Raw genomic sequence first — 115,343 nt, 5'->3', positions numbered from 1 at the left:
CACGCCGATGAATTTGGCGGTCGAGTATACGGCTAACGGGCAAGAAGGACGTTTGAATCGGCGGTTATTTCTCAAACGCATTCGGGATGGTCGGGCGTATGGCATGCGGTTTGACGTGGATAACGTCGGGTCCAGCCTGGAAAATTTGAAGAACGTCAAGTGGCTCTTGCCGCAGGTCGATTCGCTCAAGTGTTCCATGCGGAGCTTCAGGAAGGAAGATCCTTCCGTGTGGTTGGATCTGAATTTACAATATTGGAACCGGTTGTCCCAGGAAAATCACATCCAGTTGATCTTGATGGGTGTGGAGGACGAGGCGGACGAACAGCTCGCGGAACAGTTAAAAATTCGGGTCCGGCAGGGGTATCGCTTTGGGCGCCCGGCTAACCCACAGGAGGCAATGGATGACCAAAAAATCAGCAACAAGTGAGCGTGATAGTGCCAAGGTGAAGCAACAACTGTATACCGACGCTTATTTTGAAAAGGGCCACTGGGGCCTGAAAATTTGGCAGACGCTGGTCGCCATCTTTGGCTGGATCTGCGTCATTGTGCCCGTGGTGATTACGGTCACGTCCTTTTGGGCGGCGTACGACCCGAAGATTCCCCACCTGTGGTCGTACAACGAGGGGATTTTTGAAATCAAGTTTATTGGGATCATCCTGTTGTTTGCCTTCGTGATGGTCTGGCTGTTTGCCGTGGGGATGACGATCATTCAGAATCGTAAACGTGACCGGGTCGTGGAACAGTGGCCGACGTTTAACCCCATCAATCAAAAGAAGCGGGAGACGGCCCTGGAAAAATTCATGGACGAGCGGTTTGGCGACGAAGAATTTCGGCACAACGTTCGGACCTACCAGGTCAAGCCCGAGCAAAACCTTGATACGGATCAGATTCACGATTTGTACGAGAAACACGATTTAAATGATTTAGATGACTAGGAGGTCCCATGTTTAACGTCTTTATTGATAGCATTTTAAAAGCGACACTGGGGCAGACCCTGCTGAACATTTTTCTGTTGATTCTCTGCCTGTACCCGGTAGTGGGGTCGTTCTTCTGGTTTGCGGGCGCGCTGTCCTACCGCTTTTTTAAGACCAACAAGCGCGACTACGACTGGGAAAACATCCCGGTAGATCAGCAACCCATGATCACCATCATGATTCCGGCGCATAATGAAGAGGTCATGATTGAAGAAACCATCACGTACCTGTTTGACCAGCTGAACTATGATAATTTTGAGGTGCTGGTGATGAACGACGGCTCCAGCGACGATACCGGGGCCATCATTACCCGCCTACAGGAAAAATATCCGCGGCTACGGACCGTTGAAATTTTGAAAAATAAGGGCAAGGCCCACGCGTTTAACATCGGCATGTACTTTGCCAAGGGCGAGTACATTCTAAGCAACGATGCCGACACGATTCCCGAGCCCGATGCGTTGATGAAGTACATGAACTTTTTCATGCGCGACCGGGACATGAACACCTCCGCCGTGACCGCCAACATGGACGTGCAGAACCGCTCCAGCCTGTTGGGCAAATCGCAAACGGTGGAATTCACCAGTATCGTGGGGTCATCAAGCGCAGTCAGACGGCCATCAATGACTCGATGTACGCCTACAGTGGGGCCAATACCCTGTATAAGAAGGACTTTTTGATCGATGTCGGGGGCTTTCGGCAGAACCGGGCCACGGAGGATATCAGTATTGCCTGGGACCACCAGATGATTGGCGCCGTGCCGCGGTTCGCCCCGAACGTGATTTTCCACATGAACGTGCCGGAAACGATTCGGGACCTCTACAAACAGCGGAAGCGCTGGGCGCAGGGGGGCACTGAGGTCTGGTTGACCAATATCAAAAAATTTGTCTTTCACCCGATTCAGCACCGCTACCAGATTTCCATGTTCGTGGACTCCACGCTTTCTATTTTGTGGTCGTTTTTCTTTACGCTGACCTCGCTGTCATTCCTGGCGACGATGGCAATGTTCCTATTTACCGGCAACTACGAGCGGGTCCTCCACGGTATCGTGATTTCATTTATCTTCGTGACCTTTGAAATCTTCGCCGGCTTCATGCAGCTGCTGGCGGCGTTGCTGTTGGACCATCACGGCATTAAGCTCAAGTACATCCTGTTTGCCCCGCTGTACATGCTGTTTTACTGGATGGTCAACCCAATTACGGTTGTGATGACGTTCATCCCCGCCTTGAAAACGATTCTGGGCTTTGGCTCGGGAACCTGGGTCAGTCCGAAACGGAAGTCGTTGCAGAAAAAATAAGCGGAACCGGCTGCCTTTTTGGCCCACGTTTCGGCTATATAAAATAACGAACGAGTCTGGGAAAATCTCAGGCTCGTTTTTGTGTGAAGCCGCCTACCGCTTGGTATAACTAAATTTGTAAGACGTGGTGGGTTGCCGGGAGCAAGCACTATGGTATTGTTAGAGGAACGACAAATTTTCACGGCAGACAGGGAGGTCGTCACATTGGATATTGATGAACATCAACGGTGGTTAGTGGACTTTTACAAGCAACGGAATTGGTATGATTACTCGCCTTTCATCCATTTGAATTTCTTGACGGAAGAGGTCGGTGAACTGGCGCGGGCGGTGCGAGCCATTGAGATTGGGCGTGACCATCCCGGTGAGGCGCACAAGTCGTCGGCCGTTTGGGAAGCGAACTTGCAAGAGGAACTGGCGGACGTCTTGGATCAGGTGTTGATGATCGCTAGTCAGTACGACGTCGACCCGCAGCAGTTGTTGCAGGCCAGTCAGGATAAACTGACCAAGCGATTCCACACCGAAAAATAAATAATTAAAACGAAAAAGCGTTAGCCAACGGTCCCGGTGGGGATGGTGGCTAACGCTTTTGCTTACCGCCGCTCAATCGCGAGCAGAAACGGTGGCGTATGAATTTGATTGATAAAGCCATATTGCAGGACCTGATACGTCTTTTGCGGTAACGCCTGGCAGAAGTCCACCACGGCCTGGCGTTCTGTCTGACCACCGGGGTGACCGGCGTAGACGACCAGGATGATGCGTCCGCCACGAGGCAGATGGGGTAGCAACGTTTTCACGGCGGCCAACGTGGTTTCCGGTCGGGTGATGACGGATTTGTCGCCACCGGGCAGGTAGCCCAGGTTAAAGACGGCCGCCGTAACGGATTTGTCGGGGTCTAAGAACTCACCGACGTGTTCGTGGCCGGTGGCGTGGAGCTCAACCTGAGCGCCGAGGCCAGTCAAGGTTAATTGTTGCTGGGTGGCGTCGAGAGCGGCCTGTTGAATGTCGAAGCCGATAACGCGGCCAGTCTTACCGACCAGGTTGGCGAGAAATAGGGTGTCGTGGCCCTGACCAACGGTGGCGTCAACCACGGTCATGCCGGGACCGACGATTTCAGTTAAAAGCGTATGACTATAAGTTAAGGCATTTGGTAAATTCATCTATAAGGCATCTCCATAACGGGTTAAGAACCATTGGGTCAAAGTCAGGAGGACAAAGCCGAGCGACCAGCCGCCAATCACGTCGGTCGGGTAGTGTACGCCCACGTAGATTCGCGTCAGGCCAATGATGGCAATCCAGATGCTCAGCAGGAGGGTCACCACCCAGCGCGAATTTTTGTGTTGGCGCAACGACCAGCCCAGTAAAATAATCAGCGAGCCCCACAGGAGCATGGCCGTAATGGAATGGCCGCTGGGGAAGCTGTAAGAGCTGGCACTAACGAGGCGGTCAACCGTGGGCCGCGGCCGTTGGACCAGGTGTTTGATCACGCTGTTACCGATACCCGCCCAGACCAGCACGTTAAAGGCCAAGAAGAGGGCACCCCGGTATCGCCGGAGAATTACCAGTGCGGCAATCAGCAGTAGTGTGACCCAGGTCACAGGCTTGGGATTGCCGGAGTGGGTGATCCAGATAATGGCGTGCGTCAAGCCAGTGGGCAAGGGCTGTCGAATCCAACCAATAATCAGCTGGTCAAACGCCTTAATCCACGATTGCTGGAACACAACGCCGAAAAGGTCAATCAAAAAGAGAATTCCCGCGGCCCAGGTGAAGCGCCAGCGGGTTTGTGAAATGGTCGTCAAAAAAGGAGACCTCCTGTGAAATAGAATCATGACTTGAAGAGCTGACCAAGGCTGATGTAAAGGCGTGGTCAGTCCTTTTAATAATAATTTCAGTATAGCACAGGGGGGTCACGAATAAGCGACTGAGTTGATTGCCTATTGAAAAATTAATATTAGGTTGGGACTCAAATATACTGGGGATGAAGGACAGAGGCGCAAAGGAATCGGTGGTTAAAGTTGACAAGTAACGAAAAGAAACCATTAACCTTGAGGTCAGGAGAACGGGGTTCTGACGCCCTAAACTAGTGTACGCCGCAGGACCGGTGAAAATGGACTCAGCCGTGGGAATTACCTAAGCGGCGTTTTTAGCCGCTTAGGTAATTGATATCTTTGAGACGCGGTAGCGGCTCAAAGTAAGGTGGAAGACCGCCCTTTGGCTTCCGCCGTTCGCCCACAGCGTCCCGGTCCATTTTTACCGGTCCGGAGGCACTGGTTTAGGACACAGAACAGAATGGAATTATTCGCGGAAATGGCGGGGTTGCCCTTGCTTTTCGGGAAGGGGTTTGCTAAGATGAAAACAATCTGATTAAGCAAAGACGTTGATGAGAAGTAGTAGTTTGACGGGGTATTCAGCAAGCGGATGGTCGCTGTGAATCCGTTACCCAGTCGGACGAACTTGTCTCGGAGTCTTCTCCGCTGCAAAGTGGGCGTTTGGCGACGTTATCAGCCGTTAATGAGCCTCGGTACAAGACCGGGGAAATGTAGGTGGTACCGCGCTGACACGCCCTACAGAAGCTGAATTTTGGGCTTCTGGGGGCTTTTTTTGTGGCTCAACGTTGAAATTGAGAAAGGGAGCGAACAATTTGGCATACGAACACCAAATAATTGAACGTAAATGGCAACATTACTGGCGGGTCAATGAAACATTTAAGACCTCTGACAATCAAAGCAAACCGAAGTATTACGTGATGGATATGTTCCCATACCCTTCAGGTCAAGGACTCCACGTGGGTCATCCCGAAGGTTACACGGCAACCGACATCATGGCCCGCTTGAAGCGGATGCAAGGCTTCAACGTCTTGCACCCAATGGGCTGGGACGCTTTCGGCCTACCCGCTGAACAGTACGCCTTGAAGACGGGGCACAACCCAAAGGACTTCACCGCGCACAACATCAAGAATTTCAAACGCCAAATTCGCTCACTTGGGTTCTCTTATGACTGGAGCCGCGAGGTCAACACGACCGACGAATCCTTCTACAAGTGGACGCAGTGGATTTTTGAACAAATGTACAAAAAGGGTCTGGCTTACGAAGACAAGATCATGGTCAACTGGGCGCCTGATTTCATGGGTGGGACCGTTGTGGCCAACGAAGAAGTTGTCGATGGGAAGACGGAACGGGGTGGCTATCCCGTTTACCGCGTCCCAATGCGGCAATGGGTTCTGAAGATCACGGCTTACGCTGACCGTTTGCTGGATGACTTGGACGACCTGGATTGGCCGGACAGCATCAAGGAAATGCAACGTAACTGGATTGGCCGTTCCGAAGGGGCCAGCGTCTTCTTCCCAGTTGCTGGACAGGAAGACACCAAGGTCGAAGTCTACACGACGCGTCCTGACACGTTGTTTGGCGCAACCTACATGGTCTTAGCGCCAGAACATGCCCTGGTTGAAAAAATCACGACACCGGAACACGCCGCCGAAGTCAAGGCTTACCAACAAGCCATTGACAGCAAGTCTGACCTGGAACGGACTGACTTGAACAAGGACAAGACCGGGGTCTTCACCGGGGCTTACGGCATCAACCCAATGAGCGGCGAGAAATTGCCAATCTGGATTGGGGATTACGTGTTGTCTTCCTACGGGACTGGGGCCATCATGGCCGTGCCTGCGCATGACGACCGGGACAACGAATTTGCTCAGAAATTCAACCTGCCAATCGTGCAAGTGATTGCTGGGGATGACGATACCGACGTGCAAGCCGCTGCCTACACGGGCGATGGCAAGCACATCAACTCCGACTTCCTGAACGGGTTGAACAAGAAGGACGCCATCGCAGCGGCTATCGACTGGCTTGAGGAACACAAGGCTGGCCACAAGAAGGTCAACTTCCGTCTGCGGGACTGGATCTTCTCTCGTCAACGCTACTGGGGTGAACCAATTCCTGTCATTCATTGGGAAGATGGCGAGACCACGTTGGTTCCTGAAGACGAATTGCCATTGAAGCTGCCAGCAGCTAAGCAACTCGAACCTTCTGGGACCGGTGAAAGTCCATTGGCTAACCTGGACGACTGGGTCAACGTCGTGGATGAAAACGGGCGTAAGGGTAAACGTGAAACCAACACCATGCCACAATGGGCTGGGAGTTCATGGTACTTCTTGCGTTACATCGATCCACACAACGACGAGGCCATTGCCGACCCTGAAAAGCTGAAATACTGGATGCCAGTCGACCTCTACATTGGTGGGGCCGAACATGCCGTACTGCATTTGCTGTACGCACGGTTCTGGCACAAGTTCCTGTACGACCTCGGTGTCGTGCCAACCAAGGAACCCTTCCAGAAGCTGGTTAACCAAGGGATGATCCTCGGGACCAACCACGAAAAGATGTCCAAGTCTAAGGGGAACGTCATCAACCCCGACGAAATCGTCGACAAGGTTGGAGCCGACACCCTGCGTCTGTACGAAATGTTCATGGGGCCATTAGAAGCTTCCAAGCCATGGAGTACGGAAGGTATCAACGGTTCCAAGCGTTGGCTCGACCGCGTTTGGCGTCTGCTGATCGATGACAACAACCATCTGCGTGACCGGGTCACGATGATCAATGATGGCACGTTGGATAAGATCTACAACCAAACCGTTAAGACGGTGAGTGAAGACCTCGAAGCCATGCGCTTCAACGTGGCCATTTCCCAATTGATGGTCTTCGTCAACGAAGCCTACAAGGCCGACAGTCTGCCATTGATCTACATGGAAGGTTTCGTCAAGATGATTTCTCCAATCGTTCCCCACATTGCCGAAGAACTTTGGGCCTTGATGGGTCACGACGACACGATTTCCTACGCCAAGTGGCCAACGTATGACGCCAAGCAATTGGTTGAAGACGTGGTCGAATTGGTCGTTCAGGTCAATGGTAAGGTCCGGGCCCACTTGAAGGTGGCCAAGGACGCTGCTAAGGACGATATCGAAGCCCAAGCCTTGGCTGATGAGACGGTTAAGACCCATACTGATGGCAAGACGGTTCGGAAGGTCATCGTCGTCCCAGGCAAGCTCGTCAACATCGTCGCCAACTAATTTCAACATCTGTCCTTGCCGCCTCGGCGGTCAGGGACGCCACCCCTATGGGGACCGACCGAAGCCACAGAGCGGTCTTCGGTCTCGGTTCCAAGCCGCACAGAACGCGCCTTGCAACACGTCCCGTATTCTAAGACCGGGAAATCGCCGGCCTAAGAATACCGACATAGGGGTTCTGTCCCTGACCGCCTTCGGCTAGGACTGTGCGTTGAAATGACTTGGTGAGCGTTGTATCAGTTTTAGCGTTTTTTAAAGAGCTAAGTATAACTAGGTTAATCCCAGTTTATTTGAAAATTAAAGTGTCAGTCACTTTCCTAATCGAAGGTAGCTGGCACTTTTTGTTTGGCATGGGGAATTTGATGTGGATAATGAGGGGCATCAATGCAGATGTTCTGCTTGATTGTGGGGCAATAGGGAGGGATTCAGAATGTGGCGAAGGTTGAAGATTCTTAGTCGCTTTGAATTGCGGCAAACTTGGGATGAAAAAGCGATTCTTTTTTACACGTTGGTTGCGCCCACAATTTACTTTGTGATTGCGACCGTTAGTTCCGGTGGCCACCCATTTGGGTTACACAACGTGGCGTACCAATTACTGGGGTACTGGGCATATATCGTTCTGGTTGGCGTGCTGAACGGGTTTCAGTTTGGGCTGATTGGGATGCGGGAGAGTAACTTTCTAAAAATGTTTACGATTATTGCCGGGGACAAGCGATTGATTTTTTATAGCAATTTGCTGGTCCAAATTGTGTTTATTCAGATTGAAATCGTGGTATTTGACATCATCGTGCTGCTGTTAAATCCGGCCTCACTGAGTCTAGTGCCCCTGATGGTGGGCGGCTTCTTGATGAACTTCCTGTTGATTCCCATCGTGGCCGGCTTCACGAACTTTATCCTGATGTTGCCAATCAAGCTCAACGTGGTGTCGCTCATGATGATGGGGTACATTTTCTTGGGGATGCTGCTGATCAATCTGCCGTTTAACCCAGATTCAGCGTTGGGCATCATTTTGACGGCCCTGAACCCCTGCAGTTACATGATTGTGGCGTACGGGATGCTGTTCAATTTAATGGGACCGGCGACCGGACTGATGCTGGGCGTGTTGGGTGTCGTTGCCCTGTTCTACCTGGCCGTGGGCTTCTACCCCGTCCGGCACATGAAGCTACAATCGTACACCAGTCGTTATTAGGAGGCGCACCATGCAAATTGACAATTTTTCGTACCAGTTACCCGATGGTCGCCAACTATTTGACCATTTAACGGCGACGTTTGAACCGGGCAAGCTCAATATTCTCTTAGGCGTGAACGGCGTGGGCAAGACAACGCTCCTCGACTTGATTGCCGGAGTCAGCGAGCAACGCCACTTACCATTCACCGGCTTCCCGACCATGCAGCGGATTGCTTATCACATGCAGGGCGCGCCGTTCACCGGGACCGCCACGGTTTTTGAGACGATTAAAATGATGGCGGACCTGGATCGACCCGCAGAGAATTTTCAAGTCGACCAGTTACCTGAGAACCTGCAGGTGATTGCCCACACGCGGCTGAAAGATTTATCGGGCGGCCAGCGGCAGTTGGTCTTGTTGGCGGGGGTTTGTCAGCTGGAACGTGACCTGTATCTGTTCGATGAACCGGAGAGCGGCCTTGACGTGAAGGTGGCCGTAGCAGTTATCGACCAGATCAAGCAGCTGGTCGCGCGGGGCAAGACCGTCATCATGACGACCCATCAGTTTCGCAATCTACCGACGGAAAACGTCCACGTCTTGGTCTTGGCGGGCCAGTGCATCGCGTTTAGTGGCAGCCCGGCCGAGTTGATGGCCGAGACCGATGCCGAGACGTTGGAGGATGCTTATTTGAAAACGGATGCCTAAAGATTGGGGGAGGCACAGCGATGATGCAAGATTCAAAGAGAGTGTTTATGACATTGTCGGCCACGGAATTGGCGCAAATTGATTTATTGATCGACCAGGGAATCGTGCACTCACGCACGGAATTCATCCAGCGGGCCATCAAGCAGGAACTGCTGGCCAACCGGGCCATTATTCAAACGGTCAATGCGGAAACATTTCATGGCCGCTCGTTGGAAACGCTGGTCGGCAACTACACGTACACCGATGAAGACATCAACGACCGTCTGCGGCGGAATGGTGCTAGTCAGCTGTTTATCGTCGGGCGACTGGACCTGACGCAGATTCGGCAGGAGGACAACCTGTTTCGAGCCATTAAGTCGTTGACGGTCGTCGGCAAGTTGGTGGCCAGTGCGACGATTCAGGCGCATTATGAGGACTAGCAAAAAGGGTGATGACCCAGCCAACCGGCCCAGTCATCACCCTTTAGTGTATGCAATTGGTTAAACGATTTGTGGCCGCCTCCGGGCTGGTGAAAATTGCGTCGAAATGCAGTGCTGTCCGTTCCCGGCGGCGGGCTCAAAGTGCCCTGCTGTGGGGTCGGTTCCAGCCTGAGGGGCGGGCTTCCACCTCAACTTTGAGCCTGGGGTTCGGTCTCAAAGGTTGCCCCATGGGCTAAGCTGAGAAAAAGCGCTCAGCTAAGGCCATCGACACAGCTGGTCACTTTGGCCCGCCTCTGGTCACTTACATCTACCGGATTGCCTCATTTTCACCAGTCCTGCGGCTGACATTGGTTTAACCCGTGGGTTGCCTACCAATCACTACCGTCTGAAAGTTGTCTAAATGGTGTAAGTGTTACCCCTAAAACGGGGAAAAGCCGGGGTTCAGTCTGTGTCAGCCGTGAGGATCGGTCAAATTAAAAGTAGAGTCCCGAAACGACGCGGGCATGCGGGGTTAAGCCAGTCTAAGCCGTGAGGACGACAAAAATGGACTCAGCCGTGGGAATTAAAGAAGCGGCTAGCCGCTTTTTTAATTGGTGATTTTGAGACACGATTCTGTGGCTCAAAACAAGCTAGAAGACCGCTCTTTGGCTTCTAGCGTCCTGCCCACCGCGTTCCGGTCCATTTGACCGGCCCGGTAAGGCGCACTAGAACTGGCTTAACGCCGGCGGTGACGGACGAAGGTGAAGAAGTGCAGGATGCTTGCCAGCAACACATAGAAGATCACCACAAAAGTTGCGTACGTCAGCCAGAATTTACCAGCCGCAAAGACCCCGAACCACCAGGCTTGCAGGCCCATGGTGATCAGCGCCATGATGGCAATCATAAAGAATAAAAGTATGTAGCGTTTCAACGTGTTATCATCCTTTCGTGGCCGGTCAGCGATTTTCTTGCCCCAGCGCTGGCATTCGGCAATTTTTTCTGGGCGAGGCGCGTGGGTCCCCCAGGTTCCGGTGCCGACGAACTCGCCGACCTTGATCAGACCAGCCCCGGTTAAGATGCGGTCAATCGTGACGAAAGTTTGGTCGGTGATGCCGGTGAAAAAGTTTTCCGTGGAGCTGATAAAACAGGTGGTCATGCTTAAGTAATGTTTATCCTTATATTTACCGGGTAGCGTGTCGGCCACGGAATTCATTTTCACCAAACGGAATCGCATGCAGTCAAAGAACTGCTTCATGACGCCGGACATACCACCCCAATAAGTTGGCGCACAAACAATCCAGAAGTCACTGGCTGCCATCTTGGCCTCAATCTCATCCAACGCCGGGCAGGCCTGTTCCTTGGTGTCAGGGTAAATGTCATAGTCCCGGAGAAACACGGTCTCCACCTCGGCCGAAGCGGGCAGGGTATCTAAAACAGCCTGCAAATAGCCAGCGGTGATGCCTTGCCGCTCGTGACTGCCTAACAATGCTAAATAACGCAAATAAATCGCCTCACTTATCACTCATTCTCAATGTAATAAAAAAGTCGTCACACTAAGTCATTCACAGGATAAGTATACCGCATTTAGAAACGGATAATCCTCTGAAAGACTGACTTAGCAGGCGATAAGTCGCTTTCAGTGTTGCAATTTTTTTGCTCAGATTCAAGGTCGGAGGAGGCCGTACGCACTGTTTGGCAGTTGACTACTAGTGAACAACCTGGTCGGCCGATGACGAGTTTAGACGTGCATGCTAGTGAAAATGCGTGGTCGATGTCAGTGACCAGAGGCGGGCCAAAGTGACCAGCTGTGTCGATGGTCTTAGCTGAGCGATTTTTCTCAGCTTAGCCCATGGGACAACCTTTGAGACCGCACTTCGGCTCAAAGTTGAGGTGGAAGCCCGCCCTTCGGCTGGAACCGGCCCCACAGCAGGGCGCTTTGAGCCCGCCGCCGGGAACGCAAGCAGAGCACCACCCATTTTCACCAGCGAAAAAAATAAACCCTGTCGGCCGACTGGCTAACAGGGGAGAAACAAAGACTAAAGAATTTCAGTTAAAATAGCAAAGAACCGATGACTGACAACGGCTTCTTGGCCGCTCTTAGAGAGTTGATAGTTTAATAAATGCCGATCGAATTCGTGGAAGAAGACGTTGGCCATTGTTTGATAATCACTATCATTCGTCTGATCAATACGCTTAAAGCTGCGCCACGTGGAATAAATTAACTGGGCATCTGGAATCGATGCTAACTCTGGGAAGTGGGCCCGAATACTCTTGGTCATCGTTACGACCTGTTTTGCTCGTTCTGGTGACATCTGCATCTTCGGTGCTGCGCTGGAACCAGCTGTTGCCTGCGTCATGTTGGCATTCCTCCTTGAATAATTACTGTTTCTCGACTAATTCAAGCATACCACTGTTAGTGGCATCCGGTAAGCAAGATGCTGAGAAACTGCGAATAATCACGAAATCTTTACCGAAACCTGATATTTACTAGGGAAATCCTATGGTATAATGTTTGTTTGATTAGCTCGGCCATTTTCGGGTCGGGACAAACGATGAATTTTAGAAATTGAAAGTAGGGTGTCAAATGGCGGCAAGGTCAAATCAAACCGGAAACCAAGGAAGTGCGCAAGACCAAATGGTTGCTGGGTCGGCGTGGATGACGGCGGGGAGCATTTTTTCTCGGATCCTCGGCGCCGTGTACATTATTCCCTGGAACATCTGGTTCGGCGCATTTTATCTACAAGGTAACGCGCTCTATGGGAAGGGTTATAACATCTACAGCTTCTTCCTGATTGCGGCAATTGCCGGGGTGCCTTCGGCGATTGCCAAGCAGGTGGCTCACTACAATGCTCTAAATGAATACGGGATTAGTGTCCGACTGTATAAACGGGGGCTGGAAATCGCCATTGTTACCGGGATCTCCATTGCGCTGCTGATGTACTTTGGGGCGCCGCTCTTTACCGGGGGCGATGCGCACCTGGTGTCCGTCCTGCATTCACTGGCCTGGGCCATCCTGATCATCCCCACGATGAGCCTGACGCGGGGGTATTTCCAAGGCTTCCAGCAAATGGCACCGTCAGCGATTTCCCAATTCGTGGAACAGCTGGTTCGGGTCGCCTACATGCTGATCACGGCCTTCATTATCATGCGGGTCTTAAATGGGAACTGGGTCACGGCCGTGTCGCAATCTACCTTTGCGGCAGCCATCGGGGCCTTAGGTGGCCTGCTGATCCTGGGGGTCTACTACTGGCGTCGGCGGCATTATTTCCGCGACCTGGTTGCTAACAGTAACAACGAGTTAGTGGTCCCCGCCAATCAATTATATAAGGAAATCATTGCGCAAGCCGTGCCGTTTATTGTCTTAGGGGCCGGTATTACCATCTTCCAATTGATTGACCAGTACACCTTTGCGCCCATCATGCACATGGCCGGCACCTACACGGATGCCCACCTGAACGACTTATTCGCGTTGTTCGGGGTTAACGCTAACAAATTAATTATGATTACCATTTCACTCGCGTCGGCCTTGGCCGTGACGGTCGTGCCGTTACTGTCCGAGTCCTACACGCGGGGAAATAAGTCTGAAATTTCTGCGCAATTATCGAACGCGTTTTTGATGTTTGAATTCGTCATGATTCCTAGCGCGTTGGGGATGGCCGCCATTGCCGGCCCGCTGAACCTGGTCTTCTATGGCCGGTCACACGCTGCGTTGGCCGCTTCCATCCTGGCTTTCTCGTCATATCTGTCGATTTTGCTGGGCCTGTACACGGTGGTTTCCGCACTGATGCAGGGAATTTCGCAAAATAAACGCGCGGTCCGGTACTTCTTAGTCGGGACCGTCGTGAAGTTTATTGTCCAGTGGCCGCTGGTTTACTTCTTTGGCGCCTTTGGACCACTGATTGCGACCGGGATTGGCTTCACCGTGACCTGCTACCTGATTATTCATTCGCTCGATGTGCAATTTGGCATTAATTTTGCCCACATTGCTAAGAAGACGAATGGCATTCTGTTGACCTCGATTGGCACCTACGTGTTAGCCCGTCTTGTGGCTTGGATTGGCGCGTTCAGTGGCAGTCAGGGCCGGGTCGTTAACTTCTTGATTGTCATGGTCGCGGTCATCGTGGCCGGTTATTTCTACGTGTACGTCGTTTTACGAACCCGGTTAGCGGATTCCATCTTGGGCCCACGAATCGCTGGACTGCGGCGACGCTTGCACATTCGTTAGAGGAGGCAAAGTGCGATGAACATTGAACGTTACTTAACGGAACATCGTCAGGGCACCCCGGGTCAGATTTTCCGGTTGCTTCGGCAAGGCCGGGTCACCGTCAACGATTTGGTAGTGGACTCGCCTCGTGAAAATGTGACAGCGACCGACCAAGTCCGCGTCGATGGACTAGCGGTCACGGGCCGGCAACCCCAGTATCTGGTGTTTAATAAACCGGTAGGGTTCGTTTTAAACTTGGAGCCAACCAGTCAACGCAGCTTGGGCAGTCTGCTCAATGCGTTAGACCAGCAACGGCCACTTAAAGCCTTGGCAGATTTGCCCAAGGAAGCGGTGGGGGTGGTCGTGGCCAGTGACGATGAGCACTTCTTAGCCGACGTGACGGCCCAGAACTGGGACAGCACGTTGCAGGTCAGTCTGAGCGGGACAACGGTGCCCACATTGACGACGAATACGGCGTTCAAACAGGTCACCTCAAGTGTGGACCAGGTCCACCAGAGTGTGACGCTGACGCTGGTAACCAGCGATGTGCCGGCAGGGATTGCGGCATTGTCAGCTTTGCCAGCCGTGAACGGCCCAGTCAATCGCACGGCACTCGGTCCCTTAACGTTGCCAGTGGATCTACCGGTCGGCACGTATCGCGGACTCTTCGCCACAGAAATTGATGCGGTGAGTTCGTTAGAAAAGGTGACGACACAGAATTAGACTTAAGAAAGATAAAAAATAGGACTGATTAGCGATTCCCTGTGGGAAGGCTGATCAGTCCTTTTCTGTATGCATTGGTTTTGAGGCCAATGTTACTTGATACAGAGAATGGATTGTTGATGAACTAGTTTACTGTTAATCGGACAAGGCAACGTAACCTAACAGACTATTGATAATTAGAGATACTCTGTCAGTGACCAGAGGCGGGCCAAAGCGCCCAGCTGTGTCGATGTTCTTGGCTGAGTGGGTTTCTCAGCTTAGAACATGGGACGACCTTTGCGACCGTACTTCAGGCGCAAAGTCGAGGTGGAAGACCGTTCCTCAGTCTGGAACCGGCCCCACAGCAGGGCACTTTGAGCCCGCCGCCGGGAACGAACAAGTTAGTCAATCATAGCCTCATGTTGTTTCATAAACGTGGGGAGGGCCGCCGCAATCTGGCTAGGCAACACCACATACTGCGTCTGTGCCAGCTCTTCGGCTATGGCACTGTGACTGTAGACCGCCGCACAGACGGCCGGGTCCGTGGGATGAAACTGAGCCACGAAGCCGCCAATCATCCCCGCGAGGGTGTCGCCCATGCCACCGGTGGCTTGCGCAGGCGTGCCCAGTGGATTGACATAGGTCTGGTCCGTCGTGTAGATTTCCGTGCGATGTGATTTGACCACCACCGTGGCGTGTAACTGATCCACGGATGCCCGGTTGGCAGTTGCCGTTTGGTCCGTGATGGCGATGCCACTGAGTCGTTGCCATTCCATCTGGTGTGGCGTGAAAATCAAATGGGCTTGTGGCAACGACAGATGATCCTGGGCAACCAGTGTGATGGCCGACCCGTCGATCACCAACGTCTGCTCGGACGTCACGGCACTAAAGACGTTGGCCAAGACGGCTTGGGCCTGGTTATCCGTCCCAAGACCGGGGCCAATGACGACCACGTCCGTTCCCTTGATCAGCGATTGCGTTTGGGCAAAGTCCGTGATGTCCGCGAACATGGCCTCGGGGAGTCGCGCGTGCAGACTTCCTTGATTGCTGGCGTCGGTGATGGTCGTGACCAGTCCCGCGCCGGCGTACACGGCTGCGGCGCTCGCCATTAGGATGGCACCGCCAAAGTTGCGGTTGCCACCAATCAGGGTGATGCGGCCATAGGTGCCTTTGTAGCTGTCAGCCGGTCGCTGACGAATCGTATCGGTTAAGATTTTATCGGTTAAAGTTTCCATGAGTGGGCCTCCTCGTTCACCAATTCAGTATAGCACGGCCGGTCACAGGCGCACGTGTCAAATCAACCGGAACGGGGCACAGCTACTTAACCGCCTGAATTGAAAATTTACACCGTTAAATTGGCTTACAATTGCGGGGCGGTATGCTAAAATTGACGGTAGGTCACTGAGTGGGCGTTGCGGCAATGAGCAGCAGTTTTTCGGCTGATTGGACCACGCAAATTGACAGCGTTATTTTAAATGACCCGCATCAGTGATCCGGACGTTAAGTCCCAATAAAATGAAGGAGGTCCAATCATGGCAATTGATTGGCAAAAGCTATCTGAACAGTACCAAGAGGACTACCTGGCAGACCTAACAACGTTGGTCGGCATCGATAGTGCTCGTGATGATTCACAGGCCACCGATGAGTACCCACTGGGTCCCGGTCCGGCTAAAGCTTTGATTGCATTTTTAGGCTTAGCACAACGCGATGGATTTAAAACGAAAAATTTAGACAATTTAGTCGGTTACGTCGAATTTGGTGAAGGGGATGACACCTTAGCCATCCTCGGCCATGCCGACGTGATGCCCGCTGGTAAGGGTTGGCACACGGATGCCTTCACGCTGACGGAAAAAGACGGTAACCTGTACGGTCGGGGAACGTCCGACGACAAGGGGCCTTCACTGGCCGCTTACTACGGCTTGAAGATGTTGAAGGACCAAGGTATCTTACCTAAGATGAAGATTCGTTTCATCATTGGGACCGACGAAGAAAGTGACTGGACGGGGATGAACCACTACCTCGACCTCGAACCAGCCCCAACGCTGGGCTTCTCACCCGACGCTGAATTCCCCCTGATCAATGGTGAAAAGGGGAACGTCACCTTCACCACGACCTTTGCTGGGACCAATGGCGACGCGGATGCCCTGCAAGAATTCGATGCTGGGCTACGGGAAAACATGGTGCCACGGGATGCCGAAGCCATTGCCCAAGTTGCCAATGGTGACCAGGTTGTGGCTGACTTTAACAGCTTCCTGGCTGACGCACCCGTTACCGGTGAAGCTTCTGTTGAAGCCGATGGCGTGCATTTCCACGTGATTGGGAAGGCCGCTCACGGGATGGAACCTAAGAACGGCATCAACGCCGGGACTTACTTGGCCACCTTCCTGAACGGCTTGAACTTTGGCGCCGACGCAGCCGATTTCTTAGGCCTGTTAGCCAACCAGTTGCATGACGATTCACGGGCCAATAAATTAGGCATCGCCTACACGGACAAAGTCATGGGTGATTTGACCATGAACGTAGGGGTTCAAACCTTTACCGCCAACAAGGCCGCCTTGATCAACACCAACTTCCGTTACCCAACTGGTACCGGTGCAGCGGACATTCAGGCTGGTTTAGCGAAAGCAACCGCTGACATGAACGTTGAACTCAAGCAAGGTCGCGAAATGGTGCCACATTACGTTGATCCAAGTGACCCAATCGTGGCCACGTTGATGGACGTTTACCGGCAACAGACCGGCGACATGGATGCCCAACCAGAAGTTGTGGGTGGGGGCACGTATGGCCGGCTGATGAAGCGTGGTGTGGCCTTCGGGGCCTTATTCCCCGGCACGGCTGACACGATGCATCAAGCCGATGAATTTCAACCCAAGGCCGACCTGTTAAAGGCGATGGCCATTTACGGTCAGGCCATTTACGAGCTGACCAAGTAAGCCACCGAATCTGGCGAAGGAGTGAGAGAAATGGCCGCAGAATACAAGCGTATTTTAGTGGGGGTCGACGGTTCCCGGCAGGCGCGGCGGGCGATTGATAAAGCGATTGCCGTTGCCGTGCGGAATCAAGCTGAACTGATCATCGTGACGATTATGAGTGGCGGGGATTACGTGGGCTTGGGAAGCGACACCCAGGTTGGTTTCGGGTATGTCGATCAACAAGTGATGGACGAAGCCCGGCAGGATCTGGAGGCCACCGTCGATAAATATCGGCGCAAGGCCCAAGAAGCTGGCGTAAAAGAGGTCGTGACCTCCGTGTTCTATGGGCACGCCAAAGTTGATTTGGCCAAGACCTTGCCTAAGGAATATCAGGCCGACTTGATTATGCTCGGCGCGACCGGGGTCAACGTGGTCGAACGGATGTTGATGGGGTCCACGGCGAGTTACGTGGTTGCCAACGCTATCTGTGACGTGCTGATTGTGCGGACCGATATTCACAACCAAGCCAAGAGTTTGAAGACCTTACCAACAGATTAATTTTTAGACAAACAAAGAGGGCGAAAACCGCAAAATGGTTTTCGCCCTTTTTAATTTGAACAGTAAAAAAGCGCTAGCTAAAGAAAATAGTCAACGCCAAGATTTATTCGATTAAGATTACAGCCGGTGAATGTCTAAGACACTCCCGGTTTCGGCATCGGCCACAAACTGGTACTGAACCAGCTGGTCGTCTTCATAGCGGTTAATGCCGCCATAGTAAACGCGGGACTTTACCGCGAATTTTTGAAAGGGAACCGCATGCTTTTCAATCCAAGCGCCCTCGATGGGGGATTCTTGCCGGAATTGGCGTTTGACCTGTTCCAGAATGTCATCTGGATTGAGCCGGTTAGCGCCGAATAAACGCGTGACGAAAACGCCCATTAAGCCGCCGAGCACACCGGTGAGACTTAGTTGATACAATTGTCCGTTTTTAGCAGTCATACTACCGCCTCCTACATCATTAAAATTATGGGCAAGTCAGATGGTCAGACAGTCAGATAGTGGAGAAGTGCCTCCGGGATGGTGAAAATAGGCCGGGACGCTGTGGCTTGTTCGTTCCCGGCGGCGGAACAAGGTGCCCTGCTGTGGGGCACGGTTCCAGCCTGAGAAGCGGTCTTCCACCTCGCCTTTGAGCCCTAAGTTCGGGTCTCAAAGGTCGTCCCATGTTCTAAGGTGAGAAGAGCACTCGCCTAAGAACATCGACACAGCTGGTCACCTTGCTCCGCCTCTGGTCACTAATCACCGGTTGTCTTAAGGCTAATTTTCACTATTCTGTCAGCCAATACTGACTTTGCTTATGATACATTTTGGGTAGCGATTGGGATTGTCAGTTGACAGGTTTCCGTTGAGAATAATTAGGCTTCACAGCCATTGTCACCAGACATGCAATACTCCATCGCTTCTGCCCCTAGTATAGCAATGATTTGGCGGAAGTTCCCGTAAAAAGGCAGAAATTATCGAAAAATTCGGGTGGCGCTTACAGGTTGTTTGCGAAGTCGCTGGGTTTTAGCGCTGGAGCCGGGAAATCTGGGGAGAATTTACCACGTCTTTACCCGATTAGCGGTCACGATGAGTACCCGGTCTGGGCGCTTGCCAGGTTCATGGCGTCGGCTGCATAGGGCGGGTGTCCGGTTAGATTTGTCGTCCTAAAGAGCCACGGGCAAACAAAACCCGTGTATATTTTGCCAGTCATGCTATAATGGTTCTTGTTAACTTTCAAAACTAACCTAAAAGGAGTGCTTATTCATGGAACAATTACCCAAGATGACTGCGGCTGAATTGCAAGACGTTGTGAAGGACGGCAAGACGATGTTATTCTTCTCCGCTACTTGGTGCCCCGACTGCGCGTTCATCAAGCCAGCCATGCCAGAAATCGAAGCCGAATATTCTGACTACAAATTCGTCGCGGTCGACCGTGATGAAAACATTGATTTGGCGATCGAACTCAACGTCTTTGGCATTCCTAGTTTCATCGCTTACGAAGACGGCAAAGAAATTGGCCGTTTGGTAAACAAAGATCGTAAAACAAAAGCAGAGGTAGAAGAATTTATTAATTCTTTGACGACCAACGCCAACTAAAACCCGTTGGAAAGGATTCAAACATGTTAATTGCTAGTTACAATCCCCAAGAATTAGGGGATACTTTAATTGTTGTTGTTGCGCAGGATGTTGAGACCCAAGCCCACACGGTGCGGGATAACATTGCTCGAATCTACGACGCCGCAACCGAAAAAACGTTAGGCTACAACTTCTTAGAGATTTCGAGCATCTTACCCGAAATTAGTGGCAATGGTCAAATCAACCTGTCCACAGAAGACGTTGCGGCTTTAAACACCGCTCTGGAAGACGCTGGCTTTGCCGGTGAACTGGTTGCCGAAACCAGCTCACGCTTCATCGTGGGTTACGTTAAGACGGCCACGCCACACCCCGATTCCGACCACTTGCTGGTCACGGAAACGGTCGTTGACAACGATGAATCACTTCAAATCGTGAGTGGGTCACCGAACATGCAGGCGGACATCAAGGTCGTCGTTGCGAAGGTCGGTGCCATGATGCCCAACGGTCTGATTATTTGGCCGGGCGAGCTGCGGGGCGTTGCCAGTAACGGGATGATCTGTTCCGGTCGCGAATTAGGCTTGGCCAACGCACCACAAAAACCAGGCGCTTTGATTTTACCCGATGATTACGTTGTTGGGGAACCTTTTGACTTCGAACGCGGCCAAACCATCTTTAAAGATTAAGAAGATTATTACAAAGCAGGTGAACCCTTGTCGGTGACCTGCTTTTTTGTGTACAATAGGGGAGACTAACAATTATGGATTTTATTAAATGAAAAGAGAGATTCAGGGAATGAGTTAAGTGGCCGCTAGGTTGGCGGCGTCTCCTCCCAGGAGTCATTAATTTCGACGGGTCCGCTCGTCAAGGAGGAAGAAACACATGGAGCACTATGATGGACCGGCATTTTATCGGAAATTCCCGGTAGAACCGACCCCTGAACAAATGGATGATACCACGGATGAACGGTCTGAACGACAGGTCCGGCTCCGTAAAGAACGCAATGACCGGTTACGTCTTCGCCAACAGCGCGAGGAAAAACGGGAAACGGCCGCGCAGAGTGCTGCCCAGGCCGTGTTACATCAAACTAAACAACCCAACCGACCAACGACGACCAAGCCAACACCGGCGCCGACGGCCAGTGCCCCAACGCCGGAAGAGGCAGCCGCGGCGGCTAGCGCAAACTACCGGCCCTTTGCGGTGACACAGATTCCCAAGCAACGGTCGCGGGTTTGGCAACCGGCCGTTTTACGCAAACGCTATCAGCGGCTAATCGCTAGTTTTCGCAAGGATGATGCTAGTTTCCTGCTATACGGGACGGCGGCGGATGAAGCCGCTCTCAACGCGCCGGTCACGGACACGCCTACGAGTCAGGCGGCGCCAACGGTCGTCTTCACACCGGATAGCGCGGCAACTGCAAGTTCTCAGGCCGTCACGGTGCGCTCGACAGCAGACGTGGTTGTGCAACAACTAGCGGCCACACCGGTCGTTCAAGCTGAATCGTCCGCTAACAGTGCCGCTGAACTGAGCACTGAACCAGCTGATTCAATCGCTGCTAGTGAAAACGAAACAACGCCAACTGACGATACCACCGCGGCTGTAGCAGAAACGGCCGTTGATGAATCGACGCCTCTTACTAGCGAGACCTCAGATGAGGTAACCAGCACTGAGTCGTCAGACGTGGATGAAGCGCCGGTAACGGATGAGCCACAAGTAACGACAAACGACCCAGAGACTGACACGCTAGACTCATCTGAGACAGCGTCAGAGTCAGTCGCTGATAACAATAATAATGAAACCGAAGCCGTTGATGCTGCGGAAGCAACAACGGTGGCTACTGACCCAACCGAGACTGCGTCGACAACTGATCAAGTGACCAGTGAAGCCGAGACGGCGGACGTAGCAATGGAGGCGAACAATTCGACGACCACTGAACCAACTGAGGTCGTGGAACCCGCACCAACTGAGATTTTCTATCCGGAACAGCCAGCTGATACGGCCACTAGCCAAGCCTATTTACCCGTGGACAACGAGCCCATGCCGGTAGGGGAGGCGACTGATGCCGTTGTCAGTGACGGCGAAACCGGTACCAGTGCGGCATCGGTGGACCCAAATGATAGCGTCGAGGACGTTGCCGAAGCAACTGAGCCTGTTGAGACGCCAGCTGACGAGGATGAGACCGTCACACCAGCTACGGAGACCGCTGTGCCTGAAACGCCTGCAGAGCCAACGACAATGGCCTCAGAAGCTTCAACAACGGCACAACCAACCGAAGTCACAGAACTTTTGCGGCGGGCCGAGGCACCAGAATCAGCAGCAACCGCCACGCCAGAGCCAGATCAGTCGGCTGCGGAATCAGAAACGAATTCTATGATTAATTCTGGGGATGCCGAAGATGCGTCTCCAGTTGAAGCCGCCGTGACCGCCAATACCACGCCACAGCCAGCCAAGCCAGTCATTAAGGCTAAGGCCAAGCCAACGCGCGGGTTGGGCCACTCCCTAGGCGATATCATGCAAGAGGAGGGGAATGACCAGCGCAACCTGGCCCTCTTTGACCGGGCCACAGCCACGCCTGCACCGGCGGAAGAAGCCACGCCAGAACGCGGTTACCATTTCCCAGACCTCTCGCTTTTGCCAAAGCCAGTGGTGCCCGATGAAGAAGCCTTGGATGAGTGGATCGAACACCAAGCCGAGGTCCTGGACGCCACGTTGAGTGCCTTCCATGTGGATGCCCACGTGACCGACTGGACGGTTGGGCCTACCGTGACGCAGTTCCAGATTAGCCTGGCACTGGGCGTCAAGGTCAACAAGATTACGAACTTAAACGATGATTTAAAATTGGCCTTGGCCGCTAAGGATATTCGAATCGAAGCGCCAATCCCCGGGAAGACCACGGTCGGTATCGAAATTCCAAACGTGAAGTCACGCCCAGTCATGTTATCAGAAATTTTAAATTCAGCTGCTTTTAAGAATAGTGAGTCACCATTGACGGTAGCCCTCGGGGTCGACCTCTTTGGGAAACCACAAGTGACCGACCTGCGGAAGATGCCACATGGCTTGATTGCCGGGGCGACCGGCTCCGGGAAGAGTGTGTTCATCAACTCCCTGCTGCTGTCTATCCTGTACAAGGCCACACCAGCCCAGGTCAAGCTCTTACTGATTGACCCGAAGGCTGTGGAAATGGCGCCTTATGACGCGTTACCACACCTGTTATCGCCAGTTATTTCCGATCCCAAGGCCGCTGCGGCAGCCCTCAAGTGGGTCGTCACGGAAATGGACGAACGGTACGAGAAGCTGGCCGCGGCGGGGGTCCGCAACATCGAGCAGTTTAACGACCGCGCCGATGCCAACGACGAACCGAGCCTGAAGATGCCGTACATTGTGATTATTATTGATGAATTGGCCGACCTGATGATGATGGCCGCCAGTGAAGTCCAAGATTACATCGTACGGATTACCCAAAAGGCCCGGGCTGCCGGGATTCATTTGCTGGTCGCCACCCAACGGCCAAGTGTGGATATTGTCACGGGGACCATCAAGAACAACATTCCAACGCGGATTGCGTTCATGGTTTCCAGTCAAATCGACTCACGGACCATCTTGGACACGGCCGGTGCCGAAAACCTGCTGGGTCGTGGGGACATGCTGTACCTGGGCAACGGGGCTAGTCAACCGATGCGGCTACAAGGGGCCTTTGTGGAATCCGAAGTCGACGGGGTCACTGATTTCGTGCGGACTCAGGGTCAACCACACTACGCCTTTGAACCCAAGGGCTTGCTCCAACGCGAAACGGCCGAGGAGAACCAAGACGAGTTGTTGCCGAAAGTGCTTGAATATATTGCGCAAGAAAAATCGGTTTCAACGTCTAAGCTCCAACGGGTTTTCTCCATTGGCTACAACCGGGCTGCCAATTTGATTGACGACCTCGAGCAACACCACTACGTTTCACCACAACACGGCTCCAAGCCGCGTGAAGTTTACCTGACACCAGAAGACTTGGGTAAGGACTTGCCGGAACCACACGACCAGGGTGCACCATTTTCATCTTAGCTTGAACAGGCCTCACCGTCTTTCTCCGCCGACTTCTTTTAAGGGGTGGGGGGATATGCTAAAATGAATAGAGAGTCACTTGGCTGGTGAGGGGTGTCGGAGCCTTACCGAAAGAGTAGAAAAGAGGATCATTTGATGGATAACGCAACGGTTTACCACTTTGTTGGGATTAAAGGATCAGGGATGAGTGCCCTCGCTCTGATTTTGCACGATAAGGGCTTTAAGGTTCAAGGGTCAGATATTACCCAGTACACGTTTACGCAACGCGGTCTGGAACAGGCTGGCATCGACGTCATGGCGTTTGATGAAGCTAACATTCATGAAGGGCTGACGATTATTGCCGGTAACTCCTTCACGGATGATCATCCTGAAATTAAAAAGGCCCGGGAGATGGGCTTACCCGTCTACCGGTACCATGAATTCTTAGGTCACTTAATCGAAGGCTATACTAGCATTGGTGTTGCCGGTGCCCATGGGAAGACCAGCACGACTGGTCTGTTGTCACACGTGTTAAGCGGTGTGGCCCCAACCTCTTTCTTAATTGGTGATGGGACTGGGAAGGGGACGCCTAACGCCCGCTTCTTCGTTTACGAAGCCGATGAATACCGGCGTCACTTCCTGGCAACTAAGCCAGACTACGCCATCATGACGAACATTGACTTCGATCACCCCGACTATTACACGGGTATCGATGATGTTTACAGTGCCTTTGAAACCTGGGCTAACCAGGTCAAGAAGGGCATCTTTGCCTGGGGCGATGACCCTGAGCTGCGGAAATTAAAGACGGACGTGCCAGTCTACTACTACGGGACTAGCGACCGCGATGATTTCCAAGCCAAGAACATCAAGCGTTCAACGACCGGTTCGAACTTTGACGTTTACCACGGCGATGAATTCTTAGGCAACTTTGAAATTCATCTGTACGGCGAACACAACGTGCTGAACAGTCTGGCCGTCATTGCCGTGTCCTACTTTGAAAAGGTCAACATGGATGAAATCAAGCATGAATTGGCCGACTTCAAGGGGGTTAAGCGTCGGTTCACGGAACGTAAGTTAGCTGACATGACCATCATTGATGACTACGCGCACCATCCATCTGAAATCAAAGCCACGTTGGATGCCGCTCGGCAAAAGTATCCGGACAAGGAAATCATTGCGGTCTTCCAGCCACATACGTTTAGCCGGACGATTGCCTTGATGGATGACTTCGCTAAGAGCCTTAACTTGGCCGACAAGGTCTTCTTGACCAACATCTTCAGTTCTGCCCGGGAAACTGCCGGTGCGGTCTCCAGTAAGGATTTAGCTGCCAAGATCGTTAAGGGCGGCGAGATCTTAACCGTCGACAACATGTCGCCATTACTGGATTTCCATGACGCCGTTGTGGTCTTCATGGGTGCCGGGGACGTGCAAAAGTACGAACGGTCTTACGAAGAATTACTGAGCCATTTATCACTTAAAAACAATTAAATTTATGGGACGCTGGTTGGCGAAATGTCGCTGACTGGCGTCTTTTTTATTGGAAAAATTATGGCGATTGGAAACTGTGAACGAATTCTAAGTGAAATGAGTGGGCTGTCGAAACACTGATGGGACAGGCGATGAACGGACTTAATCCATTAGTTAGATATGAGTTGCACTTCGGCTGAGAACCTGTATTCTAATAACTTAAGGGCTCAGGGGAGTCCAATTTATTTTGGGGAGAGAATGCAAGTGAATACAGCAACGCAACACAATTGGTGGTACAACCAGTTATTTACCAACTGGAAAAAGTTTGAAATGATTTACGTGTCGATTTTGCTTTTGTTACAAGTCGTGGTCTACGTCATCGTTCCAGATAGCCTTATCGGGATGATCTCCGGGGTCGGGGGCGTCTTGTGCCTGGTCTACGGGATGAAGGGCCGCAAGATTTCATTTATTTTTGGCTTCATTCAATGTGTCGCCATGACGTACGTCGCTTGGATCAGTCACGCGTATGGGTCATTTGCAATGGATATTATTTATGTTATTTCGCAACCCATCGGCTGGTACATGTGGGGCCATGATGAAGCCACGCGGTCATTTAAGAAATCGACCCGGAACTGGATCTTTGCGGCGGCCTTTGCAGCCTGGGCAGCCGGGTGGTTGGTGCTGTCCTTATTACACGGACAATTGCCTTACTTTGATTCCGTGAACTTCGTGGTGAGTTTGATTGCGCAACTGCTTTACATCTTAAAGTTCAAGGAAAACTGGTCGCTGTGGATTGTGGTCAACGTGGTCAACGTCGCTTACTGGGGGATTTTAACCTTCCAGATCATGACGGGTGCCACCAATGTCGGGACGCTGGGCGCCAACCTGTCACAGGTGGCCTTACAAATCGCCTTGCTCTTCAACGCGGTCTACGCCAACAAGGTTTGGGCGAGTGGTGAGGCGGACAATGAAGGTGGTGCCGGTCGGTCAACGACCAAGTAGCGGGGAGTCATAGTTGTGACGTCCCTTAAAATCTGAACACATTACTTGTGTTTACTATTAGATTTGGTAAAATGTATTCTAATAACCCACAACTGGTCGGCCAATGGTGGTTGACTAAGCCGGGAATTGATTTGAAAAAAGAAGGAGCGTTTCAATGAACAACTATGATCAGCAACCCCGGACGACGGTAAACACTGAGGTCGGCCTCAACAGCTTCATGACTAAAATGTTTGGCTGGATGGGTGCGGCCGTGTTGGTCTCTGCTGTGACGGCATTCATGATGACCCCCATGGCTTCACAACTCAGTAACCTGCGTGGTGGAAGTCTTTGGATCCCCCTAATTGTCTGGTTCATCTTACCATTCGTGATTAGTGGACAGTCCATGAAACGGCCAACTGTCGCCTTAGTTGGGTTGTTCGTTTACGCAGTCGTTACGGGTGGTGTGATTTCCTTGTACGCACTGGTCTATACGCCGGCAACCATGACCGCCGCCTTCGTTTCTAGTGCCGCTATCTTCATTACCATGGCGGGTATCGGAACCTTCACCAAGCGCGATTTGACCAAGATTGGGACACAGGCAACCGGTGCCTTGATTGGGTTGATCGTGGCGATGGTTGTGAACATGTTCTTACGTTTGCCACTGGCTTCCTTAATCTTCTCCTTCGTTGCCGTGATCATTTTCGCGGTCTTAACCGCTTGGGATACGCAACGGATGCAAAAGATGTACCTGCAATACGGTGACCAAGTCTCTACGACTGGGTTGGCCGTCAACGGGGCCTTACAACTGTACTTGGACTTCGTTAACCTATTCTTACAACTCTTACAAATCTTCGGTATCTTTGGTGGGAACAACGACTAAGGCTACTGACGGGAGCACTGGCGAAAATTAGCCAGTGCTTTTTCTTTTGTCGTGAAAATGGGGGGTGGTCCATTTTCGTTCCCGGCGGCGGGCTCAAGCCGGCCTGCTGTGGGGAACGACTCCAGCCTGAGAGGCGGTCTTCCGTCTCGCCTGAAAGCCTGGAAGATCACCAGTCTCTCAGGTCGTCCCGTGCCCTAACCTGAGAAGTCCACTCAGCTAAGGGCACCGACACAGCTGGCCAGCTTGGCCCGCCTCTGGTCACTGACATGGCACACGCATTTTCACTCTCTTCGTGGTGGCTTCAAGGTGAAATCATTCAATCTTCTGCTGGCCGGTTTCAGCCAAAGGGCGGGCTTCCACCTCAACTTTGAGCCTGAGGGGCGGTCTCAAAGTTTGTCCCATGGACTAGGCTGGAAAATAACTCCAGCCAAGGCCATCGACGCAGCTGGGCACCTTGATCCGCCTCTGGTCACTTACATGGCCGCACATTTTCACTCTCTTCATGGTGATTTTGGATTTTTTTGTTGACCTATTTCGATTTGAAAGACAGGTCCCACCTCAATACTAGGCTAATTTTGATTAGCTCAGAGATGGATAGCCGATGACTTGATTCAGAATTCAGTTTGTCTGAAAGTAATTGCCTACGGCTAATCAGTTTCGCTAGATTTCGTTTCGGGTTTCCCCCAATGTTTGGTAAAATAGACACAGAATACTCGAGCGCGGCTGACCGTTGCTCGAAAGGAGCGTAACATGGCGGAAAAACGATTATTATTAATTGATGGTAACAGTGTCACGTTTAAGGCCTTCTTCGCGTTGTACACGGCTTTAGGCAAGTTCACCAACAGCGAAGGCCTGCACACCAACGCCATTTACGGGTTCAATACGATGTTGGAAACCATGCTGGACACGGTCAAACCGACCCACGCGTTAGTGGCGTTTGATGCCGGCAAGAAGACATTTCGGACCAAAATGTATGACGACTACAAGGGTGGCCGGGCCAAGACGGCACCGGAACTTTCCGAACAATTTCCCTATGTGAAGGAATTGTTAGCTGCCCGGGGCATTCAGACTTACGAACTGCCCGACTATGAAGCCGATGACATCATCGGCACCCTGGCTAAGCAGGCCGAGGATAACGGGTTCACCACGACCATCGTCACTGGGGACCGCGATTTGACTCAGTTGGCCGATGCCCACACCACGGTCTCCATTTCTAGAAAAGGGGTTAGTGACATTGAGCACTACACTCCGGCCTACGTCAAAGAAAAAATGGGCGTGACGCCCGAACAGATCATTGATATCAAAGGGTTACAAGGAGATAACTCCGACAACTATCCTGGGGTGACCGGGGTGGGGCCTAAGCGCGCCGTTGACCTGATTGGCAAGTACGGCAGCATTGAGAATCTCTATGACCATATTGACGAAATCACCGCGAAAAAGTTAAAGGAACACTTGGTGGCCGACCACGAAGAAGCCTTATTATCTAAGAAATTGGCGACGATTCTGCGGGATGCCCCCGTTGAAAAGCAAGTAGAAAACCTGGTTTACGAGGGTGATGACCAAGAAAAATTGGTCGAGTTCTATCAACGGATGAACTTTAACCAATTTCTGAGCAAAATGCAGATCGATGGGGAGACCCCAACGGCGACCCCCGGTCTGAAGGATATTGATTTCACGGTGTTGAAGGCCGACAATCTGTCCAGCTTGCCAACCTTTGCCAATGGTTGTGAATTCTACCTAGAAATGTTGGGGGATAACTACCATTTAGCTGAAATGGCGGGCTTTGTGATTGGTCATGAGGACCACTGGTACGTGAGCCGTGACGTGAGCCTCCTGCAAGAGGCACCACTCAAGGGGCTGCTGGAATCCGCGGACGTGGCTAAGCAGGTCTTTGATGCCAAGCGGACCTACGTGGCCCTGAACCGGTTGAACATCACGTTGGCCGGGGTCGACTGTGACCTCCTGATTGCCTCATACCTGTTGAACACCTATGACAATAGCAACGACCTGGGCCGCGTGGCCATGGAACACGGTTATCACCAGGTGGCGACGGACGAGGATGTTTACGGCAAGGGCGCCAAGGAAGCTATTCCAGCTGATGACGTGGACTTCTTTTCACATCTGGCACGTAAGGCGCGGGCTATCGAGGCCCTCCGTCCCGAGCTCATCAAGGACTTGGATACCAACGAACAGACGCAACTCTATCGCGAGATTGAATTGCCAATGGCCTTTGTCCTGGCCCGGATGGAAATTGCCGGAATCACGGTCGAAGCTAGTGAACTGGAAGCCATGGGTAGCAAGTTTACCGAACAACTCGCTGAGATTGAGCAGACCATTTACAACGAGGCCGGTGAAGAGTTTAACATTGGCTCGCCTAAGCAACTGGGCCACATTCTGTTTGAAAAGATGGGCTTGCCACCGATTAAAAAGACGAAGACGGGGTACTCGACGGCGGTCGGGGTCCTGGAAAAGCTCGCCGCAGAAGCCCCAATTGCGGAGAATATTTTGAAATACCGCAAGATCTCTAAGATTCAGTCCACCTACGTCGAGGGCCTGCTCAAGGTGATTCACCCCGACGACCACAAGGTACACACCCGTTACCTGCAGACGATGACACAGACCGGACGGCTGTCCTCCGTGGATCCGAACTTGCAAAACATTCCGGTCCGAAACGAAGAGGGTCGTGCGATTCGAAAGGCCTTTGTTCCGCGTCATCCGGGCTGGCAGATTTTCTCGTCTGACTACTCACAAATTGAACTGCGGGTCTTGGCACACATGAGTCACGACGCCAACATGCAGGAAGCCTTCCGTGAAGGTGAAGACATTCACGCGGCGACCGCACGGCGGATCTTTAAGATGGGGCCCGACGAAGAGGTCACGCCAAATATTCGGCGGCAGGCCAAGGCGGTCAACTTCGGAATCGTTTACGGGATCAGTGACTTTGGGTTGTCCCAAAACATTGGCATCACCCGGAAGCAGGCCAAGAACTTTATTGACACCTACTTTGAAGAATATCCTGGCGTTAAGGCCTATATGGATCGCATGGTTCAGCAGGCTAAGGAACAGGGCTTCGTGGAAACGATTGCCCATCGTCGGCGGTACTTGCCAGACATTAACTCCCGTAACTTTAACCAACGGTCATTCGCTGAACGCACGGCGATGAACACGCCAATCCAAGGGAGCGCGGCGGATATCATTAAGATTGCCATGATTCGGATGGAAGACGCGGTCAAGGACTTACAAGCCACGATGCTCTTACAAGTGCACGATGAACTGATCTTTGAGGCCCCAGCCGATGAGATCGAAACGTTAGAAAAACTGGTGCCAAGTGTCATGGATTCTGCCGTTGACCTCGAGATTCCATTGAAGGTGGAAAGTCATTTCGGACCGACTTGGTACAACGCCAAGTAGCGGCAAAAGGAGAGACGGTTATGCCAGAATTACCTGAAGTTGAAACGGTTCGGCGCGGGCTGACCAGCCTGGTGGCGGGCGCAACCATCGACCATGTCGACGTGTTCTACCGCAAGATGGTCACTCCCGACGCGGAAGTCTTTACGGCGGAATTGATTGGCAGAAAAATTGAACGCATCGACCGGCGGGGCAAGTATCTGTTGTTTCGGTTCAGTGGCGACCTGACCATGGTGTCACACCTACGGATGGAAGGAAAATACGATGTCCAACCAAAGGGGAGTCCCGTGATCAAGCACACCCACGTCATCTTCTATTTGACGGATGGCCGGGAGCTGCGGTACAACGACACCCGTAAGTTTGGCCGGATGCGGTTAGTCCCAACTGGAGACGAGGCGGCGGCCTTGCCGTCTCTCGGCAAGCTGGGACCGGAACCCACGGACAACACGTTGACCCTGGCCTATATGCAACGGATTTTTGGCAAGTCTCACAAGGTGGTCAAACCCTTCCTGTTGGACCAGTCTAAAATTGCGGGTCTGGGCAACATTTACGTGGATGAGGTCTTGTGGCTGTCAAAAATCAATCCGTTGACACCAGCCGATGAGCTGAGTGCCGACCAGCTTGCCACGCTGCGCCGCAACATTATTGACGAGCTCGCGCAAGCCATCAAGGGACACGGGACGACCGTGCATTCCTTCTCGACGGCCTTTGGCGAGGCGGGGCAATTTCAAAATCACCTGCACGTCTACGGGCGTGAGGGGGAACCCTGTGAGCGGTGCGGCACGGAAATCGTCAAGATCAAGGTTGCTCAGCGCGGCACGCACTACTGCCCGCACTGTCAGCCCGTGCCCTTAGAAGCATTGGAGGCGTTGACCGATGACTGAAATCTGGGGATTGACCGGGGGCATTGCGACCGGTAAATCAACCGTGAGCGCCTGGCTACGAGCTGCCGAACTGCCCGTGATCGACGCCGATATCATCGCCCGTCAGGTGGTCGCACCGGGGTCGACCGGTTTCACACAGATTGGCACGACCTTTGGCGCAGATTACCTGACCACAGACGGGCTGGATCGAAAAAAGCTGGGTCAACTGGTGTTTACCCATCCGGAAGAGCTGGCACGCCTCGAGACCATTACCACGCCACTGATCAAAGCCGAGATTCAGCGGCAACTGGCGGACTATCAAGCACGGCAGGTCCCCGTGGTCCTCATTGATGCGCCCACGTTCTTTGAGGTCGGCTATCTGATTCATCTGGTCGATCACGTGATGGTCGTGGCGACCGATGCCACGACCCAGCGGCAACGGCTAATGGCCCGTGATGGGTTATCGGCGGCCGATGCCCAGGCCCGGATGGACCGGCAATGGCCCATCGACCGGAAGATTGCGCAGGCCACGGTGGTCATTGACAACGGGGGCACAATTGCCCAAACGCGCCAACAAGTGGTAAAATGGCTTGACACCAATAAATTTGGCAAGAGTAACCATTAAAACGAGGTGACCAATAATGCAGTGTCCACACTGTCATCATAATGGATCGCGGGTCGTCGACAGTCGGCCCACCGACGACGGCCGCGTGATTCGCCGGCGTCGTGAGTGCGAGAACTGTGGTTTTCGGTTCACGACGTTTGAGCGCGTTGAAGTGACGCCGCTGTTGGTAATTAAGAAAAACGGGACCCGGGAGGAATTTAACCGGGAGAAAATTCTACGAGGCATCATCCGCTCCGCTGAGAAGCGACCAGTGGGGATGGATGTCATGACCAACATCGTGGATGAAGTTGAAAATAAAATTCGCGCGCTGGGCGTCAACGAAATTTCCAGTCAATTGATCGGGGAATACGTGATGAACCGGCTCGTGGATGTGGATGAAATCGCTTATATCCGCTTTGCCAGCGTTTACCGGCAATTCAAGGATACCGGGGTATTCTTCAACGAGTTGAAGGATATGCTCGATAAGGATAAGCAAAAGGCCCAACAGGACTCTGATCCAGATTCAGGGGACCAGGGGCAAAGTGAGGGGAAATAACGCATGGAGGATTCCTGGCATCAATTAAAACCGCGAACGGGATTCCTGGTGCGGCTAGCGGACCGCTTGACGGATCAAAGTTGGCAGACGTTGACCCAGCTTTATCAGCCAATCATTGGACCGAGTGCCGCGGGGCTTTACTCGGCCCTTTTTTGGCTCCCCGAACGGGCGACGTATAAGCGTCACGCTACCCTGCTGGGACTGCTGGGGATGGATCTGGCCCATTTCTATGAGGCCCGGTTACGCCTGGAGGCTGCGGGGTTACTGACGACTAAGGTGAAGACGGCCAACGAGTTGACCAGCTTCGTTTATGAGCTGCGGGCCCCACTTCAGCCGGCAGACTTCTTTCGCGATGATCTGTTGAGTGTTCAGCTGTTGGGCGTGGTCGGGGAAGAGGTTTACCGGTCCCTGGTCACCCACAACACGCCGCAGACCACCGACTCTGCGGATGAAGTGGATATTACCAAGAACTTTTTGGACGTCTTTCACGTGGATGGGCAAGAACTCAAGCAACTCCCGGCCGCCATCACGGCGACGCGCGATGAGCTGCCGGTTGACGCCGGCGCACCAGTGTTGAAAGGGACCAACCATGATGACTTTGATTTTAAATTATTAGGCGATATCTTAGAGCACTCATTCATTGACACCCGGGCCTTACGGAGCCAACGTCAGCTATTGTTGACGGAGCACGCGACGTACGGCCTGGATGAGGTCACCATGGCCCGGTACGTGGGTGAAGCAACGGATTTGGCAACGAATCAATTTGACCCCGAACAGTTCAAACGCGTGATTGCCCAGAGTTTTGGCCAACAACACCGCGCCCAACCGGCGGCTAGCGAACAGACGCCATCTGCCGCGGCATTGGCCCAGGCACCGACGGATCAGCACCTGAGTTCCGCCGAACAGGCGTTGATCAAGGTGGCGAATACCACGGTGCCCGCAGTCTTTTTACAGGCAATCAAGCAAAAACGCGGGGGCTACATCACGGACGGTGAGCAGCGCATCATCCGCGACCAGGTCAGTCGGCAGCTGTTTCCACAGTCGGTGTTAAACGTGCTGATCTATCACATGCTGGTGGATTCGGACAAGCCAACGCTGTCTAAGGCTCTCATGGATTCGATTGCCAATGACTGGAGCATGAAGAAAATTCAAACGCCCCAGGCGGCTATCAAGGAAATTCGCGAGCACCAGCAGACGGCCAGCAAGCCACGGCGGTCACGTAACCGTCAGCCAACGGTCAAGGAGACACTCCCGGACTGGGCAAAGAAACCGGCTGAGGCCCAGTCACAAACGACGCAGGCCAAGCTGTCACCGGCGCAACAACAGAAATTACAAGAGCGCATTGCGCGGCTTCAGGAACGCACCGCGGATGGGAAGGAGGAGTAACCGATGGAAGATTTGAGTAAAACCATGCAACACCTGATGAATCAACGGCATTTAAACGATAACTACCGTCAACTGATGGCCAAAGTCTATGATGATCCAACCGTGACGGCCTTTTACCAGGCCCACAAGGAGGAGCTGGCGGAAGACGTGATGACGCGTTCAGCGGCCAAACTCTACGAATTTGTCAGCGAACGGGAAAAGTTAGCGAATGGGGGCACGACCTTTGCGGCGGGGTACGAACCCCAGCTCATCGTGTCCAACCATCTGATTGACGTAGCCTACGTGCCAACCAAGGCGACCCAGGAGAAGCAAGCCCAACAACAATTGCGGCAACGGGTGAAGTCGATTGCCATGCCGAAGAGTATTCGCGAGGCCGACTTTAAAAACTTTGATCAGGATTCGGATCGGGCCGAGGCGTTGATGGCGGCGTTAGACTTTGTCGACGCATACGAAGCCAGTCCCAACCGACGGCACCAGGCCCTGTATTTGCAGGGGAGCTTTGGCGTGGGCAAGACCTACTTGCTAGCCGCCATTGCCAATCAGCTTGCAACGGATGGGTTCTCCACCACGTTAGTTCACTTCCCCAGTTTTGCGGTGGAAATGAAGAACGCGATTGCCCAAAATGGGGTCGCGGAAAAACTGGACGCCCTCAAGAAGTCGCCGGTCTTAATGATCGATGACATTGGGGCGGACGCGATGTCTGCTTGGGTCCGTGATGATATTCTTGGGGTGATTTTGGAATACCGGATGCAAGAAGAGTTACCGACGTTCTTTAGCTCCAATTTCTCAATGGAGCAGTTGGAGAAGGAACACTTGCGCATCTCCACGCGCGGGGATGACGAACCCTTGAAGGCCCAACGGCTGATGCAACGGATTCGCTTCCTGGCCCGGGAAATCACGATGGTCGGTGTTAACCGGCGACCACAATAAATAATTTTTTTGAGGTAGGGCGGTGGCCTTGCCTTTTTTATTTTTTTCGGTGAATCCTTGACAACTATCGCTGGCAAGTGTTTAATAGTCTTTGAAACCAAAGAGCTATGACGAAAGACATGGTGTTGACGGGATCGTTCACAGGAAGAGTTGGCCTTGCTTGGAAGCCGACTTAGCGACCGTTAACATTACCGCTTTCCACAAGCTGTCGAAAGGAAATTTTCGGCCGGTCCGTTCCGTTATCGACGATTAGAGTTCACGGGACCAGTCTCGTGAAAAATATCGGGTGGAACCACGTTATTGACGTCCCCAGTGCCTATTGCAGGTACTGGGGACTTTTTGCGTAATTTACCCAAATTTCAATAAGGGAGATCATCATTATGGCAGATATTTCAATCAAATTCCCCGATGGCAAGTCTAAGGACTTCCCAGAAGGCACGACGCCCGCTGACGTTGCGAAATCCATTTCTATCAGCTTAGCTAAGAAGGCCGTTGCCGGTAAGCTAAACGGCAAACTGGTCGACTACTTGACCCCATTGTCAGGCGACGGTGCCATCGAAATCGTCACCAAGGACAGCGACGAAGGTTTGAGCGTTTTGCGGAACACGACCGCTGCATTAGTCCGGATCGCGTTGAAGAAGCAATTCCCAGCCATTCGTTTGGGTGAAGTGAGCGCCGATGAAGATGGGTTCTTCGTCGACACTGACAAGGACGACCAACAAGTGAGCGTTGATGAACTGGACGCTTTGTCTGTCATCGTTGAAAAGTTAGTTAGCGACAAGTCAGACATCGAACGGATTTCTTTGAGCAAGGCCGATGCCTTAGCTACTGCCAAGGATGACCCTTACACCACTGAATTGATCAATGCCGTTGATGGTGACGCCGTTTCCTTCCTGAAGATTGGTGACTACCAAGTCCTCAGCGACGGTGCCCAATTAGCCAACACGGGCGACGTGAAGAAGTTCAAGCTGCTCTCCGTTGCCGGTGCTTACTGGCAAGGCAAGTCCTCAAATCCAATGCTCCAACGGATTTACGGGACGGCCTTCTACAAGCAAGCTGACTTAGATGCTGATTTGGCTAAGCGCCAAGAAGCCCGCGAACGTGATCACCGTGTCATTGGGAACCAACTGGACTTGTTCTTCGTTGATCCTAAGGTCGGTGCCGGTTTACCATACTGGATGCCAAACGGTGCCACGATTCGTCGGACCATCGAACGTTACATCATCGACAAGGAAGTTGCTAACGGTTACCAACACGTTTACACGCCAGTTCTGGCCAACCTGGATCTCTACAAGCAATCCGGTCACTGGGCCCACTACCGTGAAGACATGTTCCCACCAATGGACATGGGTGATGGCGAACAACTTGAATTACGGCCAATGAACTGCCCAAGCCATATTCAAATTTACAACCACCACATCCGTTCTTACCGTGAATTACCATTACGGATCGCTGAATTAGGGATGATGCACCGTTACGAAAAGTCCGGTGCCCTGAGTGGTCTACAACGGGTTCGTGAAATGACCTTGAACGATGGTCACACGTTCGTTGCCCCAGAACAAATCCAAGATGAATTCAAGAGCATCCTGGACTTGATGGTTAAGGTTTACAAAGACTTTGACATCAAGGACTACACGTTCCGTCTGAGCTACCGTGACCCTAAGAACACGGAAAAGTACTTCGATGACGATGAAATGTGGAACAACGCGCAAAAGATGTTGAAGGGTGCCATGGATGACCTTGGCTTGCCTTACGTTGAAGCCGAAGGGGAAGCTGCCTTCTACGGTCCTAAGCTGGACGTCCAAACCAAGACGGCCCTTGGGAACGAAGAAACGCTCTCAACCATCCAATTGGACTTCATGTTGCCAGAACGCTTCGACTTACACTACGTCGGTGCCGATGGTGAAGAACACCGTCCAGTTATGATTCACCGTGGCCTGGTTTCAACGATGGAACGGTTCACCGCTTACCTGACTGAAATCTACAAGGGTGCCTTCCCAACTTGGTTAGCCCCTAAACAAGTCACCATCATTCCTGTTTCCGAAGAAAAGCATGGTGCTTACGCCGACAAGTTAGCTGCTGAATTAAAGGCTGCTGATGTGCGGGTCAACGTCGACAAGCGTGGTGAAAAGATGGGTTACCTGATTCGGGATGCCCAAACGCACAAGATTCCATACACGTTGGTTGTTGGTGAAGACGAAATGGCTAATGGCACTGTCTCTGTCCGGAAGTACGGGGAAGACGACAGCAACTCCATGAGCAGTGACGCCTTCGTCAAGGAAATCCTCGGCGACATCGCTTCATACAGTCGCGAAGAAAACTAAATTTAAACGTTTCTGGTCAGTAACCAGAGAATAGAAGGAACGGGGTCGTCGCTAATGACGGCCCCGTTTTTGTTTGGACTGCGAAGCAGCGGTTAAGCGAGGTTTGTCGAGGAAGTGGTTAGAGTGGTAGACTAAAATCTAAGCGGGTTAATCGTCAGCCGGTTAGTGAATTGCTAGCGCTGACTTTAAAACTTGCGCTTTAGAAGGAAGATGTTTGAGATGTCACAGTCAAAGACCAACGTGCTCGCTGTCACGATTGCCATTTACGTGGCGACGTTCGTGAGCGCGGTGGAGGGGACTATCGTGTCGACGGCGCTGCCAACCATTGTGGGGAGCCTGCATGGGGTGGCCCTGATGAACTGGGTCTTTTCGATTTATTTATTGGCCACGGCCATGGTGACCCCCATTTATGGCAAGCTGGCCGATGTGATTGGTCGTAAACCCGTCATGCAGTTCGGACTCGCCGTGCTTATCGTGGGCTCGGCCATGAGTGGCTTGTCCCAGACGATGCCGGTGCTGATTTTCTGGCGCGCCATTCAGGGGATTGGGGCCGGGGCCTTACTGCCGGTATCCATGACCATCATTGCCGATATTTATACGCTGGAAAAGCGGGCCAAAATCTTGGGCATCACCAACTCCGCCTGGGGGATTGCGGCGGTGCTGGCGCCCTTACTGGGTGGCATCATCATCGATAAGCTCAGCTGGCACTGGATTTTCTTTATTAATGTCCCCATTGGGTTATTGACCATGCTCTTATTTCAATTATACTTACACGAACCCAAGCGCCAGCACGCGGCCAGTATCGACTACCTGGGAAGTTTCTGGCTAATGCTGTGTCTGCTCACGTTGATGCTGAGTTTTCAGGTGCTCAGTAGCCAGCCAATTCACTGGGGCGTCTTCGTAGCCGGACTGATTGTGAGTGCACTTAGTCTGGGGCTGTTTATTCGCCGCGAGCAGCGCGCGGTCGACCCGATCATTTCACTGGAACTCTTTAAGAATCGGCCCTTCATTGTCCAAAATGCGATTGCGGCGTTGATCAACGGTTATTTAATGGCCTTGACCGTCTACGTGCCAACCTGGGGTCAGGGGATTCACGGCGTCTCTGCTTCAGTCGCTGGGTTGGCATTGACGCCCAACTCACTGATGTGGGTCGTCGGTGCCTTTGTGACGAGTTATTTCTTGGCGCGCTGGACGCCACGACGAATCCTGTACTTCAGCCTGTCATTTATTCTAGTGGCCGGCCTGGCGTTGGCCTTATTGCCCTTACAGGCGTCATTTGGCTGGTTCTTCATCATTACGGCCATTAACGGCTTCGGCTTTGGGATTGCGATGACCACGACGACCCTGACGTCCCAACGGTTGGTCTCCGCTGAAAACGTGGGGGTGGCAACCTCGTTTAACACGCTGGGGCGGACGATTGGACAGACACTGATGGTCTCCGTCTTTGGGATTGTTCTGAACACGGGGATGCAACGGGGACTGGCGCACTATGCCGGAACCAGCATGGCGATGATGAACCGGTTGATCAATCCCCAGACGGCGAGCCAACTGTCAGAAAAGTTATTGCCAGCCCTGCGGCATATCCTGTATAATGGGTTGCACTGGGTTTACGTGATTGGTTTTCTGATTGTGGTGCTGACCTTTGTGATTAATCGGTTGGATCACAGTGACCAGGTCCTGGGCACCGGGGCCAAGTCAGATGATTAGAGGACTAGACCGTCTCAGTGATATTTCTGCCGGTTGTCTGAAAAAATGGAGAAGACCCGTTGACAGGTAACCGGGTAGCTGGTATGATGGTTAAGTTGAGAAATTAAGCAGAGGCTTCCGCTTCTCGCCCTGTGGCTGACGCTGCTGGGCTGGATATGCACGTTAGTTCAATCTTTTGATTGGATTTCATGCGGGAGCCGTTTGATTGTGATCAAAGGTTCCCGCATTTTTTGTGAGTGAGATTTCTGCAGTTCTCGAGATTAATTTGGAGGTGGATTACCATAGCAAACGACACGATTGTCAACGAGGGTATTCGCGCACGCGAAGTTCGATTGATTGCCGATGATGGTGAACAATTGGGTATTAAGTCCAAACACGATGCTTTACAGATCGCTGAAGACGCAAACCTCGATTTAGTTTTGGTTGCACCGAAAGCTAAGCCACCAGTAGCCCGCATCATGGACTACGGGAAATACCGTTTCGAGTTGCAAAAAAAGCAACGCGAAGCTCGTAAAAAGCAAAAAGTGGTCAGTGTCAAAGAAGTACGGTTAAGTCCTACCATTGATACCAACGACTTTAACACCAAGCTGAAGAACGCTAAAAAGTTCTTGGCCAAGGGTGAAAAAGTTCGGGTCTCAATTCGGTTTAAGGGCCGGGCTATTACTCATAAAGACATTGGTCGTGAGGTGCTCAACCGGATGGCTCAGGAAACTTCTGATGTCGCCACGGTTGAACAACGGCCTAAGATGGACGGTCGGAGCATGTTCTTAATGCTTTCGCCCATCGCAGAGAATAAGTAATTGATTGGGTAGCCCAGCTACCGATTTAAGGAGGATATTTCGTATTATGCCAAAGATGAAGACTAACCGCGCCGCAGCTAAGCGTTTCAAAGTAACTGCCAAGGGCGGTATCAAGAGTGCCAATGCATACACGTCTCACCGTTTCCACGGTAAGACCAAGAAGCAACGCCGGAACCTTCGTGGTACCCGGATGATGAACGAAACGACTATCAACACTTACCGTCAATTACTGCAAAAGTAATCAGTAAGCTGGTCACATATTTTTCGGGTCGACGAAATGTCGACATAATGTTTGAATTGATTTAGGAGGAAAAGATTATGCCACGAGTTAAAGGCGGTACTGTTTCACGCGCACGTCGTAAAAAGGTTTTAAAGTTAGCTAAGGGTTACCGTGGTTCAAAGCACCGTTTATTTAAGGTAGCTAAGGACCAAGTCATGAAGGGCCGTCAATACGCCTTCCGTGACCGTAAAGCCACTAAGCGTAACTTCCGGAAGCTTTGGATTGCCCGGATCAACGCCGCAGCCCGGATGAACGGTCTGAGCTACAGCAAGTTGATGCACGGTTTGAAGTTAGCCAACATCGACGTTAACCGTAAGATGTTAGCTGATTTAGCAGTGAACGATGCTGCTGCATTCACAGCTTTAGCTGACCAAGCTAAAGAAGCTTTGGCTGCTTAATTCAGTCATTTCAAAGGACTTCGCTGTTCAAGCGAGGTCTTTTTTATTAGCCACCATCGATAGCCCTTGATGGTGGTAAAATTGGTGGAAATTGCGTATAATAAAAAGCTAGACATGCCATTACTGGCAAACGAACGAAGGGGGGCAGTCACCCGCATGGTTTCTGGATTCAAGCCCACGTGGATGGTTACGAACATATATGATTTAACGCCGGCGGATTTACGGGCAAACGGCATCAAGGTGGTCCTGACCGACCTGGATAACACGCTGATTGCGTGGAATAATCCGGATGGGACACCCGAATTGCATCACTGGCTCAATTTGCTAGAATTGGCCGGGATTCAGGTCATTGTGGTGTCAAACAATAGTCGCGCACGGGTCGACCGTGCCGTGGCACCGTTTAATTTACCCTACATTCACCGGGCGTTAAAACCATTTGCCCTGGGGTTGAACCGGGCGCTTCGTCGTTGGCATTTACGCCGCGATGAGGTGGTCATGGTAGGTGATCAGTTGTTGACGGACGTCTGGGCGGCGCATCATAGCGGCGTACGGAGTGTCTTAGTCAAACCCATTTTGAAATCGGATGCCTGGATCACGAAGGGTAATCGGTTATTGGAAAAGGTAGTGATGTGGCGCTTGCACCGCAGCTACCCAGAATTAACTTGGCAGGAGGATCTTAATGAACGAAAAACACATTGAACCGGTATTAATCGATGGTGAACCGTTGCACTGCATTGGCTGTGGCGCGGTGGTTCAGACAACGGACAAGACGGCGCCGGGGTACACCCCTCAATCGGCGTTAGATAAAGGGATTGAGAAGGAAGAAGTCTATTGCCAACGGTGTTTCCGGTTACGGCATTACAACGAAATCGTGCCTGTCGGTCTGACGGACGATGATTTCTTAAACCTTTTAACGCAAATTCAAGACGCCAACGCTTTAATTGTTTACGTTGTGGATATCTTCGACTTTAACGGTAGTGTGATTCCTGGCCTGCACCGGTTCGTCGGGAGCAACCCCGTCTTACTGGTCGGCAATAAGGAAGACCTGTTACCCCGCTCACTGAAGCGGAGCAAGTTACGTGACTGGTTGCGGCAACGGGCCAACGAAGAGGGCTTACGGCCAATCGACGTGACCCTGTTAAGTGCCAAGACCAACCAATCCGTTGATGGGTTACTGCAACTGATCAACAAGTACCGTGGCGACCGCGACGTGTACGTGGTTGGGGTCACCAACGTTGGAAAATCAACGTTGATCAACCAAATTATTCGGCAAAACACCGGGGTCCAAGACTTGATCACCACGTCACGGTTCCCTGGCACCACGCTGGATAAGATTGAATTGCCCCTGGATGACGAGCACGTCCTGGTCGACACCCCCGGTATCATTCAAAACCAACAGATGGCGCACTTCTTGGATGGTAAAGACCTCAAGATCGTGACACCACAAAAGCCAATCAAACCGAAGAACTACCAGCTGAATGATCAACAAACGTTGTTCTTAGGCGGAATTGCCCGGTTTGACTACACCAAGGGTCCTAAGAATGGGTTCACGGCTTACTTTGAAAACAACTTATACATTCACCGCACGAAGCTGGAGAATGCCGATGACTTTTATGCGCGCCAATTGGGTGAGCTCTTAACCCCACCACACGCTGACAATAAAGAGGACTTCCCACCACTGGTTGCCCATGAATTTAAGACCACGGTGAAGAGTGATTTGGTCTTTGAAGGTCTCGGTTGGATTACGGTACCCGCTGGTATTAACGTGACCGGTTGGGCACCCGCTGGCGTCGGCGTCTTGATTCGCCGCGCGATGATTTAAAAATATGGAGGACGACAATTTGCTACGAGGGAAACAAAAACGCTACTTACGGGCTCACGCCCATGCTATGCGCCCACTCTTTTCAGTGGGGAAGAACGGCTTGACCCAGGCCTGGTTGGAACAACTGACCGGCGCCCTGGAAAACCGGGAACTGATCAAGATCAATTTACAACAGAGTGCCGACGTGTCGGTTGAGGAGACCAAGGCCTTCATCGAAGACAACACGGACATTCAAGTGGTCCAAACCATCGGCCGGGTCCTGGTCCTGTACCGGGTCGCGACTGAAGAAGAAAACCAAAAGATTTCACCAATCGTGGAAAACATGTAGGGAGGTCTGGCAGTCGTGGTAAAAATCCTAGAACGAACGAGTACGCAGGTCGCTACTGAGATGGCAGCGACGGCTAAGAAGCGGCGCATCGGGATTCTGGGGGGGACGTTTAATCCGCCCCATCTCGGACACCTGGTGATTGCGGATCAAGTGGCGACGCAGCTGGGGCTGGATAAAGTGTTATTCATGCCCGATGCTGAGCCGCCTCACGTGGACCGTAAGCTGACGATTCCGGCGAAAGACCGGGTCGCCATGGTGCGGGCGGCTATCAAGGACAATCCGCGGTTCGACTTAGAGTTGACCGAGGTTGAACGAGGTGGTCGGAGCTACACGTACGATACCATGGTCCAGCTGACGCAAGCCCATCCGGAGAATCAGTATTACTTTATTATTGGGGGCGACATGGTCGCTTACTTACCGAAGTGGTACCGAATCGATGAACTGACGAAATTAGTGCAGTTCGTGGGCGTCTGTCGTCAGGGATTTAACCGCGAGTCGCCGTACCCCGTCCTGTGGGTCGACGTTCCTCAAATCGGCATTAGTTCAACGATGGTGCGGGAGCAGGTCCGCCGCGGACAATCCGTGCGCTACCTGGTGCCAACCATGGTCGATCTCTATATAAAGGAGCATTTATTATATCGTGACTGAACTAACCTACACGGAACACCTTTTCGCGGGCACTCGTGACGAGTTGCTGGCGAAAATTGAAAAACAGCTCAAACCGAAACGCTTTAAACACGTTCAGCGGGTAGAACAAACGGCCATTGCCTTGGCTCAAATGAACGACGTTGATGTGGAAAAGGCCAGTATCGCTGGCCTGGTTCACGATTACGCCAAGCAACGACCCGATGAGGACTTTATTGCGGCCATCAAGCAGTACCAGCTGGATCCCATCTTGCTGAATTACGGCAATGCCATTTGGCATGGGGTGGTTGGTGCCGAGCTGATCAAGCACGAATTGGGTATCTATGACGAAGACATTTTAAACGCTGTGCGGCACCATACGACTGGGGCCATTTACATGTCACCACTGGAGCAGATCATCTATACGGCCGATTATATTGAACCGGCTAGAGATTTCCCCGGGGTCGACGAGGCACGGCAATTAGCGGATAAGAACTTGGCTAAGGCGGTGGCCTTTCAGGCAAAATACACCTTGGCATACTTGGTAGAAAACGGGAAACCGGTCTACCCCAAGTCCATTGACACCTACAATGCGTGGGTGCCACGTTATCCGAACGTTTGAGAGGAGAAAATGCATGGAAAGCAAACAAATTTTAGAAATTGCGGTTAAGGCTGCAGAAAACAAGCGGGCAGAGGATATGACTGCCTTAGATATGAACAAGGTGAGTCTGATGGCGGACTACTTCCTGATTATGGAAGCCAACTCCAGTCGTCAGGTCCAAGCCATTGCCGATGAGATCATTGATCAAATGGGCGCCAACGACGTGACCGTCAAGGATGTTGAAGGCCGGAACAATGCCGACTGGATTCTGATTGACTTAGGTGACGTGGTTGTGCACGTTTTCCAAAAAGAACAGCGGAGTCACTACAACTTAGAAAAGCTCTGGTCAGACGCCCCAGAAGTTGATCTGGGTCAATGGGTTGAAGCATGATCTATCAATCCTTTGCGGAGCTTTACGACGAATTATTTGATCCAGCCATGTACGACCAATGGCTGGATTTTGTCGCTGAACGGGTAGCCCCAACGAGTGGGGAACTCTTGGACCTTGCTTGTGGGAGCGGCCGATTAGGCGTCCTATTGGCGCAGCAGGGCTACCAGGTCAGTGGACTGGACCTCAGTGAAGACATGCTGGCACTGGCTGCTAAGCACGCCGCTGAGGCCGATGTGAGTCTGCCTTTGATGGCGGGCAACATGCTGGACCTCAGTGAGATTGGCCAGTACCAAACGGTGACGTGTTTTGCGGATTCCTTCTGTTATTTAACGGACTTGGACGCCGTGACGCAGGCGTTTACCCAGGTGCATGACCACTTGGCTGTGGGCGGTCAATTCCTATTTGATGTGATTACCCCACACCAAACGGATGACGTCTACCCAGGCTACATGTATAATTACGTCGATGAGACCCGGGCCTTTGTCTGGACCAGCTATGGTATCGAGGACGAAGAACACGCTGCCGAACACGACCTGGCCTTCTTCACCAAGAATGAAACGACCGGGGAGTATCGGAAGGTGACCGAGCTTCATCACGAGCGGACCTATGACTTACCCGATTACCAGCAGGCTTTGGCCAAGGCTGGGCTGACGGTTAAACGGGTCAGCGCAGACTTTGGGAACAGTGAACCCACCTCTGACACCACGCGTTGGTTCTTTGAGGTGACGCGGGAGGCTTAGCAATGGCGCTACAGGCAGTGGGAATCATTGCGGAATATAATCCTTTTCATAATGGGCACGCCTACCAGATTGCACAGGCGAAGGCCCAGACGGGGGCTGACGTGGTCGTAGCGGCGATGAGTGGCAACTGGGTCCAACGGGGCGAACCGGCCTTGATGGACAAGTGGCAGCGCACCCAGGCGGCCTTAGACGGTGGCGTGGACTTGGTGGTGGAACTGCCAAGCGCCACGGCTCTACAACCGGCGCATTTATTTGCGGCGGGGGGTGTCCGTCTGTTGGCCGCGTTACAGTGTCACTGGCTGGCCTTTGGTACCGAGCACCCGGACATGGATTATGCCCGTCTGATGGCGCATTTACCGACTGATCCGACGACGTTCAAACGCTTTGATCAAACCTACGCCTCACTATTTCAGGGGTATCTGCGGGAGCAAACGGGGATTACCCTGAACGCGGCCAATGATATCCTGGGCTTCTTCTATGCGCTGGCTAACGAACGGCAGGGACAACCGTTAACGTTATTGCCGTTGGCCCGCCGTGGGAGCCAGCACAACGAGCCGACCATTGATGCCGGGGCGGCTTACGCGAGCGCCACAGCTATCCGCTCAGCGGCCCTGACAGGCGACTGGACGGCGGTGGAACCGGTTGTCCCGCCAACGACCCTGAATCTGCTCAAACGCGCTCAGCTGACCAGTTGGGCCGACTTCTGGCCGGCACTGCGTTATCAGCTGGTTAGTGGGGATGTGGCGGACCTGCGTCAGTGTTACCAGATTACCGAGGGTGTCGAGTATCGGTTGAAGCGAGCGGCGCTGACGAGTCCGGACTTTGCGGCGTTTATGCACGCGGTGAAGACCAAGCGTTACACCTACACGCGTTTACAGCGCCAGTCGGCCTACATCTTATTGCAGGCTAAGCCAGCTGAAATGGCGGTCCAGCCGCAATACCTGCGGGTACTGGGATACTCGGCGCAGGGCCAGCGGTATCTGCATCAGATCAAGAAGCAGGTCACGCTGCCCCTGGTTAGCCGGGCTGACCGGGATTGGCAACAGGGGCCGGGCGCTTTGGACGACCGGCTGGGGGCTGTCCGCACCCTGGTGACCGGAATCGACCAGGATTATGGCCGAATTCCGGTAAAAAAAGTGGATTCTAAATGACTATCAAGGAAATTACCTTGACATCTTATTTTTTGACAGGTATAATTTATCACGTTGCATTGGAGGGATTGCGATGAAATGGTCGTTGACCGAGATCCGCAAGAATCACCGGAATGATCCGCTAGCGTTCGATGAAACGTTGGATTTGAAGGCGGACTTGATGGACCGCTTTAGCGATGATGTCCTAGATTTAAGTCCCGTCCACGCCAAGGGCATTGTGTCCGTTGTGGATGGTGACGTTGTCGTTGATGCACGGGTTACGGCGGACTTAACGGTCCCATCCAGCCGGTCTTTAGCACCGGTTGACCTACCCGTTGACTTCAACATGACGGAATTTTATGTTTCCGACCCCGCCGCAACGCAACGGTTTGAGAAGACCGACGTTGTGATGGTGGTTAAAGATGACGAAATCGATTTCGATAAGGCCATCGGGGATAACATTATTTTACAGATTCCGATGCACATTCTTTCTGACGCTGAAAAGCAAGGTGAACAGATGCCGACTGGTGACGACTGGGAAGTCGTTTCCGAGGCTGACCTGGCTAAGGTGGAGAAGGAAAATCAATCAGTTGATCCACGTCTTGCAAAGTTAAAAGATTTCTTCCCTGATCAGGATGATCAATAATCGCCTTTGTAAGCCTTAAAAATTTTTTCACTAGTGGATATAATTTATTTAAAGGAGGTGTTTTCTTTGGCTGTACCAGCACGGAAAACGTCTAAGACGAAAAAAGCTATGCGTCGTGGTCACATCAAGTTAACCACGCCTAATTTAACTGCTTGCCCTAACTGTGGTGAATTACGTAAGTCACACATGGTTTGCCCAAGTTGCGGTTTCTACGATGGCCGTCAGGTCGTTGCGGTTAAGAACGCAAACAACTAATTTTTATTAGTTTAGAGAAACTCCCACGAAGTCCGCGGCTTCTGGGAGTTTTTTGTGTAAAAAAAATGGCTGATTCTTTGATTAAGTTGAAAATAATCGCGCGTCTGGGAATCTTTCCAGGCGCTTTTTTTCGTCCTGTTTGCGGCTGGATTGGAGCCGGTGTACCGGACGGAGACACACTAGTATGCGTGACAAGTATACTAGCATGCCTAACTGGTAATTTTCAAGCCGGCCAATGCTCGCTATGATGGACTCATTCACCTCAAAAGAAACCGATCGGGATGAGGTTATTTTAAGCAAAGATGAGGCTTGTTATGGCAGGGAATAAAGAAAAATTTGGCATTGTTTTACCGATTATTTTATTAAGCTATTTTATGATTCTCTTGGACAATTCAATTGTATTTACGAGCACCGTGAAGATAGCGGCGGACCTGCACTTGGATTCGCAGACGCTGGCGTGGGTCAGCAGCGCCTACACCCTCACATTTGGGGGCTTTCAATTGTTTGGCGGACGGATTGGTGACGTGTACGGTCGTAGGCGGGTATTTTTAATGGGCTTGCTATTGTTCTCGGTTGGTTCATTAATGGTTGGCTTAGCGACGACTGGCCCAATGATTATTGCCATGCGCGCGTTTCAGGGCGTGGGTTCAGCTATTCTGGCACCGACCACGTTGGCACTACTCCTGGATAATTATCAGGGGAAGATGCGGTCGCGGGCCATTGCCGCCTATGGAACGACCGCGGGGATTGGCGCAAGCTTTGGGATGGTGCTGGGTGGCGTGATCACGAGTGCCTTTTCCTGGCGCGTCGGCTTCTTTTTAAACGTTCCAGTGGGGGTGCTGATGTTTGTACTGACGTTATTCTTTGTGAAGAGCCGTGAAAGCCAGCGAACAACTCGTCTGGACATTGTCGGCACCTTTTTATCAGTGTTAGGCTTGTCGGCCTTGGTTTACAGCATCGATGGGACGGTGCACCAGCGGTTGGCATTCGTCATTGCCGTGATGGCGCTGGGGCTGTTCGTCTATGCCGAGGGGGCAGTCAAGAATCCCATTATGCCGTTACGGTTATTTTCTGACCGACGACGGAACAGTGCCTACGTTGCTCGCTTCTTCTTTATCGGGGCCGCGTTTGCTTATTTTTTTGTCACCACGCAAGCGTTACAACATATCTATGGCTTTTCACCGTTACTGACCGGGTTAGCCTTCCTGCCCGTGACGATTCCACAATTCTTTGGGGCACTTCAGGTGTCACGGCTATCCAGTAAGTTAGGCAATGCACGGTTGATTGTGATTGCCGTCGTGTTGGTTACTTTGGGTGTTTCGCTCACGGTCATCTTGGGGCTGAATCGCGGTTATTGGATTGCCTTTGCGCTACCGATGATGATCTTTGGGGTTGGTCAGGGCCTAGTGTTGAGTCCGCTAACGGTCGAGGGGGTAGCAAATACCGATTCTGAAATTGCCGGTGCCGCTTCCGGAGTGGTCAACACGGTTCATCAGTTTGGCCAATCGGTCGGCATTTCGGTCGTAGTGGCGCTGACCAGTGGGCTGCACCCCTTTACAACGAGCTATGTGACGCAGTTGCTCATTATTACGGCGATTTCCGGATTAAGTTTTCTCGCGGCTTTGGTCTTGCTGGCGAGTCAAGATCAGCAGCAGGCCAGGTAGCCTAATCAGGCGGACGTGGTGACTGTCGAGATAACTGGCTGTGGTTTAGGGTCAAATGATTCGGATTTCCTTTTGTGTTTTACCCGGGTGGACGCGTATAATGACTGCACACAGTTATTTTTGAGGAGTGAAATTTTGGCAATTAAATTAATCGCGACGGACCTGAATGGCACGCTGTTACATGCTGACCAGAGTTACAATCAGCCGCTGATGCGCGAGGTACTGGCCGCGTTACGCGCACGACAGATTACCTTGGTCTTGGCTTCAGGGAATGAATACGCCCATCTGCGGGACCTCTTTGCGGACAGTTTAGCCCCTAATCTGGTCATGGTCGCTGAAAATGGTGCGTCTATCTATCGGGACGGCCAACAAATCTTTGATGGTAGTTTGTCGGCGGCGGACGTTGACCAGTTTGTCAGCGTGGATCGGCATCAGGACTTTCTGCGGCACACCTACGTGATTCTAACCGGGGAACGGGCGTCCTACACGGAACTCGGGGCCCCGCAACAGCTGATTGACGCGGCCGAAGCCTACTACGATAATTTGCAACAGGTTGAGAGTTTGGCGACCGTGGATGATCGGATCAAGAAAATTAGCGTGTCGACGACGCCAGACCAGGCGGCCGAATTGGTTGACCGACTCAACACCTACTTTGACGGACGGCTACGCGCTCATGACAGCGGCTACGGGGTCATCGATATCGTGGCGGCTAACGTGGGTAAGTTGCCGGCGATTCAATGGTTGGCGCAACAACAGGGACTCACGGCAGCCAACATCATGGCCTTTGGCGACGGCGTGAACGACGTGCCGTTGTTACAATTTGCCGGGAGCGGCTTTGCGATGGCAAATGCCGATGCCACGATTCAGGCGGCGGCGCAACACGTGACGACCGTCGACAACGAACACGATGGCGTGTTGAAGACGATTCAGCAGGTCGTTTTGGACTGATAGCTAGTTTAATGTCGTAGTCTGGGATTTTGTCCCGGGCTATTTTTTTGCGCAACGGCGCGCTTTTAGCGGTCACTTAACCTACTCGGCGTTCCCGCGACGAGTGCGGGACATTTGTGGGTATACTCGAAATAAAGAGTGAGGTGACACACATGGAACGGTTTTTACGTGGGGTGTTAACTGGTTTGCTGGTGGTGGCCGTTTTAGTGGATGGGGTGACGCTGCTCAGGGAAGCAAAATCATCGGCGACGGCGGTGACCAATGATCGGGTGCCCGTCACGCTACTGTACACGACTGGGGGGCGGGCCAAGTGAGCAAATTATTAACCATTCAAATTGAAACAGGAACGGCGCCGATTGATGTTCGGTTAGTCATGCCCCGGTTTGGCCATCTGTCCGAGTCAACGTTTCAGCAATTGATTACGAGTCTTTCTCGATATTTTATGCGATTGAACCTGTGCTTTTCACGCGACCGCACGGATTCGGAACTTTGTCAGTTTCAGCGCGGTGAACTGGCGCCGTCCGCGTTTGGTCCGGAACTGCAGGCGGTTTACCAGCTGGCACTCAAGGCACAGGCGGATACGGCCAACGCCTTCGATCCCTTTTACGCGGGGACGTTTGACCCACGTGGGCTCCTGAAGGGCTGGATGCTCTTTCAGGCGTTTGAAACGTATCTGCGGCCGCTGCTGCAAGATCAAAGCCTGGTCGCGGCCGCAATCAACGGCGGGGGCGACGTACAGATGGGTGTGACCGCGCGCAGCGAGTTTGTCTGGAACGTGGGGGTCGAGTCCCCGAACGACATGAGTCACGTCATCAAGCGTTATCGCATCAAAAATGGGGCAATGGCGACCTCGATGCGGGGTGGCAGCGCGATTGGCGGGCCCATTCAGTGTCAGGAGGGCGCCCCCAGTTTGGATCAAGCCACCGTGTTGGCGCCAAGCCTGATTGCGGCCGATACGTTGGCAACGACGGCGGTGGCGATGGGTGAACGGGCATTTGAGTCGTTCAAACAGCAACGTCAGCTCAAAATCATGGGATTGCTGGTCACCGCCCAGGATAACTTAGTAGAATTTTAAGAAATGAGTTGCATGTGAAAAGGCCCACGGCAAGATGGCTTGTTGTGGGCTTTTGGTGTGAATTAAATTAGAGAAATTTAATGCAGCTAGTTATAAATTCTTTAATAACACCGTTTACATAATGAAAAATAGATTAGAAACCTAATGTATCCCCGTCAATAGTTTAAGAAAGTCTTGGATTCCGGCCATCTTAGTCTGGATTGGTGGCGGTGTTTCGTGTTTCTCGGTAGACTGGCACTAGTCAGTTGGATAGGAGCGAGAATATGCGGAAGCTTTGGGGCCTACTAGCAGTTTTACTCTTGGGGAGCGTCATGCTAGTCAGTGTCTGGGGAAAATTTCCTAAATTTGTTGCGATGTCAGAGATCACAGTTGCTCAGGCCACTAGTCGGCTGGGCGTTCAGTTGCCCATGGTGGGGCGCGAGGAGTCTAAGCGTGCCACACCCGTTGAATCAATTGTTAAGCCGCAAACGTTAAGCAAGACCTATTATTACCGCTTTGGCAATGAAGTCCCGGATAAGATGGTGCGGACCTTTGAAAAGGCCGTCGCCGTCTATAATGAAACGGGCATCGTGAATTTGGTGGCGGGGGACGCCACTGCGCATCAGAACGAGATTGCCTTCTTTGCCTACAGCAAGGAGATGCCGGAAGATCAGAGCACGTACTTGGAACTGGGCAAAGGGGGCCCGGAAATCGAGGAAGTCACTGGTTTTCAGGGCTACACGGCCAATCACGCGCGGGCGGGGATGAATCTGAAATATCCGCAAAGTGTGCGGCTCTCGGTCGCCATTCATGAGATCGGTCACGCGGTTGGTTTGGATCACAGTCACAGTCACAATTCGGTCATGTATCCGATCGACCAAGGGACGACGCATTTGTCAGCGGGAGATTTAAAGACACTGCGACACCTTTACCAGAAAGCTTAATGGCTAAAGGTGTGTTTCCCTGCCTCCGGGCTGGTGAAAATGGGCCGTGACGCTGTGAGCGCAAGTCCGAGGTCTGAGGGTGCGGTCTTCGGACTTACTTTGAGCCACTGAGAAGCGCGTCTCAAAGATAGCAGCTACCTAAGCGGGAACCCGCTAAGGTAACTCCCACGGCTTAGCCCATTTTCACCAACCCTGCGGCTGACACGGGTTTAGCCCGTAACCGTTGAATTTTATGCTTATCAAGTTGTTCTATACATGAAGGCGTCTCACAACCATTTTTTTGGCGGTGGGGCGCCTTTTTTAGTTGAATAGATTTGGTCTTGAAGTCGTTAATGGATGTAAAAATGGATACCCACTAGTGTCTCGGTTGAAGGACTAAGATGGCGAAACGCATGCCAGACCCGTCAGTACGGCGATTAATTGCTTAATTTTGATAAGGCGCGTCAATTTTAACTGGTCAGCCGTTATTTTCTGCGTCCCGATTTGCAAAACACTCGTCAGCGAGCACCGGACTGCCTACACTAAGAATGATAGAAATTAAAGGAGGCAACAACCATGCTAAAGTGGCGGCTACTGTGGGTCGGGGTGCTGGTGAGTCTGTTATGTATCTTGTGGCCGGGGGCCTTGGCGCCCCACATCAGGTCCGTCAGTCGGTTGGATCGGTTAGTCAATCAAATGGAAGGGCCACTCCCCAGTTCCAAGCACGCGCAAACCCCGTTGAGTCTGGTGGCGGCGACGTATCCGTTGGCGCCCACGTACTATTATCATTTTGACCGACACGTGACGGCCAATATCCGGCCCATCTTCGAGGAAGCCGTGGGGGTGTTTAATCGAACGGGGCTGGTGCGTTTGGTCCCGGGGATGCCGGGCAAGCGCCAAAATGGCTTAACCTTTTTTACCTATCAACGGGATACGTCCAAGCAGGCGGGGGATTTCGTTGAATTGGGTGAGGGCGGCCCGACCGTAAAACACCGTAGTGGGTGGCAAGCATTCACCGTGAACCGGGCCAAGGCCGGCCTCAACCTGGCGCACCCGGAGCTTAGAATTCGCGTGTCCGTGGCCATTCATGAGATTGGGCATGCGCTGGGATTGGCCCATAGTGAGAGTCGTCAGTCGATCATGTATCCGCTGGACCAGCAGCGTGAAACGCTGTCGGCGGCCGATTTGCGGGCACTATCCCTGCTTTATCAGGAGTAACTGTTTCAGTTTGCGCCTCCGGGCTGGTGAAAATGGGCCGTGACGCTGTGGGCGCCATGCCGTTCCCGGCGGCGGATTCAAAGTCCCCGGCTATGGGGTCGGTTCCAGCCTGAGAAACGGGCTTCCACCTCGACTTTGAGCCAAAAGGCGGTCTCAAAGGTCGACCCGTGGGCTAGGCTGGACAAAAGACGCCAGCCTAGCCCACCGACACAGCGGGGGACTTTGATCCGCCTCTGGTCACTAACACTGACTGCTCAGTCACATTTTCACTAGCTCAGCTAATACTGATTTCGGTTGTGGGTTAGTCTGTGACGATGGGGATGTTGCTGATAATGGTTGCCAGTATTGCTTATTTGCTGGACGGTGTAATTAGTCATTTTGATGCGTAGATAGGTCATCAGTCTATTTAGCTTATAACCATTAATGCCGGAGCAATTTCGTGTACAGGATAGTTTCGTGGTTGGCATAATCGTCGCAACTATTAGCTTTGGGGGTGAGGGGACCATCTCTCTGAAAACACAAAAAAGCCGCTCTTCACGGGAGCGGCTTTCGGAAGTATTAAAGTTTGAACCCTTATTTAGTAAAATCAACGACCATCCGGCCAACGATTTGGTTGTTCTTCATTTCGTCGATGATGTCGTTAACTTCGTCCAGACGACGAGTCTTCACGATAGGGTGAACCTTGCCTTCTGCACCGAATTGGAATGTTTCGGCTAAGTCTTGACGAGTCCCAACTAAGGAACCACGAACAGAGATACCGTCTAACACCGTCTTGGCGATGTTTAATTCCATGTCACCTTGTGGTAAGGCAACGGCAACCAGCTTACCATCTGGCTTCAAAGCGTTAACGGATTGGGTGAAGGCATCCTTGTTAACGGCCGTAACTTGGGCGTTATCGACACCGCCGACCTTGGCTTGGATTTGTTCAGCCACATCACCGTCATGCCGGTTGATCAGCACTTCGGCACCGTTAGCCTTAGCAGCAGCCAACTTGTCAGGGTTACCATCAACGGCGACCACGTGGGCACCGAAGACGTTGTGGGCGTATTGGATAGCCAGGTTACCTAAACCACCGGCACCAACAACTTCAACCCATTGGCCAGGCTTCGTTTCGCCGACCTTCAAAGCTTTGTACATGGTTACACCGGCACAAGTCAATGAAGTAGCTTCAACGGGGTCCAAACCATCTGGGACCTTAACGGCGTAGTTGGCATCAACGATACATTCTTCAGCCATGGCACCATCAACGGTGAACCCGGAGTTCTTAACATTACGGCAAAGTGTTTCGCGGCCGGTCAAGCAATATTCACAGTGGCCACAACCCTTGAAGAACCAGGCAACGGAAACGCGGTCGCCAATCTTCAAGTTTTCAACGTCGTCAGCAACTTGGATAACTTTACCAACACCTTCGTGTCCAATGATCCGGCCAGGTTGCTTACCGAAGTCACCGGCAGCCACGTGTAAGTCGGTGTGGCAAAGACCACAATATTCCATCTTAACTAAGGCTTCCCCATGGGTGATGGGACGAAGCGTAACATCTTTAATATCAACGTAACCGTCTACTGAATCGCGAATAACTGCTGCTTTCATGAAAACAACTCCTCTTTCTTTTTATCTACAAGAGCTAGTATACTGCAAAAGTGCTGAGTTGCAAGTGAAAATTTGCACAAAAATTATTAAGATTTAATCAAGGCACTAATTAATTAGCGTTAAATCAAGGCTACAATAGAAGAATACAGTAACCAACAATGTGAAGCAAACTACTTAACCGTTTTCAAAAGCAAACTTAACTATCGAATGCAACCGGTTGTTGTTTGCAAGTGAAGGACTTTTTCCCGGTTTAGAAAGTAAAGAAATAACTAAATGTGAGAAGCGGCGTGCTTTTGCATACAATTATGAGAAAATATGATAAAATTAAATGTTGAAATGATTATCGGACGGCCGCTGGTAGTATGGGTTTGATTGCAGCGGCTGCCGTGAAATAGCCAGAGGAGTTAGAGCGCAATGAGTCGAATTTTAATTATTGAAGATGAAAAAAATCTTGCCCGCTTTGTTGAATTGGAATTGAAGCATGAAGGTTACGAAACCAACGTGCAATTTAACGGTCGGACCGGATTAGAAGCTGCACTGTCACAGGACTTCGATGTCATTTTGCTGGACCTCATGCTGCCTGAATTGAACGGGATCGAAGTTGCCCGCCGGGTACGCGAAGTGAAGAGTACGCCAATCATCATGATGACGGCGCGTGATTCCGTGATCGACCGAGTTTCCGGGTTAGACCATGGGGCCGACGACTACATCGTGAAGCCATTTGCCATTGAAGAATTACTTGCACGGGTGCGGGCGCTGTTACGGCGGATTCACCTGGAAGGCGAGCAAAAGAACACCAAGCAAACGACCGTTAAGTTCAAGGACTTGACGATTGAAAAGGAAAACCGCATCGTGCGTCGTGGCGATGAGGTCATCAACCTGACCAAGCGGGAATACGAATTGCTGTTAGCCTTAATGGAAAACATCAACGTCGTTTTGGCCCGGGACGTCCTGTTAACCAAGGTTTGGGGTTACGAGTCCGAAGTTGAAACCAACGTGGTGGACGTTTACGTGCGTTACCTGCGAAATAAAATTGATGTCGCCGGCCAGAAGAGCTACATCCAGACGGTCCGGGGGACAGGGTACGTGATGCGTTCGTGAAATCGCCAGAACTAACGGAGACAGCCACCGATCATGACGATACCCAACCGAAGAAGCCCGGTTTTCGTTTCTCCCTGAAGTGGGAGTGGGCGCTAACCACGGCCTTTGGGGTACTGGTCATCTTTGCGGTGATTGTTTTCCTTATCTTTAACAGTTTTATGACGGTTCTGATGCGCCAGGAAAAGACCCACGTGTCAGATACGTTGAACGTTGTGGTTGAGAAGTTGAATAACCAGAAACAGCCGTTGACGGGTAACCAGGTCAACCAGTTGTTGCGGCCACGGACCGTGATGTCTGAGGCCAAGAAGCCGGCTGGTGCCTATAACAATGCGATAATCACGAGTCTTGCCCGCGACAGCCAAACGGTGACGGTCTATGATTATCAGGGCCAGCCACTGTTTGCCACGCGGAACAGTCCAATTAAATTTGCGAAGAGCAATAAGGAACGGATTGCGACGCGGGTCATCAGCGGTCATAAAAATTTGGTTGGCTCGGCACCCATTCGGGCGAAGCAGGGCAACAAGATTCTGGGGTACGTGCAGGTCACCGATAATTTACGGGACTATCGCGCCACCCAGGTCAAGCTACTGCAGGTCGAAGTGGTTCTGGGGATGATGGCGGTCTTAGCCGCTGCCGTTCTAAGTTACAGCCTGGCGACCTTCCTGTTGCGACCAGTCGAGGAAATTCGAGAGACCATTCATGCCATGCGTGAGGATCCCCAGACCGATCGGCGGGTCCCAGAGCTACACCACCAAGATGAGCTGAGTGACTTGGGTAGTTTGTTTAACGACATGCTTGATACCACCCAGCGCTACATGGATCAGCAACAGCAGTTCGTGGAAGATGTTTCCCATGAATTGCGGACGCCCGTGGCCATTATTCAGGGTCACATGGAGATGCTGGACCGGTGGGGCAAGGATGATCCGGAGGTCTTGAACGAGTCCATCAAGGCATCCTTACAGGAAACGAAACGGATGAAGAGTCTGGTCCAAGAAATGTTGGATCTGCAACGGGCCGAACAGATTGAGGTCAATTACCCCAATGAAGTTTCGGACGTCAGTGAAGTTGTTGAACAAGTCTTCGACAACTTTAAGATGATCCATCCGGATTACGTGTTTATTTTGGATAACGATGTGCATCGGCCAGTGCAAGCGCAAATTTATCGGAATCATTTGGAACAGATCCTCATCATTCTGATGGACAATGCCGTGAAGTACTCGCAGAAGCGCAAGGAAGTTCATATGAGCTACGAGAGTGACACTAGGAACCTCGAGGTGGCCGTTCAAGACTTCGGTGAGGGAATCTCCCAGGAGAACCGTGACCGTGTCTTCAACCGCTTCTACCGTGTCGACAAGGCCCGTTCGCGGACCAAGGGGGGCAATGGGTTAGGCTTAGCCATTGCCAAGCGCCTGATTGAGGCGTACCACGGGAAGATTACCATCGAGAGTGCGTTGGGCCAGGGCTCGGTCTTCCGGGTCTCCCTGCCAATCTTATCGGATGAGGATGCACAGATTCTGACCGACAAGAAGGAGCGGGTTCAAGCAGCTAACGATGAGATTCCGGGGATCAAGTCAGCGTTATTGGTTGATGATAGTCAGGCCGATAAGCCAGACACACCGGATTCACCAGATGAAAAATAGGGTTTATTTAAAGGGACACTTTCAGCTGAAAATGCTGAGGGTGTCCTTTTTGTTGTATACAATTAACTAGAAATATCAAAATTGTGATTGACAGGCCTCGTTGGCTCAGTTATGCTATGGTAACTAGTTAGTTACTTGAGTAATTAGCCGATATAGGGGGATTTTAAAATGAAATTTATCAGTAAGTTTTTTGTGTTGGTTGCCAGTATCATTGTGGTCTTAGGTGTAGGGGCCTTTCTGTTGCCAAACTTGACCAAGAATAAGCATTCCGAACTGGCCATGGCGGCGGATAATGTGAATCCGTTGGTCAAGATTGAAGACGTGTACGCTTCAACTAACGCTAAGCCCATTCGGCATTTTATCGGCGGGGGTGGTGAGGACGAGTACACTTACCACTTGGTGACCTACAATGCCCAGGGGCAGTCACGGACGTTGGCTTTTGATTCTCAGTGGAAGTTGAAGCCTAATAAATTTCTGAAGATCAGTACCAAGGGACAAAACGTGGAATCTTGGGGGAAGGTTGACCGGGAAACGGTGCCAAGTGGCATTCGCCAGGAACTGATGATGAGCTAAACGGGGAGGCTTAAATCACGCTTTTTGTTACTAGCAAATGAAGGTAAATTCACTTTTGAGCCGTTTCATGGGTCGTGGGCCCGGTCGGTAGAACATTTAGAAGTGGCATCAAAAAGTACACGTAAACGCGATAGCTAAGCATTTTGTCGCTAACAACTAAATAAGGGTATAGAAAAAGGCGTCGGCTGAGAAAATTCAGTCGGCGCCTTTACGCATTAGCGATTATTTTTGGTGATGTTGTTGCTTACCAGCATTACGATTCCGGTTCTTTTGGCTGGCCTTTTTAGCCGTTGCTTGTTTAGCAGCCGGGGTCACAGGTTTTGCGACGACCGGTTCAACGACGGGAGCTGGCCGATCCTTCATTTTGGCTTGGATTTCTTTACGAATCCGTGGCCGGTAGAAGTTGATGATCAGCGTTTGCAGGCAGGCAAACAACCCACCGACGAAGAAGTACAGGCCTAATCCGGCTGGTGAACTCATCGTGAAGAATAAAATCATGACGGGTGACAGCAGCAGGGTGAAGCGCATCTGTTTCTTCTGTTCTTCCGGCATCCCCAGCAAGGACAGGTACCCTTGCAACAGGTAGGAGAGGAAGGACAGTAAGGCTAAGATCCAGCTAGCCTTACCCAAGGGGATGTTCAAGAAGACAGCACTCTGTAATTCTGGTGAATACCGAATGGCCGCATACAGAGCAGCGAAGACGGGCATTTGAATCAACAGCGGCAAGCAACCAATCCCACCGGTCATACTGATACCGTTGTTCCGGTAGAGGGCCATCATGGCCTGGCTGGCAGCCTGTTGTTCTTCTGGCGTCTTGGCAGCCTTTTGTTGCTTTTGCAAGGCGGTCATTTGTGGCCGGATCATCGAGATCTTTTCCTGTTGAACCGTGGCGCCACGCATTTGCTTCACCATGACTGGTAACAGAACCATTCGCACGATCACGGTCAGGATAATAATCGCCCAACCGTAGCTACCGCCGAAGAAGTTGGCTAACCAATTCATGACGTGTTGCCCAGGAATGGCTAGGTAATCGTAAACGAGGCCGTATGGCTTCCCGTTTTTCGTCTGCACACACCCACTAAGCACTAGTGCCATCGCAGCTAGAGCGGTGGTGACAGAGACTTTCTTGGAGATTTTCATTTTATGTTTTGAACCCCTTTTAAATAAACATGTAGAGCGCGGACGCCCCCAGCGGCAAAATGCCGTTAACATCAAACATCTTACTTGATTTAGCGGGTATTTTCAAATAATAATCCGAAACGTCGTAAAATGTTGGGGTGCACGGTCGGTAATCTTGAGCTGACTAACCTGAATCCAGGGGGAGAGATTGGTGCGTAATTGCTGGGCAAAGTCCGCTAACACGTCGGCGTCCGCACTCGCCACGATGGCCACCTGGCCGTTGGGAAGATTCTGCACGGTCCCGGTCACGCCGAGGTGTTGAGCAAGTTTGCTGGCCGAGTAACGAAAGCCCACGCCCTGGACGCGACCGCTGACTAAGAGTTCTTGGGTAATCATCGAAAGTCTCCTTTATTTTTTAGCTTAATCATACCGCGCGTGGTCGGACCTGCCCAGTGGTATGGTAAAATTAGAAAAAAGAAAGCATACCGGACGCGGGTCCGATGGCTCATCATAAATGGTGAGTGGTCAGACGGATTAGCGGTAAACATGTGATCAAAGAATGGGAGTAATCAAGTTGACTGAAAAAATTACGTCGGGACAGAACAAAAAGGTCAAGCAGTGGCGGGCCTTAAACACCAAAAAGGGTCGTAAAGCAACGCAATCTTACCTATTAGAAAGTTGGCATTTGGTTCAGGAAGCCATCAAGGCCAAACATGAACTGACCGCCATCATGGGAACGGCCGACCAATTGGCCGAACACGCGGCGGAACTACCAGCCAATGTGGACACCTACGAACTGACCGACAGCATTGCCCAAACGATTGGGGACACGGGCACGCCACAAGGAATTTTCGCGACGGTGCCGCTTCCCAAGGATACGGTGGGTGACCCCAGCACGGCTGAGGGGGTTTGGCTATTCCTGGATTACGTTCAGGATCCTGGGAACATTGGCACGATGGTCCGCACGGCAGATGCCGCTGGCCTGACCGGTGTGGTCTTTGGGAAAGGGACCGCCAGCCGGTTCTTACCAAAGGTGCTCCGGTCCATGCAGGGAAGTCAATTTCACATCCAATTGGTCGAAGCCGACCTGCACGACTGGATCAGCACCTTTACCGGCCGGCACCTGCCCGTCTATGGGACTAACCTGGACCGGGATGCTAAGAGCTACCGGGACGTGCCACAGCTGACTGCTGGGGCCATTGTTATGGGTAACGAGGGGAACGGCATGGCGTCCGACCTGCAACAAATGACGACGCGGAACCTGTACATTCCGATTAAAGGACAGGCAGAGTCGTTGAACGTGGCGGTGGCAGCCGGCGTCGTCATGTTCCGCCTGGTCCAATAAGGGGTTGAACTTTTGCGTTGTCAGTGCCTCCGGGCTGGTGAAAACTGGGCCTGGTCGCGTCCGTTCCCGGCGGCACGCTCAAGGAGCCCTGCTGTGGGGTCGGTTCCAGCCGAAGGGCGGCTTCCACCTCAACTTTGAGCCAAAAAGCGGTCTCAAAGGTTGTCCCATGGACTAGGCTGGGAAAATACCCCAGCCAAGGCCATCGACACAGCTGGTCACCTTGGCTCGCCTCTGGTCACTCCCACGACCAGCCCAGTTTTCCCAGCCCTGCGGCTGACACGCGTTCAACCCTTGATTGTCGGTGGACGTGTCAGTCGGATCTTCTAGCGAACGGTTTGTAGTGCCTATTCACGTTTCTGTACCCAGGTTCGTCTTGAGGCACTTTTATGACTGGCTCCGTTTTCTCAGCCGTATGATGGTGATTCCTTTTTACACACTATTGTTGTGTCTGATTAATGCTCATTGAATTGAATGGTAGTCCCTTATTTTGAGACACTTAAACATTCTAAAAAGCATACATCTAAATTAATTGATAACACCAAGCGCCATCGTCAGACCTGTAAAAATGGCATGGCCAGTGTGAGTGACCAGAGGCAGATCAAGATGACCTGCTGTGTCGGTGGTCTTAACTGAGTGGTTTTCTCAGTTTAGAGCACGGGACGCCCTTTGAGACCGCTTTTCAGGCTCAAAGGCGAGGCGGAAGCCCGCTTCACAGGCTGGAGCCGTTCCCCACAGCAGACTACCTTGAGCCCACCGCCGGGAACGTAAATCGGACACCCATTTTTACAGGTCTGACACAAGGGATAAAGGTAAAGAAAGGCTTAACCCGGGCGAAATCCAAGCAAGATGGTTGCAATTTGGTGAAAAGTAAGTAAGATATAGGGTTAAGAAGACTGAAAATCATAATTTTAAATGAAAAGGAAGCATTCTATGACCAAACTGACTTGGCGTGATGACCCCGAGTACCTGGCTTTAGTTTCTGATCTGTTGGCAAAGGAGCCGGTTCAACGCCTGGCGAATTACACGCAACACCATCACTCTGACCGCTTGTCCCACTGTATTTCAGTGTCGTATAACAGTTACCTGATTGCTAAGAAACTTGGCTTAAACACCCGGGCCACCGCACGGGGTGGTTTGTTACATGATTTATTTTATTATGATTGGCGCACGACGAAGTTCAATCTAGGGTCGCACGCGTTTATCCATCCACGAGTTGCTTTGCGGAACGCTGAAAAATTAACGGACCTGAGCCCCATGGAAAAGGATATTATCTTGAAGCACATGTGGGGCGCAACGCTCGCTATGCCTAAATACCGGGAAAGTGCCATTGTTTCCCTAGTAGATGATTACGAAGCCGTTCACGAATTCTGTGGGCCAGCCCGTAAGCGAGTGGAAGCCTTAATGAACAAAGTAACGCCTAACGCCTAGTTTCAGGGAAACATGGATGGGAGGCAGGATAAGGATGCAAATGATGTCATCAAAGGCGCAGGACGAACCAACGGTAGACTTTGAGCTTTGCCCGCGATTTGAACAAACCTTTTCTTTTTTAGGTAAGAAGTGGAACGGATTAATTATCGATGTCCTCCTTCATGAGGGACCGCAACGCTTCCGTGACTTAGCCCGCAACATTCCCCGTTGTAGTGATCGGGTTCTGGTGGAACGCTTGAAGGAATTGGAAACTAACGGCGTGATTGTTCGTCGCACGTTCCCCGACAACGCGTTGATCGAATACGAATTGACGGACAAGGGCGAAGAGTTCAAAGACATTATGGCCGCGGTTCACGCGTGGTCTGACAAGTGGTATTGTCCAACGGAAGCCGACCAGAAATAGTTGACAGTTGCGACAAAATCCGCTAGGCTAAGATAGCGTAATAATTAAAAACGATGATAGAAAAGCAGTAGCCGGTGCAATTTGTCAGGAAGAGTTTGCCTAGATTGGAAGCAAACTTCAAATTACTGGGTGAATTCAGTTCTTGAGTTGTAATCGGGATTCGTGGCGACACGATGAATGATTTTCCGGTGAATGACCGTTATCACTTCTGAGTGTGGCTAAGAGTCTAAACTTTTAGCTGAATCAGGGTGGTACCGCGAAGCTTCGTCCCTAGTTATGGGGGCGGGGCTTTTTTGTTTGCCCAAGAATTGTGGCGCTTTGACCAAAGAAAATGGAGGATGACGTATGTCGTTAAAGGATAAATTAAACGAACTGCACGAACGCGGTCTCGCGGAAATTAAAAAATCTGGCGATCTGAAAGACGTGAACCAAGTCCGGGTATCGTTACTGGGTAAAAAAGGCCCCATCACCGAGGTTTTACGGGGGATGCGCGACTTAGATGCCGAAGAACGGCCTAAGGTTGGGGCATTTGCCAATGAAATCCGGGATGACTTGACGGCGGCTTTAGCTAAGCGGCGTGAAGAACTGGAAAACGCGGTTTTGAATGCCAAATTGGCGAACGAAGCCATCGACGTGACCTTACCAGGGACGCCGGTTGCCAAGGGTGAACCCCACGTGATCCAACAAATCATCGACCAAATCGAAGACCTCTTCTTGGGCATGGGTTACCAAGTCCTGAGCGGTCCCGAAGTCGAAGAAGACAAGTACAACTTTGAAATGATGAACTTGCCGAAGAATCACCCAGCCCGTGACATGCAAGATACTTTCTACATTACGAAGGAAATCTTGATGCGGACACAGACGTCGCCAATGCAAGCGCGGACGCTGGAAACGCATGACTTCAGCAAGGGCCCCTTGAAGATGATCTCCCCAGGGGTAGTTTACCGGCGCGATACCGATGACCCGACCCACTCTCACCAATTCCATCAGGTGGAAGGCTTGGTTATCGACAAGCACATTACCATGGCTGATTTAAAGGGGACGTTACAAGTTCTGGCCCACGAATTATTTGGTGACAAATTTGATGTGCGGTTACGACCAAGTTACTTCCCATTCACGGAACCTTCCGTTGAAGCCGACATTACCTGCTTTAACTGTGGTGGTAAGGGCTGCAAGGTCTGCAAGAATACTGGCTGGATCGAAGTTTTAGGTGCCGGTATGGTGCACCCGAACGTCTTGAAGATGGCTGGCGTTGACGCCGATGTTTACGGCGGCTTTGCCTTTGGGGTCGGTCCTGACCGGTTCGCCATGTTGAAGTACGGGGTGGATGACATCCGGAACTTCTACCTAAATGATGTTCGCTTCCTCAACCAATTCACGAAGAAAGGATAACCGCCAACCATGAAGATTTCATACAACTGGATTAAAGAATACCTGGATTTAAACGTTAAGCCTGCTGACTTGGCGGAAAAAATTGAACGGACGTCCGTTGAAGTGGACGACGTTGTCAAGCCAAGCGACGGCCTGAAGAAACTCGTTGTCGGCCACGTGCTGAGCATTGAAGCTCACCCGGACTCCGATCACTTACACATTTGCCAAGTGGACGTCGGTGAAGACGCCCCCTTACAAATCGTGTGTGGCGCACCCAACATTGCCGAAGGCCAGATGGTCATCGTGGCCCTGCCTGGTTCACGGATTGCCGACAACGTTAAGATCAAGAAGTCCAAGATGCGCGGTGTTCCTTCTGCCGGGATGATCTGCTCCTTACAAGAAATTGGCTTCCCCGAAGCCGTTGTGCCTAAGGAATACGCGGATGGCATTTACGTGCTGCCGGCCGATGCCAAGCCTGGCGACGAGGTTTACGATTACCTGGGGATGAACGACAGTCTGATCGACTTAGACGTGACGCCTAACCGGGGGGACATGTTGAGCCTGTACGGGACGTTACATGACCTGTCAGCCATCTACGACCTGCCCGTTAAGTTCGACCAACCAGCCGTTAAAGAAGCCGGTGAACCGATTGCGGATCAATTAAGCATTCACGTGGACGAGTCCTTGGCTCCCCAATACAAGATGCGCTTGGTCAAGCAAGTTAAATTAGCCCCAAGTCCCATGTGGCTGCAAATTCGCCTCTGGAACGCCGGTTACCGGCCAATCAACAACGTGGTGGATATCACTAACTACATCATGTTGAAATATGGTCAACCCCTACATGCCTTTGACTACGATAAATTTGCGGGTGAAGACGTTTACGTCCGGAACGCTAAGGCCGGCGAAAAGCTGACGACCTTGGACGAAGGCGAACACGACTTGGACGTCAACGATATTGTGATTGCTGACGACAAGGCCCCAATCGCCTTAGCCGGTGTCATGGGTGGCCTGGACACAGCTATCGCTGATGGCACGACCACGGTTGCCATCGAAGCCGCCGTATTTGAACACGACCACATCCGTAAGGCTGCGCAACGGCATAACTTACACACGGATGCTTCGCAACGCTTCGAACGTGGCGTGAACCGGACTGGTTTGCAAGACGCCTTAGACGCTGCTGCTCAGATGATGGACGAGTTGGCCGGTGGGACTGTCCAAACGGGGACGGTCGTTGCTGCTGACAACGTGCCTGCACCAGCCGTGATCGACATTACCATGAGCCGCGTGAACGCTGTGTTGGGGACCGACTTGAATCAAGCCAAGGTCACCCACATTTTGGAAACGTTGGGCTGTGACGTGACTGCCGATGGTGAAAAGCTGACGGTCACGGTACCCGTTCGCCGCAACGATATTCACATTCCAGCCGACTTGTTGGAAGAAATCGCGCGGATCTACGGCTACGACGAATTGCCAGCAACGTTGCCAACGGGTCGCATGACCATGGGTGAACTGACGACGTCACAGAAATTGATGCGGGCAACTCGCCACTCCTTAGAGGGCTTAGGGTTGAACCAAGCCATTTCCTACGCACTGACGACGGAAGACAAGGCTAAGATGTTCCTGATGCAACCAAGCGAGGTCACCAAGTTGGCTTGGCCAATGAGCGTGGACCACGCCGTGTTGCGGATGAACGTCATCACGGGTCTGTTGGACGATATCGCCTACAACAGTGCTCGGAAGGTGAAGGACGTGGCCTTGTACGAACAAGGACGGGTCTTCTACCGTGAAGACGGGACGGAGCGTCCTAGCGAACAAGAACACATCGCCGGTGCCATCACCGGGACGCTGTTGCCAACCGCTTGGGATGCCCCTGCCCAACCCGTTGACTTCTACCAAGTGAAGGGAATCGTCGCAGCCTACCTCAAGGATATGGCTGTGAACGGTGACGTGACTTACGTGGCCAACACGGACATGCCAGAAATGCACCCAGGCCGGACGGCGGACATTTTAGTTCACGGTCACCGGATCGGGTTCATGGGTCAAATTCACCCAACGATTGCTAAGAAATTCAAGATTGGGGCCACTTACGTCTTCGAATTGAACCTGCAGGCCATCATTGATATGCCTAAGCAGGAAAACCAATACGACGTGATTTCGCGTTACCCAGCCATCACGCGTGACGTGGCCATGCTGGTCGACAACGACGTGACCAACGACCAAATCGTTGAATTGATCGAAAAGCGGGGCGGGGCGTTCTTACAATCCGTCAAGCTGTTTGACGTTTACGATGGCGTCAAGGTGCCAAAGGGCAAGAAGTCCCTGGCTTACACGTTGACGTTCCAAGACAAGCACGAAACCTTAGTCGATGATGTCGTGACTCAGGCCTTTGAAAAGGTTGAGAAGCGGCTGCAAGACGACTTGGGCGCTGAAATTCGTTAAGACGTTAAGACTTTAATGAAACGCGTTAGCTTTCCTTCGGGATGGCTAGCGCGTTTTTTGCGCCTCCGGGCTGGTGAAAATAGGCCGTGACGCTGTGGGCGAACGTCCGGAGCCAAAGGGCGGTCTCCGAACTTACTTTGAGCCGAAGGGCACGTCTCAAAGATATCAGTTTCCTAAGTGGCAAAGCCACCAAGGAAACTCCCACGGCTGAGCCTATTTTCACCAGCCCTGCGGCTGACACTGGTTTGACCCGAAAAAACGTGCTGCGGGTTTGGATGGATTGTGAGGACGTTGACGTGGGGTGTGTCGGTCTGATTTTATTTAAGTCTATGTGTGAGTTGATGGTTAGGTAGTTAGATTGACTTAGGTCGCTTGGTTGGCTTTCGCTTTTTGATTTGGAAGTTTATGGTTTTAGGAAGGTGTTGGCTTAGCTATGCGAGGCAGATTTTTATGCTTTGTGTTAGGGCAACGTCATTGATTTAGACTGACTTAGGTCGTTTGACAGGTTCTTCGCTTTTAGATTCGGAAACTTGCGGCCTCGGAAACGTGCTACGCGAGCCAGGTCCCTGCGCTTAACCCCGACTAATCAATGACCCAAGCCTGAGACAACGTCATTGATTTAGACTGACTTAGGTCATTTGATTGGTTCTTCGCTTTTAGATTCGGAAACATGCGGCTTCTGAAACGTGCTACGCGAGGCAACTGGTTCCGCTTAACACCGTAACGAAAATGCCCCAGGCCCGGGTGTCGTCATTGATTTAGACTGACTTAGGTCGTTGGTCGTTCGACTGGTTCTTCGCTTTTAGATCCGGAAACTTGCGGCCTCGGAAACGTGCTCCGCGAGCCAGACTCCTGCGCTTAACCCCGACTAAGCAATGACCCAAGCCCGGGGTCATCACTTAGTCGACGTTAATGCTCAGAGTCTAAGCGGCTCGCTCCGCACTCTTTGTTACATTTCTTCAAAATCTGCTTTTCAGGTTTCCGCTGGGCCGGAATTTCTGTATAATAGAGAAGACTATGGCATAGAACGGAGGAAATAAGTTGGATAATGGCACAAATCCTACCCCGTCGCGACAAGAATCGGGGAAGAAACGGTCGTTTGGCCGGCGTATCATGATCGGCGTGGCAAGTCTGCTAGTGCTTTTGGCAGTCGTCATTGGGTTCTTTGGCTATCATTACTTCCAGACGGCGTTGAAACCCATGGACACTAGCAATAACAATGTGGTTCAGGTTCACGTGCCGATGGGGGCAACGTCCAATAAAATTGGGCAGATCCTGCAAGACAAAAAAGTGGTTAAGAGCGGTATGGTCTTTAACTACTACGTGAAATCGAATAAGTTTACGAATTTCCAGGCTGGGTATTACCAGTTGAAACCGTCCATGACCCTGAAGCAAATTGCGACGCAGTTACAGAAGGGTGGTTCGGCGGAACCGATTCAGAGTACGTCTGGGAAGGTGCTAGTTCGCGAAGGCGAAACGGTCGACCAGATTGCGGCTGAGATTCCGATTCAGACGGATTTCACCAAGAAAGAATTCATGAACCTGATGCAGAGCCCAACGTTCTTCAATGAATTAGCGGCGAAATATCCGCAACTTCTGAGCTCCGCCAAGTCGGCCAAAAAGGTGCGGTACCGGTTAGAGGGTTATTTAGCCCCCGCAACCTATCAAGCCGGCAAGAAGATGACCTTGAAACAATTGGTGACCGAAATGGTTGCGAAGACGGATCAGAACTTGCAAGGCAGTTACGCCACTATCAAGAAGGAAAAACGCACGGTACAAGAAACCTTGACGTTAGCCTCCTTGGTTGAACGCGAAGGGGTCACACAATCCGACCGGGATAAGATTGCCGGGGTCTTCTTGAACCGCATCAAGGCGGGGATGGCCTTACAATCTGACATTTCCGTGCAATATGCCTTGAAGACCACGAAGTCGACGCTGACTTACAAGGACCTGAAGGTGAAGTCACCGTATAACCTGTACATCCACACGGGTTACGGGCCAGGGCCATTTGCAAACCCTAGCACGTCATCGATCAAAGCAGTCTTACACCCGAAGGACCAGAAGAAGGGGTACTACTACTTCATCGCGAATACCAAGACGGGGAAGGTTTACTTCTCCCAGACTTATGCACAGCATCAAGAAAAGACGAGTTCACTAGCAAGCGATAATAAATAAAAGGATGGCGACAGTGTTGGCAAACAAGAAACGACCGATTATCATTGGGGTTACCGGGGGTTCCGGTAGTGGCAAAACGACCGTAAGTCGGGCAATTTTCAATCAATTGATTGGGCATTCAATCATGATTTTGCAACAAGATTCGTACTACAACAATCAAGATGACATGACGATGGAAGAACGGGCTGCCGTGAACTACGACCACCCCTTAGCCTTCGACACCGACCTCTTGATTTCACAATTGAAGCAATTGTTGAACTACGAACCCATTGAGAAGCCTGTTTACGACTACACGTTGTCCACGCGGAGCAAGGAAACGATTCACCAGGAACCACGGGACGTCATCATCTTGGAAGGGATTTTAATCCTCGATGACGAACGGCTGCGGGACCTGATGGACATCAAGGTCTTCGTTGATACGGACGATGACATTCGGATCATTCGCCGGATTCAACGGGATATGAACGAACGGGGCCGGTCACTGGAATCTGTTATCCAACAATACTTGGCAACGGTTAAGCCAACTTACCATCAATTCGTTGAACCAACCAAGCGTTACGCCGACCTGATTGTGCCTGAAGGTGGCGAGAACCAAGTCGCTATCGACCTGTTAGTCACGAAGATTCGGGCAATCCTCGAAGCGAGTGGCAATGACCAAGTTTTTGACAATCCAGATACAACCATATAGAATAGGACAGGTTAGCTGGTAAAAACGGCTAACCTTTTCTATCAATCAAAATAAACTTCAACTTGTGGGTGAACCGCAAGACTATAATTTGCTAAAAGGGGTGGCCAGTGTGGCACAAGATAAAATGTATCCAATGACTGAGGAAGGTAAGGAAAAACTCCAAGCCGAACTCGAAGACTTAAAGATGGTTCAACGGCCTAAGGTTATTGACCGGATTAAAATTGCACGTTCTTACGGAGACCTTTCAGAAAACTCTGAATACGAGTCAGCCAAGGACGAACAAAGTATGCTAGAGACGCGGGTCAGCACCGTTGAACGTATGCTGCAATACGCTCAAATCATCGACAACGATGGCAGCGACAAGGATGAAATCACTGTGGGTAAGAAGGTTACCTTCAAGGAATTGCCCGATGAAGAACCCGAAGAATACACCATCGTGGGTGCCGCTGAAGCCGATCCTATGTCTGGGAAAATCTCCAACGACTCACCAATCGCTAAGGGCCTGTTAGGCCACCGGAACGGGGAAAAAGTTACTTTTGATACCCCAGGTGGCGATATGACTGTTCAAATTTTAGCAGTCGAATAAGAAAAAAGTTTTCGCGACTTTTTCAAATAGTTCTGAAATTTAAAGGGTGCCTCGACCACGGTCGGGACGCCTTTTTGCTTACTTTTAAGCAGTTAGATTGAAGACCACAATTTAATTGTGTATAATGCAGTTAGTGAAACGATACTTGCCAAGGACCCGCTTGGCGTGGTATAAATGGTATGAAAACGGATTCACAGTCTGTCAAAGAGGAGTCTATCAAAATGAAAATTAATGTGACTGATGCAGCAAGCAAATGGTTCCGTGAAGACATGGGAATGACTGGTCGTGGCGTTCGTTTCTTTGGTAAAGTTTACGGCAAGACGCCGGTTCACGATGGCTTTTCACTCGGCATGACCCCGGACGATCATCCCCGCCACCCAATTGTTGCAGAAAAGAAGGACGATGTGACCTATTACATCACCGAGGGGGACCAATGGTTCTTCGTCGGTTATGATTTGACCATCGATTACGATGCCAAGACAGATGGCCCAGTATACATCTACGACGACAATGGTGAACTTGATAAGTAAGTCGCTAGCAAATTCGTTTGACCAACTTAAGGTCAGGCGAATTTTTTCGTTTGCGGGTAAAGTGTGAGAATCGTGTAAGTGGACAGAAAAATACCCCCGATTAAGTCGTTAGGACTTGGTCGGGGGCATTTGGTCGGGGGCATTTGGCATGTGGGAATTAATCTTTATTTGTAGATGGTTACCAGCAGTCCGGACTACTGGTAAATGATAGAGAGCAGGTATAACTCCGCCAGATAGAAAACGTCCACGACTCAGTCACTAGGACTAAATCATGGACGTTTATACAAGTCGATTGAATTGGTGCGGTTAATCGCTGCGACTATTCAGAGGTGCTTTACCGAATCGACATAAAACAGACCGTTGGGGTTAAGCTAGTGTGAAGCCGCAGGACTGGTGAAAATGGGCTCAGCCGTGGGAGTTGCCTTAGCGGTTTACCGCTTAGACAACTGCTATCTTTGAGACGCGGTTTTCGGCTCAAAGTAAGTCTGAAGACCGTTTCTCAGGCTTCAGACGTGCGCCCACAGCGTCACGGCCCATTCTCACCGGTCCGGAGGCACTGCCGACACACTAGCTTAACCGTGACGACGGTGGGTGAGGTACCAGCCGCCTGTCAGACCCAGCAACGTCACTAAACTAACCAGCAACCCGGCATTTAACAACGGTGGCCAGTAGGACAGTGTCACGGTACTCTGGCCCTTAGGCAGCTTAACGGCGGTGAACATGCCGACTGTCTTGTACGTTTTGACGCGCTTACCATTAACGGTGGCGTGCCAACCGGTGGAGTACGGCACGGAGGTGTTCAGGACCTGATCGGCCGTCTTAGTCGTGATGGTGCCACGGAAATAGCGACTGCTGTGTTTCGTTAGGTGCCAGGGTTGCGTCTTCAGCTGCGTGACGGCGCGTTGGAACTTCGCCGTATTCAGTTGATACAGCGTGAAGTTATCCAGCCACAACGAGCCCTTCTTCAGCTGAATCGTTAACGTTTGCTTCTTACCTTTGGCATGGTCGGCGGCACTGACCATGATGGTGTTCCGGTAGGTCTTGTACTGATCCAGCGTTTTACCATTCAGGATGAACGTCGCGTTATCCGAATTGACCGTCGAACCAAAGGTCAGGTAGTACGCGTCGTTGGTGGTTGGGGTGAATGTCAGCGTAATCTTCGCCGGTTTCAACAGGTTTTTGCGTTGTAACACAGCGCCGGTGATCTTCGACTGTTGGGCGATGTTTTGGAACGTCACTTGGTCAAAATTTTCGGCCGTGTACAGGTGTTGGTCCGTGACTTTACCGGTCAACGCGGCCAGCCAGTTGGACTGGTACTGTGCCGGGTCGGCCGTTTTGTTCTTCAACGTTAGAATCTGTTGATTGGCGGCGTAACCTATTGGCAGAGCGTATTGGTTACGGTAGGTCGTGGCCCATTGGTCCTGACCCACGGCTTGGTAATCCGCCAGGTCGGCCTTGTTGGTGGACGCCGGCAACATGCTAGTCCCACTCAAGGCGCCGGACAATTGTTTTTGCTGGAAGTAGTACTTCATGTTTAGCAGGGAATCGGTGACCAGTGTCCCGTTGCTGTATTCAACGAAGCCGTCGCCATCCGGACTCCCAATGTTGCCGTAGAAGGTCGGCGTGGCTTTTGGCAGGACGGATGAGAAGACCCCGCCGCCGGCATAGCCCGTTTGAAAGGCATCGCCCTTGGTTCGCAGGAAGGTCTTACCGATACGGTAGACGCCTTGATCTTTCTTCTGCACGCGGTTGACCAAGCGTTGGAGCTCGTTGGTGTAGTTGCCGTATTCGCCTTGAGAGACGTAGCTAATGTTGTTTAACGACATGAAGGCGTTGGCCGAGACCTCGGTTATCCCGATGACGAAAAAGGCCAGCGGATAGATCCAGTGGTGCTTGACGGGCAGCGTCGTTAGGCCTAGGGCCAAGACGGCAAAGAACAGGCCGAGGAGCACTTGATTCATTTGTAAGAACTTAAAGGACTTGAGGTTCAAGGCCACGTAGGCGGTGCCGGCCACGATGAGCAGTGTGGCGACGGCAATGGCCAACCAGCCGGGTTCGAAGTCGTCCGTTAGGGTTTGCGCGGCCAACCAAATCAGCCAGAAACTCACGACAAACGAGAAGCGGTACGGGTACCAAACGGGGAACTGGCCCGCGTGCCACAACAGGTCGAGGGGTTGAACACAGAGGGATAACGCCAAGAAGAGGGTGATGATGCCGGCGGTGATGCGGCTACGTAGCTTGATACGTTTGTCCGCGAAAAAGAAAATGCTTCCGAGTAAGGCCAGCGCACCGATGAAGAGGTTGGCGGTCCCGTCCGGCATTTGATCAAAGTTGAAGGCGCCCATGAAGAACTTGGCAATCATCTTCGGTGGGAAGAATTCAAACTTCCACTTAAAGGTTGTGACCGTGTACTGGGCCTTGCTTTGCGACAGGGACCACCAGGTTGGCAGCAACACGAATGCTGCCAACAGGCCGCTTGCGGCGGAGGTCAACGCAAACTTTACGGTTTGACCCCAGAAGTGCCGCCAGTTAGTAAATTGATCAACGGCAAACCAAACGAATGCCAAAATCAAGAAGAGACAGATCATGTAGGCCATGTAGTAGTTCACGACCAGCATGAGGGTCAACCAGACCACGTAGGTACGCCACTTGCCGGTGTGCATCAACAGATACAGGCCGTAGAAAATCAGTGGCAACAGGTAGGCTGCGTCTAACCACATGATGTTGAGTTGGTTGGCAATCGACCAGCCCATCAAGGCGTAGGCGGTGGCCAACGTTACCAGCTTAAAACCGGATTGGTTGGTCGTTTTGAGCAGTAACCAGCCGAAGGTCAGGCCAGCCAGCCCATATTTGATCACGGTCAGGAGGAAGACCCCGGTCGTGAGCGTGGCGCCGGGACAGAGCAGTAACAGCCAGTTCAGCGGACTGAGCAGGTAGTACGACCAGGTCCCCAGCATTTCGCCACCCAAGCCGTTCGCAAAGGAGTAGAAAATACTGCTGGGATCGTGCAGTAGGGCTCGCCGTAGATAGGCAAAGAAGTCGATGTACTGCTGACCTAGGTCGACCGTCAATAGGCTACTTGAGCCAAATGGGGCCATCTGCCGGTAGATAAAATAAGCCGTCATTAATAAAAAGGGCGTTAAGAACGCACCCAAAAGTGTGGATTGACGTTGTGTAAGCGACCAACGTCGTTTTTTTTCTTGCAAGGAAGCCACCTCAATCTTTCAATAATTTAAAAGCAAGTTTATGAGTGTTGCGGCGTGAATCGGCGGATTCAGCCTAAGGGCGAAGCTGGCGTGGCGGTCAGGCTAACGGGTTGGTTAGGTGACACGACCACGCGTGGTCAAAGATTGGCCAGTTCTTATCATACTATACTGGGCCAGCTGTGCGGCCGGATTGTCATATTTTTAAAGATATTTCAGAACTCAACTAAAATACTGGGTATGAGTTAAACGGTCGTTGGTTTCGCCTCCGGGATGGTGAAAAAGGGATTGGAACGCTGTGGCGCTCGTTCCCGGCGGTGGTCTCAAGACGCCCTGCTGTGGCGCCGGTTCCAGCCAAAAAGCGGGCTTCCACCTCAACTTTGAGCCTGAGAACCGGTCTCAAAGGTTGTCCCATGGGCTAAGTTGCGAACAAATCACGCAACTAAGACCATCGACACAGCTGGGCGTCTTGGCCCACCTCTGGTCACTGATACAAACGTTTCATTTTCACCATCCCGGTGGCTGCCGCACGTTTAGTCCATAGACGGTGCTTGAGTTGCGTACTGATTCTTATGTATTAACCGGTTATCGACAGACTAAAGATGTTGTGCTGCGATTAGCCAAGTGAGTTTGCATCGGGATCGCTCGGTTTAATAATGCTTTGATTCCATCGGCCTGGTTGCACATATTTATTTTGACAAGTGGGCGATGGGTTATCGGGAATGTGGCTATGCAAAATCCTTTGGGAGTGATTACGTCCGGCAGAAAATAGAGACAAACGTAAATAAAATATGGCCAATCCCCATCGATAGAATATTTTAGGAAAATGTGAGTGACCAGAGGCGGGCCAAGGTGCCCAGCTGTGTCGGTGGGCTAGGCTGGGGTACTTTCCCAGCCTAGCCCACGGGACGACCTTTGTGACCGCACCTCAGGCACAAAGTCGAGGTGGAAGCCCGCCCCTCAGGCTGGAACCGGCCCCATAGCAGGGCACCTTGAGCCCGCCGCCGGGAACGGCCAATTACCCGCAAAATATTTTGAAAGACGAAAAACCGCCATAATTTATTTATTTTTGGTAAAATGGGGAGCAGGTCACTTTTGAGAGAATCACAGTATGCTAGAATACCAATTGGGCGTCAGCCATCCCGGCCTCTAGAATAGCATAGTTTGTTTAAATTTCTGAAGTGGGATAGTGACTGGCCACGAAGTTTGGTAGAATAGTAGCTGTACAATAAGGAGCAGAGCTGTTGTGAAGAATTTTTATAATCGCGTTAGCAACCGAAATCAGCGGTCGAGTGACGGTCCCGTGAAGTCCGAGATCCCGTTTCGGTTGAACTTTCTTTTCATCATTGTTGCCCTGTTATTTGCGGCGCTGATCGGTCAGTTGGCGTATTTGCAAGTAATGTATGGGTCGCAATTTAAGGCGGAGGTCAACTCGACCGATACCACGATTGAAACCACCAACGTGCAACGGGGGATGGTTTACGATTCCAACGGTAAGGTATTAGTGGGGAATAAAGCCCACCAAGCCATTTCCTACACCAAAGGGGTCAACGTTCTGTCCACCAGTATGTACGATATTGCCAATAAGTTAGGCCGGTACTTAACGGTCTCCACCAGTTCATTGACGCCACGGCAGTCGATCGACTACTACTTGACCGACAACAATCGGTTAAAGGCAGTTGAGAAGAAGCTGTCCGGCACCAAGGGCATGTCCACGACGCAAATGTACAACAAGGCACTGACTTACTTGGAAAACGATTCTTCGTTCAAATTGACCAAAACGCAGAAAAATGCGGCGGCCATTTTTGCTAAGATGAGTGGGGCCTACGCGTTATCGACCACCTATATCAAGGATTCCGGCGTTTCCAGCAAGGAAATTGCGGAAATCGGTGAACATTTATCCGAAATGCCTGGGGTTCAGGTCGGAACAAGTTGGTCACGGAACTATCCGAACGGGTCGTCGATCAAGTCGATCATTGGGACGGTTTCATCCGAAAAGACCGGGTTGCCTAGCGACAAGGTCAATGAACTGTTGGCCCAAGGCTACTCACGGAATGACAGTGTGGGCCAATCCTACCTGGAACAGGAATATGAATCTGTTCTGCGGGGGACCAAGGCTGAAAAGCAGGTCGAAGTCGCCGGTAATAATACCGTGACCAAGGAAGTCAAGAAGTATGGTGGATCCAAGGGGGATAACCTCCAATTGACCATCAATTCTGACTTCCAGAAGAAACTGCAGACGCTGGTTCACTCGGCCGAATCTGGTGCCGGTGGCGTGTCTACCGGGACCTATGCCATCGTGATGAACCCGAATACCGGGGGCATCATTGGGATGGCCGGGGTCGACCGGAACCCATCCACGGGTAAGATCACGACGAACGCCTTAGGTGCTATGAACAGTGACATCGTTATGGGGTCTGTCGTCAAGGGTGCCATGGTTTCAGGGGCGTTAATGGATGGCGTGATCACGCCGTACAACAACACCTTGACCGATAAACCCATCACCGTTGGTGGGGTCAAGAAGGCGTCCTGGTTTAACGCTAATGGTGGTGCCGACATGGCGGTCAATGCATCCACGGCGCTGGAAGTTTCTTCCAACTCCTACATGATGCAATTAGCCATGAAGGAAGCCAACTTTAACTACGTTTCCGGTGCGGCTTTGACCATGGGTACCAGCATTTTCGCCAAGGAACGGGGCTACTTCAACCAATTTGGGTTGGGTGTCTCGACCGGGATTGACCTCCCAGGCGAAAGTACCGGGTTACGAGGCTCCAGCAGTAAGGCCCACATTGGGAACGCGTTGGACTTGTCCTTCGGGAACTACGATGCCTACACGGTCTTACAAGTTGCGCAGTACATGTCGACGGTTGCCAATGGGGGCACGCGAATTGCCCCACACGTCGTGGATTCCATCCGGGGGACCAAGTCCGATGGGTCACTGGGCGCTGTGAAGAACTCCGTGACACCAAAGGTCTTGAACCGAATCGACATGACGGCAGCACAGAAGAAATTAGTCACGGAAGGTCTGTACGACGTGGTTCACGGGAGCAACACGTACAAGACTGGGGACGAATTATCTTCGATCTCACCAGAAATCTCCGCCAAGACTGGGACGGCCCAAACGTATTACAAGGGTAACGAAACAGTAACGCTGAGTCTGGCTTCTTACGCACCATCGACGCATCCACAAGTGGTTGTTGCCTTGGCAATGCCTAACTTAGGGGTCAATGCCGAAGATAACAACATGAAGTTGGCCAAGGAAATCTACTCAGCTTACTGGAAGACGGTCCAATCGACCTCAACGATTAAGTAGTGAGCGGGTCGGCAACAAAAAAATGAAAAAATCGTGTTCCGGGCGAAAATCCCGCGGTGTCGGCGATTTTACAGCTGTTAAGTATTTTTGCTTAACATATTTAGGATTATCACTGGTAATTGCTGCCGATTAATGGTAATATATTACGAGTTAAGGGCTCTAGCCTGTAATTCTAAACAAGTTGGGAGGTTACCCACAATGCGTGTACACATCACTTTAGAATGTACGGAATGCCACGAACGCAATTACTTATCCAGCAAGAACCGGCGTAATAACCCGGACCGGGTTGAATTTAAGAAATACTGCCCACGTGACCGGAAAGTAACTTTGCATCGTGAAACTAAGTAAGGTACGGGCGAGAGTCCGCACCTTTTTTTATTGAAAAAAACTCTCAAGGGGGTAAACCAATGCAATCCAAAGCCTTGTTACGGCAACAGACGATTCAAGCTTTGACCACCATGCCCGCTGATCAGCGTCAGACGTCGTCGGCCGAGTTGTACCGGCAACTGTTTGCGTTACCAGCTTGGCAGGCCGCTAAGTGCATTGCAACGACCATCAGTGGGGACTTTGAGTTGGCGACCCAGCCAATCATCGACGGTGCCCGAGCTGCGGGGAAAACTATCGCGGTGCCGGTCACCTTACCGCACCGGCAGATGGCCTTTCACGTGGTCGATGACCAAACAACGTTTGCGACCAGTTCGTTTGGCTTGCAGGAACCGGTCAACGGTGCCATTATCGAGCCAGAAGAATTTGATCTGATCATTGTGCCGGGTCTGCGGTTTGCCGTGACCGGTGAACGGTTAGGCTTTGGTGGCGGTTATTACGACCGTTATTTACCCCGAACAAACGGGTTCAAAGTGGCGCTAGCTTTGCCGGCGCAACAGGCGCAGCAGCCCACTTGGCCGGTTGAGGACTTCGATGTCTTATTGGACGCTGTTTTGGCAGCGCCCGTCCAATAGAAAGGAAGCCTTGCGGTGACGAATTTTAAATACCGGTTACGGCGCTTGGACCAGACGCCTTACATGACGATTGGTCTAATCGTGATCAATGCCCTGGTCTTTTTGGCCATGACGTTGGCCGGGGGCAGTACCAGTGTGAACGTCCTGATTACCTTCGGGGCGAAGCTCAATGCCTTGATTCAGCAGGGGGAATGGTGGCGGTTATTTACCCCCATGTTCCTGCACATTGGGTTTACCCATATTCTGATGAACATGATCACCCTGTACTTTGTGGGGATGCAGATTGAAGCCGCTTTCGGGCACACACGTTTTCTCGTGATGTACCTGATTGCCGGTGTTGGCGGGAACGTCGCCTCCTTCTGCTTCTCCGACAGCTTGTCAGCGGGGGCCAGCACGGCCATCTTTGGCCTGTTTGGGGCCTTCCTGATGCTAGGAGAATCCTTCTGGCAGAATCCAGGTATCCGGCAGTTGGCCCGGACGTTTTTAGCGTTTGTGGTCATGAACATTGCCTTTGATCTGTTCACCCCAGGGATTGATTTAGCGGGTCACCTGGGTGGCCTGGCTAGTGGCTTCCTGATAGCGTATACCGTCGGCGTGCCACGAATTGGTAAGGTTAGTCCAGTTAAAAGAATCGTCGCCACCATCGTGTTGATTGGTGGCTTGGTCTGGCTTTATTTACACGGCATGGCCCAGTAATTGTCGAAAAGTCTCGTGCAATTTCATGGAGGTTGTGGCACAATGAAAACGTTATATGATGTTCAGCAGCTACTTAAAAAATTTGGTATTTATGTGTACGTCGGTAAGCGACTTTGGGATATCGAAGTGATGGCATTGGAATTGGACCACCTCCGAAGAGCACGGGTGGTGGATGATCCAACCTTTGTCCAAGCGAAGGTTGTTCTCACGCATGAACACCGTTTAGAGGAACAACGAGCAAGAGATAATCACCAATCCATTGGAGGGATTTAGCGTTATGGCACGAAATTTAATTGGGATCGATTTAGGTGGGACCACCACGAAAATGGCTTTTCTCTCACTTGCAGGAGAAATTCTGACGAAGTGGAGCATTCCAACCGACATCTCTGATGAAGGTAGCCACATCGTTCCAAACATCATTGATTCAATCAGTCAACATATCATCAACTCAGAATTCAGCAAGAGCGACTTCCTGGGTATCGGGATGGGGACGCCAGGTTCTGTCGATATTGAAAATGGAACCGTTATCGGTGCTTTCAACCTGAACTGGAAGAAGCGCCAACAAGTCCGTGACCAAATCCAAGAAGGCTTAGGCCTGCAATTTATCCTGGACAACGACGCTAACGTCGCTTCACTGGGTGAATACTGGAAGGGTGCCGGCGAAAAGGACAGCGATGTCGTCTTCGTTACCTTAGGTACTGGTGTCGGCGGTGGGGTCATCGCTGGTGGTCACTTGCTCCACGGTATCAATGGTGGGGCCGGTGAACTCGGTCACGTCACGGTGCAACCAAATGGTTACCTGTGTACCTGTGGCAAGCGCGGTTGCTTGGAACAATACGCTTCCGCAACCGGGGTTGTTCACGTGGCAGCCGACATGGCCAAGGACTTCATGGGCACGTCTCGTTTGAAGGAAATGGAAGACAACCAGGAAAGTGTCACCTCCAAGATGGTCTTCTACTTAGCCGACAACGGTGATATCTTGGCCAACCAAGTTGTTGACCGGGTAACGTTCTACCTCGGCTTAGCCCTGGCTAACGTGGCCAACATCTTGAACCCAGCCAACATCATCATCGGTGGTGGGGTCTCCAACGCCGGGAACACTTTATTACAACCAACGACGCGGTATTTCCAAGAAAATGCCTTCCCAGCTGTTCGTGACTCAACGAAGTTACGCTTAGCACAATTGGGGAACGACGCCGGGGTTATCGGTGCCGCTTCATTAGCTTTGCGGTTCCAAAAGAGCAACTAGAACAAGTGGTTTAGGAAGGACGATTTAGTTTGGTAATTGCAGCAATTTCAGGAATGATGGTCTACACCGTCATTTTGCTAGTCTTGATCATCGCTTGGGCAGCTTGGCAAATGATTACGATCGTTCGCCGGAACCAAGTAGCCACGGTCATTGACGAGGACGCGTTCCAAGAAGGCATGCGTAAGGCTCAGGTCATTGATTTGCGTGAAAAGAAAGACTTTGATGCCGGCCACATTTTAGGGGCCCGCAATATTCCTTATTCCACGTTTAAGGCTTACCATACGGGTATTCGGGCTGACTTGCCCGTTTACCTGTACGACCAGGGGAAAGCATTGAGTACCCGGGCGGCCTTATTGTTGGGCAAGGAAGGCTACAAAGACATTTCGATTCTGAAAACGGGTTACGCCCGTTGGCAAGGTAAGACCAAGAAAACGAATTAGACAAAATAAAAGTGTGCCACGCGGATTTTTCCGGGTGACACACTTTTTTAATGCATTGATAAAGTGACCAACTGACTGGTCTTAGTGGAACTTAGTTGTGATGAGCGGCGTGACTCTTGCGGTTAGCCAGCTTCCGGTTTTCTTCGAACCGAGCTTCTTGATCTTCGATTGGTTGAACGACCTTCTTCTTGAAAGAAAAGACTGCGCCGGCAACGGCACTAGCGGTCGCAACAACGCCAAATAAGAACCCTTTTGTGAAGTGCTTCATAGCATTCGACTCCCATCGTGTAAGATTTTAAGTTATCCGCTTCCATTATGCTATTTTTCCCTTCAAATTGCTAGTGATTTACATGGTGTTCTGATTGGTGAGGCGCGTTAGGGTAGTTCTTAACCGCACGTTGCCGCTCTATCGGTTGAAATTGTGTGGCACGAGGCAGTATACTGCTTGCCTTTTTACCAGAATACATGGTGCAGATGACAGGAAAAGCACAGGCGATTTAGGTTTTAATTATTGGAAATGAGACCGACAATGTGAGTGACCAGAGGCGGATCAAGGTGCCCGGCTGTGTCGGTGTTCTTGGTTGGGGAGGGCTTGCCCAACCTAGAACACGGGACGACCTTTGAGACCGTTTCTCAGGCTCAAAGTCGAGGCGGAAGCCCGCACCATAGGCTGGAACCGTTCCCCACAGCAGGGCACCTTGAATCCGCCGGCGGGAACGGTAGCAAAGACTGTCTCATTTCCAATGGTCAAAACGTAACAATTTAGGACGAAACGCCGGGGTTCTGTGGTACCCTTACTAATAGAATTAACGTGAAGGGAATGGGAATGCGTGTTTAAGAGACAACCCACACAAATCATCGCACACCGGGGTAGCAAGGGGACCCGGCCCGAGAACACACTGCTGGCATTTCAAGCGGCGTTGGATGCTGGGGCGGATGGCATTGAGACCGACGTGCAATTTTCTAGCGACCACCAATTAATTATTATGCACGATGAAAAGGTTGATCGGACCACCAATGGTACTGGATTGGTACAAGACCACAGTCTGGCGGAAATCAAGCAACTGGACGCCGGTAGTCACTTTGGCAGTGAATTCGCCGGGACCAAGGTGCCAACGTTAGATGAAGTCATTCAGTTATTGATCAGGGACCACTTTACCGGGGTGTTTAACCTTGAGTTGAAGACGAATAAAATTCATTATGACGGCATCGAACAGGCGCTGGCGGATTACTTTACGCAGCAACCCGTGCCGTTTCGCTTGGTCTTCTCGAGTTTTCGGGCGCAGTCAATCGTGACACTGCGTAGCCTGTATCCGCAGGCGGAGTACGCCAAGCTCTTTAAGACGGCTGGGCGTCAGGCGAAACGCATGCAGCGGCAGCACCTGGTTGGTGGCTTACACCCGGATATTCGTTGGGTCAAGGCGCACCGGTTCTTTTTACCCCACGTGCAGTTGCGACCGTGGACCGTTAACAGTCCCGCCGACATGGCCTACTGCTTGCGGCACCATTTTGCTGGACTAATCACGGATTACCCAGCGCGGGCCGTGGCGTTACGAACGAAGATGCAGGGAGGCAAACGAGATGACTAAGGTTTTAGCAGTTGTGGGCCCGACCGCGGTGGGGAAGACCTCACTGGCGGTTCGATTAGCCCAACAATTGAATGGCGAAATTATTTCCGGCGATTCCATGCAGGTGTACCGGCACCTGGATATTGGAACGGCCAAGGCAACTCCGGCAGAACAGGCCGCGGCGACGCATCATTTGATTGATGTCCGCGATGTGGACCAACAATTCACGGTCGCCCAGTTTGTGACAGCCGCCCAGCAGCTGATTCAAGAGATTACCGACCGTGGCCATCTGCCCATCATTGCGGGGGGAACCGGGTTTTATTTGCAGGCTCTGTTTGACGGCTTGAAATTGGGCGCCGATGCTCCGGGTGATCCGGCAATTCGCGAAAGCCTGCGGGCAGAAGCTCAGGCCAATGGGGCTCAGGCGCTCTGGCAGCGGCTTAACGGCCTGGATCCGGTCGCGGCCGGGAAGATTCCCCCGACCAACGTTCGACGCACGGTACGGGCGCTGGAGGTCATTCAGGTCACGGGGCAGCTCTTCTCCCACCAGAATAACGGGGGACCCCAGTACGATGAATTGTATTTAGCGTTAAATACCGACCGAAACCTGCTGTATGACCGCATCAATCAACGGGTCGACCTGATGATGACCGATGGTTTATTAGATGAGGTCCGGTGGTTGGCGGCACAGGGCGGCACGGATCTACCGGCCGCCACGGGTATCGGCTACCGCGAATTGTTGCCGGTCTTAGAACAACCTAAACGCTTGCCAGCGGCCGTGGACCTGATCAAACAGGATTCCCGCCACTATGCCAAACGCCAACTGACCTGGTTTCGGAACCAGACCACGGCGACCTGGTACGACTTGGTCCAACATCCAGAAGCTTATGAACAAATCATGACCCAAGTAACTGACTGGCTGAAGGCTTAGTTCTTACGATTAATTAAAGAATTAATGATTTTTAGCCTTCATGTCATGTTTTCTAACATGAATCCTTGACTAGCGCTTTCAGCGTGGTATGATGGCATCATAGTTAAAGGGGGCCAGTAGTGATGAAGGAAAAAGAGTTACGTCGATCATTGGCAGTCCTGCCAATCGGGACGGTGATGAAGTTAACGAGCTTGACGGCCCGCCAGATTCGCTACTATGAGGCCCAAGAGTTGGTCTTTCCCGAACGTAATGAGGGTAATCGGCGGATGTATTCGTTAAATGACGTCGACCGATTGCTGGAAATCAAAGACTACCTGGCTGAAGGGGTCAATGTGGCGGGCATCAAAGCTATTTATGATCAACAGCAGCAGGCTGCCCAAGCGAAGGAAGCAGCCCAACGGCAGCCCTTAACGGACGAAGACGTGCGGCGCATTTTGCAGGACGAATTCATTCGGCAGGGCGGCCTGGGTCATCCAACACCGGGGATGCCGCAACAGCGACCCCTTTAAACCCAATCACGGTAAGAAATTTCAAAAAACAGCAAGGAGCGATTTTTAATGGCAAAGCCGGAATTCACCAAAGATGATATTCGTCAGATGGCCAAGGACGAAAACGTTAAGTTCTTACGGTTAATGTTCACCGATTTATTTGGGACAATCAAGAACGTTGAGGTGCCCATCAGCCAACTCGGTAAGTTGCTCGACAACAAATTAATGTTTGACGGCTCCTCAATCGATGGGTTCGTCCGAATCGAAGAAAGTGACATGTACCTGTACCCTGATCTTTCGACGTGGATGATCTTCCCGTGGAGCACGGAACGGGGCAAGATTGCCCGGGTCATCTGTGAAGTCTACACGACCGATGGCAAGCCATTTGAAGGCGACCCTCGGAACAACTTGATTCGGGTGCTTGATGACATGCGTAAGGCCGGCTTCACCGACTTTAACATTGGACCAGAACCCGAATTCTTCCTGTTCAAGATGGATGAAAACGGCAAGCCAACGACCGAGTTGAACGACAAGGGGAGCTACTTTGATATGGCCCCAATGGACTTGGGTGAAAACTGTCGGCGTGAAATCGTTTTGACCCTGGAAGAAATGGGCTTTGACGTTGAAGCGGCGCACCATGAAGTCGCTCCTGGCCAACACGAAATTGACTTTAAGTATGCCGATGCCTTAACGGCGGCTGACAACATCCAAACGTTTAAGCTGGTGGTTAAGACCATCGCCCGGAAGTACGGCCTGTACGCCACGTTCATGCCAAAGCCATTGGCCGGCATCAACGGGTCCGGGATGCATTTGAACATGTCCCTGTTCCATGACAAGGGGAACGCCTTCTACGACAAGGATGGCAAGATGGAATTGTCTGAAGACGCCTTCCACTTCTTGGGTGGTCTGCTGAAGCATGCCCGGAGCTATACCGCCATCTGCAACCCAATCGTCAACAGTTACAAGCGGTTAGTGCCTGGCTACGAAGCACCTGTTTACGTGGCTTGGTCTGGTTCGAACCGGTCACCACTGATCCGAGTACCAAACTCCCGTGGCTTGTCCACGCGTTTGGAATTACGGAGTGTTGACCCCGCAGCTAACCCATACTTGGCCATCGCTGCCGTCTTGGAAGCCGGCCTGGATGGGCTGCGTAACCAACTGGCGCCACGTGAAGCTATCGACCGGAACATTTACCGGATGGATGCTGAAGAACGTCAAGAAAACCACATCACGAACCTACCTGACACGTTACACAACGCGTTGAAGGACTTGGCTGCCGACGATGTGATGCGCGGTGCGATGGGCAACCACCTGTACCAGAGCTTCATCGAAGCCAAGAACCTGGAGTACAACTCTTACCGGACGCAAGTTTCCGAATGGGAACGCGATCAGTACCTGGAACTGTACTAAACGGGTTAAGTCCTCGCCTCCGGGCTGGTGAAAACTGGGCCTGGTCGTGTCCGTTCCCGCCGGCGCGCTCAAGGTGCCCTGCTGTGGGGCCGGTTTCAGCCGAAGGGCGGGCTTCCACCTCAACTTTGAGCCGAAGTGCGGTCTCAAAGGTTGTCCCATGGGCTAGGTTGGGAGAGAACCCCAACCAAGTCCATCGACACAGCTGGGCACCTTGGCGCGCCTCTGGTCACTTCCGCGACAGGCCCAGTTTTCCCAGCCCTGCGGCTGACACGGGTTTAACCCAGTAGTGGCAGTTCTTAGTTGCTGATGTGTCAGGTGACTGTACGAGAGGAATCAGTTAACTTGCTCCTGCTGCGACAGGGATGTTAGTTGATGAAAATTCTGCGTACGCACTGTCTCTTAAAGATGGTGTGGTCGTCAGCGAGACTTAATTTTAAAATTCAAATCACCTAAAGATTCGGGACGATTGTCTCGGATCTTTTTTCGTGGTGACAGAGTAAATTTTTAACGGTCGAGAAAAAATTAATGATTTTCCCATAAAACTTCAGGCAAACTGCTTTTTTCTCGGCCAATTTTTGGTAACATGAACGTATAACCAAATGTTCACGGCAAGCGCTAGGGAACATCAGAATAATGAGGGATAATCCATGGAAAATCAAGAACAACAAGCTAGTGCCGCCGATGCCTTAACACAGGCAATCGCCAACAAGCTCGAATACTTAAGCACCTTGCAAGCCGCAGTTCAACACGGCGATGATCGTCAGGTTTACGAATTGCTGGACCAAGTGCGTTACTATCAAGAAGTGAAGAAGACCCGTTCGACCCGGGCAGTGAACCATCTGGCAGAATTGGTCGACAATATTCATCCCCAGATCAGCCACTACTTAAGTGACAACCTGATCGATTACTTGGGGCACATTTACCCATTCTTTTACTACGAAGAATACACGACCGGTCTGTTCCACATTTACTTTGGGAACTGGTGGGACCGGCGTCTGTTCGGCGACTTAGATGTCATTAACGTGAAATTTGAGTTTGACGAAAAGGAATACCAAAAGCTCAAGGATTCATTCGCCTTGGAAGCTCATGGTCAACGGCTCAATACCGCGCAGATCGAATCTATTTCCGGTCAAAGTGAACAACTCCAGAAATTGGTGGACGCCCAAACCACCCGGGACAACCAGAAGGCTGAGCTGCGTGAACAGCTGAAGGAGAACAGTGGCAAGAGCAGTATGCCTTGGGATTCCGGTAAGCTCAAAGACGAACGTCAGGGCATCATTGACCAATTGACCAAGTTAGCGGACGAGGACGAAAAAGCCCTGAACGCCCACAAGACAATCAAGGAAAATGATGATCGGATTCTCGTTTTGTCTAAGGAAGATACGATTTTAAACTACGAAAAGCAAAGTATTCGCGACGCCTTTGATGACTTTGAACACTTCGAAGCCCACAATGCGAGTCTATATGCGGACTACTTGAACAGCCTGTTAGGCAAGAGTGAGGGCGAGGTGACAGTTGATGATTAATGAAAATGACCCATCGACATTGACCACCAGTGGCCGGTTACTCAACTATAACGAGGCAATTAAGGATGGCTTGGAAACGGGCTTGCGGTTCACCAAATTGATGGACCAACTGATCAAGACGACGGATCCCGATGAATTGGTTTCTGCCGCCACGGAACTGGCCGACTTTACGCTGGATTCCGACTACGTGACCTTCCCGCACCAGTATAGTAACGCCGACTATTACCTGTTATTCATGTCCCGGATGCTGGAACTGCACGATCAAGGAAAGAACGTCATCTTACAATCTCGCGACCACCACGAAGAGTTGACCCAACAGTTAACGCCGCTGGGTGACCGGGGAACGTTTAACTTCCGCGTGGAAACGTCTGAAAACGGTGGGGTTTACTACCGCGAACGGGCGACCGGCCAATCCTTGTTCTACCTGAACCTGGAACGCAAAATGTTCCGCTTCAACAGCCATGCGCTGACACAGCTCTTTATCATTGACCTGCACGAAACGGTGCCTGCCGAAACGGTGAAGACATCCGTTCAGATCTTAGTGGATTTTGCCCGTTACCTGAAGGAAGACTACGGTTATTCCGTGGACTTCAATATTTTAGATGCCGCCAACCGCCAAAACTATGCGGTACGGTCAACGGACTTGCCAGCCGGCGTGGTGGACCGTTTGTTTGTGATGGCTGCCAAGGAAGACTACATGTTAACCAACGGCGTCAACGGCAATGGGGCCGAAATTGCGCTGGAACACGGTGTGGTCGTCGATATCTTTAACAACCAATTGGAAGGGCAACCAGAGTGGGTCTTGACGGTCCACGATGATGACCAGAAGATTTCCTGGTTCGACGTTCTCTTAAAGTACCCATTCATGCGCGACTGGTACCTGGAAAACCTGACGGACCTGGAAATTTCGTCTGACCCCTTGATCTTCGGTTAGGAGGATTCCCAACGTGTTAGAGTTAGCAAAATTAGTGCAACAATCCATCGCCCTGGATGAGCAGATCACCCGGGACCGAGACATTGAAATGACCCGTAAGTCACAGATTGAAAACGCCTACGTGGCCCTCGACGTGGAACTTGCCGAAGTGGCCAATACGTCGGAATGGTTTAAGGTCTGGAAGACTCACCGTGGCAAGGCCGATGCCGGTCAAACGCCGGAAGAGACCCTGTTGACGGAGTATACGGACGCCATGGACTTCTTCTTCCTGGTTGCGGCCAAGAAGACCTGGACGCACCTGATCATGTTGACGGAAGAAGACCTGACGACCCTCGAAACCAGTCGGCCAGCCAAGGATTTGGACCAACAATACTTGATTCTGAAACGGATGCTGTTCAACAGTCACTTTGCCCACCGGCAAGAGGACTTCCGCCATGCTTGGCGGCTGTTCTTGAAGTGGGGATTCGTGGATTTCGGGTTTAGTCAGGACCAGATTCAGGCCGCATACGAGGCCAAACGTCAAGTCAATCTCGACCGCCAAGCCAACAATTACTAACGGTTTTGGGGCTGGTTCGAAACGGTCGTTGACTCGCCTCCGGGCTGGTGAAAATGGGCCGTGACGCTGTGGGCGCGCGCCCGAAGCCTGAGGGGCGGTCTTCGGACTTACTTTGAGCCGAAGTTCGCGTCTCAAAGATAGCAGTTACCTAAGCGGGGTCCCCCCGCTTAGGTAACTCCCACGGCTGAGCCCATTTTCACCAGCCCTGCGGCTGACACTGGTTTGACCCGCACCCATAACCGTTAGTTGTTGGCGTGGGGTGACGGAGTGTGTTGGCTACATACTACGGTCAACTTGGTTGTGTATAATTAGCGGCCAATAAGCTTAACGTGAAAATTACACTAAATTAGTGAATGGGTTAGGCAAATGTTAGTGACCAGAGGCGGGCCAAAGTGACCAGCTGTGTCGATGGCCTTAGCTGAGTGATTTTTTCTCAGCTTAGCCCATGGGACAACCTTTGAGACCGTTCTTTGGCTCAAAGTTGAGGTGGAAGCCCGTACTTTGGCTGGAACCGGCCCCACATCAGGGCACTTTGGCCCGCCGCCGGGAACGAACCCATAGGCCTAACCCAACGAACGATGTTTAAGAATAGAATGGTAAATGAAAAGCTAGTTCGTAGTCGGACTAGCTTTTTCTAGAAGTGAAGGGAGCGAGACATTATCAGTCAGACAGACCCACGCGTTGTCCGGACGAATGACCGGCTGCGCCAAGCATTGAGTACGCTACTCCAACAAAACTCATTGAAGCAGATTTCCGTACAGAAGTTGACCCAGACGGCCCAGATCACCCGCGGGACCTTTTACCTGCATTATAAGGACAAGGTAGACTTCCTCGAACAGACTGAGCAGCAGGTCATTGATGAGTGGTTTGCAGCCGCTAAGACGACCCTGACGCCACAGGGTGAGCCGACCCGTGGCTTTGCGTTGGGCCCGGCCTTACGGTACGTTGATCAGCATCATCAAATCCTACTGGTCTTGTTGCACCCCCAATTCACCCAGTTTCAACCTCGACTACTTCAGCGGTTTGAGCGGGAAATGACCGCTTACGCCCAACACCTGCCAACCCCCGATGGGGAACAACCGCCATTGGATGTGCAGACGGCCTTTTTAGCGACCGCTTTTACCGGGTTGGTGCACCACTGGTTAAACGACAATCGCCGTTACCGGTCAGAATTTTTGGCACAATCTTTTTGCCAATTATTAAAGCCAGAAGTCACGCCAGTCGCGGCCTGGTTCGCACCGGTCGGGATTGACCTGCCAATTGGCGCAGAAAAAGCTTGACGTGGGAAATCCTATCAAGTATAATTTTCATGTTGTATTTGTGGACTTCCACAGCTGCAACCGCTCGGGACGAGTCATTAAGTTTTCCGCCTTGCGGAGCACTTGTTTTCGGCGAGTCTAAGTCTAAATATATAAGGAGGTGCACACACATGTACGCAATTATCGTAACTGGCGGCAAGCAGTACAAGGTCGAAGCAGGCCAAGCTGTTTACGTCGAAAAGTTGAACGTTGAAGCTGGTGAAAAGGTTACTTTTGACCAAGTTGTCTTTGTCGGTGGTGACAAGCCTAAGATCGGGACGCCAACTGTTGCAGGTGCAACCGTTACTGGAACTGTTGAAAAGCAGGGTCTGGAAAAGAAGGTTGTTACTTTCAAGTATAAGGCCAAAAAGGGTACTCATACGAAGAAGGGTCACCGTCAACCATACACCAAGGTTGTCGTTGATGCTATCAACGCTTAAGCCTAAAGATTAAAGAGAGGCGATCTCGATGATTCACGCGACGTTCCATCATGGAACCAACCGAATCGATTCATTCCAAATCACTGGCCACGCTGACTCAGGTGAGTATGGTCAAGACATTGTTTGCGCTGCGGTATCGGTGCTTGCGATTACGACGGTTAATGCTCTACAACGAATCGCTGAGATTCCAATAGAGGTTGAGAATCGTGATCAGGAGGGTGGCTATCTGGAAGTCCACCTTCCACCAAAGCTGGAAGCAACGGCCGAATTAAAGGGACAAACACTCCTCCAGAGTTTTGCGGATGGGTTAAGAGATGTCGCCACAAATTACGCGGATTATATTCAATTCGCTGAAACCAAAGACTAAATTGCGGAGGTGAAACTTATGCTGATGAACATGAACTTACAATTCTTCTCTCACCATAAAGGTGGTGGGTCTACTGCTAACGGTCGTGACTCTGCTGGTCGTCGTCTTGGGACGAAGGCTGCTGACGGTTCTACTGTTACCGGTGGTTCTATCCTTTACCGCCAACGTGGGACGCACATCTACCCAGGCTTGAACGTAGGCCGCGGTGGTGACGATACTTTGTTTGCCAAGGTTGCTGGCGTCGTTAAATTCGAACGTCTTGGCCGCGACAAGCGTCAAGTATCCGTATACCCAGTTGCAGAAGAAGCAGCTAAATAACACGAGGTTTTCCTCGTAACGACTGAAGAGCTTGAGGCGAGACCAATTCGCTTTGAGTTCTTCTTTTTTCTGCCAAACATCAAGGAGGCTAGGGTCATGACAACTAGAATCGAACGGTTACAGGCCAAATTTGCCACGTTAAGTATCGATAGCTTTTTGGTCTCATCACCCAGTAATCAACGCTACTTAGTCGGCACCAGTGTGGAGCCCGGCGACGGGTATCTGCTGGTCACGGAACACGACGCCGTGTTTATCACGGACGCGCGTTACCAGTCTGAATTAGCGGCGACCATGCCCGACGTCCCGAAAACAATCACCCGCGACTACTTGCAAGCCGTTGATGATGCGTTAGAGGCCGCTGGTGCAACGGTACTAGGAATTGAGGATAGTTTAACCTTAGCCGAGTTTGAATGGTTAGATGAGCATTTAATGACTGACATCGTGCCCCTTGCTGGGGTAATCGATGCGCTCCGTCAAATCAAGGAACCGGCCGAATTGGCCGCCTTGAAACGGGCAACGGCACTAACTAGCGAGGGGGTCCTCGCTTTGCTGGAGGTGTTGAAGCCCGGCATGACGGAACGGCAAGCGGCCCAGTGGCTCGAACGGTGGATGCAAGACCACGGCGCAACGGGTCCCAGCTTTGGGACCATCGTTGCCAGTGGGGCGCGTTCAGCTTGGCCGCATGGTCAGGCGAGCGACAAGCAACTGGCCAGTGGTGAACTGGTCACGATTGATTGTGGCTTTTACGTGGATGGCTACACCTCTGATGTGACGCGGACGGTGGCCTTGGGAGATCCCGGGACCGCTTTGACGGCAGCCTATCATGCTGTGCAGACCGCACAGGAAAAGATTATGGCAGCGGTTAAACCCGGCGTCACGGGGGATGAGCTGGATATCATTGGTCGGCAGTATTTGACCGATCAGGGTTACGGCGCAGCCTTCATTCACGGTACGGGCCATGGCATTGGCTTGGATATCCACGAGGGTCCGAACATTGGTCGGGGCTGGCCCGACGTGATGGCCCCAAACGAGGTCATCACCGTGGAACCCGGCGTTTACTTTGCCGGTCAGGGTGGCATTCGCATTGAAGACGATTTATTGGTGACGGCAACGGGTCACGAGACCCTGACAACCGTGCCGAGAAATTTAATTATTCTGTAAGTGACTCACCTATCTTGCTTTTTATGGGTAAGAATTGATATTATAAAGAGGACATATTTTAGGAGGCTGACACATTATGGCAATTTCTACTGCTGATTTTAAAAACGGTTTAACGATCGAAGTCGATCACGCAATCTGGCGCATCATTGAGTTCCAACACGTTAAGCCTGGTAAGGGTGGCGCTTTCGTTCGTTCAAAGCTTAAGAACTTACGGACGGGTGCCGTTCAAGAAAAGACTTTCCGTGCCGGTGCTAAGATGGAACGTGCTGATATCCAAACGCGTTCGATGCAATACCTGTACGAAGATGGTAGTAACCGGGTCTTCATGGACACCGACAACTTCGAACAAATCGAAGTGCCAGATGACCAAATCAAGGCACAACTCCCATACTTACAAGAAAACATGAACGTTGACTTGGTTCAATACGGTTCCGAAGTTCTCGGTATCGAAGTGCCAAACACGGTTGTCTTGGAAGTTGTTGCTACGGAACCTGGTATCAAGGGGAACACCGCTTCTGGTGGTTCCAAGCCTGCTACCATGAACACTGGCTTAGTCGTTCAAGTGCCATTCTTCGTTAACGAAGGCGACAAGCTCTCCATCAACTCAACTGACGGTACGTACATTTCCCGTGCCTAAGTTTTCACACACGTTTAATCAGTAAGGGAGGGTCAACGAATGGCGGAAGATACTAATATCATTTTAGAATCAAAGGAACCCGCTTTGGGTAAGATCGAAGTGGCACCGCAAGTCCTCGAAATTATCGTCGGCATTGCGGCTAGTCAAACCGAAGGCGTCGCACGGATGCGGGGTTCTTTAGCAAATAGCGTTACCGAACTGTTGGGTCGTAAAGAACAACATGGGAAGGGCGTTAAGCTGGTCTTTGATGGCGACGAATTAGCGGTTGACGTTTACGTTTACTTGGATTACGGGGTAGCGGTGCCTAAGGTTGCCTTGGCCATTCAAGATAACGTGAAGCAACAATTGTTGTTCATGACGGACCTCGACTTGCGTGAAGTTAACGTTCACGTGGAAGGCGTCATTCCCGAAAAGACGGCGCAACAGGTCGACCCTGATAACCTGTTTAACCAGAGCGATGAAGGAGATAGTGACCAATAGTGACACTTACACGACATCAAATTCGGGAACGCGCGTTTCAAATGCTTTTTGCCTTGAACGCCAATCCCGATGCCGATCATGATGCGTTGTACCAACGTGTCTTGACGGATGACCCGGACCAAACCGTTCCCGTGCCTGACTACCTCCAGAAGCTCGTTACTGGCGTCTTAGCAAACCAAGCTGACTTGGATGCGAAGATCGACCAGTACCTGAGCACTGGCTGGCAGCTCAAGCGGATTGCCAAAACTGATTTGGTAATCATGCGGATCGCCTTTTATGAAATTGACTACGTGGAAGAAGTGCCTGACCGAGTGGCTGTCAACGAAGCCTTGGAATTAGCCAAGAACTTCAGCGACGACCGTTCTCGGCGATTCATCAACGGTGTGCTTGCACATACGTTAGATGAACCGTTGGATTCACAATCTTAGTCACAAATCGACTGACTGCTAACTTTTAGCGGTCGGTCTTTTTTGTTGCGCTGAATGTGGTCAGTGCGTCGCGGTGAAACGTCAGCGGGCGACAAACACCTGTCGCGAAATACTAACGTTGACGTGCGCGACGAGTGGTCACTGCGCACGGCGGTGTCGAGTGAAAATTTAGTAGCGTGCGGACTAATTAAGTCTTCAGCAATCAATTTGTTTAACAGATTGTGACCGGGTCATTTTGCGCCGCGATGCAGTCCCGTTTTCAGGTCAACTATGCTAAAATGGTAGTTAACTTGAAATTTACGGGAGGAATAACTTCATGACGACCATTATCGACGGCAAACAACTGGCGAAAGACCTCAATGCCCACACCAAGGACCGGGTGGCAACGCTCGCCCAACGTGGTGTCGTTCCAGGCCTTGCAGTGATTATTGTGGGTGAAGACCCCGCCAGCGCCATTTACGTGCGCAACAAGCACAAGAAGGCCGGCCAACTCGGCATCAATTCCGTGGTTCGGCAGCTTCCCGCAACCATTTCACAAACAGAACTTTTACAAGTTGTTAATGAATACAATGCAGACCCAGCAATTCATGGGATCTTGGTGCAATCACCGTTACCTGAGGGACTGGACGAACAAGCCGTGGTCGCTCAGATTGATCCGGCGAAAGACGTGGACGGGTTCCATCCCTTAAACGTTGGCCGGTTATTTGCCGACTTACCAGGACACCATCCCGTTTCCTGCACACCGCGGGGCATCATGACCATGTTAGCTTCACTCCCGGTTCATTTACGGGGCAAGCATGCAGTCGTCGTGGGCCGTAGTATGATTGTAGGTCGCCCAATGGCCTCGATGCTGTTGAACGCCGATATGACGGTCAGCATCGCCCACATCTACACCAAGAATCTTAGCGAATTGACCCGAACGGCCGATGTGCTGGTTGTCGCGACTGGGGTAACCCATTTGATCAAGGAAACCGACGTGAAACCGGGTGCCATCGTCATTGACGTGGGGATGGACCGTGATGAAAACGGCAAATTGACCGGAGACGTGGACTTTGACGGCGTCGTTAAGCGGGCCGGTGCCATTACGCCCGTTCCGGGGGGCGTTGGTCCCATGACGATTGCCACACTAATGCAACAGACAGTTGACCTTTGCGAGTGGAGTGAGGAACTTGGCACAAACTGATTATTTAACGGTCACGGCGCTGACCCAGTATTTAAAACGAAAATTTGACGTCGATCCCTACCTAGGCAAGGTGTATCTGACGGGTGAAATCTCTAACTTTCGGCTTCGGCCACACGCCCACCAGTACTTTAGCTTGAAGGATGATCACGCGAAAATTAGCGCCATTATGTTCAAATCAGCCTTTGAGAAGCTGAAATTTACTCCTGAGACCGGGATGAAGGTCCTGGTGACGGGCCGTATTTCTCTGTACGAGCCCACGGGGAACTATCAAATCTACGTGGAGCGTATGGAGCCAGACGGCGTTGGACAACTGTACCAGGCCTATGAACAGCTGAAGCAAAAGCTGGCCGATGAGGGTCTATTTACCGCGCCCAAGCGGCCATTACCGCGCTTTCCCAAGCGGATTGCGGTCGTGACCAGTCCCAGTGGGGCCGTGATTCGAGACATTATTACCACGACCCGGCGGCGCTTTCCCATTGCACAGATTGTGCTTTTCCCGGCAGTTGTGCAGGGGGATGCAGCCGCAGCCGACATTGTGCGACAGATTCAACGGGCCAACGCCAACGGCTCATTTGATACCCTGATTATTGGTCGGGGTGGTGGGTCAATCGAAGATTTGTGGCCATTTAACGAAGAAATTGTGGCGCGGGCCATTGCGGCCAGTCAATTGCCGATTATTTCTTCAGTCGGGCACGAAACGGATACCACGATTGCCGACCTGGTGGCCGATGTGCGGGCCGCAACGCCTACGGCAGCCGCCGAATTGGCCGTTCCCGTGCTGAGTGATGAATTGCTCAAACTGAGCCAACAACGGACGCGATTATTGAATGCCATGAGTAACCGGATTAACTTCCAACAAGAACGCTTGAATAAACTAATGACCGCCTACGTGTTCCGACAGCCACAACGGTTGTACGAGACTTACGTAGAGCGCTTAGACCGGGCGCAACAGGCGCTGACACGCAATATGCAAACGCAGGTCCGGCAACGGCAACAGCGTTTTGCATTGGCCCAGCAAGGTCTACTCGGACAGTCACCGCTAGAACGGGTCCATCGTGACCAGCTCCTAGTGAGCCAGACGTCAGCGCGACTGAACACGGAAGCCAAGCGTTATTTAATCAACCAACAGAAACAAGTGGCCCAATTGATCAATGGACTGGATTATTTAAGCCCACTTAAGATTATGGGGCGGGGCTATAGCTATGTGACCCAAAATGATCACGTGGTTCGTAGCGTGAATGATTTAAAAGTTGCCCCAGCAACGATCCATCTGAGTGACGGCACGGCTGAAGCCGATATTAAGACGATTACACCAACATCGGAGGACAAACATGAGTGATGAAAAGCAACCAACATTTGAAGAGAATTTAACGACCTTAGAAACCATCGTTTCCCAACTGGAACAGGGAGACATTCCATTGGAACAAGCCCTGGACCAGTTTCAAAAGGGTGTCGCGCTGAGCAAGAGTCTGCAATCGACCCTCCAGGACGCTGAAAAGACGTTGACGACCATGATGAATGATTCTGATCAGGAAGTCGCCTTTGAAACGCCACAAGGGGGCAACGGTGATGCCGATTGATGACCAGCTCCAGCAGTTTGAAACGACCTGGGTACCGCGCTTAAATGCGCCGTTAAAGGCGGCCATTGCCACGGATAGTGGGGATGCACGCTTGGCCGAAGCCATGAGCTACTCCGTTTTAGCCGGTGGCAAACGCTTACGGCCATTATTAACGGTGGCGACCCTGCAGACGCTGGGGCGGTCCTTTGACGACCAGCGTGATTGGCGGCCAGTCATGGCATTGGAACTGCTCCACACCTATTCGTTGATTCATGATGATCTGCCAGCAATGGACAACGATGCCTTACGACGGGGCGAACCCACCAATCACATGAAGTTTGGTGCTGGCATGGCGACGCTGGCGGGTGATGGCCTGCTGACGTTGGCCTTTCAGTGGCTGACGGCGACGGACTTGCCAGCAACGACGCAGGTGGCGCTGACCCGGGCCCTCGCCGTTGCGGCTGGGCCAAAGGGCATGGTCGCCGGACAGGCTAAGGACGTGCAGAATGAGCACGTGGACCTACCGATGGCTAAGCTACGCGTCTTACACCGGGAAAAAACCGGGGCGCTCCTCCACTATGCCGTTCAGGCCGGACTGATTCTGAGTGAAACACCAGAAGCACAGTGGGCACCCTATCTGGAATTTGCCGACGCCTTTGGACTGGCCTTTCAGATTTACGATGATATCTTAGACGTGGTCAGCACGCCCACAGAATTGGGGAAGGCCACGCAAAAGGATGCCGGGGAGGCCAAGAATACCTATCCGGGTAAACTGGGCCTGGCGGGCGCTAATCAGGCGCTGATTGCGACGATTCAAAGCGGTCAGACGGCCTTAGCCAAGGTGCCAGCTAGCGTTGATACAACGCTACTCGCGGCTTTCTTTAGTTACTTTGATACGAAACGGGTGAATGCATGAAAAAGAAACGAGTTGCCGACTTATTAGTTGAACAGGGACTTTATACATCTTTAGATGACGCCAAACGTGCCGTCATGGCCGGGGAAATCTTAGGAAAAAATGAGGAACGGTTGGATAAGCCGGGATCCATGATTCCAGCAGACACCGAACTGCATTTGAAGGGCCATCCCTTGCCCTACGTGTCACGGGGCGGCTTTAAGTTAGCCAAGGCTTTAACTAGTTTTGATATCGACGTGACCGACCGTATCGTCTTGGATATTGGCTCCTCGACAGGTGGATTTACGGATGTCATGCTTCAGAACGGGGCGCAGTTAAGCTATGCGCTGGACGTTGGGAGTAACCAGCTGGTTTGGAAGCTCCGGCAAGACCCACGGGTCATTGTGATGGAGCATACCAACTTCCGTTATAGTAAGTTAAGTGACTTCACCAAAGGCCAGCCCACCTTTGCTTCTATCGACGTCTCCTTCATCTCCTTGAAGATGATTTTGCCGCCGCTGAAGGGCATTCTGGCGACGGATGGTGACGTGGTTGCCCTGATCAAGCCGCAATTTGAAGCAGACCGCGACGATGTCGGTAGTCATGGAATCGTTCGTGACCGCGCCGTCCATACCCGCGTGGTGCAAATGATTATTGATTTTGCGGTTGCCACGGGATACAGCGTGTTGAGCTTAGATTTTTCACCGATTCGGGGTGGCGAAGGGAATATTGAATTCCTGGTTCACTTACAGTCAGTTGATAAAAATGCAGTCTGTGCAAGTAATGTATCGGTTGAACAAACGATTGATGCCGCTTATAAGAGCCTACAGCAATAGATTATGAGAAATTTATGAGAATTTACTTTCCAAATACTTAGGTCTGGTATATGATAAGATTATGCATTTTTATCACATAAGGGGGGCTAGGTATGAAGAAGCAGGAACGCCAGCAATTACTCAAACGATTACTGACATCACGAGAAATTGAACGGCAAGAGGATTTCGTTCGGCTATTAGATGAGGACGGGATTCACGTGACGCAAGCGACCATTTCACGGGATATCAAGGAGATGCAGCTGGTTAAGCTGCCAGCTGAGTCTGGTGGCTACCGCTACAGTCTACCCGTCCAAAAGAAAATTGATACGCAGAAAAAGTTACAGCGGACGTTACAAAACGCCTACATATCTTTTGCGGTCCAGGACCAATTCACCATTTTGAAGGTTCTACCAGGCAACGGTCCAGTAGTTGCTTCATTACTGGATCAAATGCGTTATGACTTTATTTTTGGGACGGTGGGCGATGATAGTTCCGTCTTGACCGTTTGTGTTTCCCATCAGGGTGCCTTACAATTAGAAAAGACGATTGACCGCATGATTGCGGATTAGAAACGACCGGACCACGACTGACGACCAGCAAGCGCTGATGCACAGCGGTGGTCTTTTATTTAGGGGGTCACAACGTGTTACAAGAGCTGTCAATTAAAAACTTTGCCATTATCGATCGACTGGACGTCGCCTTTAAAAATGGGATGACCGTGCTGACCGGGGAAACCGGGGCCGGAAAATCAATTATTATTGACGCAGTCGGTCTACTGGCTGGGGGTCGTGGATCGGCCAATTTTGTGCGTACGGGAACGGATAAGGCCATCATTCAAGGGAGCTTTATCTTTCCCACGGGCGGGACGACCTATCAAGTCCTAGATGAGTTGGGTATCGACCATGATGATGGAAGCGTGATTCTCCAGCGTGAGATCCATCAAAATGGTCGCAATACCTGTCGGGTCAATGGCATGCTGGTGAATACCAACACGTTGAAGCGCATTGGCGAAACGGCCGTTGATATTCACGGGCAAAACGAACACCAGGAACTCATGCAACCAGAAAAACATCTGGGGATGCTCGATGAGTTTGCTGGGGGCACGGTCGCAAAACTGCGGCAGCGCTACCAGGCCGTGTATCAGCAATATACCCAGTTACAGGCAACCTTAGAAAATAAACGGGCTAACGAAAAAGAGTGGGCCCAGCACTTAGATATGCTGAAATTTCAGGTCAACGAGATTGAATCGGCCCAGCTCCAACCAGGTGAGGAAGAGAGCTTGGTTGCTGAACGGGAACGACTGGATAATTTCCAGAAGATCAACGACGCCTTACAGCTGGTGCAGATTACCTTGACGGGTGAAGACACTGCTCCCGGGGCTAATGATCAAATCAGTGGCGCCATGCAAGCCATGCAGGGTATCGCTGATTTTGATCCGGCCTTTAAGCAGATTGCTAGTAGTCTGGAAACGGCCTACTACGCCTTAAGCGACGCGGTCGGGGATGTCTCTTCTCAACTGGATCTGCTGGAGTGGGATGAGGGTCGGCTCGATGAGATTGAACGGCGGTTAGACGTCATCAATCAGTTGAAGCGTAAATACGGTGATTCCGAAGCCCAAGTTCTGAAATACTTTGATAAAATTGCGGCGGAACTCAAGCAAATGCAGGCCACCGATGAAACGGCTGACGACCTCGAGTCACAGGTTGCGACTCAACGAACGACGCTGTTGAAGCTGGGAGAACAGCTCAGTAAGGCCCGTAAACAGTCCGCTGACAAGCTGGAAACGGCCATTCATGGTGAGCTCGCCGATTTATATATGGATAAGACGGTTTTTGCCGTGCACTTTACGCGGTCCAAGACCCAACCGATTCTCAGCAGCGGGCTGGATCACGTGGAATTTTATTTGCGGACCAATCCTGGCGAAGCCATGCGGCCATTGGCTAAAATTGCTTCCGGTGGGGAACTCTCGCGAATCATGCTGGCATTGAAGACGATTTTCTCCGAGTCACAGGGGATTACCTCGATTATCTTCGACGAAGTAGATACCGGGGTCAGCGGTCGGGTGGCCCAAGCCATTGCCGAGAAGATCAGTGGCATTGCCCAGGCTTCTCAGGTCCTATGTATCACGCATTTGCCGCAAGTCGCAGCCATGGCGGATCACCATTACTTTATTGCTAAGGAAATCAAGGGCAACCGGACCGAAACGCAATTGACCCGGTTGAGTGAACACGACCGAATCAGCGAAATTGCCCGGATGTCTGCTGGGACTCAGGTCACGAAGCTAGCAATGGAACATGCCAACGAGTTATTAGGCTTGGCTGATGAAGTGAAGGCGAAACGGTCAAAGAAGGCGTAGGTTTTGAGTTACGGCTGATGTTGGTAGGATTGAGGAGTGGTAAGGATGGTTAAAACTAGAATTGTGGTTTACCCGACCATATTTATTCACGATTCAGAAACAGATGCGTTGACGGTTATCTTTCCAGACGTGCCTAGCGCGATTAGCCAAGCGGCGACGTTGGGCAAGGCCATGCTAAATGCGCAAGAAGTTCTAGGACTCATGCTCTACGATGTGCAGGACCTGCCTACTGCATCATCACTGGAACAGGTCCAGGCAGATTATCCGCACGACCAGGTCCAATTGACGGCAGTTGATTTAAGTACAGTCGCTAAGGACAGTCATGTGCCGACCAATCAGATATTGTAATTCGTGATCGATTAGACGATTTATTAAAAAATGCGTCAGCTCTCCGTGTTAGTTAAACGGGTGAGTTGGCGCCTTTTATTTAACTATTAGTTTCAGGTGTATATGAGTCTGCCCTTAATCTATTGCCGACTTTGCGGTATACTTAAGTCAATGAAGTAACAAATTGAACGAGGTGTGGAACATGGGTAAGCGTATTGGATTAATTGGGTTAAGCTTGATGGTCACGCTACTGATTTTACTAGGATTTCAGAGTAGTGCTCAGGCCAACAGCATTGATAACAATGTTCAGGGACTGAGTGTGCCCAGCAAAGTGGAAGAAGAAACTGGGGATAACACGTATACACCGGTGACCGATCCGACTGCGCCGCTCAAGTCGGGGCAAAACTATCGGCTGTCGTACACGTGGAAGGTCGCCGACGATACGGCGATTAGTGATGGCGATACGGCGACGGTCACATTGCCAGATTCTGCCAGTCATGGTTACGTTAAATTTGACGTGACGACCGGAGACCAGACGGCGACCAAGGTTGGGGACTTTTTACTTCCCGCTGACAAGGGACATACGGCAACGATTACGTTTAACAACGCCTTAGCCAATGCCAATACCTATCACCAAGGAACGCTGACCTTTAACGTCACTGGGACTAGTGGTGCTGCAATTGGTGGTGGCGATGATTATGTTGTGGCGAAGAACGGTTGGGTTCAAGATAGTGATTACAACGACGCTGGTATTCCCAAGCAAGCCGTTTGGCAAATCGTGTTTAATCCGACGGCTAAGAACATGGGGACCGTCACGCTGACGGATACGTTGGGGGCCTACCAGACATACGTGGCTGGTTCCGTGTCGGCGACGGACGAAACGACCGGCGACAAGGTCACTCCGACCGTCGTGAGTGACGGCTCGAAGCTGACCATGACCTTTACGAATGTAACTGGGAAAATTTCGCTGTCCTACTACGCCAAGGTGGATACGACGGCCTTTACCGGGCAAACGAGTGGCTACCTCAGCAACAATGTTGACCTGTCTGCGGACGATGGTGAATCGGGCAGTGCCGGTACCGGTTCGGGCTCTGGGTCGAACCCGGGCAATCCGGCGGTGACGGCCGATTCCCACAAGAACGTGCAATGGGGCGGGAGTGCCACGATTGGCGGCGACTACATTGGCAGTGTCACGCTGACCAAGACGGCCAATGATCAAGCCACGGTCCTCGGCGGCGCCGAATATACCCTGCAAAAGTTGAATCCAGCGACGGGGATGTACGAAGACTTGCAAACGAAGATGACCACCGATTCCCATGGGGTGATCAATGACTACGGGTTAGCCGCCGGTACGTATCAATTTGTGGAAACACAGGCGCCAAGTGGTTACCAGCTAAACACCCTACCGGTTCCATTTGTGATCAGCGCGACCAATAAGGATGCCCATCAGACGGTTACCCAAGCGGATAGCCAGGGAGCGGTCAAATTAACCAAGTTCGATAAAAGTTCGCAGGACAAGTTGGTCGGTGCGAGTTATGCGTTGGCGTACGGCAGTGGTTGGCAGGACCACGAGGCTGGCGCATCAGTCTCCACTGACGAATACACCACTGGCGATGACGGCACGTTGACGGTGACGGGCCTGGCCCCAGGAAACTACGAATTTATCGAAGAGCAGGCACCAACTGGTTATCTGACGGATGCCACGCCAATGCTATTTACCATTAGCGGCACGGAGCAGCAAGATAACGTGGTCAATGTTAAGCAGGACGATGTCTTTGCTACGGAGTCTAGCAGTAGTCCAAGTTCAAGTACTAGTGTTAGTTCGAACGCCTCTAGCGTCAGTTCAAGTACCTCCAGTCAGGATTCGTCGGTGACGAGTGAGACGGAGAGTACCAGTAGCGCAAGTTCTTCCGTGTCGGGCGGTTCTAGCCAGAGCAGTGAGACGACTGTTTCCAGTGCGACGGACTCTAGCCAAGGTTCGGACACGTCGGCTACGTCTAATACAAGTAGTTCCGGATTAAGTGATTCAAGCACGGGGAGCTCGAGTTCTAGCAGTGTTTCGTCGAATACTTACACAGTACCAAGTTCAAGCTCGTCTCAGTCGCAACCGAGTTCGGAGCCATCTAGTGACAAGAGTACCAGTTCTGAATCGACGTCTGTTTACAGTTCTTCCAGTAATTTGAGTAGTGGTGGGAGTGCTGACCGGGTCACCTCGTCCAGCATCTCCAGCTCATCGATTAGTCGGGGAACAACCGTCGTGACGACATCGAGTCAGTCCTCTTCAACGCCAACAACCAGTTCCAGTGAGCCAGCAACGGCGGCGCCCCAAAATCATATTTTGCCACAGACCAATGAAGGTAAAGGCGTCTTGGCATTGATGGTCGGGCTAGTCCTGTTAGGCATTGGCACGAGTGCTTGGCAGTGGCGGCGGACGCATTAAACGAAAAATAGAGTGAATTTTAGGGTCCAGCGGTCGTATCAGTAACCGCTGGATTTTTTGTGCGCAAAGGCAACTACCTGTGCGAGTGTCATTTGTTACGGCAACTTATTTACACACTTCATATATTTAATACGAGTTTATTCGTCGAATTGCGTTATACTTGACTTAAAACAAGTAATCAAGAGTATGGGGTGTGTTTCTAATGTGGAAAAAGATTGGACTCTGGGGTTTAGGGTTGTTGACCGTGGTATTAGTTTTCATGGGTGGTTCAGTGATTGCTAAGGCCGACGGTGAATCGCTGGATGGTAAGATCAGTGGGCTTGATGCACCAGCTGAAGTACGATACGATGACGGGGCAAAGCCCGATGGTTTAGGTGATATTGTCTCAACTGATGATTCACCGATGGATTATGCATATAAGTCAGGTGACTTCTATCATTTAATTTATAATTTTAAGGTGTCTCAATCAGACGTTCAAATAACAAATGGCAGTCATGTCACTGTTAAATTGCCAACACAAAATATTGATCCAGGTGAGATTAAGTTTACTATATTAGGACCAAATAATACCGCTGTTGGACACTTTCATAGAAGCAAAGGTGAATCTACAGGGGAATTAACGTTTGATGACGTATTATCTGGAGACAAAATCTATACTGGTGGGGTACTGAGCGTGACAGTTAGGGGAACTGCTAATAATGGTGAGTCCAGCGGCGATGGTTCACATAATGTTATTGATAAGGTGGGGTGGGTGCCTGATAATTCTTCAATTACCGTCGATAATACTCAGTATCCCAAAGAAACCGGTTGGAATCTTGTTTTTAACTATGATGAACAAAATATGGGTGATGTTACTTTAAACGATACATTAGGTGCGTTCCAAACTTTTGATCCAAGTTCACTTTATGGAACAGAGACGAATGGAACATCTGAAAAGTCGATTGATTTTTCTGATAAGGATCAAGTAGAAGTAACGACGAGTGGCTCTGATATTAAATTTGTTTTTAAAAAAGTTACGGGAAAAATCAGTCTGCAGTATACTGCGACAGTAGATTATCAGAAGCTAATTGACCAAAAAATAATGGGTGGTCATCTTAGTAACTATGTTGAGTTGACTGCAGAAGATGGGGAAGCTGGCAGTTCTGGAGAAGTTCCTGGGTCTGGAGATACGTCAGGAGAACCGTCAATTGTGGGTAAATCACATAGCGATATTCCATGGGGAAATGGTGGTACTGGTCAACTTAACGGTTATGACTTTTTAGGGAGTATGGTGTTTACAAAACATGACAGCAGCAATTCTAGTAAACTACTTAAAGAAGCACAGTATGAGTTGCTGAGGCAAGATGCAGATGGAAACTTTGCAGATTTTATGACCTTTTCAACAGATTATCAAGGGACTTTCACATATGATAGTCTTCCGGCAGGTACGTATCGTGTTAAAGAAACTCAAGCACCAGTTGGGTATCAACTGAATAATGAGGTATCTGATAAATTTACCATCACTACTTCAAATACAACGGCTAATCCACAACGGGTTTCGCAATCAGACAATCCGTTTACAGTGACTCTGACAAAGAGTGCCAAGGAGACAGGTGCAAAATTAAGTGGGGCTGCTTACAAGCTCTATAAAGCGGATGACCTAGCTAATCCGGTCAATAAACTCACCTACACAACAGATGCCGATGGCCAACTAACCATCAGTCCCATTGCTAAGGGAAACTACGATTTCATTGAGCAAACCCCACCTACTGGTTATAAACTGGATCAAACGCCGATTCCGTTTAAAATTAGTGATAATGACCCAAGTGCTTCTGTCTCACAGGCAGATGATAGTAGTATCTCAACGTCAGGCACGGGCACTGGGGGTGGTGGCTCGAGTTCCAGTAACTCTTCAAACTCCAGCAATTCATCAAGTTCGAGCTCAAGCAGTTCATCATCGTCCAGCTCCAGCACGTCAACGAGCTCATCGACCCGGACGTCGACATCGACTTCAACGTCTAGCTCTAATTCTGTAGACTCAAGCAGTCGGCACGGTGACAGAGTGGGTTCTACGCCCGTCCCACGTGGGTCGTCATCTAATACTCATGGCGGTGGGGCCGGCACCATCACGGGTAACCAGGCTTCGTCTGCTAAGCACCATGGTCAAGCCAATGGCCTCTTGCCTAAGACCAACGAAGCCAAGTCAATCTTCGCAGCCCTAGGCGGCTTACTGCTGATTGGCGGTAGCCTCAGCGTTTGGCAGTATCGCCGGACGCAGAAAAACTAAAAAATTGTAAAAAAAAACGGCCATGATAGGCGATTGACTATCATGACCGTTTGGCTTACTTGACGCGTTGGACCGAACGTAAGAGTTCTGGGGTCACAATGGTGGTGAGCTGCGTGTTCTGTTTTAAAATGAGGTGACCAGCCAAGTCCTGCTTTAACTGACCGATCACAGTGGCTGGTGCCGTTTCGGGCGCTGCCTTAAATTGGAGGCGGACTAAGTAATGGCGGTCCAAAGCCTGTTGTAGGAACAAAGTTAATTGAAAGGCGGGCATTTGGGCGTAAACGGCTTGACCATTAATGACGGGTAAGGGACTGAACAGGGTCTGTGATAGGGTGGTTACCCGATCAGACAGGGTAACGCGTTTTGCGATTGAATTTTGCATGCTGATCACCTCGAACGTTTGTTTGTATTTTTATTATACGAACACTTGTTTGGAATTGCAAGCCTTTTTGTTCGTAACTTTTTTCGTCAAGGCGGTTAACCAGGTTGAAGCGCCGAGCTGTCTTGGTTTAACGATAAAATTTTATTTTGCTCCTCGATGACGGATTTTCCAGTATAGCACACGCTGTTCGTTTTCAGTTAAACTTAGCTCACCGCGACAGAATCCAGTTTTTTTTCAGAAATAGCCCGGATATGCAGTATTTGTTGCTGAATAGTGGTAATATAGTATCCTATAGATTGTATAGTTCAAGCCAATCAATTCTGGCGAAAAGGGGTTGGCTTCCCACTGATTTATTGACTAGGGGAGCCAACCCATAATTAAATTTTTTATGATGAAGGGATTTTTAAACGATGGCTAAACGTGGAATGCTCATTGTGCTCTCGGGTCCTTCCGGAGTTGGTAAGGGAACGGTTCGTAAGGCGCTATTTGAAACGGGAGCGACCGATTTTTCGTACTCCATTTCAATGACCACCCGGAAACCGCGGGAAGGCGAAGTGAATGGGGTTGACTATTACTTCGTCTCGAAGGAAGAATTTGAGGAAAATATCCGTAACGGTGAGATGCTGGAGTACGCCAAGTATGTTGACAACTACTACGGTACCCCGTTAAAATATGTTAATGAGACCCTTGATGAGGGTAAGGACGTCTTCTTGGAAATCGAAGTCAACGGGGCCATGCAGGTTCGTGCCAATTGTCCCGACGCTGTCTTCGTTTTCCTAACGCCACCTGATTTGATGGAATTAAAGCACCGCCTGATTGGTCGGGGCACTGACGCCATGGACGTCATTAACAAACGAATCAAGAAGGCCGTGGGTGAAATTCGGATGATGCGCAACTATGATTACGCCGTGGTAAACGACGAAGTCAGCCAAGCCGTCGACCGGATTCAAATGATCATCCGCAGTGAACGTTTACGGGTAACCCGGGTTATGCCGGATTACGAACAAATGATTGGAGACGAATAAAAATGTTACTCTATCCCTCAGTTGATGATTTATTAGCACAAGTTGATTCACGTTATTCTTTGATTATGCTGGCTAGCAAGCGGGCCCACGAGTTGGACGCCGGCGCTAAGCCACTCTTGACCGATTACAAGTCGCCCAAGACGATTGGTCGCGCACTGGAAGAAATCGCTGCCGGTGCCTTAATGATTGATCCGGACGAAAAGGATCTGGACGCCTAACTTTGGCGGTTCAGGAAAGACCAGGTTGCCGTTGGGTAATCTGGCCTTTTTTATCAGTTTAGAGAAATTGTGACAGGTTGAGCCATATTCTTTAGGTGGTCCTTACGAATAAGGTATACTTGATGCCGGTTTCTGAAAAGTCGTTTCATTTAACCAAATCCGGTACAGAAAATTTAAATGACTGGATAATAGCTTAGTCAGTGGATGCGAAAGAAACGATTGTCGCCTGCAAGGCTAGTGAAAATTAGCCATCAATGTGAGTGACCAGAGGCGGGTCAACCTGGTCAGCTGTGTCGATGGCGTTAGCTGAGTGAACTGCTCAGCTTAGGCCATGGGCCAACCTTGGAAACTCGTGAACTTCAGCGAGGTTTCAAGGCGAGGTGGAAGCCCGTTTCTCAGGCTGGAACCGGGCCCCACAGCAGGACAGGTTGAACCCGCCGTCGGGAACGGCAGTCATTGATCAGTCTAGGTTTATTTTCACTAGCCTTGTGACGATGGTTTCCTTCGCCTCAAGTGCAGATGATATAATTGGAGGGAAAGCAATGCTAGAAGACAAACACATTACGTTAACGGTCGGTGGCAGTGTGGCCGCTTATAAGGCCGCACTCCTAGCCCGTGACCTACAACGGACCGGCGCCACGGTTCGCGTTGTTCTGACAGCGGGGGCCGCCAAGTTTGTCACGGCGGCAACCTTTGCGGCCCTGACCAAGGCACCCGTGCTCACGGACGAGTCCTGGTGGCAGGCCAACGGGCAAATTGCCCACGTTGAGCTGGCCGATTGGACCGACCTGGCCATTGCCGCGCCAGCATCCGCGAACCTCATGGCCCAATTTGCCAATGGTCAGGCCGACGACGCTGCCAGTGCAACCTGGTTGGCGACCGCCGCCCCCAAGATCGTTGTGCCGGCCATGAACACCCATATGTGGCAAGCACCCGCGACGCAGCGGAATCGCCAGCAACTGATTGCCGATGGGGTGCACGTCCTGGCCCCGGCCACTGGCAAACTGGCGGAGGGCTATTCCGGTCAGGGCCGCTTCCCCGAGCCTGCCGATATCGTTGCTCAGGTGGAGCAGCTGGGTGTGTTTACGCCCCAGACGCTGGTCGGTCGGCGGATCCTCGTGACCGCTGGTGGGACTCGCGAACGGTTAGACCCTGTCCGTTTCCTGACCAACGACTCCTCTGGCAAAATGGGCTATGCGGTCGCTACCGCCGCTCGTGAGGCCGGTGCCGAGGTCACGTTGATCACGGCACCCACGAAGCTGGCGGCACCGGCCAGCGTGACGGTCGTGCCCATCCAAAGCACGACCGATTTGTCACAAGCCGTGTTGGCGCGTTTTCCTCAGGCCGACGCCTTAGTGATGGCGGCCGCGGTCGCTGATTTTCAACCGGAAGTTACGGCTGATCAAAAAATTAAAAAGACGACTGGCAATGATGAATTTATTTTAAAACTTAAAAAGACACCCGATATTTTGAAACAAGTTGCGGCCATTAAGCAGCCGCACCAGGTCACGGTCGGTTTTGCCGCGGAGACGCAGAATTTACTGGCTAACGGCCAAAAGAAACTGGCCAGCAAGTCCTTAGACCTGTTGGCCGCCAACGACGTCTCCCGTAGCGACATTGGGTTTAATGGGGATGACAATCAGGTCACCTTCATTCTGCCAGATGGTGTGACGGATCAGACGCCCAAGACCAGCAAAACGGTGATTGCCCGGGCCCTAGTCGACCGGGTCGCCCAATTATTAGCAGACAAGTAAGCAAGCGAGGTGACAGACCATGGCCCAGATTGGCCAAATTATTGTTGACGTGCCAACGATGCAGACGAACGAACCTTATTCTTACGCAATTCCCGCCGACCTGGAAAATCAGGTTCAGGTCGGGATGCGGGTCACGGTACCCTTTGGTCGCGGTCACCGAGTCGTTTCCGGCGTGGTGGTCGGCCTTAGTGATGTAACGAATTTTGACGGGCAACTGAAACCGATTCAATCCGTCCTGGATCTCGCGCCCATTTTAACGACTGAGCTGCAACAGTTGGCCGCTTGGCTGGCCGACACGACCTATGCCTTTCGCATCACGTGTATCCAGACCATGTTGCCCAGCCTGTTAAAGGCTCAGACCGAACGGCAGATTCAACCGACCGTGCCGCTGACGGATCAGGAAATGGCGACCTATTTTCCGGATGGGGCACCGCGGGCGTTTGATACCAGTAAATTAGCCGACACAACGTTGGCGGGGCTTCTGCGGCTGCAGCGTGCGGGGAAGGTCGAGGTGACGTATCAGGTCACCAGTAAGGCCGCGGCCAAGACCACGACCGGCATCAAACCGGCGCTTCCCGTTGCCAAACTTCAGGAGATTCAAGCGGAGGTGGCCAAACGGGCGCCAAAGCAGGCGGAGTTGTTAGCCTATTTACAAACGATGGACCCGGATAAATTAGTGGCCCAAAGCCAAGTCAGTCACGCCACGGGGGTCAGCACCGCCGTCATGACGACCGCCGCTGACAAGGGCTGGCTGACGAAGCAACCGTTGGAAGTTTATCGTGATCCGTTTCACCAACCCGTTACCCCCACGAAGCCGCTAAAGTTAAACGCTGAGCAGCAGGTGGCCGTGACCGCTATTACCAAGGCGGTCGATGAGCAGCGAACCGAAAACTTCCTGGTCGAAGGGGTGACCGGGAGTGGCAAGACCGAAGTTTATTTACAAAGCATTGCCGTTGCCCTCCAGCAACACCGCACGGCCCTGATGATGGTCCCTGAAATTGCGCTGACCCCCCAGATGGTCAACCGGGTGAAGGCCCGTTTCGGCCAGCGCGTGGCGGTCTTGCACAGTGGTTTGTCTAAGGGCGAACAGTATGATGAGTGGCGGCGTATCGATCAGGGTGAAGCCACCGTGGTCGTCGGCGCGCGTTCCGCCATCTTTGCCCCGGTGAGAAACCTCGGCATCATTATCATGGATGAGGAACATGAAAGTAGTTATAAACAGGATGAAAATCCTCGGTACCACGCCCGTGACGTGGCCTTATGGCGGGGAAAGTACAATCATTGCCCCGTTGTCCTGGGGAGCGCCACGCCGTCCTTAGAGACGCGCGCCCGCGCTGCCAAGGGGTTGTACACCCGGTTACTTTTGGCGAAACGGGTCAACGACCATCCACTGCCAACGGTCCACATCGTTGACATGCGTGAAGAAGTGAAGCAGCGCGCGGACGGGGACTTCTCCCAGCCACTGTTAACGGCGATTCAGGAACGGCTCGACCGCCACGAACAGATGGTTCTGATGTTGAATCGGCGGGGATACTCGTCGTTTGTGATGTGCCGGGACTGTGGGTTCGTGCTGAAATGTCCCAACTGTGATATTTCACTCACGCTCCACATGGATACCCACACCATGAAATGCCATTACTGTGGGCACGAGGAAGCCATTCCCCACATCTGCCCCAACTGCCATAGCCGCAAGATTCGCTACTATGGGACCGGGACGCAGAAGGTGGAAACGGCCCTGCAAAAGGAATTTCCAACGGCGCGCATCTTACGGATGGACGTGGACTCCACGCGGCGCAAGGGTGCCCACGAAAAGATTCTGCGGCAATTTGGCGATCACCAGGCAGACATTTTGCTGGGGACCCAAATGATTGCCAAGGGACTCGACTTCCCCAACGTCACGTTGGTCGGGGTCTTAAACGCGGACACCGCGCTGGGCTTACCGGATTTCCGGGCCAGCGAGCGGACCTTCCAGCTACTGACACAGGTCAGTGGTCGGGCCGGCCGGGCGGAAAAGCCTGGCGAGGTCTTTATCCAGACGTTCAACCCGGACCACTATGCCATTGAATTGGCACAACAACAGGATTATGAACGCTTCTTCGTCACGGAAATGCATATGCGGCACCAGGGAAATTACCCGCCGTATTACTTTGCCGTGCAGCTGACCGCCAGTCACGAGGACGAGGCCACGGCTGCCAAAGCCATGTACCAAATCGTCGGCACCCTGCAAAAGGGCTTGAGCAAGGACGCCATTGTTCTGGGTCCCACGCCCAAGGCGATTGCGCGGGTCAAGCGGAAGTATTATTATCAAGTTGTGATTAAATATAAACGGGAACCGCAATTGCGGCCGTTGCTGGAGAAAATCCGGCAGGCGGCACAGATTCCGGCCCGCCACGGCTTAGCCATCACCATCGATTCAGAACCAATGAACTTTATGTAGGTTGTGCTTGTCGTTGCCCGCGCCTCCAGGCTGGTGAAAATGGGCCGTGGCGCTGTGGGCGCACGTCTGGAGCCGAAGGGCGGTCTCCAGACTTACTTTGAGCCTCTGAGAAGCGAGTCTCAAAGATAGCAGTTGCCTAAGCGGGAAACCCGCTAAGGCAACTCCCACGGCTGAGCCCATTTTCACCAGCCCTGCGGCTAACACGGCGTTAACCCCACAACAGTGTCAGTTGATTCTAATTAGTGGGAGGTTGCTGTGTGATTCGTGAATTTTCAATGGTGGATGAACAGAAATTCACGAACAAAACTGGGCCTACTCGCGTCCGTTCCCGCCGGCGAGCTCAAGGCACCTTGGCTCACCTCTGGTCACTGCCACGACCGGCCCAGTTTTCCCAGCCCTGCGGCTGACACGGTGTTAACCCGACAACAGTGTCAGTTGATTCTGATTGGGGGGAAGGTTGCCTGATTTGTTCGCGGTCTTCAATTGTTAGATGAGTGGATTGTCTCTGATTCGAGTCATTCATTTTTCAATTGGATTAGCGTTGAATTAACAGTTCTAGCCAGTGATTGATTGACTCAAAGCAAAATGCACGAGCCAGTCTGAGTGACCAGAGGCGGATCAAGGTGACCAGCTGTGTCGATGTTCTTAGCTGAGTGAATTTCTCAGCTTAGAACATGGGACGACCTTGGAAACTCGCGGGTTTAGCGAGGTTTCAAGGCGAGGTGGAAGCCCGTTTCTTAGGCTGGAACCGTTCCCCACAGCAGGGCACCTTGAATCCGCTGCCGGGAACGGGAATAACTCATCATTGTTAGTCACCCAACAAGGCAAATTAAACACAAGTATAACCAGTTAAAATTCAAACCAAATGTTAAAACAGAAAGTATGGTGCATTGCATGACTTCAGTAATCTTCATGGGCACGCCGGCGTTTTCGGCGCCTATCCTCAGTAGTTTAATCAAGAACGGCTATGACGTCTTAGCCGTTGTGACTCAACCGGACCGTAAAGTTGGGCGGAAGCACGTCTTAACGGCATCCCCCGTTAAGCAGGTCGCCGTTGAAAATGGAATCGAAGTGCTCCAACCACAAAAGATTTCCGGTAGTGACGAAATGGCGCGGGCCATTGAATTAGCACCAGATTTAATTGTCACGGCGGCCTTTGGCCAATTTTTGCCAACCAAGCTGCTTAAGGCAGCCAAGGTGGCGGCGGTCAACGTTCACGCGTCCTTGCTGCCTAAGTACCGTGGTGGCGCGCCCGTTCACTATGCCATCATGAATGGTGACAAGGAGACCGGGGTTTCCATCATGTTCATGGAAAAGAAAATGGATGCCGGTGCGGTTTTGGCCCAAAAAGCCATGCCAATCACGGATCAAGATGATGTTGGCTCCATGTTTGACAAGCTGAGCCTGCTGGGTCGCGACTTATTGCTAGAGACCTTACCGAAGCTGTTGGCCGGTGAAATTACGCCGGTTCCTCAGGATGAGGACCAGGTCACGTTCTCACCAACCATCAAGTCCGATGAAGAACGCATTGATTTGAACCTGAGTGCCCATTTGATCGACTGCAAGGTCCGGGCATTACGGCCGGCCCCTATCGCCCATATTTACTTAAATGGCGTGCGGACCAAGCTGTGGCAGGTGACCGTGCTGGACGAGACGACCGACTTACAACCGGGCGCCTTGGTCAGCCATGACAAGCACCACCTGGCGATTGCCACGGGAGAACACGGGGTCTTAGGCCTTGACGAGATTCAACCGGCCGGGAAGCCCAAGCTAAGTATCACGGACTTCTTGAACGGGACGAGCGACGCACTGACAATAGGCGAACAGGTGGCTGAATAATGACAAAAAATAATACACCGCGGGCTTTAGCGGTTGAAGCACTGACACGGGTATCCAATGGGGCTTACTCAAACTTACAATTGGAACAAACCTTAGAAAATAACAACTTGAGTGACGTCGACCGGCGGTTTGTGACCAACCTGGTTTACGGGACGATCCAACACCAATTAACGTTGGAATACTACCTGGAAGGCTTCATCAAGCCCAACCAGAAGGTCTTACCTTGGGTCAAAATGACCTTACTGGTGGCGTTATACCAAGAATTATATTTGGACCGGGTTCCCAAGCGGGCCATCTTTAACGAAGCCATTCAATTGGCCAAGGACCGGGGCCACGAAGGCATTCGGCGCTTTGTGACCGGGGTCTTGCACGCCATTGACCGGCAAGGCTTACCCGATTTGAGCAAAATTGAAGACCCAACGAAACGGTTGAGTCTGGAATACTCCGTGCCAGAATGGCTGGTTACGGCGATTCAAAAGCAAGTTGGCGACGACAAGGCCGTCAGCATTTTAGAAACGATCAATCAACCGGCCGCCCAGTCTGTGCGGGTCAATACCGCCGTGGCCACGACCGAAGAAGTTGAACAATCCTTAAAGGACCAGGGATACACGGTCACGCCTAGTGTAGTTGCCGCCGACGCCTTCCGTTTGGACGATAAGGCAGCTAACCAAAGCAATGTCTTTGAAACTGGCGAGCTGACGATCCAAGATGAGAGTGCGATGTTACCAGTGGAGGCCTTACAGGTCCGTCCTGGGGACCAAGTGCTCGATGCCTGTGCCGCACCTGGGGGCAAGACGACCCAGATTGCTGCCTTGCTGGACGCGCATTCCGGTGGGAAAGTTACCGCCTTGGATCTGCATCCCAAGAAGGTTGACTTGATCGACAGAAATGCCGAACGGATGCACGTAGCCGACCGGGTCGATGCCGTGGCCTTAGACGCCCGCAACATTGATGACCGGTTCCCCCACAAGGAATTTGACCGTATCTTAGTCGATGCCCCTTGTTCTGGACTGGGCCTGATTCGGCGGAAACCAGAAATTCGTTACGAAAAGACGCCACAAGACATCCAACAGCTGCAAAAGGTTCAGCTGGGGATCTTGGACGTTGTCAGTCAAAAATTAAAGCCAAATGGGATCTTGGTTTACAGTACCTGCACCATTTTGGACACGGAAAACGCAGATGTCGCAGCGAAGTTCTTGGCTGCCCATCCCGACTTCGAGTCCATGCGGGTAACCACTAAATTAAACGTCAAGGGCGACCGGGACACGGATACGTTGAACATCTACCCAGATGATTTCGACTCTGACGGGTTCTTCGTCAGTGCCTTCCGGAAAAAGAAGTAGAGGTGACCAGCCATGGAAGTGGCATACCGCACGTCAATTGGAAAACAACGCAATGATAATGAAGACTACGTGGATGTGTTCACGAACCAGGCAGGGAAACACCTCGCCATCATCGCCGACGGCATCGGTGGCCATCAGGGTGGCGACGTTGCCAGTGCCATGGCCGTTTCCCACCTGGGCCACGAGTTTGAACAGACCAAGTTAACCACGCCGGATGCGGCTCGTCAGTGGATTGCCACGGAGATTACCGCGGAGAACCAGTCAATTATTGACAAATCCAACCAATTCGCCGATTTGAACGGGATGGGGACGACACTTGTCGCTGCTCTGTATTTCACAGAAGAGGTCGTCATCGCCAACATTGGTGATTCGCGGGCCTACCTGATGCGAGACGACGAGTTGCGGCAGCTGACCGAGGACCATTCGCTGGTCAACGAGTTGGTCAAACGCGGTGAAATCAGCCGTCAGGCCGCCCGTCACCATCCCCAGAAGAACGTGATCATTCGCTCACTAGGAATCTCGGACGACGCGCGCTTTGACCTCAACACGTATCCGTTAGTGTTGGGTGACCAGCTGTTGCTGTGTACCGACGGGCTGACCAACATGGTGGACGACCACCAGATTCAGGCCGTCCTGACCAGTGACCAGACGCCCAAGGAAAAATGTGATCAGCTGATCGACATGGCCAATGCCGCTGGTGGGCTGGACAACATCACCGTCTTGTTACTGACCAACTTCTCACGGGAGGTGGCTGGCTAATGCGGACGGGGTATACGCTGAGCGGCCGGTACCGCATCGTCCGGGCTTTGGGCGAGGGTGGCATGGCCAACGTTTATTTAGCTCACGATCTGATTTTAGACCGGGACGTCTCCGTGAAGCTGTTACGGCTGGATCTGCGGGACGATCCCAGCACGATTCGTCGGTTTCAGCGCGAGGCGTTAGCAGCGACCGAGCTGGTCAATCCGAACATCGTTCAGGTCTATGACGTGGGCGAGGAAAATGGGATGCAGTACCTGGTCATGGAGTACGTCGAGGGGACCGACCTCAAGGCTTACATCAAGGACCACTTTCCCATTGCCTATCAAGAAGTGATTCAAATCATGGAGCAGATCCTGAGTGCGGTCCAAACGGCCCATGAACACAACATTATTCACCGGGATCTGAAGCCACAAAACATTTTGATCGATCAAAACAGAGTCGCCAAAATTACCGACTTTGGGATTGCCGTGGCGTTGTCGGAACACAGTCTGACGCAGACCAACACGGTCCTGGGTTCGGTGCACTATTTGTCACCAGAACAGGCCCGTGGGGGGATGGCGACCAAGAAATCCGACATCTATTCACTCGGCATCATTTTGTATGAACTGTTAACGGGCACGGTGCCCTTCGAGGGTGAAACCGCCGTTTCAATTGCCTTGAAGCATTTCCAATCGGAGATTCCGTCCGTCCGTGAGATCGACCCGCGGATTCCCCAAGCCTTGGAAAACGTGGTCCTCAAGGCCACATCCAAACGGCCGGAAGACCGGTACGTAGATGCCGCGAGTATGGCAGCTGATTTAAAAACCTCGCTGTCCCCCAAGCGGGCGGGTGAACGCAAATTTACGCCCGTTCAGGACGATGATGGGGAGACCAAGGTCTTGCCCCTCAGCGCATTGAGCTCGGCCGCGCCCGTTGCGGCCGAAGCGGCCACGAAGGCGGATTCCAAGCCAGCGGCCAAGGCCGATGACGAAGAGACGCCGCAAAAAGTTGACAAGAAGGGTCGTAAGAAGACCCGGCATCCGCGACGGCGTAAATTTCTGCTGGCCGGCCTCGTTGTACTTTTACTGGTTGCCGGCATTCTGATTGGCATGGCGCTCTTCCGGCCACAGATGACCAGTGTGCCCGATGTGACTGGGCGAACCGAAACCGTGGCCAAATCGCGGATGCAGGACGCCTATCTGAGCGTTGGCAAGGTCCACAAGACGGCTAGTTCCAAGGTCAAAGTGAACCGAGTCGTGCGAACGGAGCCCCGGTCCGGGACCCAGCTCAAACGCGAGACGGTCGTAGATTTGTGGATCAGCACGGGTCCTAAGCGCTACAAGCTAGCCGATTATCAGGGTGATTCGTACGCCAGCACCGCCGCTAAGTTGGAGGCCCTGGGATTTACCGTTCATCGGGAGTCCGTGCATTCAACCAGCGTTCCGGCCGGCAAAATCATGCAACAGAGTGTGAACGCTGGCGAACGGGTCGTGCCGTCACGGACGGACATAACCTTTACGGTGTCGACCGGATCGGCAACCGTGACGCTCGCGGACCTGACGGATAAAACCAAGGCCCAAGCCCAGAGCTACGCGACCAATCACAACCTGAACCTGGCGTTTGACTACGCCTACTCCAGCGACGTTACCAAGGGCCGCGTCATCAAGCAGTCTCCTGGTGAGGGCGCCGTTGTGCAGGAGGGTGACGAGGTCACCTTGACCCTGTCACGGGGCGCGGAGAGCGAGAGTAGCTCCAGCGTCGATCAGTTCAGCGTGAACGTTAAGATTCCATTTGATAATAGCGACAGCGAGAGTGAAAGCGACGACAGCGATGAGAGCAGCAGTAGCAGTAGCTCGTCGGCGTCGAACTTGGTTCAGATCTACCTGAAGG

The 115,343-nt window shown here is 51.7% G+C and carries 110 protein-coding genes and 2 other annotated features (2 of these 112 cut by a window edge); of the genes, 98 read left to right on the top strand and 12 right to left on the bottom strand.

The annotated features are described in order from the left end of the window. The 5 genes from JUF22_RS08020 to JUF22_RS08005 all read left to right on the top strand — a co-directional run. Positions 1–427: the 3' portion of an EAL domain-containing protein gene (locus tag JUF22_RS08020; protein ID WP_203645392.1), read on the top strand. It extends 401 nt beyond the left edge of the window; 427 of the gene's 828 nt are visible here — the last part of the coding sequence; its start codon lies off the left edge, out of view; it ends in the stop codon at positions 425–427. Beyond that, complete coding sequence (locus JUF22_RS08015) at positions 402–935, top strand: hypothetical protein (RefSeq protein WP_203645390.1); 534 nt, start codon at positions 402–404, stop codon at positions 933–935. Before JUF22_RS08020 ends, JUF22_RS08015 begins: the two co-directional genes overlap by 26 nt. 8 nt (positions 936–943) lie before the next feature. Next, complete coding sequence (locus tag JUF22_RS13940) at positions 944–1,651, top strand: glycosyltransferase family 2 protein (RefSeq protein WP_505744141.1); 708 nt, start codon at positions 944–946, stop codon at positions 1,649–1,651. Next, entirely contained in the window at positions 1,603–2,268 is a 666-nt protein-coding gene (locus tag JUF22_RS13935; RefSeq protein WP_505744140.1) for a glycosyltransferase family 2 protein, read from the top strand. The genes JUF22_RS13940 and JUF22_RS13935 overlap by 49 nt, the downstream gene beginning before the upstream one ends. Before the next feature lie 204 nt (positions 2,269–2,472). Further along, on the top strand, positions 2,473–2,796 hold the full coding sequence (locus JUF22_RS08005) for a MazG nucleotide pyrophosphohydrolase domain-containing protein (RefSeq protein ID WP_203645388.1): 324 nt from the start codon (positions 2,473–2,475) through the stop codon (positions 2,794–2,796). A gap of 62 nt (positions 2,797–2,858) precedes the next feature. On the opposite strand, the gene mnmM is transcribed toward JUF22_RS08005, so the two are convergent. Together mnmM and JUF22_RS07995 are read right to left on the bottom strand one after the other, a co-directional pair. After that, on the bottom strand, positions 2,859–3,425 hold the full coding sequence (gene mnmM, locus JUF22_RS08000) for a tRNA 5-(aminomethyl)-2-thiouridylate-methyltransferase MnmM (RefSeq protein WP_203645379.1): 567 nt from the start codon (positions 3,423–3,425) through the stop codon (positions 2,859–2,861). Further along, positions 3,426–4,064, bottom strand: a complete 639-nt coding sequence (locus JUF22_RS07995) for a phosphatase PAP2 family protein (protein WP_203645377.1) — start codon at positions 4,062–4,064, stop codon at positions 3,426–3,428. 569 nt (positions 4,065–4,633) lie between these two features. Further along, positions 4,634–4,835: a binding site (T-box leader), on the top strand. Positions 4,836–4,906: 71 nt separating this feature from the next. On the opposite strand from JUF22_RS07995, the gene leuS reads away from it, so the two are divergent. The 4 genes from leuS (at position 4,907) to JUF22_RS07975 (ending at position 9,623) form a co-directional block, all read left to right on the top strand. Further along, complete coding sequence (gene leuS, locus JUF22_RS07990) at positions 4,907–7,336, top strand: leucine--tRNA ligase (RefSeq protein WP_203645375.1); 2,430 nt, start codon at positions 4,907–4,909, stop codon at positions 7,334–7,336. 427 nt (positions 7,337–7,763) lie between these two features. Next, entirely contained in the window at positions 7,764–8,522 is a 759-nt protein-coding gene (locus JUF22_RS07985) for a hypothetical protein (RefSeq protein ID WP_203645367.1), read from the top strand. Between the two features lie 10 nt (positions 8,523–8,532). Further along, entirely contained in the window at positions 8,533–9,204 is a 672-nt protein-coding gene (locus JUF22_RS07980; RefSeq protein ID WP_203645365.1) for an ATP-binding cassette domain-containing protein, read from the top strand. Positions 9,205–9,224: 20 nt separating this feature from the next. Beyond that, on the top strand, positions 9,225–9,623 hold the full coding sequence (locus JUF22_RS07975; RefSeq protein WP_203645363.1) for a ribbon-helix-helix domain-containing protein: 399 nt from the start codon (positions 9,225–9,227) through the stop codon (positions 9,621–9,623). 715 nt (positions 9,624–10,338) lie between these two features. Here the strand turns inward: JUF22_RS07975 and JUF22_RS07970 are convergent. Continuing rightward, positions 10,339–11,103 carry a flavodoxin family protein gene (locus JUF22_RS07970; RefSeq protein ID WP_203645361.1) on the bottom strand — a complete coding sequence of 255 codons (765 nt, stop codon included), beginning with the start codon at positions 11,101–11,103 and terminating at the stop codon, positions 10,339–10,341. Between the two features lie 535 nt (positions 11,104–11,638). Continuing rightward, positions 11,639–11,959, bottom strand: a complete 321-nt coding sequence (locus tag JUF22_RS07965) for a hypothetical protein (RefSeq protein WP_125765809.1) — start codon at positions 11,957–11,959, stop codon at positions 11,639–11,641. 227 nt (positions 11,960–12,186) lie between these two features. Here JUF22_RS07965 and JUF22_RS07960 point away from each other — a divergent pair, with 227 nt between their 5' ends. Beyond that, positions 12,187–13,827, top strand: coding sequence for a putative polysaccharide biosynthesis protein (locus tag JUF22_RS07960; protein WP_203645359.1), 1,641 nt, complete (start codon positions 12,187–12,189; stop codon positions 13,825–13,827). Positions 13,828–13,842: 15 nt separating this feature from the next. Then, positions 13,843–14,529 (top strand): pseudouridine synthase domain-containing protein, encoded by a 687-nt coding sequence (locus tag JUF22_RS07955; protein WP_203645357.1) that lies wholly within the window; start codon positions 13,843–13,845, stop codon positions 14,527–14,529. Between the two features lie 380 nt (positions 14,530–14,909). Here the strand turns inward: JUF22_RS07955 and JUF22_RS07950 are convergent, their stop codons facing one another. Next, complete coding sequence (locus JUF22_RS07950; protein ID WP_203645355.1) at positions 14,910–15,743, bottom strand: NAD(P)H-hydrate dehydratase; 834 nt, start codon at positions 15,741–15,743, stop codon at positions 14,910–14,912. A 297-nt stretch (positions 15,744–16,040) separates the two neighbouring features. Between JUF22_RS07950 and pepV the strand changes: the two genes are divergently transcribed. Both pepV and JUF22_RS07940 read left to right on the top strand, forming a co-directional pair. Further along, positions 16,041–17,441, top strand: a complete 1,401-nt coding sequence (gene pepV, locus JUF22_RS07945) for a dipeptidase PepV (protein ID WP_203645353.1) — start codon at positions 16,041–16,043, stop codon at positions 17,439–17,441. A 30-nt stretch (positions 17,442–17,471) separates the two neighbouring features. Beyond that, entirely contained in the window at positions 17,472–17,978 is a 507-nt protein-coding gene (locus JUF22_RS07940; protein ID WP_203645344.1) for a universal stress protein, read from the top strand. A 117-nt stretch (positions 17,979–18,095) separates the two neighbouring features. Here the strand turns inward: JUF22_RS07940 and JUF22_RS07935 are convergent, their stop codons facing one another. Next, positions 18,096–18,419, bottom strand: a complete 324-nt coding sequence (locus tag JUF22_RS07935; RefSeq protein ID WP_203645342.1) for a PepSY domain-containing protein — start codon at positions 18,417–18,419, stop codon at positions 18,096–18,098. An 804-nt stretch (positions 18,420–19,223) separates the two neighbouring features. Here JUF22_RS07935 and JUF22_RS07930 point away from each other — a divergent pair. The 33 genes from JUF22_RS07930 (at position 19,224) to JUF22_RS07770 (ending at position 52,489) form a co-directional block, all read left to right on the top strand. Next, positions 19,224–19,556: a thioredoxin family protein gene (locus tag JUF22_RS07930; protein WP_125765816.1), complete on the top strand. Its 333-nt coding sequence runs from the start codon at positions 19,224–19,226 to the stop codon at positions 19,554–19,556. Between the two features lie 23 nt (positions 19,557–19,579). Then, on the top strand, positions 19,580–20,218 hold the full coding sequence (gene ytpR, locus JUF22_RS07925) for a YtpR family tRNA-binding protein (RefSeq protein WP_203645340.1): 639 nt from the start codon (positions 19,580–19,582) through the stop codon (positions 20,216–20,218). Positions 20,219–20,414: 196 nt separating this feature from the next. Then, positions 20,415–23,582: a DNA translocase FtsK gene (locus JUF22_RS07920; protein WP_203645338.1), complete on the top strand. Its 3,168-nt coding sequence runs from the start codon at positions 20,415–20,417 to the stop codon at positions 23,580–23,582. Between the two features lie 135 nt (positions 23,583–23,717). Further along, on the top strand, positions 23,718–25,049 hold the full coding sequence (murC, locus tag JUF22_RS07915) for a UDP-N-acetylmuramate--L-alanine ligase (protein ID WP_203638807.1): 1,332 nt from the start codon (positions 23,718–23,720) through the stop codon (positions 25,047–25,049). Positions 25,050–25,358: 309 nt separating this feature from the next. Beyond that, a complete protein-coding gene (pnuC, locus tag JUF22_RS07910; RefSeq protein ID WP_236000747.1) occupies positions 25,359–26,030 on the top strand; it encodes a nicotinamide riboside transporter PnuC in 672 nt (223 codons plus the stop codon). A gap of 154 nt (positions 26,031–26,184) precedes the next feature. Then, positions 26,185–26,889: a Bax inhibitor-1/YccA family protein gene (locus JUF22_RS07905; protein WP_203645328.1), complete on the top strand. Its 705-nt coding sequence runs from the start codon at positions 26,185–26,187 to the stop codon at positions 26,887–26,889. A 750-nt stretch (positions 26,890–27,639) separates the two neighbouring features. Further along, positions 27,640–30,300, top strand: a complete 2,661-nt coding sequence (gene polA / locus JUF22_RS07900; RefSeq protein WP_203645326.1) for a DNA polymerase I — start codon at positions 27,640–27,642, stop codon at positions 30,298–30,300. A 20-nt stretch (positions 30,301–30,320) separates the two neighbouring features. Beyond that, positions 30,321–31,181 carry a bifunctional DNA-formamidopyrimidine glycosylase/DNA-(apurinic or apyrimidinic site) lyase gene (gene mutM, locus JUF22_RS07895; RefSeq protein ID WP_203645324.1) on the top strand — a complete coding sequence of 287 codons (861 nt, stop codon included), beginning with the start codon at positions 30,321–30,323 and terminating at the stop codon, positions 31,179–31,181. After that, positions 31,174–31,785, top strand: a complete 612-nt coding sequence (gene coaE / locus JUF22_RS07890; protein ID WP_203645322.1) for a dephospho-CoA kinase — start codon at positions 31,174–31,176, stop codon at positions 31,783–31,785. The genes mutM and coaE overlap by 8 nt, the downstream gene beginning before the upstream one ends. A 16-nt stretch (positions 31,786–31,801) precedes the next feature. Continuing rightward, positions 31,802–32,320, top strand: coding sequence for a transcriptional regulator NrdR (gene nrdR / locus JUF22_RS07885; RefSeq protein ID WP_203638799.1), 519 nt, complete (start codon positions 31,802–31,804; stop codon positions 32,318–32,320). A gap of 3 nt (positions 32,321–32,323) precedes the next feature. Further along, positions 32,324–33,706, top strand: a complete 1,383-nt coding sequence (locus JUF22_RS07880; RefSeq protein ID WP_203645320.1) for a replication initiation and membrane attachment family protein — start codon at positions 32,324–32,326, stop codon at positions 33,704–33,706. Between the two features lie 3 nt (positions 33,707–33,709). Further along, the gene (gene dnaI / locus JUF22_RS07875; RefSeq protein WP_203645312.1) at positions 33,710–34,636 is read left to right on the top strand and encodes a primosomal protein DnaI; all 927 of its coding nucleotides are present in this window, start codon (positions 33,710–33,712) and stop codon (positions 34,634–34,636) included. Between the two features lie 380 nt (positions 34,637–35,016). Further along, positions 35,017–36,960 (top strand): threonine--tRNA ligase, encoded by a 1,944-nt coding sequence (gene thrS, locus JUF22_RS07870; RefSeq protein WP_203645304.1) that lies wholly within the window; start codon positions 35,017–35,019, stop codon positions 36,958–36,960. 219 nt (positions 36,961–37,179) lie between these two features. After that, positions 37,180–38,667: an MDR family MFS transporter gene (locus tag JUF22_RS07865; RefSeq protein WP_203645302.1), complete on the top strand. Its 1,488-nt coding sequence runs from the start codon at positions 37,180–37,182 to the stop codon at positions 38,665–38,667. 296 nt (positions 38,668–38,963) lie between these two features. Beyond that, on the top strand, positions 38,964–39,467 hold the full coding sequence (gene infC / locus JUF22_RS07860; RefSeq protein ID WP_125765844.1) for a translation initiation factor IF-3: 504 nt from the start codon (positions 38,964–38,966) through the stop codon (positions 39,465–39,467). A gap of 46 nt (positions 39,468–39,513) precedes the next feature. Beyond that, a complete protein-coding gene (gene rpmI / locus JUF22_RS07855) occupies positions 39,514–39,708 on the top strand; it encodes a 50S ribosomal protein L35 (protein WP_020090102.1) in 195 nt (64 codons plus the stop codon). Between the two features lie 77 nt (positions 39,709–39,785). After that, complete coding sequence (rplT, locus tag JUF22_RS07850; protein ID WP_125765830.1) at positions 39,786–40,145, top strand: 50S ribosomal protein L20; 360 nt, start codon at positions 39,786–39,788, stop codon at positions 40,143–40,145. A gap of 156 nt (positions 40,146–40,301) precedes the next feature. Further along, positions 40,302–40,844: a YqeG family HAD IIIA-type phosphatase gene (locus tag JUF22_RS07845; protein WP_203645441.1), complete on the top strand. Its 543-nt coding sequence runs from the start codon at positions 40,302–40,304 to the stop codon at positions 40,842–40,844. Beyond that, entirely contained in the window at positions 40,825–41,967 is a 1,143-nt protein-coding gene (yqeH, locus tag JUF22_RS07840) for a ribosome biogenesis GTPase YqeH (RefSeq protein ID WP_203645300.1), read from the top strand. Before JUF22_RS07845 ends, yqeH begins: the two co-directional genes overlap by 20 nt. 4 nt (positions 41,968–41,971) lie before the next feature. Further along, positions 41,972–42,295 (top strand): YhbY family RNA-binding protein, encoded by a 324-nt coding sequence (locus JUF22_RS07835; protein ID WP_125765832.1) that lies wholly within the window; start codon positions 41,972–41,974, stop codon positions 42,293–42,295. A 15-nt stretch (positions 42,296–42,310) separates the two neighbouring features. After that, the gene (locus JUF22_RS07830) at positions 42,311–42,943 is read left to right on the top strand and encodes a nicotinate-nucleotide adenylyltransferase (protein WP_203645298.1); all 633 of its coding nucleotides are present in this window, start codon (positions 42,311–42,313) and stop codon (positions 42,941–42,943) included. Continuing rightward, positions 42,933–43,541: a bis(5'-nucleosyl)-tetraphosphatase (symmetrical) YqeK gene (gene yqeK, locus JUF22_RS07825; protein WP_203645439.1), complete on the top strand. Its 609-nt coding sequence runs from the start codon at positions 42,933–42,935 to the stop codon at positions 43,539–43,541. Before JUF22_RS07830 ends, yqeK begins: the two co-directional genes overlap by 11 nt. 13 nt (positions 43,542–43,554) lie before the next feature. After that, positions 43,555–43,911, top strand: coding sequence for a ribosome silencing factor (gene rsfS, locus JUF22_RS07820; RefSeq protein WP_125765835.1), 357 nt, complete (start codon positions 43,555–43,557; stop codon positions 43,909–43,911). After that, positions 43,908–44,651, top strand: a complete 744-nt coding sequence (locus tag JUF22_RS07815) for a class I SAM-dependent DNA methyltransferase (RefSeq protein WP_203645296.1) — start codon at positions 43,908–43,910, stop codon at positions 44,649–44,651. Before rsfS ends, JUF22_RS07815 begins: the two co-directional genes overlap by 4 nt. 2 nt (positions 44,652–44,653) lie before the next feature. Beyond that, complete coding sequence (locus JUF22_RS07810; protein ID WP_203645294.1) at positions 44,654–45,802, top strand: nucleotidyltransferase; 1,149 nt, start codon at positions 44,654–44,656, stop codon at positions 45,800–45,802. A 73-nt stretch (positions 45,803–45,875) separates the two neighbouring features. Then, positions 45,876–46,427: a DUF177 domain-containing protein gene (locus JUF22_RS07805; protein WP_203645292.1), complete on the top strand. Its 552-nt coding sequence runs from the start codon at positions 45,876–45,878 to the stop codon at positions 46,425–46,427. Between the two features lie 66 nt (positions 46,428–46,493). Next, on the top strand, positions 46,494–46,682 hold the full coding sequence (gene rpmF, locus JUF22_RS07800) for a 50S ribosomal protein L32 (RefSeq protein WP_057735399.1): 189 nt from the start codon (positions 46,494–46,496) through the stop codon (positions 46,680–46,682). Positions 46,683–46,996: 314 nt separating this feature from the next. Then, a complete protein-coding gene (locus JUF22_RS07795) occupies positions 46,997–48,346 on the top strand; it encodes an MFS transporter (protein WP_203645290.1) in 1,350 nt (449 codons plus the stop codon). Positions 48,347–48,481: 135 nt separating this feature from the next. After that, positions 48,482–49,294 (top strand): Cof-type HAD-IIB family hydrolase, encoded by an 813-nt coding sequence (locus JUF22_RS07790; RefSeq protein WP_203645288.1) that lies wholly within the window; start codon positions 48,482–48,484, stop codon positions 49,292–49,294. Between the two features lie 152 nt (positions 49,295–49,446). Next, positions 49,447–49,608, top strand: coding sequence for a hypothetical protein (locus JUF22_RS07785; protein WP_203645286.1), 162 nt, complete (start codon positions 49,447–49,449; stop codon positions 49,606–49,608). Next, positions 49,605–50,369 carry an FAD:protein FMN transferase gene (locus tag JUF22_RS07780; RefSeq protein WP_203645284.1) on the top strand — a complete coding sequence of 255 codons (765 nt, stop codon included), beginning with the start codon at positions 49,605–49,607 and terminating at the stop codon, positions 50,367–50,369. Before JUF22_RS07785 ends, JUF22_RS07780 begins: the two co-directional genes overlap by 4 nt. A gap of 263 nt (positions 50,370–50,632) precedes the next feature. Then, positions 50,633–51,292, top strand: a complete 660-nt coding sequence (locus JUF22_RS07775; RefSeq protein ID WP_203645282.1) for a matrixin family metalloprotease — start codon at positions 50,633–50,635, stop codon at positions 51,290–51,292. A gap of 555 nt (positions 51,293–51,847) precedes the next feature. Further along, entirely contained in the window at positions 51,848–52,489 is a 642-nt protein-coding gene (locus tag JUF22_RS07770) for a matrixin family metalloprotease (protein ID WP_203645274.1), read from the top strand. Positions 52,490–53,062: 573 nt separating this feature from the next. Here JUF22_RS07770 and adhP read toward each other — a convergent pair. Next, positions 53,063–54,079 carry an alcohol dehydrogenase AdhP gene (gene adhP / locus JUF22_RS07765; protein ID WP_125765990.1) on the bottom strand — a complete coding sequence of 339 codons (1,017 nt, stop codon included), beginning with the start codon at positions 54,077–54,079 and terminating at the stop codon, positions 53,063–53,065. 414 nt (positions 54,080–54,493) lie between these two features. Between adhP and JUF22_RS07760 the strand changes: the two genes are divergently transcribed. The 3 genes from JUF22_RS07760 to JUF22_RS07750 all read left to right on the top strand — a co-directional run bounded on the left by JUF22_RS07760 (position 54,494) and on the right by JUF22_RS07750 (position 57,393). Beyond that, a complete protein-coding gene (locus JUF22_RS07760; protein ID WP_020090053.1) occupies positions 54,494–55,180 on the top strand; it encodes a response regulator transcription factor in 687 nt (228 codons plus the stop codon). Beyond that, on the top strand, positions 55,177–56,820 hold the full coding sequence (locus JUF22_RS07755; RefSeq protein WP_203645266.1) for a HAMP domain-containing sensor histidine kinase: 1,644 nt from the start codon (positions 55,177–55,179) through the stop codon (positions 56,818–56,820). The genes JUF22_RS07760 and JUF22_RS07755 overlap by 4 nt, the downstream gene beginning before the upstream one ends. Positions 56,821–56,988: 168 nt before the next feature. Further along, positions 56,989–57,393: a YxeA family protein gene (locus tag JUF22_RS07750; protein WP_203645264.1), complete on the top strand. Its 405-nt coding sequence runs from the start codon at positions 56,989–56,991 to the stop codon at positions 57,391–57,393. Positions 57,394–57,615: 222 nt separating this feature from the next. On the opposite strand, the gene yidC is transcribed toward JUF22_RS07750, so the two are convergent. Further along, positions 57,616–58,533 (bottom strand): membrane protein insertase YidC, encoded by a 918-nt coding sequence (gene yidC / locus JUF22_RS07745; RefSeq protein ID WP_203638771.1) that lies wholly within the window; start codon positions 58,531–58,533, stop codon positions 57,616–57,618. 102 nt (positions 58,534–58,635) lie between these two features. After that, positions 58,636–58,908 (bottom strand): acylphosphatase, encoded by a 273-nt coding sequence (locus JUF22_RS07740; protein ID WP_203645262.1) that lies wholly within the window; start codon positions 58,906–58,908, stop codon positions 58,636–58,638. A gap of 178 nt (positions 58,909–59,086) precedes the next feature. On the opposite strand from JUF22_RS07740, the gene JUF22_RS07735 reads away from it, so the two are divergent. From JUF22_RS07735 to JUF22_RS07695, 9 genes are all read left to right on the top strand, one after another. Then, positions 59,087–59,857, top strand: coding sequence for a TrmH family RNA methyltransferase (locus tag JUF22_RS07735; protein ID WP_203645260.1), 771 nt, complete (start codon positions 59,087–59,089; stop codon positions 59,855–59,857). Between the two features lie 930 nt (positions 59,858–60,787). Then, positions 60,788–61,285 carry an HD domain-containing protein gene (locus JUF22_RS07730; protein ID WP_203645258.1) on the top strand — a complete coding sequence of 166 codons (498 nt, stop codon included), beginning with the start codon at positions 60,788–60,790 and terminating at the stop codon, positions 61,283–61,285. A 34-nt stretch (positions 61,286–61,319) separates the two neighbouring features. Then, positions 61,320–61,688: a winged helix-turn-helix transcriptional regulator gene (locus JUF22_RS07725; protein WP_203645256.1), complete on the top strand. Its 369-nt coding sequence runs from the start codon at positions 61,320–61,322 to the stop codon at positions 61,686–61,688. A 345-nt stretch (positions 61,689–62,033) separates the two neighbouring features. Further along, positions 62,034–63,080, top strand: coding sequence for a phenylalanine--tRNA ligase subunit alpha (gene pheS / locus JUF22_RS07720; RefSeq protein ID WP_203638767.1), 1,047 nt, complete (start codon positions 62,034–62,036; stop codon positions 63,078–63,080). A 9-nt stretch (positions 63,081–63,089) separates the two neighbouring features. Continuing rightward, positions 63,090–65,498: a phenylalanine--tRNA ligase subunit beta gene (pheT, locus tag JUF22_RS07715; protein ID WP_203645254.1), complete on the top strand. Its 2,409-nt coding sequence runs from the start codon at positions 63,090–63,092 to the stop codon at positions 65,496–65,498. Between the two features lie 1,041 nt (positions 65,499–66,539). Next, positions 66,540–67,673 carry an endolytic transglycosylase MltG gene (mltG, locus tag JUF22_RS07710; protein WP_236000745.1) on the top strand — a complete coding sequence of 378 codons (1,134 nt, stop codon included), beginning with the start codon at positions 66,540–66,542 and terminating at the stop codon, positions 67,671–67,673. Between the two features lie 4 nt (positions 67,674–67,677). Continuing rightward, positions 67,678–68,361: a uridine kinase gene (gene udk, locus JUF22_RS07705; protein WP_373300822.1), complete on the top strand. Its 684-nt coding sequence runs from the start codon at positions 67,678–67,680 to the stop codon at positions 68,359–68,361. A 109-nt stretch (positions 68,362–68,470) separates the two neighbouring features. After that, positions 68,471–68,947, top strand: a complete 477-nt coding sequence (greA, locus tag JUF22_RS07700) for a transcription elongation factor GreA (RefSeq protein ID WP_203645252.1) — start codon at positions 68,471–68,473, stop codon at positions 68,945–68,947. A 221-nt stretch (positions 68,948–69,168) separates the two neighbouring features. Then, entirely contained in the window at positions 69,169–69,477 is a 309-nt protein-coding gene (locus JUF22_RS07695; RefSeq protein WP_125765977.1) for a HesB/YadR/YfhF family protein, read from the top strand. 572 nt (positions 69,478–70,049) lie between these two features. On the opposite strand, the gene JUF22_RS07690 is transcribed toward JUF22_RS07695, so the two are convergent. After that, on the bottom strand, positions 70,050–72,683 hold the full coding sequence (locus JUF22_RS07690) for a YfhO family protein (RefSeq protein ID WP_203645250.1): 2,634 nt from the start codon (positions 72,681–72,683) through the stop codon (positions 70,050–70,052). A gap of 1,243 nt (positions 72,684–73,926) precedes the next feature. On the opposite strand from JUF22_RS07690, the gene JUF22_RS07685 reads away from it, so the two are divergent. The 7 genes from JUF22_RS07685 to JUF22_RS07655 all read left to right on the top strand — a co-directional run bounded on the left by JUF22_RS07685 (position 73,927) and on the right by JUF22_RS07655 (position 79,337). After that, positions 73,927–75,993, top strand: a complete 2,067-nt coding sequence (locus JUF22_RS07685) for a peptidoglycan D,D-transpeptidase FtsI family protein (RefSeq protein WP_203645248.1) — start codon at positions 73,927–73,929, stop codon at positions 75,991–75,993. Between the two features lie 198 nt (positions 75,994–76,191). Beyond that, entirely contained in the window at positions 76,192–76,341 is a 150-nt protein-coding gene (rpmG, locus tag JUF22_RS07680) for a 50S ribosomal protein L33 (protein WP_011667723.1), read from the top strand. A gap of 59 nt (positions 76,342–76,400) precedes the next feature. Further along, entirely contained in the window at positions 76,401–76,952 is a 552-nt protein-coding gene (locus JUF22_RS07675; RefSeq protein WP_203645247.1) for a 5-formyltetrahydrofolate cyclo-ligase, read from the top strand. A gap of 15 nt (positions 76,953–76,967) precedes the next feature. Continuing rightward, positions 76,968–77,648 carry a rhomboid family intramembrane serine protease gene (locus JUF22_RS07670; RefSeq protein ID WP_236000744.1) on the top strand — a complete coding sequence of 227 codons (681 nt, stop codon included), beginning with the start codon at positions 76,968–76,970 and terminating at the stop codon, positions 77,646–77,648. A gap of 42 nt (positions 77,649–77,690) precedes the next feature. Beyond that, entirely contained in the window at positions 77,691–77,921 is a 231-nt protein-coding gene (locus JUF22_RS07665) for a YqgQ family protein (RefSeq protein ID WP_203645245.1), read from the top strand. Between the two features lie 4 nt (positions 77,922–77,925). Then, positions 77,926–78,897, top strand: a complete 972-nt coding sequence (locus JUF22_RS07660) for an ROK family glucokinase (protein ID WP_125765971.1) — start codon at positions 77,926–77,928, stop codon at positions 78,895–78,897. Between the two features lie 29 nt (positions 78,898–78,926). Beyond that, positions 78,927–79,337: a rhodanese-like domain-containing protein gene (locus JUF22_RS07655; protein ID WP_203645243.1), complete on the top strand. Its 411-nt coding sequence runs from the start codon at positions 78,927–78,929 to the stop codon at positions 79,335–79,337. Positions 79,338–79,428: 91 nt separating this feature from the next. On the opposite strand, the gene JUF22_RS07650 is transcribed toward JUF22_RS07655, so the two are convergent. Further along, positions 79,429–79,605, bottom strand: coding sequence for a DUF3042 family protein (locus JUF22_RS07650; protein ID WP_125765969.1), 177 nt, complete (start codon positions 79,603–79,605; stop codon positions 79,429–79,431). A 562-nt stretch (positions 79,606–80,167) separates the two neighbouring features. On the opposite strand from JUF22_RS07650, the gene JUF22_RS07645 reads away from it, so the two are divergent. The 25 genes from JUF22_RS07645 (at position 80,168) to JUF22_RS07525 (ending at position 103,717) form a co-directional block, all read left to right on the top strand. Beyond that, complete coding sequence (locus JUF22_RS07645; protein ID WP_203645241.1) at positions 80,168–80,926, top strand: glycerophosphodiester phosphodiesterase; 759 nt, start codon at positions 80,168–80,170, stop codon at positions 80,924–80,926. Further along, positions 80,919–81,836, top strand: a complete 918-nt coding sequence (gene miaA, locus JUF22_RS07640) for a tRNA (adenosine(37)-N6)-dimethylallyltransferase MiaA (RefSeq protein WP_203645239.1) — start codon at positions 80,919–80,921, stop codon at positions 81,834–81,836. The genes JUF22_RS07645 and miaA overlap by 8 nt, the downstream gene beginning before the upstream one ends. A 122-nt stretch (positions 81,837–81,958) precedes the next feature. Then, positions 81,959–82,345, top strand: a complete 387-nt coding sequence (locus JUF22_RS07635) for a MerR family transcriptional regulator (protein ID WP_125765966.1) — start codon at positions 81,959–81,961, stop codon at positions 82,343–82,345. 48 nt (positions 82,346–82,393) lie between these two features. After that, the gene (gene glnA / locus JUF22_RS07630; protein WP_203645237.1) at positions 82,394–83,734 is read left to right on the top strand and encodes a type I glutamate--ammonia ligase; all 1,341 of its coding nucleotides are present in this window, start codon (positions 82,394–82,396) and stop codon (positions 83,732–83,734) included. A 647-nt stretch (positions 83,735–84,381) separates the two neighbouring features. Further along, positions 84,382–85,260, top strand: coding sequence for an exonuclease SbcC (locus JUF22_RS07625; RefSeq protein ID WP_203645228.1), 879 nt, complete (start codon positions 84,382–84,384; stop codon positions 85,258–85,260). Continuing rightward, complete coding sequence (locus tag JUF22_RS07620) at positions 85,253–86,194, top strand: hypothetical protein (RefSeq protein WP_203638744.1); 942 nt, start codon at positions 85,253–85,255, stop codon at positions 86,192–86,194. The genes JUF22_RS07625 and JUF22_RS07620 overlap by 8 nt, the downstream gene beginning before the upstream one ends. A 13-nt stretch (positions 86,195–86,207) precedes the next feature. After that, complete coding sequence (locus JUF22_RS07615) at positions 86,208–86,750, top strand: dUTPase (protein ID WP_203645226.1); 543 nt, start codon at positions 86,208–86,210, stop codon at positions 86,748–86,750. A gap of 713 nt (positions 86,751–87,463) precedes the next feature. Beyond that, positions 87,464–88,030: a TetR/AcrR family transcriptional regulator gene (locus tag JUF22_RS07610; protein ID WP_203645224.1), complete on the top strand. Its 567-nt coding sequence runs from the start codon at positions 87,464–87,466 to the stop codon at positions 88,028–88,030. Positions 88,031–88,078: 48 nt separating this feature from the next. Then, positions 88,079–88,159 (top strand) — a sequence feature (ribosomal protein L21 leader region). Positions 88,160–88,179: 20 nt separating this feature from the next. After that, positions 88,180–88,488: a 50S ribosomal protein L21 gene (gene rplU / locus JUF22_RS07605; protein ID WP_203641321.1), complete on the top strand. Its 309-nt coding sequence runs from the start codon at positions 88,180–88,182 to the stop codon at positions 88,486–88,488. Positions 88,489–88,516: 28 nt separating this feature from the next. Then, on the top strand, positions 88,517–88,855 hold the full coding sequence (locus tag JUF22_RS07600) for a ribosomal-processing cysteine protease Prp (RefSeq protein WP_125582851.1): 339 nt from the start codon (positions 88,517–88,519) through the stop codon (positions 88,853–88,855). Between the two features lie 24 nt (positions 88,856–88,879). Then, a complete protein-coding gene (gene rpmA / locus JUF22_RS07595; RefSeq protein WP_269801535.1) occupies positions 88,880–89,173 on the top strand; it encodes a 50S ribosomal protein L27 in 294 nt (97 codons plus the stop codon). Positions 89,174–89,269: 96 nt separating this feature from the next. Then, positions 89,270–90,334, top strand: coding sequence for a M24 family metallopeptidase (locus JUF22_RS07590; protein WP_203645218.1), 1,065 nt, complete (start codon positions 89,270–89,272; stop codon positions 90,332–90,334). Positions 90,335–90,410: 76 nt separating this feature from the next. Beyond that, a complete protein-coding gene (gene efp, locus JUF22_RS07585) occupies positions 90,411–90,971 on the top strand; it encodes an elongation factor P (protein ID WP_203645216.1) in 561 nt (186 codons plus the stop codon). Positions 90,972–91,010: 39 nt separating this feature from the next. Further along, positions 91,011–91,451: an Asp23/Gls24 family envelope stress response protein gene (locus JUF22_RS07580; RefSeq protein ID WP_125582857.1), complete on the top strand. Its 441-nt coding sequence runs from the start codon at positions 91,011–91,013 to the stop codon at positions 91,449–91,451. After that, entirely contained in the window at positions 91,451–91,879 is a 429-nt protein-coding gene (gene nusB / locus JUF22_RS07575) for a transcription antitermination factor NusB (RefSeq protein ID WP_203645215.1), read from the top strand. Before JUF22_RS07580 ends, nusB begins: the two co-directional genes overlap by 1 nt. A gap of 316 nt (positions 91,880–92,195) precedes the next feature. Beyond that, a complete protein-coding gene (locus tag JUF22_RS07570; RefSeq protein ID WP_203645213.1) occupies positions 92,196–93,062 on the top strand; it encodes a bifunctional 5,10-methylenetetrahydrofolate dehydrogenase/5,10-methenyltetrahydrofolate cyclohydrolase in 867 nt (288 codons plus the stop codon). Continuing rightward, positions 93,049–94,401, top strand: coding sequence for an exodeoxyribonuclease VII large subunit (xseA, locus tag JUF22_RS07565; RefSeq protein ID WP_203645211.1), 1,353 nt, complete (start codon positions 93,049–93,051; stop codon positions 94,399–94,401). Before JUF22_RS07570 ends, xseA begins: the two co-directional genes overlap by 14 nt. Beyond that, positions 94,394–94,642 carry an exodeoxyribonuclease VII small subunit gene (locus tag JUF22_RS07560; protein WP_125582865.1) on the top strand — a complete coding sequence of 83 codons (249 nt, stop codon included), beginning with the start codon at positions 94,394–94,396 and terminating at the stop codon, positions 94,640–94,642. Before xseA ends, JUF22_RS07560 begins: the two co-directional genes overlap by 8 nt. Next, complete coding sequence (locus tag JUF22_RS07555; RefSeq protein ID WP_203645209.1) at positions 94,632–95,537, top strand: polyprenyl synthetase family protein; 906 nt, start codon at positions 94,632–94,634, stop codon at positions 95,535–95,537. Before JUF22_RS07560 ends, JUF22_RS07555 begins: the two co-directional genes overlap by 11 nt. Then, positions 95,534–96,349: a TlyA family RNA methyltransferase gene (locus JUF22_RS07550; RefSeq protein WP_203645207.1), complete on the top strand. Its 816-nt coding sequence runs from the start codon at positions 95,534–95,536 to the stop codon at positions 96,347–96,349. Before JUF22_RS07555 ends, JUF22_RS07550 begins: the two co-directional genes overlap by 4 nt. A 92-nt stretch (positions 96,350–96,441) precedes the next feature. Continuing rightward, positions 96,442–96,897, top strand: a complete 456-nt coding sequence (locus JUF22_RS07545; protein WP_125765952.1) for an arginine repressor — start codon at positions 96,442–96,444, stop codon at positions 96,895–96,897. A gap of 74 nt (positions 96,898–96,971) precedes the next feature. Beyond that, positions 96,972–98,684 carry a DNA repair protein RecN gene (gene recN / locus JUF22_RS07540; RefSeq protein ID WP_203645205.1) on the top strand — a complete coding sequence of 571 codons (1,713 nt, stop codon included), beginning with the start codon at positions 96,972–96,974 and terminating at the stop codon, positions 98,682–98,684. A 45-nt stretch (positions 98,685–98,729) separates the two neighbouring features. Then, on the top strand, positions 98,730–99,032 hold the full coding sequence (locus tag JUF22_RS07535) for a type II toxin-antitoxin system HicB family antitoxin (RefSeq protein WP_203645203.1): 303 nt from the start codon (positions 98,730–98,732) through the stop codon (positions 99,030–99,032). A gap of 181 nt (positions 99,033–99,213) precedes the next feature. Next, positions 99,214–101,451 carry a SpaA isopeptide-forming pilin-related protein gene (locus JUF22_RS07530; protein ID WP_203645201.1) on the top strand — a complete coding sequence of 746 codons (2,238 nt, stop codon included), beginning with the start codon at positions 99,214–99,216 and terminating at the stop codon, positions 101,449–101,451. Between the two features lie 202 nt (positions 101,452–101,653). Continuing rightward, complete coding sequence (locus JUF22_RS07525) at positions 101,654–103,717, top strand: MSCRAMM family protein (protein WP_203645199.1); 2,064 nt, start codon at positions 101,654–101,656, stop codon at positions 103,715–103,717. A gap of 55 nt (positions 103,718–103,772) precedes the next feature. Here the strand turns inward: JUF22_RS07525 and JUF22_RS07520 are convergent, their stop codons facing one another. Continuing rightward, positions 103,773–104,099: a hypothetical protein gene (locus JUF22_RS07520; protein WP_203645191.1), complete on the bottom strand. Its 327-nt coding sequence runs from the start codon at positions 104,097–104,099 to the stop codon at positions 103,773–103,775. A 410-nt stretch (positions 104,100–104,509) separates the two neighbouring features. On the opposite strand from JUF22_RS07520, the gene gmk reads away from it, so the two are divergent. The 8 genes from gmk to pknB all read left to right on the top strand — a co-directional run. Continuing rightward, entirely contained in the window at positions 104,510–105,124 is a 615-nt protein-coding gene (gmk, locus tag JUF22_RS07515) for a guanylate kinase (protein ID WP_125765947.1), read from the top strand. 2 nt (positions 105,125–105,126) lie between these two features. Beyond that, a complete protein-coding gene (rpoZ, locus tag JUF22_RS07510) occupies positions 105,127–105,342 on the top strand; it encodes a DNA-directed RNA polymerase subunit omega (protein ID WP_061776946.1) in 216 nt (71 codons plus the stop codon). 542 nt (positions 105,343–105,884) lie between these two features. Continuing rightward, the gene (gene coaBC, locus JUF22_RS07505; RefSeq protein ID WP_203645189.1) at positions 105,885–107,096 is read left to right on the top strand and encodes a bifunctional phosphopantothenoylcysteine decarboxylase/phosphopantothenate--cysteine ligase CoaBC; all 1,212 of its coding nucleotides are present in this window, start codon (positions 105,885–105,887) and stop codon (positions 107,094–107,096) included. A 19-nt stretch (positions 107,097–107,115) separates the two neighbouring features. Continuing rightward, complete coding sequence (gene priA / locus JUF22_RS07500) at positions 107,116–109,533, top strand: primosomal protein N' (RefSeq protein WP_203645180.1); 2,418 nt, start codon at positions 107,116–107,118, stop codon at positions 109,531–109,533. An 894-nt stretch (positions 109,534–110,427) separates the two neighbouring features. Further along, positions 110,428–111,372 (top strand): methionyl-tRNA formyltransferase, encoded by a 945-nt coding sequence (gene fmt, locus JUF22_RS07495; protein WP_203645178.1) that lies wholly within the window; start codon positions 110,428–110,430, stop codon positions 111,370–111,372. Further along, complete coding sequence (rsmB, locus tag JUF22_RS07490; RefSeq protein WP_203645176.1) at positions 111,372–112,715, top strand: 16S rRNA (cytosine(967)-C(5))-methyltransferase RsmB; 1,344 nt, start codon at positions 111,372–111,374, stop codon at positions 112,713–112,715. The genes fmt and rsmB overlap by 1 nt, the downstream gene beginning before the upstream one ends. Before the next feature lie 12 nt (positions 112,716–112,727). After that, positions 112,728–113,474 carry a Stp1/IreP family PP2C-type Ser/Thr phosphatase gene (locus JUF22_RS07485; protein WP_203645174.1) on the top strand — a complete coding sequence of 249 codons (747 nt, stop codon included), beginning with the start codon at positions 112,728–112,730 and terminating at the stop codon, positions 113,472–113,474. Further along, positions 113,474–115,343, top strand: the 5' portion of a protein-coding gene (pknB, locus tag JUF22_RS07480) for a Stk1 family PASTA domain-containing Ser/Thr kinase (RefSeq protein ID WP_203645172.1). 161 nt of this gene lie beyond the right edge of the window; only the first 1,870 of its 2,031 coding nucleotides appear in the window; its start codon is at positions 113,474–113,476; its stop codon lies off the right edge, out of view. The genes JUF22_RS07485 and pknB overlap by 1 nt, the downstream gene beginning before the upstream one ends.

Origin of the sequence: Levilactobacillus lanxiensis (assembly GCF_016861655.1) — a bacterium.
In the GTDB taxonomy this organism is placed as follows: Bacteria; Bacillota; Bacilli; order Lactobacillales; family Lactobacillaceae; genus Levilactobacillus; species Levilactobacillus lanxiensis.
The sequence above is the reverse complement of the archived record's forward strand: the minus strand, read 5'-3'. Positions and strand labels throughout refer to the sequence as shown.

Bases quoted from the DNA above. Each gene is read 5' to 3' on its own strand.
- JUF22_RS08015 (WP_203645390.1), top strand. From the start codon at position 402: ATGACCAAAAAATCAGCAACAAGTGAGCGTGATAGTGCCAAGGTGAAG.
- JUF22_RS13940 (WP_505744141.1), top strand. From the start codon at position 944: ATGTTTAACGTCTTTATTGATAGCATTTTAAAAGCGACACTGGGGCAG.
- JUF22_RS13935 (WP_505744140.1), top strand. From the start codon at position 1,603: ATGTACGCCTACAGTGGGGCCAATACCCTGTATAAGAAGGACTTTTTG.
- mnmM (WP_203645379.1), bottom strand. From the start codon at position 3,425: ATGAATTTACCAAATGCCTTAACTTATAGTCATACGCTTTTAACTGAA.
- JUF22_RS07985 (WP_203645367.1), top strand. From the start codon at position 7,764: ATGTGGCGAAGGTTGAAGATTCTTAGTCGCTTTGAATTGCGGCAAACT.
- JUF22_RS07980 (WP_203645365.1), top strand. From the start codon at position 8,533: ATGCAAATTGACAATTTTTCGTACCAGTTACCCGATGGTCGCCAACTA.
- JUF22_RS07975 (WP_203645363.1), top strand. From the start codon at position 9,225: ATGATGCAAGATTCAAAGAGAGTGTTTATGACATTGTCGGCCACGGAA.
- JUF22_RS07965 (WP_125765809.1), bottom strand. From the start codon at position 11,959: ATGACGCAGGCAACAGCTGGTTCCAGCGCAGCACCGAAGATGCAGATG.
- JUF22_RS07960 (WP_203645359.1), top strand. From the start codon at position 12,187: ATGGCGGCAAGGTCAAATCAAACCGGAAACCAAGGAAGTGCGCAAGAC.
- JUF22_RS07955 (WP_203645357.1), top strand. From the start codon at position 13,843: ATGAACATTGAACGTTACTTAACGGAACATCGTCAGGGCACCCCGGGT.
- JUF22_RS07950 (WP_203645355.1), bottom strand. From the start codon at position 15,743: ATGGAAACTTTAACCGATAAAATCTTAACCGATACGATTCGTCAGCGA.
- pepV (WP_203645353.1), top strand. From the start codon at position 16,041: ATGGCAATTGATTGGCAAAAGCTATCTGAACAGTACCAAGAGGACTAC.
- JUF22_RS07940 (WP_203645344.1), top strand. From the start codon at position 17,472: ATGGCCGCAGAATACAAGCGTATTTTAGTGGGGGTCGACGGTTCCCGG.
- JUF22_RS07935 (WP_203645342.1), bottom strand. From the start codon at position 18,419: ATGACTGCTAAAAACGGACAATTGTATCAACTAAGTCTCACCGGTGTG.
- JUF22_RS07930 (WP_125765816.1), top strand. From the start codon at position 19,224: ATGGAACAATTACCCAAGATGACTGCGGCTGAATTGCAAGACGTTGTG.
- ytpR (WP_203645340.1), top strand. From the start codon at position 19,580: ATGTTAATTGCTAGTTACAATCCCCAAGAATTAGGGGATACTTTAATT.
- JUF22_RS07920 (WP_203645338.1), top strand. From the start codon at position 20,415: ATGGAGCACTATGATGGACCGGCATTTTATCGGAAATTCCCGGTAGAA.
- murC (WP_203638807.1), top strand. From the start codon at position 23,718: ATGGATAACGCAACGGTTTACCACTTTGTTGGGATTAAAGGATCAGGG.
- pnuC (WP_236000747.1), top strand. From the start codon at position 25,359: ATGATTTACGTGTCGATTTTGCTTTTGTTACAAGTCGTGGTCTACGTC.
- JUF22_RS07905 (WP_203645328.1), top strand. From the start codon at position 26,185: ATGAACAACTATGATCAGCAACCCCGGACGACGGTAAACACTGAGGTC.
- polA (WP_203645326.1), top strand. From the start codon at position 27,640: ATGGCGGAAAAACGATTATTATTAATTGATGGTAACAGTGTCACGTTT.
- mutM (WP_203645324.1), top strand. From the start codon at position 30,321: ATGCCAGAATTACCTGAAGTTGAAACGGTTCGGCGCGGGCTGACCAGC.
- coaE (WP_203645322.1), top strand. From the start codon at position 31,174: ATGACTGAAATCTGGGGATTGACCGGGGGCATTGCGACCGGTAAATCA.
- nrdR (WP_203638799.1), top strand. From the start codon at position 31,802: ATGCAGTGTCCACACTGTCATCATAATGGATCGCGGGTCGTCGACAGT.
- JUF22_RS07880 (WP_203645320.1), top strand. From the start codon at position 32,324: ATGGAGGATTCCTGGCATCAATTAAAACCGCGAACGGGATTCCTGGTG.
- dnaI (WP_203645312.1), top strand. From the start codon at position 33,710: ATGGAAGATTTGAGTAAAACCATGCAACACCTGATGAATCAACGGCAT.
- thrS (WP_203645304.1), top strand. From the start codon at position 35,017: ATGGCAGATATTTCAATCAAATTCCCCGATGGCAAGTCTAAGGACTTC.
- JUF22_RS07865 (WP_203645302.1), top strand. From the start codon at position 37,180: ATGTCACAGTCAAAGACCAACGTGCTCGCTGTCACGATTGCCATTTAC.
- rpmI (WP_020090102.1), top strand. From the start codon at position 39,514: ATGCCAAAGATGAAGACTAACCGCGCCGCAGCTAAGCGTTTCAAAGTA.
- rplT (WP_125765830.1), top strand. From the start codon at position 39,786: ATGCCACGAGTTAAAGGCGGTACTGTTTCACGCGCACGTCGTAAAAAG.
- JUF22_RS07845 (WP_203645441.1), top strand. From the start codon at position 40,302: ATGGTTTCTGGATTCAAGCCCACGTGGATGGTTACGAACATATATGAT.
- yqeH (WP_203645300.1), top strand. From the start codon at position 40,825: ATGAACGAAAAACACATTGAACCGGTATTAATCGATGGTGAACCGTTG.
- JUF22_RS07835 (WP_125765832.1), top strand. From the start codon at position 41,972: ATGGAGGACGACAATTTGCTACGAGGGAAACAAAAACGCTACTTACGG.
- rsfS (WP_125765835.1), top strand. From the start codon at position 43,555: ATGGAAAGCAAACAAATTTTAGAAATTGCGGTTAAGGCTGCAGAAAAC.
- JUF22_RS07815 (WP_203645296.1), top strand. From the start codon at position 43,908: ATGATCTATCAATCCTTTGCGGAGCTTTACGACGAATTATTTGATCCA.
- JUF22_RS07810 (WP_203645294.1), top strand. From the start codon at position 44,654: ATGGCGCTACAGGCAGTGGGAATCATTGCGGAATATAATCCTTTTCAT.
- JUF22_RS07805 (WP_203645292.1), top strand. From the start codon at position 45,876: ATGAAATGGTCGTTGACCGAGATCCGCAAGAATCACCGGAATGATCCG.
- JUF22_RS07795 (WP_203645290.1), top strand. From the start codon at position 46,997: ATGGCAGGGAATAAAGAAAAATTTGGCATTGTTTTACCGATTATTTTA.
- JUF22_RS07785 (WP_203645286.1), top strand. From the start codon at position 49,447: ATGGAACGGTTTTTACGTGGGGTGTTAACTGGTTTGCTGGTGGTGGCC.
- JUF22_RS07775 (WP_203645282.1), top strand. From the start codon at position 50,633: ATGCGGAAGCTTTGGGGCCTACTAGCAGTTTTACTCTTGGGGAGCGTC.
- JUF22_RS07770 (WP_203645274.1), top strand. From the start codon at position 51,848: ATGCTAAAGTGGCGGCTACTGTGGGTCGGGGTGCTGGTGAGTCTGTTA.
- adhP (WP_125765990.1), bottom strand. From the start codon at position 54,079: ATGAAAGCAGCAGTTATTCGCGATTCAGTAGACGGTTACGTTGATATT.
- JUF22_RS07760 (WP_020090053.1), top strand. From the start codon at position 54,494: ATGAGTCGAATTTTAATTATTGAAGATGAAAAAAATCTTGCCCGCTTT.
- JUF22_RS07750 (WP_203645264.1), top strand. From the start codon at position 56,989: ATGAAATTTATCAGTAAGTTTTTTGTGTTGGTTGCCAGTATCATTGTG.
- yidC (WP_203638771.1), bottom strand. From the start codon at position 58,533: ATGAAAATCTCCAAGAAAGTCTCTGTCACCACCGCTCTAGCTGCGATG.
- JUF22_RS07740 (WP_203645262.1), bottom strand. From the start codon at position 58,908: ATGATTACCCAAGAACTCTTAGTCAGCGGTCGCGTCCAGGGCGTGGGC.
- JUF22_RS07730 (WP_203645258.1), top strand. From the start codon at position 60,788: ATGACCAAACTGACTTGGCGTGATGACCCCGAGTACCTGGCTTTAGTT.
- JUF22_RS07725 (WP_203645256.1), top strand. From the start codon at position 61,320: ATGCAAATGATGTCATCAAAGGCGCAGGACGAACCAACGGTAGACTTT.
- pheS (WP_203638767.1), top strand. From the start codon at position 62,034: ATGTCGTTAAAGGATAAATTAAACGAACTGCACGAACGCGGTCTCGCG.
- pheT (WP_203645254.1), top strand. From the start codon at position 63,090: ATGAAGATTTCATACAACTGGATTAAAGAATACCTGGATTTAAACGTT.
- udk (WP_373300822.1), top strand. From the start codon at position 67,678: ATGGCGACAGTGTTGGCAAACAAGAAACGACCGATTATCATTGGGGTT.
- JUF22_RS07695 (WP_125765977.1), top strand. From the start codon at position 69,169: ATGAAAATTAATGTGACTGATGCAGCAAGCAAATGGTTCCGTGAAGAC.
- rpmG (WP_011667723.1), top strand. From the start codon at position 76,192: ATGCGTGTACACATCACTTTAGAATGTACGGAATGCCACGAACGCAAT.
- JUF22_RS07675 (WP_203645247.1), top strand. From the start codon at position 76,401: ATGCAATCCAAAGCCTTGTTACGGCAACAGACGATTCAAGCTTTGACC.
- JUF22_RS07665 (WP_203645245.1), top strand. From the start codon at position 77,691: ATGAAAACGTTATATGATGTTCAGCAGCTACTTAAAAAATTTGGTATT.
- JUF22_RS07660 (WP_125765971.1), top strand. From the start codon at position 77,926: ATGGCACGAAATTTAATTGGGATCGATTTAGGTGGGACCACCACGAAA.
- JUF22_RS07650 (WP_125765969.1), bottom strand. From the start codon at position 79,605: ATGAAGCACTTCACAAAAGGGTTCTTATTTGGCGTTGTTGCGACCGCT.
- miaA (WP_203645239.1), top strand. From the start codon at position 80,919: ATGACTAAGGTTTTAGCAGTTGTGGGCCCGACCGCGGTGGGGAAGACC.
- JUF22_RS07635 (WP_125765966.1), top strand. From the start codon at position 81,959: ATGAAGGAAAAAGAGTTACGTCGATCATTGGCAGTCCTGCCAATCGGG.
- glnA (WP_203645237.1), top strand. From the start codon at position 82,394: ATGGCAAAGCCGGAATTCACCAAAGATGATATTCGTCAGATGGCCAAG.
- JUF22_RS07625 (WP_203645228.1), top strand. From the start codon at position 84,382: ATGGAAAATCAAGAACAACAAGCTAGTGCCGCCGATGCCTTAACACAG.
- JUF22_RS07620 (WP_203638744.1), top strand. From the start codon at position 85,253: ATGATTAATGAAAATGACCCATCGACATTGACCACCAGTGGCCGGTTA.
- rplU (WP_203641321.1), top strand. From the start codon at position 88,180: ATGTACGCAATTATCGTAACTGGCGGCAAGCAGTACAAGGTCGAAGCA.
- JUF22_RS07600 (WP_125582851.1), top strand. From the start codon at position 88,517: ATGATTCACGCGACGTTCCATCATGGAACCAACCGAATCGATTCATTC.
- rpmA (WP_269801535.1), top strand. From the start codon at position 88,880: ATGAACATGAACTTACAATTCTTCTCTCACCATAAAGGTGGTGGGTCT.
- JUF22_RS07590 (WP_203645218.1), top strand. From the start codon at position 89,270: ATGACAACTAGAATCGAACGGTTACAGGCCAAATTTGCCACGTTAAGT.
- efp (WP_203645216.1), top strand. From the start codon at position 90,411: ATGGCAATTTCTACTGCTGATTTTAAAAACGGTTTAACGATCGAAGTC.
- JUF22_RS07580 (WP_125582857.1), top strand. From the start codon at position 91,011: ATGGCGGAAGATACTAATATCATTTTAGAATCAAAGGAACCCGCTTTG.
- JUF22_RS07570 (WP_203645213.1), top strand. From the start codon at position 92,196: ATGACGACCATTATCGACGGCAAACAACTGGCGAAAGACCTCAATGCC.
- JUF22_RS07560 (WP_125582865.1), top strand. From the start codon at position 94,394: ATGAGTGATGAAAAGCAACCAACATTTGAAGAGAATTTAACGACCTTA.
- JUF22_RS07555 (WP_203645209.1), top strand. From the start codon at position 94,632: ATGCCGATTGATGACCAGCTCCAGCAGTTTGAAACGACCTGGGTACCG.
- JUF22_RS07550 (WP_203645207.1), top strand. From the start codon at position 95,534: ATGAAAAAGAAACGAGTTGCCGACTTATTAGTTGAACAGGGACTTTAT.
- JUF22_RS07545 (WP_125765952.1), top strand. From the start codon at position 96,442: ATGAAGAAGCAGGAACGCCAGCAATTACTCAAACGATTACTGACATCA.
- JUF22_RS07535 (WP_203645203.1), top strand. From the start codon at position 98,730: ATGGTTAAAACTAGAATTGTGGTTTACCCGACCATATTTATTCACGAT.
- JUF22_RS07530 (WP_203645201.1), top strand. From the start codon at position 99,214: ATGGGTAAGCGTATTGGATTAATTGGGTTAAGCTTGATGGTCACGCTA.
- JUF22_RS07525 (WP_203645199.1), top strand. From the start codon at position 101,654: ATGTGGAAAAAGATTGGACTCTGGGGTTTAGGGTTGTTGACCGTGGTA.
- JUF22_RS07520 (WP_203645191.1), bottom strand. From the start codon at position 104,099: ATGCAAAATTCAATCGCAAAACGCGTTACCCTGTCTGATCGGGTAACC.
- gmk (WP_125765947.1), top strand. From the start codon at position 104,510: ATGGCTAAACGTGGAATGCTCATTGTGCTCTCGGGTCCTTCCGGAGTT.
- rpoZ (WP_061776946.1), top strand. From the start codon at position 105,127: ATGTTACTCTATCCCTCAGTTGATGATTTATTAGCACAAGTTGATTCA.
- coaBC (WP_203645189.1), top strand. From the start codon at position 105,885: ATGCTAGAAGACAAACACATTACGTTAACGGTCGGTGGCAGTGTGGCC.
- priA (WP_203645180.1), top strand. From the start codon at position 107,116: ATGGCCCAGATTGGCCAAATTATTGTTGACGTGCCAACGATGCAGACG.
- fmt (WP_203645178.1), top strand. From the start codon at position 110,428: ATGACTTCAGTAATCTTCATGGGCACGCCGGCGTTTTCGGCGCCTATC.
- rsmB (WP_203645176.1), top strand. From the start codon at position 111,372: ATGACAAAAAATAATACACCGCGGGCTTTAGCGGTTGAAGCACTGACA.
- JUF22_RS07485 (WP_203645174.1), top strand. From the start codon at position 112,728: ATGGAAGTGGCATACCGCACGTCAATTGGAAAACAACGCAATGATAAT.